Annotated in this window: 104 protein-coding genes (2 of these 104 only partly in view); 82 read left to right on the top strand and 22 right to left on the bottom strand. The window is 42.1% G+C overall.

The features are described from left to right. The 3 genes in view from gerBC to gerBA are tightly spaced (at most 5 nt apart) and all read right to left on the bottom strand, a layout consistent with a single transcriptional unit that may run on beyond the window. On the bottom strand, nt 1-728 hold the 5' portion of the coding sequence (gene gerBC / locus NSQ83_RS18885) for a spore germination protein GerBC (protein ID WP_163182242.1). Its footprint begins 397 nt before the window's first position; 728 of the gene's 1,125 nt are visible here — the first part of the coding sequence; its start codon is at nt 726-728; its stop codon lies off the left edge, out of view. Then, nucleotides 725-1,831 (bottom strand): spore germination protein GerBB, encoded by a 1,107-nt coding sequence (gerBB, locus tag NSQ83_RS18880; RefSeq protein WP_163182241.1) that lies wholly within the window; start codon nt 1,829-1,831, stop codon nt 725-727. The genes gerBC and gerBB overlap by 4 nt, the downstream gene beginning before the upstream one ends. Before the next feature lie 5 nt (nt 1,832-1,836). Further along, nucleotides 1,837-3,288 carry a spore germination protein GerBA gene (gene gerBA, locus NSQ83_RS18875; protein ID WP_003243291.1) on the bottom strand — a complete coding sequence of 484 codons (1,452 nt, stop codon included), beginning with the start codon at nt 3,286-3,288 and terminating at the stop codon, nt 1,837-1,839. Nucleotides 3,289-3,552: 264 nt separating this feature from the next. On the opposite strand from gerBA, the gene manA reads away from it, so the two are divergent. Both manA and lytD read left to right on the top strand, forming a co-directional pair. Then, complete coding sequence (gene manA / locus NSQ83_RS18870; RefSeq protein ID WP_032722626.1) at nt 3,553-4,503, top strand: mannose-6-phosphate isomerase, class I; 951 nt, start codon at nt 3,553-3,555, stop codon at nt 4,501-4,503. Between the two features lie 129 nt (nt 4,504-4,632). Further along, complete coding sequence (gene lytD, locus NSQ83_RS18865) at nt 4,633-7,275, top strand: beta-N-acetylglucosaminidase LytD (RefSeq protein ID WP_088327098.1); 2,643 nt, start codon at nt 4,633-4,635, stop codon at nt 7,273-7,275. Between the two features lie 38 nt (nt 7,276-7,313). Here lytD and NSQ83_RS18860 read toward each other — a convergent pair whose 3' ends face one another. The 6 genes from NSQ83_RS18860 to NSQ83_RS18835 all read right to left on the bottom strand — a co-directional run bounded on the left by NSQ83_RS18860 (nt 7,314) and on the right by NSQ83_RS18835 (nt 14,209). Next, complete coding sequence (locus NSQ83_RS18860; RefSeq protein ID WP_015384814.1) at nt 7,314-9,173, bottom strand: CDP-glycerol glycerophosphotransferase family protein; 1,860 nt, start codon at nt 9,171-9,173, stop codon at nt 7,314-7,316. A gap of 18 nt (nt 9,174-9,191) precedes the next feature. Further along, on the bottom strand, nt 9,192-10,361 hold the full coding sequence (locus NSQ83_RS18855; protein WP_088327097.1) for a CDP-glycerol glycerophosphotransferase family protein: 1,170 nt from the start codon (nt 10,359-10,361) through the stop codon (nt 9,192-9,194). Between the two features lie 3 nt (nt 10,362-10,364). Next, on the bottom strand, nt 10,365-11,390 hold the full coding sequence (locus NSQ83_RS18850; RefSeq protein ID WP_003235523.1) for a ribitol-5-phosphate dehydrogenase: 1,026 nt from the start codon (nt 11,388-11,390) through the stop codon (nt 10,365-10,367). Further along, complete coding sequence (locus NSQ83_RS18845) at nt 11,387-12,100, bottom strand: 2-C-methyl-D-erythritol 4-phosphate cytidylyltransferase (RefSeq protein WP_003235520.1); 714 nt, start codon at nt 12,098-12,100, stop codon at nt 11,387-11,389. The genes NSQ83_RS18850 and NSQ83_RS18845 overlap by 4 nt, the downstream gene beginning before the upstream one ends. Before the next feature lie 88 nt (nt 12,101-12,188). Beyond that, the gene (locus NSQ83_RS18840; protein ID WP_088327095.1) at nt 12,189-13,340 is read right to left on the bottom strand and encodes a CDP-glycerol glycerophosphotransferase family protein; all 1,152 of its coding nucleotides are present in this window, start codon (nt 13,338-13,340) and stop codon (nt 12,189-12,191) included. A gap of 95 nt (nt 13,341-13,435) precedes the next feature. After that, nucleotides 13,436-14,209, bottom strand: a complete 774-nt coding sequence (locus tag NSQ83_RS18835; RefSeq protein WP_015251089.1) for a WecB/TagA/CpsF family glycosyltransferase — start codon at nt 14,207-14,209, stop codon at nt 13,436-13,438. 508 nt (nt 14,210-14,717) lie between these two features. Here NSQ83_RS18835 and tagD point away from each other — a divergent pair. The 6 genes from tagD to tagH all read left to right on the top strand — a co-directional run bounded on the left by tagD (nt 14,718) and on the right by tagH (nt 23,179). After that, nucleotides 14,718-15,107 carry a glycerol-3-phosphate cytidylyltransferase gene (gene tagD, locus NSQ83_RS18830; protein ID WP_029318766.1) on the top strand — a complete coding sequence of 130 codons (390 nt, stop codon included), beginning with the start codon at nt 14,718-14,720 and terminating at the stop codon, nt 15,105-15,107. Between the two features lie 93 nt (nt 15,108-15,200). Then, a complete protein-coding gene (locus tag NSQ83_RS18825; RefSeq protein ID WP_015251091.1) occupies nt 15,201-16,385 on the top strand; it encodes a CDP-glycerol glycerophosphotransferase family protein in 1,185 nt (394 codons plus the stop codon). Nucleotides 16,386-16,408: 23 nt separating this feature from the next. Beyond that, nucleotides 16,409-17,749, top strand: coding sequence for a glycosyltransferase family 2 protein (locus tag NSQ83_RS18820; RefSeq protein WP_204551393.1), 1,341 nt, complete (start codon nt 16,409-16,411; stop codon nt 17,747-17,749). 125 nt (nt 17,750-17,874) lie between these two features. Continuing rightward, nucleotides 17,875-20,577 carry a poly(glucosyl N-acetylgalactosamine 1-phosphate) glucosyltransferase gene (ggaB, locus tag NSQ83_RS18815; RefSeq protein WP_198878458.1) on the top strand — a complete coding sequence of 901 codons (2,703 nt, stop codon included), beginning with the start codon at nt 17,875-17,877 and terminating at the stop codon, nt 20,575-20,577. A gap of 171 nt (nt 20,578-20,748) precedes the next feature. After that, the gene (gene tagG / locus NSQ83_RS18810; protein WP_014665585.1) at nt 20,749-21,576 is read left to right on the top strand and encodes a teichoic acids export ABC transporter permease subunit TagG; all 828 of its coding nucleotides are present in this window, start codon (nt 20,749-20,751) and stop codon (nt 21,574-21,576) included. Nucleotides 21,577-21,595: 19 nt separating this feature from the next. After that, nucleotides 21,596-23,179 (top strand): teichoic acids export ABC transporter ATP-binding subunit TagH, encoded by a 1,584-nt coding sequence (gene tagH, locus NSQ83_RS18805; RefSeq protein ID WP_088327089.1) that lies wholly within the window; start codon nt 21,596-21,598, stop codon nt 23,177-23,179. Nucleotides 23,180-23,217: 38 nt separating this feature from the next. On the opposite strand, the gene galU is transcribed toward tagH, so the two are convergent. After that, complete coding sequence (gene galU, locus NSQ83_RS18800; RefSeq protein ID WP_003227944.1) at nt 23,218-24,096, bottom strand: UTP--glucose-1-phosphate uridylyltransferase GalU; 879 nt, start codon at nt 24,094-24,096, stop codon at nt 23,218-23,220. Between the two features lie 340 nt (nt 24,097-24,436). Between galU and NSQ83_RS18795 the strand changes: the two genes are divergently transcribed. From NSQ83_RS18795 to wecB, 4 genes are all read left to right on the top strand, one after another. Further along, nucleotides 24,437-25,804, top strand: coding sequence for an alpha-glucosyltransferase N-terminal domain-containing protein (locus tag NSQ83_RS18795; RefSeq protein ID WP_101172236.1), 1,368 nt, complete (start codon nt 24,437-24,439; stop codon nt 25,802-25,804). Nucleotides 25,805-25,838: 34 nt separating this feature from the next. Next, the gene (locus NSQ83_RS18790; protein ID WP_029318774.1) at nt 25,839-27,359 is read left to right on the top strand and encodes a glycosyltransferase; all 1,521 of its coding nucleotides are present in this window, start codon (nt 25,839-25,841) and stop codon (nt 27,357-27,359) included. A 75-nt stretch (nt 27,360-27,434) separates the two neighbouring features. Continuing rightward, a complete protein-coding gene (locus tag NSQ83_RS18785; RefSeq protein ID WP_029318775.1) occupies nt 27,435-29,345 on the top strand; it encodes a glycosyltransferase in 1,911 nt (636 codons plus the stop codon). Nucleotides 29,346-29,367: 22 nt separating this feature from the next. Then, nucleotides 29,368-30,510, top strand: coding sequence for a UDP-N-acetylglucosamine 2-epimerase (non-hydrolyzing) (gene wecB, locus NSQ83_RS18780; RefSeq protein ID WP_144500505.1), 1,143 nt, complete (start codon nt 29,368-29,370; stop codon nt 30,508-30,510). A gap of 39 nt (nt 30,511-30,549) precedes the next feature. Here the strand turns inward: wecB and lytR are convergent, their stop codons facing one another. Beyond that, entirely contained in the window at nt 30,550-31,470 is a 921-nt protein-coding gene (gene lytR, locus NSQ83_RS18775; protein ID WP_144500506.1) for a transcription antiterminator LytR, read from the bottom strand. A 212-nt stretch (nt 31,471-31,682) separates the two neighbouring features. Here lytR and NSQ83_RS18770 point away from each other — a divergent pair, with 212 nt between their 5' ends. From NSQ83_RS18770 to NSQ83_RS18710, 13 genes are all read left to right on the top strand, one after another. After that, nucleotides 31,683-32,006: a hypothetical protein gene (locus NSQ83_RS18770; RefSeq protein WP_015384797.1), complete on the top strand. Its 324-nt coding sequence runs from the start codon at nt 31,683-31,685 to the stop codon at nt 32,004-32,006. A 27-nt stretch (nt 32,007-32,033) separates the two neighbouring features. After that, entirely contained in the window at nt 32,034-34,187 is a 2,154-nt protein-coding gene (locus tag NSQ83_RS18765) for a SpoIID/LytB domain-containing protein (RefSeq protein WP_160221847.1), read from the top strand. 87 nt (nt 34,188-34,274) lie between these two features. Beyond that, nucleotides 34,275-35,762 carry an N-acetylmuramoyl-L-alanine amidase gene (locus tag NSQ83_RS18760; protein ID WP_198878459.1) on the top strand — a complete coding sequence of 496 codons (1,488 nt, stop codon included), beginning with the start codon at nt 34,275-34,277 and terminating at the stop codon, nt 35,760-35,762. Between the two features lie 219 nt (nt 35,763-35,981). Continuing rightward, nucleotides 35,982-37,886 (top strand): (poly)ribitol-phosphate teichoic acid beta-D-glucosyltransferase TarQ, encoded by a 1,905-nt coding sequence (gene tarQ, locus NSQ83_RS18755; RefSeq protein WP_198878460.1) that lies wholly within the window; start codon nt 35,982-35,984, stop codon nt 37,884-37,886. A gap of 234 nt (nt 37,887-38,120) precedes the next feature. Continuing rightward, complete coding sequence (locus tag NSQ83_RS18750; RefSeq protein ID WP_003242561.1) at nt 38,121-38,780, top strand: sugar transferase; 660 nt, start codon at nt 38,121-38,123, stop codon at nt 38,778-38,780. 55 nt (nt 38,781-38,835) lie between these two features. Next, on the top strand, nt 38,836-40,287 hold the full coding sequence (locus NSQ83_RS18745) for an MOP flippase family protein (protein WP_080530093.1): 1,452 nt from the start codon (nt 38,836-38,838) through the stop codon (nt 40,285-40,287). Continuing rightward, nucleotides 40,284-41,453 carry a glycosyltransferase family 4 protein gene (locus NSQ83_RS18740; RefSeq protein ID WP_129137970.1) on the top strand — a complete coding sequence of 390 codons (1,170 nt, stop codon included), beginning with the start codon at nt 40,284-40,286 and terminating at the stop codon, nt 41,451-41,453. Before NSQ83_RS18745 ends, NSQ83_RS18740 begins: the two co-directional genes overlap by 4 nt. Before the next feature lie 61 nt (nt 41,454-41,514). Next, the gene (gene tuaD / locus NSQ83_RS18735; protein WP_033884207.1) at nt 41,515-42,900 is read left to right on the top strand and encodes a UDP-glucose 6-dehydrogenase TuaD; all 1,386 of its coding nucleotides are present in this window, start codon (nt 41,515-41,517) and stop codon (nt 42,898-42,900) included. Nucleotides 42,901-42,984: 84 nt separating this feature from the next. Beyond that, a complete protein-coding gene (gene tuaE / locus NSQ83_RS18730; RefSeq protein WP_198878461.1) occupies nt 42,985-44,451 on the top strand; it encodes a teichuronic acid biosynthesis protein TuaE in 1,467 nt (488 codons plus the stop codon). Nucleotides 44,452-44,479: 28 nt separating this feature from the next. Then, nucleotides 44,480-45,160 carry a Wzz/FepE/Etk N-terminal domain-containing protein gene (locus NSQ83_RS18725; protein ID WP_017695313.1) on the top strand — a complete coding sequence of 227 codons (681 nt, stop codon included), beginning with the start codon at nt 44,480-44,482 and terminating at the stop codon, nt 45,158-45,160. A 23-nt stretch (nt 45,161-45,183) separates the two neighbouring features. Continuing rightward, nucleotides 45,184-45,942, top strand: a complete 759-nt coding sequence (locus NSQ83_RS18720; protein WP_003242619.1) for a glycosyltransferase family 2 protein — start codon at nt 45,184-45,186, stop codon at nt 45,940-45,942. A gap of 28 nt (nt 45,943-45,970) precedes the next feature. Then, nucleotides 45,971-47,164: a glycosyltransferase family 1 protein gene (locus NSQ83_RS18715; protein ID WP_198878547.1), complete on the top strand. Its 1,194-nt coding sequence runs from the start codon at nt 45,971-45,973 to the stop codon at nt 47,162-47,164. A 144-nt stretch (nt 47,165-47,308) separates the two neighbouring features. Further along, nucleotides 47,309-48,385 (top strand): MraY family glycosyltransferase, encoded by a 1,077-nt coding sequence (locus tag NSQ83_RS18710; RefSeq protein ID WP_003227975.1) that lies wholly within the window; start codon nt 47,309-47,311, stop codon nt 48,383-48,385. A 72-nt stretch (nt 48,386-48,457) separates the two neighbouring features. On the opposite strand, the gene tagV is transcribed toward NSQ83_RS18710, so the two are convergent. After that, the gene (tagV, locus tag NSQ83_RS18705; protein ID WP_064671519.1) at nt 48,458-49,633 is read right to left on the bottom strand and encodes a polyisoprenyl-teichoic acid--peptidoglycan teichoic acid transferase TagV; all 1,176 of its coding nucleotides are present in this window, start codon (nt 49,631-49,633) and stop codon (nt 48,458-48,460) included. After that, nucleotides 49,633-50,286 (bottom strand): YigZ family protein, encoded by a 654-nt coding sequence (locus NSQ83_RS18700; RefSeq protein ID WP_003227979.1) that lies wholly within the window; start codon nt 50,284-50,286, stop codon nt 49,633-49,635. Before NSQ83_RS18700 ends, tagV begins: the two co-directional genes overlap by 1 nt. A gap of 216 nt (nt 50,287-50,502) precedes the next feature. Between NSQ83_RS18700 and degS the strand changes: the two genes are divergently transcribed. The 30 genes from degS (at nt 50,503) to minJ (ending at nt 76,617) form a co-directional block, all read left to right on the top strand. Continuing rightward, nucleotides 50,503-51,660 (top strand): two-component sensor histidine kinase DegS, encoded by a 1,158-nt coding sequence (degS, locus tag NSQ83_RS18695; protein WP_003227983.1) that lies wholly within the window; start codon nt 50,503-50,505, stop codon nt 51,658-51,660. 82 nt (nt 51,661-51,742) lie between these two features. Then, nucleotides 51,743-52,432: a two-component system response regulator DegU gene (gene degU / locus NSQ83_RS18690; protein ID WP_003219701.1), complete on the top strand. Its 690-nt coding sequence runs from the start codon at nt 51,743-51,745 to the stop codon at nt 52,430-52,432. 97 nt (nt 52,433-52,529) lie between these two features. Continuing rightward, the gene (locus tag NSQ83_RS18685) at nt 52,530-53,375 is read left to right on the top strand and encodes a DegV family protein (protein ID WP_003244125.1); all 846 of its coding nucleotides are present in this window, start codon (nt 52,530-52,532) and stop codon (nt 53,373-53,375) included. 105 nt (nt 53,376-53,480) lie between these two features. Next, on the top strand, nt 53,481-54,872 hold the full coding sequence (gene comFA / locus NSQ83_RS18680) for an ATP-dependent helicase ComFA (protein ID WP_198878462.1): 1,392 nt from the start codon (nt 53,481-53,483) through the stop codon (nt 54,870-54,872). 59 nt (nt 54,873-54,931) lie between these two features. After that, complete coding sequence (comFB, locus tag NSQ83_RS18675; protein ID WP_015483764.1) at nt 54,932-55,228, top strand: late competence protein ComFB; 297 nt, start codon at nt 54,932-54,934, stop codon at nt 55,226-55,228. After that, nucleotides 55,192-55,914, top strand: a complete 723-nt coding sequence (comFC, locus tag NSQ83_RS18670; protein WP_029725992.1) for a comF operon protein ComFC — start codon at nt 55,192-55,194, stop codon at nt 55,912-55,914. The genes comFB and comFC overlap by 37 nt, the downstream gene beginning before the upstream one ends. Before the next feature lie 72 nt (nt 55,915-55,986). Further along, nucleotides 55,987-56,406, top strand: a complete 420-nt coding sequence (locus NSQ83_RS18665; RefSeq protein ID WP_003227995.1) for a TIGR03826 family flagellar region protein — start codon at nt 55,987-55,989, stop codon at nt 56,404-56,406. Between the two features lie 80 nt (nt 56,407-56,486). Beyond that, on the top strand, nt 56,487-56,753 hold the full coding sequence (gene flgM / locus NSQ83_RS18660) for a flagellar biosynthesis anti-sigma factor FlgM (protein WP_014478128.1): 267 nt from the start codon (nt 56,487-56,489) through the stop codon (nt 56,751-56,753). A gap of 15 nt (nt 56,754-56,768) precedes the next feature. Next, nucleotides 56,769-57,251 (top strand): flagellar protein FlgN, encoded by a 483-nt coding sequence (gene flgN / locus NSQ83_RS18655; RefSeq protein WP_014481048.1) that lies wholly within the window; start codon nt 56,769-56,771, stop codon nt 57,249-57,251. An 18-nt stretch (nt 57,252-57,269) separates the two neighbouring features. Continuing rightward, nucleotides 57,270-58,793: a flagellar hook-associated protein FlgK gene (gene flgK / locus NSQ83_RS18650; protein WP_003228001.1), complete on the top strand. Its 1,524-nt coding sequence runs from the start codon at nt 57,270-57,272 to the stop codon at nt 58,791-58,793. Between the two features lie 10 nt (nt 58,794-58,803). Further along, nucleotides 58,804-59,700 (top strand): flagellar hook-associated protein FlgL, encoded by an 897-nt coding sequence (gene flgL, locus NSQ83_RS18645; protein WP_106073351.1) that lies wholly within the window; start codon nt 58,804-58,806, stop codon nt 59,698-59,700. Nucleotides 59,701-59,746: 46 nt separating this feature from the next. Beyond that, on the top strand, nt 59,747-60,322 hold the full coding sequence (locus tag NSQ83_RS18640; RefSeq protein ID WP_198878463.1) for a DUF6470 family protein: 576 nt from the start codon (nt 59,747-59,749) through the stop codon (nt 60,320-60,322). 20 nt (nt 60,323-60,342) lie between these two features. Then, nucleotides 60,343-60,774 carry a flagellar assembly protein FliW gene (gene fliW / locus NSQ83_RS18635; RefSeq protein ID WP_003228007.1) on the top strand — a complete coding sequence of 144 codons (432 nt, stop codon included), beginning with the start codon at nt 60,343-60,345 and terminating at the stop codon, nt 60,772-60,774. Then, nucleotides 60,768-60,992: a carbon storage regulator CsrA gene (gene csrA / locus NSQ83_RS18630; RefSeq protein WP_015714796.1), complete on the top strand. Its 225-nt coding sequence runs from the start codon at nt 60,768-60,770 to the stop codon at nt 60,990-60,992. The genes fliW and csrA overlap by 7 nt, the downstream gene beginning before the upstream one ends. A 144-nt stretch (nt 60,993-61,136) precedes the next feature. Further along, nucleotides 61,137-61,976, top strand: coding sequence for a flagellin Hag (gene hag, locus NSQ83_RS18625; RefSeq protein ID WP_070547858.1), 840 nt, complete (start codon nt 61,137-61,139; stop codon nt 61,974-61,976). 232 nt (nt 61,977-62,208) lie between these two features. Continuing rightward, nucleotides 62,209-62,538 (top strand): flagellar protein FlaG, encoded by a 330-nt coding sequence (flaG, locus tag NSQ83_RS18620; RefSeq protein WP_015714794.1) that lies wholly within the window; start codon nt 62,209-62,211, stop codon nt 62,536-62,538. 17 nt (nt 62,539-62,555) lie between these two features. Beyond that, nucleotides 62,556-64,052, top strand: a complete 1,497-nt coding sequence (locus tag NSQ83_RS18615; RefSeq protein WP_014481042.1) for a flagellar hook-associated protein 2 — start codon at nt 62,556-62,558, stop codon at nt 64,050-64,052. Between the two features lie 21 nt (nt 64,053-64,073). Continuing rightward, complete coding sequence (gene fliS / locus NSQ83_RS18610) at nt 64,074-64,475, top strand: flagellar export chaperone FliS (RefSeq protein WP_003243747.1); 402 nt, start codon at nt 64,074-64,076, stop codon at nt 64,473-64,475. Further along, complete coding sequence (fliT, locus tag NSQ83_RS18605; protein ID WP_003242603.1) at nt 64,472-64,813, top strand: flagella biosynthesis regulatory protein FliT; 342 nt, start codon at nt 64,472-64,474, stop codon at nt 64,811-64,813. The genes fliS and fliT overlap by 4 nt, the downstream gene beginning before the upstream one ends. Before the next feature lie 9 nt (nt 64,814-64,822). Beyond that, nucleotides 64,823-65,200, top strand: coding sequence for a hypothetical protein (locus NSQ83_RS18600; RefSeq protein ID WP_003244377.1), 378 nt, complete (start codon nt 64,823-64,825; stop codon nt 65,198-65,200). Nucleotides 65,201-65,390: 190 nt separating this feature from the next. Continuing rightward, the gene (gene hpf, locus NSQ83_RS18595) at nt 65,391-65,960 is read left to right on the top strand and encodes a ribosome hibernation promotion factor (protein ID WP_003228031.1); all 570 of its coding nucleotides are present in this window, start codon (nt 65,391-65,393) and stop codon (nt 65,958-65,960) included. Nucleotides 65,961-66,127: 167 nt separating this feature from the next. After that, nucleotides 66,128-68,653, top strand: coding sequence for a preprotein translocase subunit SecA (secA, locus tag NSQ83_RS18590; RefSeq protein ID WP_339238753.1), 2,526 nt, complete (start codon nt 66,128-66,130; stop codon nt 68,651-68,653). A 69-nt stretch (nt 68,654-68,722) separates the two neighbouring features. Beyond that, nucleotides 68,723-69,824 (top strand): peptide chain release factor 2 gene (prfB, locus tag NSQ83_RS18585; RefSeq protein WP_010886623.1). Its coding sequence is split into 2 segments (ribosomal slippage): nt 68,723-68,794 and nt 68,796-69,824, totalling 1,101 coding nucleotides; the frame shifts between segments, so codons are not numbered across the junction. 166 nt (nt 69,825-69,990) lie between these two features. Next, nucleotides 69,991-70,836: a YitT family protein gene (locus NSQ83_RS18580; protein WP_015483762.1), complete on the top strand. Its 846-nt coding sequence runs from the start codon at nt 69,991-69,993 to the stop codon at nt 70,834-70,836. Nucleotides 70,837-70,884: 48 nt separating this feature from the next. Beyond that, nucleotides 70,885-71,223, top strand: a complete 339-nt coding sequence (gene cccB / locus NSQ83_RS18575; protein WP_014481036.1) for a cytochrome c551 — start codon at nt 70,885-70,887, stop codon at nt 71,221-71,223. Nucleotides 71,224-71,456: 233 nt separating this feature from the next. Continuing rightward, nucleotides 71,457-72,143, top strand: coding sequence for a cell division ATP-binding protein FtsE (gene ftsE, locus NSQ83_RS18570; protein WP_003228039.1), 687 nt, complete (start codon nt 71,457-71,459; stop codon nt 72,141-72,143). Further along, nucleotides 72,136-73,026, top strand: coding sequence for a permease-like cell division protein FtsX (gene ftsX / locus NSQ83_RS18565; RefSeq protein ID WP_015251119.1), 891 nt, complete (start codon nt 72,136-72,138; stop codon nt 73,024-73,026). The genes ftsE and ftsX overlap by 8 nt, the downstream gene beginning before the upstream one ends. 139 nt (nt 73,027-73,165) lie before the next feature. After that, the gene (ctpB, locus tag NSQ83_RS18560) at nt 73,166-74,608 is read left to right on the top strand and encodes a carboxy-terminal processing protease CtpB (RefSeq protein ID WP_198878464.1); all 1,443 of its coding nucleotides are present in this window, start codon (nt 73,166-73,168) and stop codon (nt 74,606-74,608) included. A 383-nt stretch (nt 74,609-74,991) separates the two neighbouring features. Further along, a complete protein-coding gene (gene swrA, locus NSQ83_RS18555) occupies nt 74,992-75,345 on the top strand; it encodes a swarming motility protein SwrAA (protein ID WP_015251121.1) in 354 nt (117 codons plus the stop codon). Nucleotides 75,346-75,423: 78 nt separating this feature from the next. Next, nucleotides 75,424-76,617, top strand: a complete 1,194-nt coding sequence (gene minJ, locus NSQ83_RS18550) for a cell division topological determinant MinJ (RefSeq protein ID WP_003228042.1) — start codon at nt 75,424-75,426, stop codon at nt 76,615-76,617. Nucleotides 76,618-76,664: 47 nt separating this feature from the next. Here the strand turns inward: minJ and NSQ83_RS18545 are convergent, their stop codons facing one another. The 3 genes from NSQ83_RS18545 to NSQ83_RS18535 all read right to left on the bottom strand — a co-directional run bounded on the left by NSQ83_RS18545 (nt 76,665) and on the right by NSQ83_RS18535 (nt 81,170). Next, complete coding sequence (locus NSQ83_RS18545) at nt 76,665-77,999, bottom strand: MFS transporter (RefSeq protein WP_029725985.1); 1,335 nt, start codon at nt 77,997-77,999, stop codon at nt 76,665-76,667. Nucleotides 78,000-78,029: 30 nt separating this feature from the next. Beyond that, nucleotides 78,030-78,599, bottom strand: a complete 570-nt coding sequence (locus tag NSQ83_RS18540; protein ID WP_029725984.1) for a TetR/AcrR family transcriptional regulator — start codon at nt 78,597-78,599, stop codon at nt 78,030-78,032. A 75-nt stretch (nt 78,600-78,674) separates the two neighbouring features. After that, entirely contained in the window at nt 78,675-81,170 is a 2,496-nt protein-coding gene (locus tag NSQ83_RS18535; RefSeq protein WP_116315799.1) for a PEP/pyruvate-binding domain-containing protein, read from the bottom strand. A 446-nt stretch (nt 81,171-81,616) separates the two neighbouring features. Here NSQ83_RS18535 and NSQ83_RS18530 point away from each other — a divergent pair, with 446 nt between their 5' ends. The 4 genes from NSQ83_RS18530 to hag (NSQ83_RS18515) all read left to right on the top strand — a co-directional run bounded on the left by NSQ83_RS18530 (nt 81,617) and on the right by hag (NSQ83_RS18515) (nt 88,078). Next, a complete protein-coding gene (locus tag NSQ83_RS18530) occupies nt 81,617-81,847 on the top strand; it encodes a CsbA family protein (RefSeq protein ID WP_003228053.1) in 231 nt (76 codons plus the stop codon). Between the two features lie 185 nt (nt 81,848-82,032). After that, nucleotides 82,033-84,018, top strand: coding sequence for an excinuclease ABC subunit UvrB (gene uvrB, locus NSQ83_RS18525; protein WP_003228054.1), 1,986 nt, complete (start codon nt 82,033-82,035; stop codon nt 84,016-84,018). Nucleotides 84,019-84,025: 7 nt separating this feature from the next. After that, nucleotides 84,026-86,899: an excinuclease ABC subunit UvrA gene (uvrA, locus tag NSQ83_RS18520; RefSeq protein WP_003228057.1), complete on the top strand. Its 2,874-nt coding sequence runs from the start codon at nt 84,026-84,028 to the stop codon at nt 86,897-86,899. Between the two features lie 339 nt (nt 86,900-87,238). Beyond that, nucleotides 87,239-88,078, top strand: coding sequence for a flagellin Hag (hag, locus tag NSQ83_RS18515; RefSeq protein WP_198878465.1), 840 nt, complete (start codon nt 87,239-87,241; stop codon nt 88,076-88,078). A 198-nt stretch (nt 88,079-88,276) separates the two neighbouring features. On the opposite strand, the gene NSQ83_RS18510 is transcribed toward hag (NSQ83_RS18515), so the two are convergent. After that, nucleotides 88,277-88,507, bottom strand: coding sequence for a hypothetical protein (locus NSQ83_RS18510; protein ID WP_003235419.1), 231 nt, complete (start codon nt 88,505-88,507; stop codon nt 88,277-88,279). Between the two features lie 217 nt (nt 88,508-88,724). Between NSQ83_RS18510 and yvlA the strand changes: the two genes are divergently transcribed. The 5 genes from yvlA to NSQ83_RS18485 all read left to right on the top strand — a co-directional run bounded on the left by yvlA (nt 88,725) and on the right by NSQ83_RS18485 (nt 94,805). Beyond that, nucleotides 88,725-89,051 (top strand): protein YvlA, encoded by a 327-nt coding sequence (yvlA, locus tag NSQ83_RS18505; protein ID WP_032726939.1) that lies wholly within the window; start codon nt 88,725-88,727, stop codon nt 89,049-89,051. Nucleotides 89,052-89,075: 24 nt separating this feature from the next. Then, on the top strand, nt 89,076-90,173 hold the full coding sequence (locus tag NSQ83_RS18500; RefSeq protein ID WP_003228061.1) for a DUF4097 family beta strand repeat-containing protein: 1,098 nt from the start codon (nt 89,076-89,078) through the stop codon (nt 90,171-90,173). Between the two features lie 4 nt (nt 90,174-90,177). Continuing rightward, nucleotides 90,178-90,375 carry a PspC domain-containing protein gene (locus NSQ83_RS18495; protein WP_003228065.1) on the top strand — a complete coding sequence of 66 codons (198 nt, stop codon included), beginning with the start codon at nt 90,178-90,180 and terminating at the stop codon, nt 90,373-90,375. Nucleotide 90,376: 1 nt separating this feature from the next. Further along, nucleotides 90,377-90,736 (top strand): phage holin family protein, encoded by a 360-nt coding sequence (locus NSQ83_RS18490; protein WP_003228066.1) that lies wholly within the window; start codon nt 90,377-90,379, stop codon nt 90,734-90,736. A 199-nt stretch (nt 90,737-90,935) separates the two neighbouring features. After that, nucleotides 90,936-94,805 carry a metallophosphoesterase gene (locus NSQ83_RS18485; RefSeq protein ID WP_198878466.1) on the top strand — a complete coding sequence of 1,290 codons (3,870 nt, stop codon included), beginning with the start codon at nt 90,936-90,938 and terminating at the stop codon, nt 94,803-94,805. A gap of 20 nt (nt 94,806-94,825) precedes the next feature. Here NSQ83_RS18485 and nagR read toward each other — a convergent pair whose 3' ends face one another. Genes nagR through nagA form a run of 3 tightly spaced genes read right to left on the bottom strand, consistent with a single transcriptional unit; the run spans nt 94,826 to nt 97,490 of the window. Beyond that, nucleotides 94,826-95,557: an N-acetylglucosamine utilization transcriptional regulator NagR gene (gene nagR / locus NSQ83_RS18480; RefSeq protein ID WP_003228089.1), complete on the bottom strand. Its 732-nt coding sequence runs from the start codon at nt 95,555-95,557 to the stop codon at nt 94,826-94,828. A gap of 17 nt (nt 95,558-95,574) precedes the next feature. After that, complete coding sequence (gene nagB / locus NSQ83_RS18475; protein ID WP_198878467.1) at nt 95,575-96,303, bottom strand: glucosamine-6-phosphate deaminase; 729 nt, start codon at nt 96,301-96,303, stop codon at nt 95,575-95,577. Beyond that, on the bottom strand, nt 96,300-97,490 hold the full coding sequence (nagA, locus tag NSQ83_RS18470) for an N-acetylglucosamine-6-phosphate deacetylase (RefSeq protein WP_017695288.1): 1,191 nt from the start codon (nt 97,488-97,490) through the stop codon (nt 96,300-96,302). The genes nagB and nagA overlap by 4 nt, the downstream gene beginning before the upstream one ends. Nucleotides 97,491-97,671: 181 nt before the next feature. On the opposite strand from nagA, the gene hprK reads away from it, so the two are divergent. From hprK to hprF, 5 genes are read left to right on the top strand one after another with little or no spacing between them, the layout of a single operon-like run. Next, the gene (gene hprK, locus NSQ83_RS18465; protein WP_017695287.1) at nt 97,672-98,604 is read left to right on the top strand and encodes an HPr(Ser) kinase/phosphatase; all 933 of its coding nucleotides are present in this window, start codon (nt 97,672-97,674) and stop codon (nt 98,602-98,604) included. A 13-nt stretch (nt 98,605-98,617) separates the two neighbouring features. Beyond that, on the top strand, nt 98,618-99,427 hold the full coding sequence (gene lgt, locus NSQ83_RS18460; protein ID WP_003242661.1) for a prolipoprotein diacylglyceryl transferase: 810 nt from the start codon (nt 98,618-98,620) through the stop codon (nt 99,425-99,427). 23 nt (nt 99,428-99,450) lie between these two features. Further along, complete coding sequence (locus tag NSQ83_RS18455) at nt 99,451-100,389, top strand: nucleoside recognition domain-containing protein (protein WP_017695286.1); 939 nt, start codon at nt 99,451-99,453, stop codon at nt 100,387-100,389. Then, nucleotides 100,386-101,036 (top strand): pyrophosphatase PpaX, encoded by a 651-nt coding sequence (ppaX, locus tag NSQ83_RS18450; RefSeq protein ID WP_017695285.1) that lies wholly within the window; start codon nt 100,386-100,388, stop codon nt 101,034-101,036. Before NSQ83_RS18455 ends, ppaX begins: the two co-directional genes overlap by 4 nt. 3 nt (nt 101,037-101,039) lie before the next feature. Continuing rightward, entirely contained in the window at nt 101,040-101,558 is a 519-nt protein-coding gene (gene hprF, locus NSQ83_RS18445; RefSeq protein ID WP_003228107.1) for a heptaprenylglyceryl phosphate O-acetyltransferase, read from the top strand. Nucleotides 101,559-101,577: 19 nt separating this feature from the next. Here hprF and pelC read toward each other — a convergent pair whose 3' ends face one another. Next, nucleotides 101,578-102,243 carry a pectate/pectin lyase PelC gene (pelC, locus tag NSQ83_RS18440; RefSeq protein WP_015251135.1) on the bottom strand — a complete coding sequence of 222 codons (666 nt, stop codon included), beginning with the start codon at nt 102,241-102,243 and terminating at the stop codon, nt 101,578-101,580. 239 nt (nt 102,244-102,482) lie between these two features. Next, nucleotides 102,483-103,235 carry a C39 family peptidase gene (locus NSQ83_RS18435; protein WP_003243552.1) on the bottom strand — a complete coding sequence of 251 codons (753 nt, stop codon included), beginning with the start codon at nt 103,233-103,235 and terminating at the stop codon, nt 102,483-102,485. Between the two features lie 250 nt (nt 103,236-103,485). Between NSQ83_RS18435 and NSQ83_RS18430 the strand changes: the two genes are divergently transcribed. From NSQ83_RS18430 to NSQ83_RS18370, 13 genes are all read left to right on the top strand, one after another. Next, a complete protein-coding gene (locus NSQ83_RS18430) occupies nt 103,486-104,661 on the top strand; it encodes an ATP phosphoribosyltransferase regulatory subunit (RefSeq protein WP_046664048.1) in 1,176 nt (391 codons plus the stop codon). After that, nucleotides 104,654-105,295, top strand: a complete 642-nt coding sequence (gene hisG, locus NSQ83_RS18425) for an ATP phosphoribosyltransferase (RefSeq protein WP_015251138.1) — start codon at nt 104,654-104,656, stop codon at nt 105,293-105,295. The genes NSQ83_RS18430 and hisG overlap by 8 nt, the downstream gene beginning before the upstream one ends. Next, nucleotides 105,292-106,575: a histidinol dehydrogenase gene (gene hisD / locus NSQ83_RS18420; protein ID WP_088327051.1), complete on the top strand. Its 1,284-nt coding sequence runs from the start codon at nt 105,292-105,294 to the stop codon at nt 106,573-106,575. The genes hisG and hisD overlap by 4 nt, the downstream gene beginning before the upstream one ends. Continuing rightward, nucleotides 106,572-107,156, top strand: a complete 585-nt coding sequence (gene hisB, locus NSQ83_RS18415; protein ID WP_041338842.1) for an imidazoleglycerol-phosphate dehydratase HisB — start codon at nt 106,572-106,574, stop codon at nt 107,154-107,156. The genes hisD and hisB overlap by 4 nt, the downstream gene beginning before the upstream one ends. After that, the gene (gene hisH, locus NSQ83_RS18410) at nt 107,157-107,795 is read left to right on the top strand and encodes an imidazole glycerol phosphate synthase subunit HisH (RefSeq protein WP_015251140.1); all 639 of its coding nucleotides are present in this window, start codon (nt 107,157-107,159) and stop codon (nt 107,793-107,795) included. Then, on the top strand, nt 107,792-108,529 hold the full coding sequence (hisA, locus tag NSQ83_RS18405; RefSeq protein WP_041338845.1) for a 1-(5-phosphoribosyl)-5-[(5-phosphoribosylamino)methylideneamino]imidazole-4-carboxamide isomerase: 738 nt from the start codon (nt 107,792-107,794) through the stop codon (nt 108,527-108,529). Before hisH ends, hisA begins: the two co-directional genes overlap by 4 nt. Next, nucleotides 108,526-109,284 carry an imidazole glycerol phosphate synthase subunit HisF gene (gene hisF / locus NSQ83_RS18400; protein WP_041338848.1) on the top strand — a complete coding sequence of 253 codons (759 nt, stop codon included), beginning with the start codon at nt 108,526-108,528 and terminating at the stop codon, nt 109,282-109,284. The genes hisA and hisF overlap by 4 nt, the downstream gene beginning before the upstream one ends. Further along, complete coding sequence (gene hisIE / locus NSQ83_RS18395; RefSeq protein WP_160221841.1) at nt 109,281-109,910, top strand: bifunctional phosphoribosyl-AMP cyclohydrolase/phosphoribosyl-ATP diphosphatase HisIE; 630 nt, start codon at nt 109,281-109,283, stop codon at nt 109,908-109,910. Before hisF ends, hisIE begins: the two co-directional genes overlap by 4 nt. 244 nt (nt 109,911-110,154) lie before the next feature. After that, a complete protein-coding gene (locus NSQ83_RS18390; protein ID WP_041338853.1) occupies nt 110,155-110,880 on the top strand; it encodes a hypothetical protein in 726 nt (241 codons plus the stop codon). Nucleotide 110,881: 1 nt separating this feature from the next. Next, nucleotides 110,882-112,792, top strand: coding sequence for a DUF6792 domain-containing protein (locus NSQ83_RS18385; protein WP_198878468.1), 1,911 nt, complete (start codon nt 110,882-110,884; stop codon nt 112,790-112,792). A 14-nt stretch (nt 112,793-112,806) separates the two neighbouring features. Then, a complete protein-coding gene (locus NSQ83_RS18380; RefSeq protein WP_014481007.1) occupies nt 112,807-113,160 on the top strand; it encodes a hypothetical protein in 354 nt (117 codons plus the stop codon). A 166-nt stretch (nt 113,161-113,326) separates the two neighbouring features. Next, nucleotides 113,327-115,096, top strand: a complete 1,770-nt coding sequence (bmrA, locus tag NSQ83_RS18375; protein ID WP_046663982.1) for a multidrug resistance ABC transporter ATP-binding protein/permease BmrA — start codon at nt 113,327-113,329, stop codon at nt 115,094-115,096. A 125-nt stretch (nt 115,097-115,221) separates the two neighbouring features. Then, nucleotides 115,222-115,343, top strand: partial view of a tetratricopeptide repeat protein gene (locus NSQ83_RS18370; RefSeq protein WP_015251148.1) — the start only. Its footprint extends 1,333 nt past the window's final position; only the first 122 of its 1,455 coding nucleotides appear in the window; its start codon is at nt 115,222-115,224; the stop codon falls past the right edge of the window.

The following is a 115,343-nucleotide window of genomic DNA, read 5'->3' as shown; positions in this document are numbered from 1 at the left end:
GTCGTCGGCATGACACCGCCTTGGATCGTCCCCATGACCCATGACAGTGTTTGGGTTTCATCAGCTGAAAGAAACCCAACGAGTTTATTGCTGCCCCTTTTGATAATGCCTGCTCCGTCATACTTGGCTTTTCCCTTTTCGTTTTTCACGGCTTGAATAAGATAACTGTACCCGTTCTGAGAGTAGACAGAAGCTCTTCCGATGCGCAGCGGTATCATAATCTTACCGTTATACCCGCTGTGAGTTGTCAAATCAATCAGTTTTTCGGAGGGCATCGGCTGCTGCTGATTGGGGTTTCCTTTTGTGAAAACATCAGCTGCATTCCCTCTGGCTGCCATCAAATAGCTGCTTCGCCGCAGCTCATCATCCCGGATAAAGTGGTTGAGGACTTGGTCTACATTTTGATTCCTCATCAGTTTTTCTCCCAGAAGGATCACTTTTAAATGATCGCTATAAACAGGAGGGTCCTTGATGGATACATCACTGACTGCTTCCAGAATCGTTTTCCCGTGGGACGTTACATTAACAAATTCGGGTTTTCCGGATGCTTGGCTGTCTTCGCTTTGGGGAAGAAGGTTTTGATACGTCAGTTTGTACTGGTGATCATTTGTCTCATCGATCGCCAGCCCTCTGGCGAAGGATAGTTGCTCGATATCTTTGACATCCCAGCACCCGCAGAGGGCCAGCAGCATAAAAAACATGACGGAGAATTTTGATGCTGTTTTCATTGCAGCTGCCCCCTCCCTAATTTTTTCTGTATCCAGCTTAAAAACCAGACGAAGAATGGAATTGTAATCACAATTAAGAAAGCATATCCAAGAAGCGTCCCGTAATAAAACACGTCATTCAAGTCCTTGGGGTACATCGTTATGAAAAACGTCGCAGCCAGCATTGCAGTCAGCAGCCATGCATTGTTTTTATTTTTCAGATGAAAGATTTCCGTTAACCCGATATGGGCGCCTTTAAAGGATCCGAGCATACAGGCAAATTGCTGGGCTGTCCAGGTCAGCTGTAAGAACAAATCAAATCGTTCAATAAAAATACCCGGAACCTCTAATGCGTGAATAAGGGAAATGGTCGGCCATGTCACCGTTTTTGCCTCAGCCACAGTCATACAGCCAATCACAATGAGCAAAGTAATGCTGTAGAACAATGTGGAAGTCGCGATGCCCAGAGCAACAGCCTTTTTCACTTGCTTTGGATCTCTCATAAAGGGGACCAGGTAAAAAATGATTTCAAATCCGGAGAGATATAATAATGTTTTTGGGAATAAAGAGAAAAAGCTTTGATAGCCTCCTTCAAATACCGGCCGGATAAAATCAAGCTGGAACAAGCGAAAGCTGAACATCAGAAGCATCATAAAAATAATAAGGGTTATAGGAAAAATATAAGCGTATACTTTTGCAATTGAATAAACGCCTCCGCCTACATGATAGATGGCAACGACAAGAAATATAAACACCACAACTGCCATTGGCGTATTTTTCAACAAAAAGAATCCGACAACCTCTCCCAAAATCCGAGCTTGAAAGCAAACAATCCCAATGAAATATAGACAGATATATAAATTCAATAGAAAGCCGATGAATGTTCCAGCTACAATGCTGTTGAGCTTAAAAAGAGTTTTTCCGCTGTTTTTTTGAAGAAAAGGCAAAAAAAGCAGAGCGATGATAATAAAAATAACGCCCTGGAGCAGTATCATTAGCCATCCGCTCGGACTGCCGGTTTCGGCGGCTGAGCGGGGAAGGGTCAGCACCCCGGCACCAATCAATGTGCTGCTGATCATAATGAGCGTCTGCATAAATGTCAGTTTATGCTCTGATTTCCTCATAGCCATCACCTTTGTCTGATGTTATCTTCGGGATCGTTTCGTGTCGGTCTTCTTTTTAAAAACATCGTGGGAATACGGATGACTGTGTCTTTCAAATCCTGTCCAGGCTGCGCCATGATCGGGATAATGTAATCCTGTCCAAAGCTTTTCAGGCGCATGAGATGGCCGATCACAAACAGATAAACCATTATAACGCCATACATGCCAAGCGCTGTTGCACTTATCATAACCCCGATCCGAATGATCCGCAGCGGAAAGTTATAGGCGTATGAAGGAACGGTAAAGGATGCCAGTGCTGTGACAGAAACGACAATGACCATAAGCGCACTGACAATTTGCGCCTGAACAGCTGCCTGTCCGATGACGACCCCGCCGATAAGGCCAATTGTCTGTCCAATCGGCTTAGGCAGCCTTAATCCGGCTTCTCGAATCAATTCGATCGTAAAGATCATGATAAAGGCCTCTACAAAAGGCGGGAATGGTACGTTAAGCCTGCTGCCTGCAATGGAAATGGCCATTCTAGTCGGCAATAGCCCGGTGTGAAAAGAAACGAGAGAAATATACAGACCGGGCAAATAAATGGTGATCAGGATGCTGGAATAACGAAGAAGGCGTACAAGTGACATTGGGATCCAGCGCTGGCTGTAATCATCGGGCGAATGAATAAATTCGTCAACCGTAGCCGGTACAATCAAAGCAAACGGCGTACCATCCACTAATATGGACACTCGCCCTTCTAATAGAGAACTTTCGACCCGGTCCGGTCGTTCTGTGCTTAATATTGTGGGGAAAATTGAAAATGGTTCGTCTTCAATCAGCTGTTCAAGCGTCCCCGATTCCGGCAAATTATCTATATTGACTGATTTCAGCCTTTTAAACACTTCTTTGACGACATAATCTGGGGCGATATCCTGAATATAAGCGACAGCGATTTTCTTTTTGGTCCTTTTTCCGAGTGTCATTTCTTTGATGACGAGATTAGGATCACTCGTCCGTTCACGCAAAAGCGCCGTGTTTGTCCGCAGTTTTTCAATAAATCCTATTTTAGGGCCGCGTTCCACGACTTCGGAGGAGGGTTCATCAAGACTGCGTGTTGCGACTGACTTTGTGTCGAAAGCTAATCCTCCGCGATAGCCATCAGCGAGCAAAATGGCTTGCCCTGAAAAAACGAGCTGCTCTATTTCTTTCATTGTAGAAACAACGCTGTGGTGAAAGCCGAAAAAAAAGGCGGATAAGTCTTCAATCGAGCATTCCTTATGGGCTAACGCCTCTTTTTGTAAAGGAGAAATGACGTATTGTGCCAGCATTTTATTCTCTGTCAGACCGTCAATATACAGTAAACACGCCTTTTGTCTGCTATCTCCGAAAGCAAATGTATAAAACATCATATCGTCGTTTTGTCCCAATGTTTTTTTCAGTGTGTCTAAATTGTTCTGGAGATCAGAGTCGATTTGCATAGTTTCTCTCCTTCGTAAACAGTTTGACGGTTTTTATTAATTTGTATCAAAAAAGGAGAATTATTCTTATCGAGGAAAAGGCTGAAACAAAGCTTCTTTTCGACGTGATATAATAGATAGGAAGCGTTTTCTTTGAAGGGGTAATGAAAAGATGATGCTTTGTACATATGTTGTCATCGGAAAAAGGCAGCTTATACGGGCGTTTGTAAGAGGGGCGCACCGGGAAAATGATGATCAGTTATTTACAGGGGAGGGGTACGGATCATGACGCAATCACCGATTTTTCTAACGCCTGTGTTTAAAGAAAAAATCTGGGGCGGAACCGCTTTACGAGATAGATTTGGATACAGTATTCCTTCAGAATCAACGGGGGAATGCTGGGCCATTTCCGCTCATCCAAAAGGACCGAGCACTGTTGCAAATGGCCCGTATAAAGGAAAGACATTGATCGAGCTTTGGGAAGAGCACCGTGAAGTATTCGGCGGCGTAGAGGGGGATCGGTTCCCGCTTCTGACAAAGCTGCTGGATGTGAAGGAAGATACGTCAATTAAAGTTCACCCTGATGATTACTATGCCGGAGAAAACGAAGAGGGAGAACTCGGCAAGACGGAATGCTGGTACATTATCGACTGTAAGGAAAACGCAGAAATCATTTACGGGCATACGGCCCGCTCAAAAACCGAACTTGTCACAATGATCAACAGCGGTGACTGGGAGGGCCTGCTGCGAAGAATCAAAATTAAACCGGGTGATTTCTATTATGTGCCGAGCGGAACGCTGCACGCATTGTGCAAGGGGGCCCTTGTTTTAGAGACTCAGCAAAATTCAGATGCCACATACCGGGTGTACGATTATGACCGTCTTGATAGCAACGGAAGTCCGAGAGAGCTTCATTTTGCCAAAGCGGTCAATGCCGCCACGGTTCCCCATGTGGACGGGTATATAGATGAATCGACCGAATCAAGAAAAGGCATAACCATTAAAACGTTTGTTCAAGGGGAATATTTTTCGGTGTATAAATGGGACATCAATGGCGAAGCTGAAATGACTCAGGATGAATCCTTTCTGATTTGCAGCGTGATAGAAGGAAGCGGTTTGCTCAAGTATGAGGACAAAACATGTCCGCTCAAAAAAGGTGATCACTTTATTTTGCCGGCTCAAATGCCCGATTTTACGATAAAAGGAACTTGTACCCTTATCGTGTCTCATATTTAAACTTAATCTCACTTCGAGGTTAAGTTTTTTTTATTAGAAAATGGAAGTGATTCACCTATAAATGAAGCATGCGCGTGCCGATAAATAAACTAGTTTTATATACTCATAGAATAAGAAAGAGGAGAAGGAATGAAAAAGAGACTAATCGCACCTATGCTTCTATCCGCCGCGTCCCTTGCCTTTTTTGCCATGTCTGGTTCTGCCCAGGCAGCCGCGTATACCGACTACTCACTATATAAAGTAGAGCCGTCGAATACGTTCAGTACAGAAAGCCAAGCCTCACAAGCTGTCGCCAAACTGGAAAAAGATACTGGCTGGGATGCATCCTATCAGGCTTCAGGCACAACAACGACCTACCAAATTTCCGCTTCAGGCATTCATAGCGAATCAGAAGCGAAAGCAATACTGAGCGGACTCGCCAAACAGACATCGATTACAGGAACGTCAAGTCCTGTTGGAAGCAAACAGCCATATGTCACCATCTCGTCAGGTGCCATCTCCGGAGAAAAACAGGCCAACACTATCCTAGCAAAGCTGAAACAGGAGACGGGAGTGGCTGGCGCTGTAAAAGCTTACGGAGCAGCTCAGCCCTATATGAACGTCATGACATCAGACATTGCTGATGAGACAAAAGTCAAGGCGCTTATCCAGAGCCTGGCCAAGCAAACGGGGATTAAAAGCTCGTATCAGCCCATCACACACACGGTGTCTGTCACAACCATTCAGTCTGGCACAATCGTGGGAGACAGCAGAGCAGCGCAGATCAAAAACGCCTTCCAAAAGGAATCTGGGCTGCAGGCATCATTAAAGGAAACAGTGAAAGGGCAAGCCTATTATACGTTTACAACTGCCGCCATTTCAGGTGAAGCCAATGCCAAAACTCTATTGCAGCAGCTGAAACAGAGCACTGGCATCACAGGCAGCTACAAGTCCATCAATCAAAAAACAACCGTTGAGTCATACAATGTCCAATCAGCTTATTTCAAAGGGCTGAGTACAGTAAAGGACGCCATCAGCCAAATCAAGAAAAACACTGGCGTATCCGGCAGTTATCAACAGGTTGGAAAAAGCACATCATATACCGTGAATATGAAGGGTATAACAAAACAGCAGCTCCAAAAAATAGACACTTTCTTTAAAAAGAAAAAATGGCATTACACGTCATCCAGCGTCAAAAAAACGACAACGTCTGCTGCTTATCAAATCACGACGGCAAAGATTTTAGGCGAGCAGCAAGCAAACAAAGCAGCAGCCTTCTTTGCTCAGAAAAAAGTAAAAGCTGCAAAAACAGCAGCTGGATCAACAGCAGAAAATCAATATCAGCTCATCTCAGAAGAAACATCAGATCAAGCAAAAGTCACAAAGGGCTTGAACATATTAAAGCAAAATCAGCTGAGTGCTTCTGCGAAATCCGTCAAAAAACAAATAGCTGACACGTTTAAAATCACAACCGAATCTCTGCTTGATCAAACGAAAGTCAATCAGGCACTCACGTTTTTCAAATCGAATCATATATCAGCAGCAAGCCAGAAAACCGGTCAGACAGCTGCGAGCAGCTATCAAATCACAACTGAAGCTATCATCAGCCAAGAAGAGATTGACCGCGTTTTAACATTTTTCAAACAAAATCATATCGCAGTCACAACATCAAAAACAGGCCAGACAGCATATACACAATACAAAATCGTGACAACACAGCTCAGCAGCAAAACAGCATTGAATAATGGGTTAACCTATCTTAAATCGAAAAGTGTAACCCCGAGCTATACAACGAAAAGCAATACTCTTTATAAAATCAGCGTAAATGAGCAGTTCACAGGCAATGATACAGCTGCTGCGGCATCAACGAAGCTAAAACAATTATACGGATGGACATCATCTATCGTGAAGATCAAAAACGGTCCGCAAATCATGAAAACAAATTACAATCTCTCGCTTCGTGATATGGTCCAAAAACAAATGACAGTAAGTCCGCAAACAGACGGAGCGGCTTACGTATCGCTCACGTACATTAATACAGCAACATCAACCGTTACGGCTGATGTACTAAATATCCGGTCAACGCCGGAAGTCAGCCCGACAAACGTGATCGGCCAATTTAAAAAAGGCGATAAAGTGAAAATCATCGGACAGATAAACGGCTGGGCTAAGATCAATTTGGGCTGGCGAAACGCAAGCAGTGATGAAGTAGTTCAATACGTGGATCCGAATAACTTTTCCAGAGACAGCAAATACTACTTCCAATTTCTCAAGCTGTCACAGACAGCGGGTCTCAGCGTTACTGAGGTCAATCAGAAAGTGCTTGCGGGTAAAGGCATCCTGACAGGGAGAGCAAAGGCATTTATCGATGCCGCCAATCAATATAGCATCAACGAACTGTATTTAATCTCACACGCTCTTCTTGAAACAGGAAACGGGACATCCGCCTTAGCCAATGGATTAACCTATAACGGAAAAACCGTATACAACATGTATGGAATTGGAGCATACGACAGCAATCCGAATTACTACGGAGCCAAATATGCGTACGAGCAGGGCTGGTTCACACCTGAAGCGGCCATTATCGGCGGAGCTAAATTCATAGGCTCATCGTATATCCACAACACAGCTTACAATCAGGACACGCTGTACAAAATGAGATGGTCAGCTACAGCGACACATCAATACGCAACAGACATCGGCTGGGCGTACAAACAAGTAAACCGCATGTACAGCCTGTATTCATTGCTGGACGGCTATACACTTTACTTTGATGTTCCGGAATATCGATAAAAAAAACACCTTTTGCGGCTGCAAAAGGTGTTTTTGATTTATCTTTTAAGAACTTTATCCTCTGATGGCTCTTCTTCCTGAGGGAAAACAATTTGATCGACGACTCGCTCACTTGCTTTTCCATCAAGATCATCGAAGAAATAATGAACAAATGAATCAATTTGCTCAAAGTTATACTTCTCTTCTTTAATGATCGAAATCATTTGCTCAGACGTTTTCGCAAGAGGGCCAGGAATAAAGTCAAAGTAATCGTAATAGAAATCACGTTTGCGAATATAATCATCTACATCATAGCTGAAGAAGATCATTGGTTTATTTAATAAAGCATACTCAAAGCAAACAGAAGAGTAATCCGTTATCAGAATATCTGTTACGAGCAATAGCTCGTTAATTTCCCTGAACGAAGAGAAATCATAAAAGAAATCGCTGTACTGATAAGGTATATTGGCATCGTTTCGTACGAATGGATGAATTTTGAATAAGAAGATATATTCATCCTTTAACTCTCGATACAGACGGTCAAAATCAAGCACTTCAAAAGGATAATGAGCTGATTGCTGACCGTTTCCGCGGAAGGTTGGAGCAAAAAGAATGACCTTTTTGTCCTTTAGAAACGGATATTCCGTGTAAAGGCGTTCTTTTACAAATGCCTTCTTCGCTTCATCAAAGAAAAAGTCTGTTCGCGGTACGCCCGTAGCAATGACGTTCTCAATGTCTACCCCAAAGCCCTCTGCGTAGTGCTTCCGTATATTTTCAGAGCTGACAATAACCTTCGTGTAGTTTCTATGGTTTTTCGAATGCGGTGACGGTCCTCCCGGCAGACCGATTCGGCTGTAGCCGAATGTCTTAAAGGCGCCGACAGCATGCCATAGCTGGACAAGGTCCGCATTTTTACGGATTTTTAACGGATAAATAATCGGATAAAAATCATCTATAAAAATGATTTTGCTTGTCGCGAAATGATAAGCCATCGACATCAGTTCAGACAGGCTTTTTCTATCTCGAATGCTGCTCTTTAAGAAAAATTTGAAATCAAAATTTTCTTCACGTTTCAGCAGCTCTTCATAAACAAATTCGAAGTTTCCTGTCATATCAAGTCGGCTGTCAGAAGCAAAGACAATTTTATTAGACTTAATTGGAAGCAGGCGGAATACATCATAAGCAAAATGGAATAAGCTTGTATTCAGCTTGCGCAAAAAGCGGTTTGCCTCTTTTCCAGTATCCAGCTCCAAAAGGCTCGGATCAATTTCCTGCAGTTTGTTGCAAGACAAATTAATCGTCTTTTCGCCCTCATCATAATTAACGATCAAATTGAACTTCATCAGCTTTTTAGCAGAATGAAATTCCATTTTTGTGGCATACACATCATTAGAGAGGAAATTACTTACATTTCCGACTGTATGCACTTCCTGATGTTTTACATTTTGGTCATCTACAGCTTCAATCTCGAGAAACAGCTTATACTCGCCCTGCGGAAGAGGCTTGTCATTCATCAGCTTAGAAAAGTTAATCTGCTGTGAAAATCCTGCCCACTTATAGGCTCCAGGCACATTTGAAGTATCAATTGACAGCTTATCTACCGGAACATCCCGCAGTGAAACAGCTGTAAATAAAACACCGTTGTTCACCAATAATAAACGTTTTCGAACCTGATCCTCTTTTTGAAGCGGCAGGCCCTTGATATACATATAACCCGCAATTTTTAGAATTGACCCATTCCAAGAAAACTCAGAAATCTTTCTGACAGGGACTTGCTGGTTTTCTTCAATTCGCTTCGTTTTATCAAATAGAGAAAAAACCCTGTTATCAGCTGGATGGACAATGACAGCTGCATTTTCTTTTTGCGTTTTCTTTTTTGATCTGAAAAGTCTGTTCTTAATCTTTCTTGCCAGCTTCACTTTGTACCTCACTTTCTCCTAATCGGCACCAGATGTTAAAAATGATGAAATAAAATCGGCTACCCGCTCTGAAGATTTGCCGTCCTGATGGGTGATAAATGCCTGTGAAAAATCTTCAATACGTTTCGTATCAGCCTCGTGATCACTCTCGATATCGTGTACAAGCGATGGAACGTCTTTCGAAATCGGCCCGGGTACAAACGATTCAAACGGGTAGTAGAAATCACGTTCTTCCAAGTAGTCTTCTAAATCCGGGCAGTAAAAATACATCGGACGTTTCAGCAGGCTGTACTCGAAAATAACTGAAGAATAATCGGTTATCAGCCCATCAGAGATTGCCATCAAATCGTACAAAGAGTACGAATCAGTTAAATCCAGCACAAAATCATCCTCTTCCGTGTGCGCATGTTTGCGCATATACGGATGAAGATGGAGGATCACGACATAATCTTTATGGCTTAGCGCCGATTTTAATTGTAGCAGATCAAGCGGTATAGCGTCACCCTCTTGATGATGTCCGCTGCCTCGAAAAGTAGGAGCATACAAAAGCTTTTTTTTATGCTTCAGTTCAGGATAAACCCGATGAAACTCATCCAGTACAGTGCGAATATGTTCCTTATGATAAAAGTAATCCGTTCTTGGAATGCCGAGCGGCAAAATCTGCTTTTGCTCCATTTGAAAGGCTTCGGCGAAATGCGGAACGGCAGCGGGTGCACTGACAATGGCATAATCATAGTTTGAATGCACGGGAACAATCTTCAAATAATCAGAAGAAGGGCCGAACGGCTTGTTCACAATGCTGTAGCCAAATTTTTTAAACGCGCCGCAAGCATGCCAAAGCTGGATGGCAACAGTTTCCTTTCGTTTTGGCACAACATACAAAGGAAAATAATAATCATCCAACAAAAGCACGCGGCATGTTGCAAGGTGATATAACGAGCTGAAAAGATGAAGCAAATATGCAGCTCGTCCGATCAGCCCCTTATCCATCTTGCGGAACAGCAGGGTGATGCGAAGAGACGGGTCTTGCTTCAGCTTTTCATAGACACCTTTAAAATTATCACTTAAATGATCCTCACGATAGGAAGCTATGACAATTTTGTTGTGCTGTACTGGTAATAAAGCGCTCAATAGTTTATAAGCAGTGCCGAATACTCCTTTTACAATTCGTGTAAGGAATGTTTTCACTGTTTAAATTTCCCATTCAATAACAGTTTTTCCCCAAGATGAAGTCAAATCTGCTTCAAACGCGTTTGTAATTTCCTCAATACTGCGTACCGGGAAGCGTCCGCCAACTAATGTTTCTAAATAATCAACGACTTCAGGGTATTGAGCTAAAAAGTCTACAGTACGGGCAAAATCCTCGCGTCCGCTCCGGCTGCTGCCGATCAGCGTAATCCCTTTTTCAAGCACCATTCTTGTTTCAATTTCAACAGGGTATTCAGACACGCCTAGGAGCGCTACACACGCTTCAGGATGGACATGGGCAATGATCTGTTCAATTGCGCTTTCACTGCCGCGTCCGCCCACGCATTCAAAGGCATGATCGATTCTGACATCTTCAGGAATGTCGTTAATTTGATAAGCTGCATCAACAAAAGAAAAATGATCAAGCTTGTAAGGTGTTTTTCCGAAAATAAACACCTTGCTGTCTGGATATTTTTTCTTCAGTAGAAGCGTCATGATAAATCCGAGATTTCCGTCCCCCCAGACACCGAATGTGTCACGCTTCTTATGCGCCATGCGCTCAAAGCGGGAAAGCGCGTGAACTGCAATTGTAATAAGCTCAGTGAAGGCTGCGACATGCGGATTAATGCTGTCTGGAAGCTCAACAAGCCGATCAGGCGCCATGAACATATAATCCTGCATAAATCCATCATAACCGCTTGAACGGAATCTGCTGGACCGCAGGTAATTCTCCGCGATGACTTCATGCTCTTCAACCGGTGTATTTGGCACCATAACAACCCGGGTTCCAACTTTAAATGTGCCTGTCGGATCAAACATGACTTTTCCGATCCCTTCATGGATCAGAGCCATCGGCAGTTTTTTGTCCATCGCTTCTTTGCCGCGTGAGCCAGTATAATAACGCTGGTCTGCAGCACAGATGGATAAATGGGTAGGACGGACGACGACCTTATCTGAATGGACAACTTTATCTTTATATGTCACTTCAAATTGTCGGGCAGAAACTAAACGATATGTTTGATTAATCATTGTGAAATTCGCTCCTGTAAAATGGCATTAGCCACTTTTAAGTCATATGGTGTCGTTACTTTAATGTTAAAGACTTCACCGCGGACCAGCTTCACTTTTTCACCTGCTAACGAGCAGATCTTGCAAGCGTCAGTAAGGACAGCTTTTTGCTCATCGGACAGTTTATTATAAAGCTCGACCAATTTGCTGATCCGGAAGCTTTGCGGTGTTTGCCCCTGATACATGTTATCGCGGACAGGGATATCAGAAATAAATTCCTGGTCTTCTGAAGCAATAATTGTATCAATGGCTGAGATAACAGTATCAACCGCGCCGTATTGAAGAACAGCATCAATGTTTTCATCGATAATGCGATGAGTGAGAAACGGACGCACAGAATCGTGAGTGATGATCACGTCATCATCCTGAATACCGAATTCTTTTTCAATATAGCGGATGCCGCTCATAATAGATTCATTACGGTCGCTGCCGCCTTCAACGACAATCAGGCGATCATCCTGCCCGATAAATTTCTTTAAAATGTCTTTTGTATGGTTAATCCACTCTTTAGGGGAGACGATTAAAATCTTATCGAAACGGTCATTTAATAAAAACTTTTCAACCGTATGAATGATAATTGGGCGTTTATTTAATGGCAAAAACTGTTTTGGCATATTGACGTTCCCCATGCGGGAACCTTTTCCACCGGCTAGAATCTCAGCATAAATCATAAAATGACTCCTTCCTTACTACAACTCATAATGTTTTATAAAAGGTTTTCATATTATTTGCAATACCGATCTCTATTATATATAAAGATCAGCTTGATTTCTCATTTACATAGCTTAAAAGCAGCTTGCTGGCATTCCCTCTCGAGTACAGATTCCATTCACGTGAAAAGCGCTCCACTTCAGCTTGAAGCCTGTTCATATCTTTCAGCTGGTCCAAGAGCATTCCTGAATCACGGCAAGGAACCCCGGGGATTACCTCTGTATAATGGCGGATTAAACCGCGGGTTCTGTTGTAAGCCTCCATATCATACGTATAAAACAAAATGGGTTTGTCCAGCAAAGCAAATTCAAAAGGGACAGAAGAATAATCTGATATTAACAGATCACTCATTTTTAAAAGGTCTGCAAGAGGGAGATCTGATACGTCTTTTATCCACGCACTATCCCCATGCAATTGAGCAGATTGCTTCATAACAGGATGAAGTTTTACTGCAAGTAAATATTCTCCTTTTAAATCATGCTGCAGCTGTTTTTCTGAAAACGGCAGCGAAAAGCTTTCAAACTGATGATCCCTAAAGGTTGGCGCATACAGGATGATTTTTTTCTCTGCCGGCAGGTGATATTTGCTTTTAAGGTCATTGCTGTTTTCCTTCACCTCATAGTAAGCATCGGTTAAAGGCACGCCAAACCGAAGAAATTTATCACCTTTTATATCGAAGAATTCTTTGAATATGTCAGCCATATGTTCAGAACCGACGACAATCCGGTCAAATGAAGCATACACTTTGCGAAAGCGTCTCACGTCAGCCCGCGAACGATTCTGTGTGTTGATATCCTTTAACCCAAATCGTTTAAACGCTCCATTCGCATGCCAAACTTGGATACACTCGATATCAGGTCTGCAGGTCAAAACGGTTGTCAAAACAAAATAGTTATCAACAATCACAGCTTTACTGCTCAGCATAGAAAAGACCGCTTTATATATATGAAGCGGGTGTTTTTCGTTAATAACTGAAACAGTAAGCTCAGGAAATTCTGTTTCCAGCGATTTGGCATGCTGGGTCAGAAGTACATGAATGGGAAATGAGTAGTGTCCCATCTGATATTCCTTTAATATTGCCCGGGCATTATCAGGAAAGGAAACAAGAAGGGTCACTTGACTTCCCGGTTTGACCCAAAACAGCAATGCGCCGATGACTTTGATGAACAAATAGTAAAAAAACGCAAACCAGGATTTCAATCTGTCATCAGCTCAAAACGGCTGCCGCGGATTGTCGGCAGGCACAGCGAAAGATTCATGCATTTCATTACATACCATAGCTCCTTTAAGGCCCATTACAGATGGCGTGATTGATCTTTGACCTGTCCCGTATATTGCGGCTTTGCTGAAGTTCGTTCATGTTTCAGCACGGCTGTAACATACTTAGGAATGCTAAGCATTCTTCTCCAGCGCGCAGGGTTTGTGATCAGCCTGTACATCCATTCAAGGTGAAAACGGATAAAAAATGAGGGCGCTCTTTTGACATTGCCGCTGAACACATCAAAGCTTCCGCCCAGCCCTACAGAAACAGCCTGAGGGAATAGATGTCGGTATTTATGGATAAAGAACTCCTGATTAGGATAACCTAAAGCAACAAATACCATGTCAGGATTTGAGGCTGCGATCTTGTCTGCTACCTCACGTTGATTCTTCACATAACCGTCAGAATATCCGGCAATTTCAATCCCAGGATAATCACGTTCGACTCGCTCGATTGTCTGAGCAATCACATGCTTAGCTGCACCGTAAAAGAAAACCCGTTTTTTCTTTTGATCAGCCTTCTCAAGCAAAGACGTAAACAAATCATAACCGGCGATTCTGGATTGAAGCGGCTTACCAATTAGCTTGGAAACCAACACAACACCAATGCCATCCGGCAAAATAAAATCAGCAGATGAAAGAACCGCTTCATAACGCGGATTTTGCATCGCTTCAAATCCGATTTCAGGATTCGCTGTTACGATGAACGCACCTTTATTCTGGTCCAAAAATGACGTTTCTAAATGTGATACAAATGAAGTCAGTTCACCGTCTACAAAATCTAATTGATTAATGGGTTTCGTTTGCATCGTATCAACCCTCCTTTTCATCTATATGTCTATAAAAAACACGTGTCATTCGTATAGTTTGATTAAAGACTCTTTGTCTGAAAACATTTTACTCTATCTTACCACAAAAATCTTTAGGAACTTTTAACATTCACATTACAATTCCTTCACGTTTTGACGATGAATTAATATGAGGAGGGGCGTACAAAATAAATGACGCAGCAGAAAGAAAATCGTTTCACTTAAAAACGCGACAAAGGATTCGATTTTTTCGAAAAAGAAAACTTGTTATAATGGGTATGGATAAGGCATTAGACCTGTAAAAATTATACATCAATACAACGATGATACCAAAAAATGCTGGTGATTGACATTTTTAAAGAGCCTTAACTTTTATAGGAACTTATGCTATTATTGTTCAATATTAATGGTACGTAAAAAATGTGTCGAAATTATAAACAATCTGTTAAGGTTTTTGGTTTTTTTCTGGTACTCTCAGTTGAAAACGGTTGGAAGGTGATGTTATCTGATGAAGAAAGTGATAACGTACGGAACATTTGATTTATTTCATTATGGACACATGAAGCTGCTGCAAAGAGCAAAAAATCTGGGTGATTACTTAATCGTGGGATTATCTACAGATGAATTTAATCTTCAAAAACAAAAAAAATCGCATCATTCCTATGAACATCGAAAATTCATTTTAGAAACAATTGATTTTGTGGATGAAGTGATTCCCGAAAAAAACTGGGAACAAAAAATCTCAGATATTCAAAAGTACGATATAGATACATTTGTGATCGGCGATGATTGGAAAGGGAAATTTGACTTCTTAAAGGAATATTGTGAGGTCATTTACCTCCCGAGAACAGAAGGCATTTCAACTACCCAAATCAAAAAAGACATGGCTAGTTTATAGAAGCACTAACTTAAAGAGGCTTGAAGTAATTCAGTTGCTTCTTTTTTTCTTGTTTGCGCAAATATAAATTTTTCACTCTTTAAGGAGTTCATTATGAAATCTTTTATTTTACAAAAATGCAGAAGTTTATTAGTCAGGGCCTATTCAGTTCTTTTTAAGATTTTTGCTCTTCTGCCAAGAAACAATAAATTAATTTTATTTGAAAGCTACTCAGGAAAACAGTTTAGCTGCAATCCCCGAGCAATCTATGAATATTTACAGGAAAATAAAGATCAATATGATTATAAAATGATATGGAGCATTGATAAACGATATTTGTCGGCATTAGACGGCGTAGATGCAGCATATATAAAAAGGTTTTCTTTTAAGTGGATTTGGTACATGGCTACAGCGAAATATTGGATTACAAACAGCCGGCTCCCTTTATGGATTCCAAAACCAAAAAACACATTGTATGTACAGACGTGGCACGGCACTCCGCTAAAAAAACTTGCTAATGATATGGATGAAGTGCATATGCCTGGAACCACAACTGAAAAATATAAACAGAATTTTCTGCAGGAAGCAAGCAAATGGGATTATTTGATTTCTCCTAATGCTTATTCGACTGAAATTTTTAAACGGGCATTTCAATTTAAAAAACAAATTTTAGAAACAGGTTATCCGCGAAATGACATTCTATATTCACCAAATAAAGAATCATTAATAAATAGGGTAAAACAAGAGTTAGAAATTAGCGAAGATAAAAAAATAATTTTATATGCACCAACTTGGAGAGACAATGAGTTTAAGAAAGTTGGTCAGTATAAATTTAAACTTCAATTTGATTTAGAGGAAATGAAGAGGAAGCTTGGGGACTCTGTGGTTATTCTTTTAAGAATGCATTATCTAGTTTCAGAACAATTTAATTTAGGGAAATATAAAGATTTTGTGAAGGATGTTTCCTTATATAAAGATATTCGAGATTTATATTTAATTAGTGATTTATTGATTACGGATTATTCTTCTGTCTTTTTTGATTATATGAATTTAAAAAAACCCATCGTATTTTTTGTGTATGATCTCCCGGCTTATCGAGACTCTATCAGAGGTTTTTACTTTAATTTTCAGCAAAAAACGCCAGGAAACTTGGTTCAAACAAGTGAAGAACTTATAGATACGGTAATAGAGTTGTTACATAATCCTTATATAGATCATAACTATGAGGATTTTTATAATGAATTTTGTAATTTAGAAGATGGCAAGGCTTCTAAAAGAGTAATTGAAACGATCCTTTAACTTCTAAATAAAGAGGTACAAACATGTTTTCTATAATTATGCCAATATATAATTCTGAGAATTATTTAAGGTACTCAATAGAGAGTGTCATTAACCAGTCAATAGGATTTAAGGAAAATATAGAACTGATATTAATAGATGATGGCAGTGTTGACAGCAGTCCTCAAATTTGTGAGTCCTTTAAAAATCTATATCCTAATAATATTAAAATCATGAAAATTGAAAACTCTGGACCCTCTGCTGCAAGAAATTGTGGATTATCAAATGTAAGCGAACAATCTAAATTTATTGGTTTTCTTGATTCTGACGATGCATTGTCTCATAATGCACTGCAAAGTGTTTATGATTTTTTTTGTGATTCCGAAGATGTAAATATCGCGGTATTACCTGTTTATTACACAGGTGAAAAAGAAGGCGAACATAAATTAAATAATAGATTTGAAAAAGGAACAAGAGTTATAAATATTCTCAACGATTATAAAGCTATTCACTTTTATATTGGCGGCACTTTTTACAGAAGACATACACTAAATCGTACCGTCCAGTTTGATGAATCTATAAAGTTTTGGGAAGACGCTATCTTTTTTAATCAGTTATTACTGAAAGAAAAAAGATACGGAGCAGTTGCAGAAGGAAAGTATTTTTATAGAAAACGGAAAGAACAGAACTCGTTAGTTGATCGTTCGTGGTTTAACAAAAAAAGGTACACATATTTGTTGAATGAATGTTACATGACTTTGTTGATGGATTCAATAAAAAAATATGATATAGTTTTGCCTTATCTGCAATTTTTAATTGTATATCATATGAAATTGTTTTTATATCCGAACTATAGAGATGTTTATAAGTCTGTTTTAGATCAACAAGAACAAAAAGTTTTTGTTGATAATTTTATAAAAGTTTTAAAATTTATTGATCCGCAATTTATAAAAGAACAAGATATGCCGATGTACTATAAAGAATTTATGTTTCACTTATTAAAAGAAAATACAGAAGCTCTTGAAAATATAAAAAAAGAAAGAGTACTGCTTAGTTCATGTACTGTTACTTCGACAAAAATAAAAGGGTTTAGACTTGAATTAACAGGGCACTTTATTAACCAGTATTATGAGATGAAAGAAAATGACAGATTATATATAAAATATTTTAATAGATTAAAAGTATGTAAACGAAAAGAACTGAAAAAAACAATTGAAGTATGGGGATATAAATTAAGAGATTTTAGACATGCTGGTTTTGTTGTAGAAATACCGATTTGGGCCCTTGCATTTGACTTTGTCCTAAAAACACCAAATGATGCTTTAGAACTTAACCATGTAAACGTATTTAAAAGTTTTCTTACAAAGACTTTAAAAAACAGGTAAGGAATCCTTTTCATACATTTTACTAAATTAATTATGTGTTTTCAAAAATTTAGCACTCTAATTGTTTTTACTTTTATTTACCCGGATTCTTATTCATATAAACATTTTGTTAGGAGTAATCTTTTATGAACGAAAAGAGTTTTAACTATGATTTCAGTGTTATAATGCCGATTTATAATGTCGAGTTATATCTAACTGATGCAATAGAAAGCGTTATTAACCAGACTTTAGGATTCGAGAATATTCAGTTAATACTTGTGAATGATGAAAGCCCTGATAAAAGTGAAATGATTTGTAAAGAATATGCTCAAAAATATCCAAAAAATATTGTATATGTAAAGAAACAGAATGGCGGAGTGAGCAGTGCCCGAAATTATGGTTTAAAGTATGCCGAAGGCAGATATATTCAATTTTTGGATCCGGATGATTTAGTTTCAGAAGAAACATTCGAAAATGTTTTAAACTTCTTTAACCAACATAAAAATGAAATTGATATTGTAGCAATCCCAATATTTTTTGAGGAAGGAAGAACTGGAGAACATAATCTAAATAATAAGTTTTCTTCCACGAGAATATTGGATGTGGAAAAAGAACCACATCATATATTAACTCATTGCTGTTCTACATTTATAAAAAATGATGCCTTGAAAAAAATCAGGTTTGATGAAAATTGTAAAATAGGTGAAGATGCTAAGCTAGTTAATTTAATTATATCGCAAAAGAAAAAGTATGGTCTTGTTAAGGAGGCAAAATATCATTATAGAGTTAGAGAAGATGGATCGTCTGCCATGCAGACTGCTAAAGCAAATAAGAATTGGTTTAACCATTCACTTATCACTTTCTCCAAGAATTTAATCGATATTACCAAAAATAATGAACAGAAAATACCTTTGTTTCTTCAATACATGGTTATGCATGATTTGAAGTGGAAATTATTGATTAAGGATATTAGTGAAACACCTTTAGACGAAAATGAATACCGCGAATTTTTAACATTGATACGAGAAGTATTATCGTATATTGACGACGATGTCATTATTAATACAAAAAGTGTCAGCCATTTCTATCTATATCATGCTTTAAAAATAAAACACGGTGAAAATTATAGTAAGTATGTATATGAAAAAGAAACTGAACAAGATTATTATTTATTCAGAGAAGATAAAATTGTTTCGAAGTTATCGAATCAAACTCTAACTATTGAGATTTTAGAAGAAAATGATGATTCTATTCATATTGAAGGATTTTGGAGCTCTCTTTTTAATTCTAAAGGCTTTAATTTTTATGCTAAAATTGGAGAAACAAAAATAAAAGCAAAGAAAATAAAAAGAAGGCATAACGATTATATAAGTTTGGGAGAAGTAATAAAAAAATATCCTGGTTTTTCTATAGATATTCCGAAAAGCTATCTTGATGGCAATCACCATATTGAATTTTTTATAGCTAAAGGTAAAAAAAGAAAAATGGCAAAACTTCGATTCTTTAAGTATTCAGGTTTGTCAAATGATCTATTTAACGCTTATGCAGCTAAAAAGGATTATATCTTTTATTATAATTATAAAAAATTAATGTTCAAACAAAACAATGTTAAAAATAGATTTATAAAAGAATTTCGTTTCTTAAAATCCCTTAATAAATTAGGAGATAAATCAAAGAAACGAAAATCAGCTATTAAAAAGGCAATGTTGGCAAGAGTGGCACACCATGTTTTTACTATTTTTAACAGGAAGCCAGTTTGGTTATTCATAGACAGACAAGATAAAGCTGATGATAATGCAGAGCACCTCTTTAAATATGCAATCAGCAAGAATGATGGGGTAAAAAAATACTTTATAATAAAAAAAGATAGCAAGGATTACAACAGGATTAAAAAATATGGAAAGGTTATACCATACAGATCTTTTAGACATAAAATTTTAACCTTATCCTCTTCCAAAGTAATATCGACACATGCAGATATATGGGTTGTAAATCCATTTTTTAATATGGAGATTTATTTTAGAGATTTATTTAATTTTGAGTTTGTCTTTTTGCAGCATGGAATAACAATGGCAGATCATTCTGAATGGTTAAATAAATACAGTAAGAATATCAAATTATTAGTCACTTCTGCCAAACCTGAATATCGGTCTATTGTGAAAGGGAATTACAACTATAAAAAAGAGAATATTTTGTTGGGTGGATTTCCGAGATACGATAATCTTAAGAAGAGTGAAGGAGAAAAGCAGCTTCTAATAATGCCGACTTGGAGAAAAGATATTGTATTACCGAAAGATCAGGCAAAAGGAGTAAGACCGTACAACCCGAAATTTAAAGATAGTGAATACTTTTCTAGGTATAATGCTTTGATTAATGATGAACGGCTAATCGAATTTGCTAAGAAAAATAATTATAAAATAACTTTTTTTCCGCACCCAGATATTCAGCAACAGATTGTAGACTTTGAAAAGCATGAGTATGTGGAGTTTGCCGACTATAACAGCAGCTATCAAATGCTATTTAATTCTTCTAATATAATGATTACTGATTTTTCATCTGTAGCGTTTGATTTTGCATATGAGAAAAAACCTGTTATCTATTATCAATACGAAAAATCATACCATTTTAAACTTGATTATTATGATTATAAAAAAATGGGGTTTGGTGATGTAATAGAAGATCATAATAGCTTAGTTGATAAAGTTATCTATTATATGAAAAACAATAGTCGTATGGAAGATAAGTATAGAAAAAGAGTAGATAACTTTTTTGCATATACTGATAAAAATAATAGGAATCGTATTTATAAAGCTATTTTGGAATTAGATAATAATAAAGTTGCTAAGTGAGTTTAATTTACCCTATACTGACACTTTAAAGTAAAGAGAAGTTCTGCGGGACTTCTCTTTACTTTTCAAAAGTGAAAAAAACCTCAATATCTGTTACAATATTCACCGGTGCTTTCAAATTTCTTTAACCGAAAGATCCAAAAAATCATTTAAGTCTAAGGAAGATAAACAATGAATGCATTAGTAAGAATCGTAAAAGAGCAAGTGACATCGTTTCCTTTAATTTTGCGCTTAGCTTCGTATGAGACAAAGTCTCAGTATCAGATGAATTATCTTGGCGTATTATGGCAGTTTCTCAATCCTCTCATTCAAATGCTGGCGTATTGGTTTGTATTTGGTATGGGGATTCGTAACAGCAAGCCAGTCATAACAGGTATTGGAGAAGTTCCTTTTATTGTTTGGATGTTGGCTGGTTTGATCCCGTGGTTTTTTATTAGCCCGACGATTTTGGATGGATCAAACAGTGTATTTAAACGGATCAATATGGTTGCGAAAATGAATTTTCCGATCAGTTCACTGCCTTCTGTAGTGATTGCTTCAAATTTATTTAGTTATTTTGTAATGATGGGTGTTTATGTCATTGTCCTTTTAGCAAGCGGTGTTTACCCTAGCTTGCATTGGATACAATATATTTACTATTTAATCTGCATGATTGTGTTTATGTTTTCATTTAGCTTGTTTAACTCTACAATCAGTGTGCTTGTCAGAGATTATCAATTTCTGCTGCAGGCCGTAACCAGATTATTGTTCTTTTTACTTCCGATTTTTTGGAATATCTCAGAGCAGCTCGGGAAAAATCACCCGAATCTTCTGCCTGTGCTTAAGCTGAATCCGATTTTTTATCTGATAGAAGGATTTAGGAACAGCTTCTTAGACGGAAAATGGTTTTTCCAAGACATGAAGTACACGCTGTATTTCTGGCTGTTCACATTCCTTTTATTGTTAGTGGGTTCTATTCTGCATATGAAATTCAGAGACAAGTTTGTTGACTTTCTTTAATACGTAAGGAGATTGTACGATGAAACTAAAAGTTTCGTTTCGAAATGTTTCAAAGCAATATCATTTGTATAAAAAACAATCGGACAAGATAAAAGGATTGTTTTTTCCGGCTAAGGATAATGGTTTTTTTGCTGTGCGGAATGTCTCCTTTGACGTGTATGAGGGAGAGACAATCGGCTTTGTAGGGATAAATGGATCAGGGAAATCAACCATGTCTAACCTGCTGGCTAAAATTATTCCACCGACCAGCGGTGAAATTGAAATGAACGGCCAGCCGTCGCTGATTGCGATTGCTGCCGGTTTAAATAACCAATTAACGGGCCGGGACAATGTCCGGCTCAAGTGTTTGATGATGGGGTTAACCAATAAAGAAATTGATGATATGTATGACAGCATCGTTGAATTTGCTGAGATTGGCGATTTTATTAATCAGCCGGTTAAAAACTATTCCAGCGGGATGAAATCGCGTCTCGGTTTTGCGATTTCCGTGCATATTGACCCTGACATTTTAATTATTGACGAAGCGCTTTCTGTAGGGGACCAAACGTTTTATCAGAAGTGTGTAGACAGAATAAATGATTTTAAAAAGCAAGGGAAAACGATTTTCTTTGTCAGCCACTCGATCGGCCAGATTGAAAAGATGTGTGACCGCGTCGCTTGGATGCACTATGGTGAGCTTCGTATGTTTGATGAAACAAAAACGGTTGTCAAAGAGTATAAAGCGTTTATTGACTGGTTTAATAAGCTGTCTAAAAAAGAAAAAGAGACATATAAAAAAGAGCAGACGGAAGAGAGGAAGAAAGAAGATCCTGAAGCGTTTGCCCGTTTCCGCCAAAAGAAGAAAAAGCCGAAATCATTGGCTAATGCGGTTCAAATTGCTATTTTGTCTATTCTGACTGTATTCATGGCAGGAACGATGTTCTTTAATGCCCCGCTTCGTACAATTGCTTCGTTTGGCGCTATCCCGCAAAATGAAGTGGAGAATCATCATGGCAATGCAAAGGGCAAGTCAGAGGAACGCTTAACCGCAGTCAATAAGCAAGGGTTTATAGCAAATGAAAAAGCGGCTGCTTATAAGGATCAGGGTTTGAAACAGAAGGCTGACGTTACACTGCCATTCGGTACAAAAGTGACGGTAGCTGCAAAAGGCAAACAAGCAGCGAAAATAAAGTTTGACGGGCACTCTTATTATGTGAAACAGAGCGCTGTTGCAACTAACATGAAACATGCTGAATTGCATGCCGCTGCATTTACGTCTTATGTCTCGCAAAACGCAGCATCTTCCTATGAATACTTTCTGAAATTCCTGGGAGACAGCAGAACCAGCATTCAATCCAAATTGAATGGATATACTGAAGGGGATACGGCTGACGGCAGAAAAACGTTAGATTTTGATTATGAAAAAATCAGCTATGTGCTGGAGAATGATAAAGCAACAGAGCTTATTTTTCATAACATTTCTCCTATCAACCCGGCGTCACTATCCTTAAGTGATAGCGATGTATTGTATGACAGCAGCAAGGATCGTTTTCTTGTGAATACAGCTGATCTTGTCTTCACAGTTGATAATGAAGAGCATACACTGACTTTGATGTTGAAATAAAAAAAGGCTATTGGATGAATGTCCAATAGCCTTTTTGTTTAGATTTCTTCTTTGTTTAGTAAACCTTCCATAAATGGAACGAGCTGATCGCGAAGCTCTTTATCCTGCATCGCAAATTCTAGAGTTGTTGTGATAAAGCCGAGCTTTTCACCAACATCATAACGCTTGCCTTCAAAATCGTAAGCAAACACTCTTTGAATTTCATTCAGCTTTTGAATGGCGTCTGTGAGCTGAATTTCTCCGCCGGCGCCAACCTGCTGCTCTTCTAAATACATGAAGATCTCAGGAGTGAATACGTAACGGCCTAAGATGGCAAGATTAGAAGGTGCTGTGCCTTTAGGCGGTTTTTCAACGAAGTTTTTCACCTGATAACGGCGGCCTTCACTTGTCAGCGGGTCAATAATGCCGTAGCGGTGTGTTTCTTCTTCAGGCACCTGCTGAACACCGATAATAGAAGAAAGTGTTTTTTCATATTCATCCATTAATTGGCGCAACCCTGGTGTTTCAGCCTGAACAATATCGTCTCCAAGCAGTACCGCAAACGGCTCATCGCCGATAAAGTTGCGCGCGCACCAGACAGCATGTCCGAGACCTTTAGGTTCTTTTTGGCGGATATAGTGAATGTCAGCCAGGTTAGAAGCCTTTTTCACTTTTTCAAGCAGCTCAGTTTTTCCTTTTTCTTCTAGGTTTCTTTCAAGCTCAGGAGAGTAATCAAAATGATCCTCAATCGCACGCTTGCTTTTTCCTGTTACGATAATAATATCTTCAATACCGGCTTCAACAGCTTCTTCAATTATGTATTGAATGGTAGGTTTATCAACGATAGGAAGCATTTCTTTCGGCATTGCTTTCGTAGCCGGCAAGAATCTCGTTCCGAGACCTGCGGCAGGGATTATGGCTTTACGTACTTTTTTCAATTTCAAAGCACCTTCCTTAAGAACAGATTTAGGGTCACTCTTTTGAATGCAGAGTATTTAAAATGTTTGAGTTTCTTTTCTCATCAATACCCTATTTTCATTCTGTTAAACACATTTAATCATATAAGAAAAACCAATATTAAACAAGAGTCAATTCAGTGACTTTGGGGTTGAAGAAATACAAAAAAATATCATTAATTGATAGATAAAACAGTTTCACCTGATCCGGTATTTCAAGAAATATAACAGCTTCTTCATCTCTAGAGCCTGCTCAGCAAAAGTGATATAATGTAGTTCTGAAAATGTGACTGTACGAATTTATTCGAAAGGTAATAAATAGATGATGACGATTAAGGTTTCTACTCCAAAATTAGCATTTGTTTGTCAAGAGCTGAATGCTGCAAAAAAGTTTAGTATCAATACGATCGATTGGAATTATCCAATGGAAATTGTCACTTTACATCATGAGCCCAATGGGCCTTCTTCTTTTAAAGATACTGCTGTTATTAATATGTACAGCTACTTTAAAGGTTCTGAACCTCAGAAAGATAAAATCAAGCATCCGATTGAACAAGAAGGTTTAACATATATTCAAGAACCAAATAAGCCAATTTATCGTTATTACAATAATGGACGTTATATCAAATATCAAAGGTTTACAGCATCAGGAGAACTTGCTGTTATTGATTACTTTAATGAAAGCAGGCAAAGATTTAAAAGGGAAGAATATGATTTGTCTGGATATGTACACAGCTTAATGTACATGGATCTGGACACTAACAAACCGAAGCAGCATCTTTATTTAAGGGCAGATGGCACTTGTTATATGACAAAATGGTATAAGAATGATGGAACAACTGAAAAAATTGTCATTTTTGACGAAAAAGAGAATATAGTCAGTGTATTGTATTCAGAAAATGAACTTGCCCGTTATTTTCTGAGCCGCTTGATAAAGGAAGCGGATTATTTATTTATGACTTCTGAAGTTGAGTTATATACTACATTAAAATCTCTTTCAGTTGAATATTCTTCCATGTATCTAGGTTTTATAGAGACGAATGAGATGTTGGAAAACCCTGAAAAGGAAATAGGCCACCTTGATGCTTTTGTGGTTCCTTCCTTGAAGAGATATCATGACATAATTAAAAATACGGGGCCTCGCACAAATATTTATTACGTTTCTGAAGAGCCGTTTACCCGCAAGCGTTTTGTGGACAAACTAATAGATCAGGTGCCATTTAATAATCAATTGAAGGATATGAATGTTGAGCTGTTAATGGCAGAATGGCAATCAAAATCCGATTTATATCTGTCAGCCAAGGTTGAATTTAAAGGCTGCATTCCTCCCCATTCTGTTGGCCGCCATAAAATGTATTGGAAATTAAAAAATAAAAAGAGCGGCACTGAAAGCACGTTTAACGCAAAAGTAAACAGCGAGGAAGAACTAATATTTACCGTAAGCGGTACACTTCGTGTTCACTCTGTATTAGATCAGTTGTCCACCATTGAATTGTATCTCTGTTCCGAGTGGGATAATAGCTTCTTTGCATCAGGTGTGCGAATAACCGATTCAAAGGAAATTCCATTATCAAAACAAAGTATTTCAGGCTGGCAAGTTACTTTAGAAAAAGAAAATAATTATTTGCGTGTTCAGACTGCCGAGGGATTTCGGAGAAAATTAATGAAACGGCTGTTTGTGAAAAAATAGCAGACAAGGTTTTACCAGAAGAAGGAGCTTGAAGATGAGAAGGATCTTTTCACTAATATATGAAATAGACATTGAAAAAGGCGGCATTACAAGCTCTATGATGTCAAGATCTTTTACATTTGCGGAGCGCGGCCATAAAATCGATTTGGTTACACTTGATTATAAAGACAATTATGATCAGATTGAGCAAGTGCTGAAGAGCGCTGGAAGGCTGCATGCTGATGTAAATATCCTCAATATTTATGATGACTATAAAAATCAGCATAAGCATATAAAAATTGGGGAAGTGCAACAAAGTTACTATGATCAAAATCGTAATCGCTTTGAAGAACCGTATGCTGCGTATCATAATGAGGAAAAATTAGAAACGGAATACTTCAAGAATGGCTTATATATTAAAAAGAAAAAATGGGATGAGTCGGATAATCTTTTATATGTAGATCATTTCAATGAAAATATGCAAATGACAAAGCGAGAATTCTTTCATGGCGGTTATGTAAATAAAACTGTGATATTCGATACAAGAAGCGGAAAAATCAATCAAATTCACTACACAGCACCCGACGGTTTCTGTTATTTAACAGAATGGTACCATTTTAAAACAGGAGCCAGTCAAGGAGTTATGCTGTTTGGCCGTGATGAAAAGGAAGCTGTATTTTTCAAAAACAAGCACCAGTTTCATACACATTGGCTTGAAACGTTATGTGAGAAAGAAAAGGACCCTATTATCATCTGTGATGGAGTCGGAAGTGCTTCAAAAGTAAATGAAATGCGTGCAGGATTGGCAAAACGATTTTACTGTGTTCACTCAAATCATTTAGATTATCCTTATACGTTAGGCAGCAAAGTTCGAACCAATCATCAATATGCGATGGAGCATATTAAGGATTATGACGGGCTGATCGTATTAACGAATGAACAAAAAGAAGATATCATGAAGGATTTTGAGTCGAACAATAATATTTTTGTTATTCCTCATGCACCAAGAAGGCTTGAAAAATTACAAACGTATGAAAAGAAGAAAAACGAATTTGTCATGGTGGCCAGATATCATGAGGAAAAAGGGATCGATAAGGTCATAAAAGCAATGGGAATCGTAAAAAAATCCCGGCCGGATATTGTCCTGAATATATATGGCAGCGGTCCCGGCCATGAGGAATACCAGCAATTGATCGATGATCTTAAGTTAGATAATGTACATTTAAAAGGATATGTCGCAAATCCCGCTCCATTTTATCAGCAGGCGCTTGCCACATTATTAACATCAAAATTTGAGGGGTTTAGTCTCGCGATTTGTGAATCGTTTTCGTGCGCAACCCCTGTTATCAGTTTTGATGTGAAATACAGCCCGAGGGAGCTCATAAAAGAACACGAAACGGGAATGCTTGTAGAACCTGATAATATTGACATGCTTGCTGAAAGTATCATTTATTTGTACGACAACCCTGAGAGAGCCATTCAATATGGAAAAAACGCAAAGAACTTAATGGATACTGAATATAGTGAAGCCCGATTATTTGAAAGATGGGAAGAAGTATTTGAAATAACGAAATAGTACGTTTTTGCATCATTTTTGTTCATTATATGAGCTTTTGCGAATGAAATAGAAGCGGATAAGGATAGAGGTGTCATGGTGAAAATCACTGCAGCAGTACCCACATACAACTCAGAACATTTTATCTCCCGCTGCCTGGATAGTCTGGTTCAACAAACCATGCCGAATAATGAGTACGAAATTATTTGTGTAGATGATTGTTCACAGGATGGCACGGTTTCAATATTAAAAAAGTACAGTGAACAGTATTCTAATATAACGGTTATAGAACGAGAAAAAAATTCGGGAGGGCCGGGGGAGCCGCGAAACCAAGCGATACGTGCTGCGAACGGTGAATACATTTTTTTTATTGATTCCGATGATTATGTAGGAATCGAAGCGTTCGAGAGAATGTATCAATTTGCAAAACAGCATGATTCAGATATTGTGCTTGGGAAAATGGTCGGTGTAAACGGCAGATCGGTCCCGCAAGCTATTTTTAAGGAAACGAAACCTGAGGCGGATCTTGTAAAATCTCCGCTTGTTTACTCAATAGGACCGACAAAACTTTTTAAAGTCTCACTGCTTAGAATGCATGACATATATTTCCCCTCTAATATACAGGCTACAGAGGATCAGGTATTTGTCATGCAGGCTTATTTAGAAGCGGACAAAATTTCTGTCTTGGCCGATTATGATTATTACTATGCTGTACAGCATGATGGCGAGCATATGACGTTTGCATACGTTGCGCCTCAAAGCTACTATGGCGCAATGAAGGTAATCATAGATATGATTCGTAATAGCCGTCTTTCACATAATCGCAAAATGAAGTTTATGGCGAAATTTTTGAATCGTCATTTTGATTTTTCCAGAACAACGGACTTTACCGTAACAATCGAGGACGAACGGGAGCAGCAAACATGGATGACAGAGCTGCATCATTTTGTTGAACAAAATATACCACGGGAAATTGATAAACTTGTTCATTCTCATACGCGGTTAAAATTACACTTTGTACGCCATAATGACCTAAAGGGCTTAAAGCAGTTTGAAGCTGATAAAGAAAATATGGCCCAATATACGTCAGTTAAAAATGGTCATATCATAGCAAACTATCCCAGCCTTATCTCATATCATTTGGCAGAGAATGAACGGATTGTTGATGACAGAAACAAAATCAGTCATTACGTGAGCGAATTTCAAATGAAGGACAACACTTTCACATTAAGAGGGTCGGTTACCCACACGGCTTTACAACCAGAGCATCAAGCTATGCAAACTTTATACGGCATTTGGGTGCACCGTGATAGAAAAACTGAAAAAATCATTTCTCCAGTGTATTCCAAGGACGGAGAATTTGAATTTCTCACGAAGTTTACTGATTTGGCTATTCATGAAGAAGATATTGGTGTGTGGGATTTCTTTATTGAATCGGGGATAGACGGCTATAAAAAACGCGTCCGAATTGGCAGCAGCAGAGAACCGTATCCTTATTCAAAACATGCTAAATATATTGGGAATAACGGGGAATATGCTTTCAGCGCACGGCCGTACTTTACTAAAACCTATGATAATTTGTCGGTGGATATCAGAAAGCAGGAAGTTCTGAAAGTCGAATTCAGAGATAATGATTCGGACCAGCATTTAACGTTCGTATTTCCTGGAAGCCAATTGTTTTTTCCGAAGCAATCTTTATTATTGCTCGAATGCAATAACCAAGAGTTTTTAATACCAATAAAAAATCAAATCAGTTCAGCTGATGGGACAGTGATACAGGTTGATCGGAATCTCGTTCAGCAAAAGTTTGCTCCGGCTTATTTACAAAACACCAATATTGTTTTATCCATTAATTCTTATAAAACCACATTGGTTCCGAAAAAGGATGTCAGTGTGTACTTTTGCAGTAAAAATATTGAAAAAAAGCTATGGTGCTTTAAAATAAAGAAGAAAGTAGATCTATTTATACAATCGGACCAATCGAAATTCTATCTAACAGCCCGTTAAACAAAGAAACCAGGTGACAAATATGAAAAAACTAAAAGTTATGACTGTTTTCGGGACCAGGCCTGAAGCGATCAAGATGGCACCGCTTGTGCTTGAATTGAAAAAATATCCTGAAATAGATTCCTATGTAACGGTAACTGCACAGCACAGACAGATGCTCGATCAGGTGTTAGATGCGTTTCACATCAAGCCTGACTTCGATTTGAACATTATGAAGGAGCGGCAGACACTGGCAGAGATTACGTCTAACGCACTTGTAAGATTGGATGAGTTGTTTAAAGATATCAAACCCGATATTGTGCTTGTCCATGGTGATACGACGACGACGTTTGCCGGAAGCCTAGCCGCTTTTTACCATCAAATTGCTGTCGGTCATGTGGAGGCGGGGCTCCGTACAGGGAATAAGTATTCCCCGTTTCCGGAAGAGCTCAATCGACAGATGACAGGGGCGATTGCTGATTTGCATTTTGCTCCGACAGGCCAGGCGAAAGACAATTTATTAAAAGAAAACAAAAAGGCCGACTCTATTTTTGTAACGGGCAATACAGCGATTGACGCACTCAACACAACGGTTAGGGATGGTTACTCACATCCTGTTCTCGATCAGGTGGGTGAGGATAAAATGATTCTCTTGACCGCTCACCGCCGGGAAAATTTGGGTGAGCCAATGGAAAACATGTTCAAGGCCATCCGCAGAATTGTAGGGGAATTTGAAGATGTACAAGTCGTTTACCCTGTGCACCTGAATCCTGTTGTCCGGGAAGCGGCTCAGAAGCATTTTGGTGATTCTGACAGAGTGCATCTGATTGAACCTTTAGAGGTGATTGATTTCCATAACTTTGCAGCGAAATCGCATTTTATATTGACAGATTCGGGCGGCGTGCAGGAGGAAGCCCCATCTCTCGGGAAACCGGTTCTTGTTCTGCGTGATACGACGGAACGGCCTGAAGGAGTGGAAGCGGGAACGCTGAAACTTGCAGGGACGGATGAGGAAAACATTTATCAGCTGGCAAAACAGCTGTTAACTGATCCTGATGAGTACAAGAAAATGTCCCAGGCTTCTAATCCGTATGGAGATGGAGAGGCTTCCCGCCGGATTGTGGAAGAATTGCTGTTTCATTACGGGTACCGGAAAGAACAACCGGATTCATTTACAGGCAAATAAAAAAGAAGCTTTGCACATTGTGCGAAGCTTCTTTTTGTTTTACTTTTCGAGGCTGTCCTTCAGCTCTTTTGTAATATCGGAAAGGGCGCTTTCATCAGCTTGGTAGTAGTAAATTCCATTGATTTTCGTGCCTGTACCTTTTAGTTCGTGCTGTTTAATATGTTTTCGCGCACCTTTGTAATCGGACTGGATATCCCACATGTTATCGAAGGTCAAGTTCGTTTTCACATTATCTTCAACAACTTTAAACATATCTCCGAATTTCGTGATGGAAGAAATATTAGCGCCTTTATTAATAATACCTTGGATGACTTGGCGCTGGCGGTCCTGGCGTCCGAAGTCGCCTCTCGGATCTTCTTTTCTCATCCGGGTATAAGCGAGCGCTTCTTTTCCGTTCAGCGTGATTTCTCCTTTGCCGAACGAATAACCGTCATAACTGAACGCGAATGTGCTGTTAACTGTAATGCCGCCAAGTGTATCAACAACGTCTCTAAAGCTTTCCATGTTCACTTTCACAAAATAATCAACCGGGACATCGAGGAAGTTCTCAACAGTGTCTACCGTCATCTGCGTGCCGCCGAAAGCGTATGAATGGTTGATTTTATCCATTGTGCCTTTTCCGATAATTTTTGTATACGTGTCACGCGGAATGCTGACCATGTCGGTTGTATTCGTTTTTGGGTTAACGGTCATATAAATGAGCGTATCGGCACGGCCCTTATCGCCGTCGCGTTCATCCACACCCATGATTAAGACGGAAAAAGGATCTTTTTTATTGATACTGACCTCTTTATCCCTCTTTTTCGATTTATCAATGCTTTCATGAATACTTGCCACGGTTGAAGCTGCTTTATGCCATAAGTAGTATGCATAGCCGCCAGTTCCGAGTACAAATACGGCCACAATGGCTAAAATGACAAGTAATGCCTTTCTTTTTTTCTTTCTTTTTTCAGCTCTCATAATAAAGTCCTCGCTTTTTTGTAATCTAGTACGATTATAAGTTTCTTAATATTTGAAAACAACTAAAATTTGTCTGATTCTTTACAATAGACGGCTCCTTGTAATAAATGTTTCGGTATTTTAAGAAAATCCGCAAAAATTTTTCGTTGTTTTGAAAGAAATCTTAAAATAAGCTTAAAATTGTCGATAAAAAGTGGAGAGGTGATATAGGAATGAAAAAAATTGCTATTTTAATGTTCTCAATGCTGCTTCTTTTGTCTGCGTGCGGCACAGCTCAGAACTCATCAGGAGCAGAAACAAATTCAGACAGCCAGGATGCGGCTGCAGAAGAGACAGTAACGAAGGAAGGCACTTTTGCCGGTTTGGCGGACAGCCATACAATTGCAGTCACTATTGATGATAAAGAGACGTCGATTCAGGTTGGTTCAGACCTTCAGGACAAAATGAACAGCATTTCAGAAGGGCAAAAAGTTGTTGTCAAATATACAAAAGATTCAAATGGCGCTTTAATGCTTAAGGATCTTGAGACAAAGTAATAAAAAACTCTTAGGGGGTTCCATGTTTTGAAAAAAATGAAGCTCTTGCTTCTATCGTCAGTCACTGCGGCGGCTGTAGCATGTCCGGCGTTTATGCAGACTGCGAAAGCCGCTGATAAAACCATTTCGGTTAAGCTGAGTAATTATGTAGGCAGCAAATCAAGTTTGGATGTCGATATCACAGGCGGATATGAAATTCCCGGCTCAAGAATTGCGGATACGGAGCGATATGGAGGAGCAACCCGTTTTGATGTTGCCAATAATGTCGCCTCTGCCGGATGGACAAATCCAACGACTGTGGTCATTGTGAATCGGGATGCTTTTGCCGATGCGCTCTCAGCAACCCCGCTTGCCAAAAAGTACGATGCACCGATTTTATTAACAGACGCAGATTCGCTAACACCAAAAACAGAAAGCGAAATTGCAAAATTAAATCCTGACAATATTCTCATCATTGGCGGGACAATCAGTGTTTCTAAAAATGTAGAAAATACATTAAAAAAATATGGTTCTATCGATCGGATTGGCGGAGCAACCCGTTACGAGGTTTCTAAAAACATAGCCGATCGGATGGGGAATTACAGCCAGGCAGTAGTGGCCACAGGCATGGTCTTTACGGATGCCCTGTCAATCGCGCCATATGCTGCAATGAACGGTTATCCGATTTTACTTGCGGGAGACAATAACATCCGCAGTGATTACAAAATTCCAAGCAAGGTTACAATTGTCGGCGGTCCGTTGAGTGTCAGCACTGGTGTGGAAGCTGCATTAAAAAAGAAGGCAACTGTGAAACGGATTGGCGGCGTTTCACGATATGAGGTATCTGCCAATATCGTTAAAGAATTAAATATGAAAGCAACAAAGGTATTTATGTCAAACGGCCAAACATTCGCGGATGCATTAACGGGATCTGTGCTTGCAGCAAAGCAGGGAAGCCCTTTACTGCTGGTTGAATCAGGCAGCCTGCCGTCACCAGTCGCTGATGTAGTAGCGTCAAAAGGAACTCAGTCATTTGCGCTGCTTGGAGGAAGCATTTCCATCAGTGATACGCTAAAGAACAAACTGGCAGATACTTTTGCAGGAACTGGATATACAGTCAAGTTAACCGGCGGAAACCTAGTGCTTTATAAAAACAGTACTGCAATCAAGACGCTTGGAACGTCTTTTACAGCACAGCCTAAAAAATATGCAACTACAAATTCTATCAGTCTGAACGGAACGCCATATCTCGGAAACATGAAATTTACAATAGAGTCAGGCAAATATGTTCGGCCAATCAATGTGAATATCCCCTTTGAAGATTATTTAAAGGGTGTTGTTCCTCATGAAATGCCGGCCAGCTGGCAGAAAGAAGCGCTTAAAGCCCAAGCTGTCGCAGCGAGAACTTATTCCATCAGTTCGGCCGGAAAAGAAGTACAAGACACCACCGCTTTTCAGGTATATGGCGGATATGACTGGAATTCAAAAACTTCAGAAGTGGTCGAAGCTACAAAAGGAAAAGTTTTGAAATACAATGGGAATTTGATTTCTGCTACGTATTCCTCAAGCAACGGCGGCTACACAGAAGCGAGCGGTGAGGTCTGGAGCAGCCAGCTTCCTTATTTAATCGCCAAAAAAGATACGTACGACCCGCAAATCAGCTGGTCTCTGTCTTTAAATAAAACCCAGCTTGATAAGAGCAGTCTGAATCTGAAAAGCCCGGGTTCATGGTGGAGCTCTAAAAATGAAACAAACTTATCATATTTGAGCGGTTTGAAAAGCTGGTTTATTAAAAATAAATACAGCAATGCCGAGTCTATCAAAATCACGAAAATATCCAGTGTGAAATTCAGCACGGAGAAAACTGCCGGTCAGCGGCCGAAAACAGCAAGCGTCACATTCTCATATTTCGTGAAAGAAAAATCAAATGGCTATATCCTGTCAAATGGAAGCCTCAGTGAAAAAACAGCAACAATTACTGTACCTGCAACAGAGCTGAGAACGATGCTTGGCGCTTCCAATATGAAGAGTACATATGCTTCTGTCTCAAGCAATACAAACGCCTTTCTCATTAGCGGTAAAGGATACGGACACGGCATAGGCATGAGTCAGTACGGAGCCAATGCCAGAGCAGCTGCCGGACAATCTTATACAACAATTTTAAGTTTTTACTATCCGGGAACAACTCTATCAAGCTATTAAAAGATTGTTAGAGTCAAAGGAGGCGAGATGCCTCCTTTGTTCGTTATTTGATTTATGAATCATTATGAATCTTTGGAGGGACTATCTTTGCGGATCTTTCTTAAAAGCATACCTATGCTGATACTAGGAGTCGTGTTATTTGTACCAAATGCGTTTGCGGCAAACTCTGTTACAAGGCTGGATGGAGCAAGCAGATATGAGGTTGCTGTGAATGTTTCAAAACAAGGGTGGAGCAGTGCGAGCACGGTTGTTGTGGCAAACGGAACAGCGTATGCAGATGTATTAACTGCTGCTCCTTTGGCTTATAAATACAATGCCCCGATTTTATTGACGGAATCATCTAAACTGACTGCACCGACTAAAGACAGAATCAGCCAGCTTAAACCGAGCAAGGTCATCGTCATTGGCGGAACGATCAGTGTTTCTAACAACGTTGTAAGCGACATTAAAAAATTGGGTATTTCCAATGTGGAACGGATCGGCGGAAGAAGCCGCTATGAAGTTGCTCAAAATATTTCTAAAAAATTGTCTTCAAATTCAAAAGCAGTAATCGCAAATGGAACGGCATATGCTGACAGTCTGGCAATCGGTTCTTATGCTGCCCGTAACGGTATTCCAATTCTTCTGACGACTGCAAGCTCTATTCCCGAACCAACGAAAAATGCGATGAACAGCAAAGGAACAACATCGACTATTGTGGTCGGGGGAGAAATCAGTGTCTCAAAAAGCGTTTACAGCCAGTTGCCATCACCAACAAGAATCGGCGGGAACAGCCGTTTTGAAGTGGCTGCCAACATAGCGAAAAAGTATTATTCTTCATCAAAAGCTGCATTTGTCAGCAATGGCTATCAATATGCAGATGCTTTAGCGGGTTCTGTGCTGGCGGCGAAGCAAAATCGCCCAATGCTATTTACTGACGCCGGTTCATTGCCGACTGCGACAAGAACAGTCATCGGATCAAATAGCAAGAATACCTTCACAGTTCTTGGGGGAACTATTTCAGTGAAAACAAATGTCGTGAACCAACTTAAAAATGTAATTGTAGGCAAAAAGATATTTGTGGATGCAGGACACGGTGGTTATGACAGCGGCGCGGTCGGTAATGGTTTAAAAGAGAAAGATGTTAACCTTGCCGTTGCTAAGCTTGTAAACAGCAAACTTTCCAATGGTGGAGCCATTCCGATTATGGCCAGATCTACAGATGTTTTCTTAGAGCTTTCAGAGCGGGTTGCAAAAGCAAAAAGCAATAATGCAAACCTGTTTGTGAGTATTCACGCCAATTCAGCGAGCCCAGCAGCAACCGGTACTGAAACCTACTATTATACAAAATATGAGTCAGAAAACAGCAAACGGCTTGCGACAGAAATACAAAACAGACTCTATAAAGCACTCAATACTCAAAACCGCGGCGTGAAAATCGGGAATTTCCATGTCATCAGAGAATCAACGATGCCGAGCAGCTTAGCGGAGCTGGCGTTCATTTCAAATGCGAACGACGCAAGTAAGTTAAAGAGTGCTTTGTATCAAGAAAAAGCAGCTCAAGCAATATATGAAGGAATCATTGGATATTATTAGGGGATTAAATTAGTAGACATCAATAGCGGCTTGCCGGCAGAACCCATCAGGAATTGCCGGCAAGCTTTTTTATACGATAAAATGAGAAAAATTTTAAACCACATATGCTATGTAAAAGTTTAACAAAATTTAAGGTTAGGCCTATTCTTATTGACAGATGTTTTTGATATAATTATCAGGCAAAAATATAACCGATCCATTAGGGTAGTGAGGTAATCGATGAAAATAAGCATTGTTATCCCTGTATATAATTCAGAAGATCTTATTTCCGAATGTCTTGATAGCTTAGTTAACCAAACGATGCCAAAAGAGGATTATGAGATTATATGTGTCGATGATAAATCTACGGATTCATCTTTAGACATTTTGAATCGATATAAAAAGAAATATGACAATATTGTTGTTGTTGAAAGAACCGTAAATTCAGGCGGTCCAGGTGCGCCGCGGAATGATGCAATAAAAATTGCCAAAGGTGAATACATCCTGTTTGTTGATTCCGATGACTATCTAGGCAATGAAGCATTGTTAAGATGGTACAATTTCTCAAAAGAGAATGATTCAGATATTACTTTAGGTAAGTTAAAAGGGATAAACGGCCGAGGTGTTCCCAAATCAATGTTTAAGGAAACAAACCCAGATGTTGATTTGGTTGATTCCAAAATTGTTTTCACATTGGGACCCCAAAAACTGTTTAAAGCCTCACTTTTAAAAGAAAATCAAATCATCTTCCCTACTCACATAAAAGCAGCGGAAGATCAAGTCTTCACAATGAACGCTTATTTAAAAGCAAAGAAGATTTCTGTTTCAGCTGACTATGATTATTACTATCTGGTCAAAAGAGACGGTGAGCATATGAGTGTCGCTTATGTTCCCCCAGAGAACTTTTATGGAGCAATGGAAGATATTATCTCTGCTATCAAGGCTAGTGATCTGGAAGAAGCAAGAAAAACGAAACTGATGGCAGTATTTTTAAACAGGCATTTCGATTTTTCGCGGACAAAAAATGTCACAATAAAAATGAAGACAGATGAAGAAAGAGCTGAATGGTTTAAATATTTGTCCTCATTTATTCATGCAGTACCTGAAGAGGCTGACCAATTTGTCCTTCCGCATATCAAATTGCGGCTGCTGTTTATTCGGAATAATGATTTGCAGGGGTTAACCCAGTATGAGCGTGAAGAACAACACATTAAAAAGTTCTGTGTTGTAAATAACGGGGATTTAATTGCACGTTATCCGAGCTTAGAACGCTATCCAATTTCTGAAGAGTTATTAAAAGTAAATTATAAAAATAAGCTTGAACATTATCTGCAGAATATTGAATTTAGCGATCACAGCCTCAGCATTCAAGGAACCATTAAACACAAATTGTTGGATGATGAAACGAATCAAAATCAATCTCTGACAGGAGTATTTGTTCATCGCGATACAAAGGCGGAAAAATACATTGCGCCGGCTAAGTATGAAAATTCAACATTTACATTTGAGTGCAAGTTTGATGAACTGGCATCTGCAGAAGAAGATTTAGGCGTTTGGGATTTCTTTATTGAATCGTCAATAGATGGCTATAAATTAAGGGCGAGAATCGGAAACAAGCGTGCTGCGTATAAGTATTCAACAAACACGATGTATTTAGGGCATAATGCGTTGTTTGTCTTCAGTGCAAGACCATATTTCACAATGAACTACGATAATCTTTCGATTGATATAAAGAAACATGCCTATACAGAAGCAGAACTTTCATATGAAACTGAATCAAAAGATTTATCATTTATTTTTAAAGATAAGCAAATCTGTTTGCCAAATCATTCAAAAATGATTGTGAATACCGGACAGTCTGAAATCTCATTACCGGTAAAACGTATAGAGTTAGAGCCTAATTGCACAAAATTGACGGTAAACGTGCAGAGTTTGCTTGAACAGCTAGCTCATGTAAAGAAAGAGCGATTAATTGAATTTGCGATAAACACTTCTCAAAATAAAATCAGTGCAAAAGTGGATAACCAAGCAATTGTCCTGGACACAAGGAATGTGGAACGAAAATCCATGTTATTCTTTAGTAAAATGGTTGAGGTTCAATACAAGCTGTTAACCTCTAAATCAAAGTTTTATTTTCAATATTAAATGCTTCACAACGAAAAGAGACAAATCAGTAAAATGATTTGTCTCTTTTTTTAAACAATATGCTTAATTTTAAAAAAAAGTGTCTAAAACAATAAAAAGTTTACGGATAAATGTCAGAAAAAATAACAAATTCACACTTCTTAACATACCATTTACATCCAATTAACATCCGTCTGCTAAACTGACTGGCATAGGTCATCATAACATCCCAAACAAATCGTGAGGTGTGTGTCAGTGAGTGCAGAGAAAAGCATGAATGTGAGTCGTGAATTCTCAGTTCAGCAAATACATTCTTTTACATTATCTGAAAAGACGGCTCGTTATTTGGCAATAAAGCGCGTAATGGATATTTGGTTTGCGCTCATTGGGTTGGCGATTGCGCTGCCAATGATTGCGGTATTTTCAATTTTGATTTGTTTGGAGACGCCGGGACCTGCCATTTATACGCAGGAACGCGTAGGGAAAGGCGGGAAACCATTTAAGCTTTATAAGCTTCGTTCCATGAAAATAGATGCCGAGAAGTCTGGGGCGGTTTGGGCACAGAAGCAAGATCCGCGGGTGACAAGGATCGGAGCTTTTATCAGAAGAACGAGAATTGACGAGCTTCCTCAGCTGTTTAATGTGCTGAAAGGCGATATGAGTATGATTGGCCCTCGTCCGGAACGGCCCGTATTTACGGAAAAATTCCAGAATGAGATTCCAGGCTTTACACAGCGTCTGGCTGTTAAACCGGGATTGAGCGGCTGGGCTCAAGTGAACGGCGGTTACGATATGACGCCGAAGGAAAAGCTGATATTTGATTTATATTACATTCGCAATCTGACTTTCACTTTAGAATTAAAAATTATGTTAAAAACTTGTAAAGTAGTTTGGACGGGTGATGGTGCAAGATAAAACGGAATGCCATTATTCACCATCAATCTGAGCTTAAAAAGAAGTAGGGAATATGATGCCAAGTATTACAAAACAAATCATGAGCGGTGCAAAGTGGACAAGTATTTCAACCATGTGTATTACAATCATACAAATTGTTCAGTTTGCCCTGCTTGGAAATATGATGACCTTAACAGAATTTGGGCTTGTCGGCATGATCACAACGGTTACAGTTTTCGCCCAGATTGTGCTCGATATGGGTTTTGGAGCAGCATTAATTCAGAGAGACGACGCGACGGAGCGCCAGCTGTCAACATTGTATTGGCTTAACATTATGACGGGCGTTTTGCTGTTTGTTCTTTTATATGTGAGCAGTCCTGTCATTGCGGGATTTTATCAAAGAGAAGAGCTGGTGTTTCTGGTTCGGATTCTGGCGATTATGTTTTTGATCGCGCCAATTGGACAGCAATATCAGTATATGCTGCAAAAGCAGCTGCATTTTAATACGTTAAGCAAAATAGAGATTTTTTCAAATGTATTGTCATTCGGATATTTAGTGATAGCGGTTTTTATGATGGATGCGATTTTGGCGTACGTGATTTCTCAAGTCCTGCTGCAGTCCAGTAAAGGGATTTTATATTGGGCTGTATACCGAAAAAAGTGGCATCCTGCTTTTGTTTTTGATTTGAGAGGCATGAAGGATTTCTTTTCTTTTGGAGCCTTTCAGCTTTCATCCCGTCTTGTGAACAGGCTGGGAGCAAATATCGATATGATTTTGATCGGCCGGTTTATTGGTGCTGAAGCATTGGGGATTTATAACCTCGCTTATCAGATTGTCACCATTCCGGTTTTGAAGATCAATCCGATTGTCACACGGGTGGCATTCCCTGTTTTCGCAAAAAACAAATATGAAAACAGCGTGATCAGAGAAGGCTTTCTGAATATGACAAAAATGCTGGCGCTTGTTTCGTTTCCGCTGTTAATCGGGCTCGTGTCTGTGTCAGACGCCTTTATCACAGCGGTTTTCGGAGAAAAGTGGCTTGCTGCTGTTCCGATCCTAAATGTTCTGGCGATTGTCGGAATACTAAGAGTGCTTATGAATCCAAATGGATCTGTGTTGCTGGCTAAAGGAAGAGCTGACTTAGCGTTTTATTGGGATTCCGGCGTGCTGCTGCTGTACGGATTATCACTGTTTGCAGCTGTACAGACGGGAAGCCTGCTGACAGTCGCATGGGTATATGCCATTATCAGCGTTGTTAATTTCCTGATTGGGCGCTGGCTTTTGGCATATGTCATCAAGCTTAACCTTTCAGCTTATTTCCAGTCGATTATGAAGCCATTTCTGATTACTGCGGCGATGGGCATCATCGCGTTTGGTGTAAGCCTCAGTACCGAACACTTCAGTATGCAGGCAGAAATGCGGCTGGCCATTTCAGTTGCGGCCGGGGCGCTGTGCTATCTCTTTCTTTTGGTAAAAGCGTACCCTCAAACGAAAAGCAAACTACTAAGAAAAGGACGTTTGTCATGAAGATTTTGTGGATCACAAGCGTATATCCGAGCAGTATGAAACCCGGAGAGGGTGTGTTTCATGAGACACAGGTGCAAGAGCTGCAAAAACTCGGGCTTGATATCACTGTGATATGCCCACGGCCTTTTCATTCAGCGCCTGTCCGCATGCTGAAAAAGACATATCGAAAAAAGGATGCCAGACCGGAGTATGAGGTTAGAAAGGGGATACCGGTTTACCGGCCTTTCTATCGGGCAGTTCCCGGCCAGCTGAAGTGGGCGCAGCCTCATCGGAGAATCGCATCAGCCGTTTTAAAAACCATGAAACAGCGCGGCCTATATCCGGATCTGATCCATGCTCATTTTGCCATGCCATCGGGCGGGGCTGCGGCAGTCGTGTCAGAGTCAGCGCAAATTCCTTATGTCCTGACCTTGCATGGCAGTGATGTGAATGTCTATCCGCATTACAGCAAAGGAGCGTTTAAAGCCTTCAAGCGTGCCGTAGGTTCTGCGTCAGTTGTTTTAGCAGTCAGCCACAAGCTTCAGGAAGAAGCCAAAAAGCTTTCGGGCTTTGACAGCTCGGTTTTGCCAATTGGCATACAGCTCAGCCGTTTTCAGGAGAATGAGGAGACGAAAGAGGAAATCAGAGAAAGACTCGGACTCCCGCTTGATCAGCGTCTGGCTGTCTATGTCGGCCGGCTGGTCAGAGAGAAAGGCATTTTTGAACTGTCTGAAGCGATCGAATCGCTGCAGGACCCACCTCAGGCAGTCTTTGTCGGGGATGGTCCCGCAAAATCGACGCTGACGCAGAAGGGGCATATCGTCACAGGCCAAGTGCCGAATCATCATGTAAGAGACTATTTACTTGCGGCAGATCTATTCGTGCTTCCTTCTTACAGTGAGGGGATGCCGACTGTTGTGATTGAGGCGCTGGCGCTAAGGGTTCCTGTTATCTGTACGGATGTTGGCGGAGTGTCGTCTTTGTTCGGAAAGCACCAACATCTGCTGATTAAACCGAAATCCGCTCAAGCCTTGGCGGAAGCGATCACTCGGTACGAACATGAGCAAATATGGAAGCCGGAAGTAGCAGATGACTTATATGAAACCGTGCAGGCTCAATTTGACGCAGGAAAAAACGCCAAGGCCTTGCATCATCAGTATCAGACGGTCACGAAAACGTCCGTTTAATCGTAAGAAACTGCGACCAATATAAATAGGAAGATCATTTTACAGGAGAGGGATGAGCGCTGTGAAAAAAATAGCTGTAATTGGAACAGGTTATGTAGGACTCGTATCAGGCACTTGCTTTGCGGAGATCGGCAATAAAGTTGTTTGCTGTGATATCGATGAATCAAAAATCAGAAGTCTGAAAAATGGGGTAATCCCAATCTATGAACCAGGGCTTGCAGACTTAGTTGAAAAAAATGTGCTAGATCAGCGCCTGACCTTTACGAACGATATCCCGTCCGCCATTCGGGCCTCAGATATTATTTATATTGCAGTCGGAACGCCTATGTCCAAAACAGGTGAAGCTGATTTAACGTACGTCAAAGCGGCGGCGAAAACAATCGGTGAGCATCTTAACGGCTACAAAGTGATCGTAAATAAAAGCACAGTCCCGGTTGGAACAGGGAAACTGGTGCAATCTATCGTTCAAAAAGCCTCAAAGGGGAGATACTCATTTGATGTTGTATCTAACCCTGAATTCCTTCGGGAAGGGTCAGCGATTCATGACACGATGAATATGGAGCGTGCCGTGATTGGTTCAACAAGTCATAAAGCCGCTGCCATCATTGAGGAACTTCATCAGCCATTCCATGCTCCTGTCATTAAAACAAACCTAGAAAGTGCAGAAATGATTAAGTACGCCGCGAATGCATTTCTGGCGACAAAGATTTCCTTTATCAACGATATTGCAAACATTTGTGAGCGAGTCGGCGCAGACGTCTCAAAAGTTGCTGATGGTGTTGGTCTTGACAGCCGTATCGGCAGAAAGTTCCTTAAAGCGGGTATTGGATTCGGCGGTTCATGTTTTCCAAAGGATACAACCGCGTTGCTTCAAATCGCAAAATCGGCAGGCTATCCATTCAAGCTCATCGAAGCTGTCATTGAAACGAACGAAAAGCAGCGTGTTCATATTGTAGATAAACTTTTGACTGTTATGGGAAGCGTCAAAGGGAGAACCATTTCAGTCCTGGGATTAGCCTTCAAACCGAATACGAACGATGTGAGATCCGCTCCAGCGCTTGATATTATTCCAATGCTGCAGCAGCTGGGCGCCCATGTAAAAGCATACGATCCGATTGCTATTCCTGAAGCTTCAGCGATCCTTGGCGAACAGGTCGAGTATTACACAGATGTGTATGCTGCGATTGAAGACACTGATGCATGCCTGATTTTAACGGATTGGCCGGAAGTGAAAGAAATGGAGCTTGTAAAAGTGAAAAGTCTCTTAAAACAGCCAGTCATCATCGACGGCAGAAATTTATTTTCACTTGAAGAGATGCAGGCAGCCGGATACATTTATCACTCTATCGGCCGTCCCGCTGTTCGGGGAACGGAACCCTCTGACAAGTATTTTCCGGGTTTGCCGCTTGAAGAATTGGCTAAAGACTTGGGAAGCGTCAATTTATAAAAAGAAAAAGTGTTACTTGGTTGAAGCTGCCGGCTGCTAGGCTCGGCCGCCGGCTCCTGAAACATCAGGAAAGGGGTTAAACATGTGAGTATCAAACGATCAGCGGTCCATACGCTAGCGTTACTGGCCGCTGCTATATTTGGAGTCGTCCTATTGCTGGGAGCCATCCATAAAGATATAGGTTTCATGCAGATGGCTGCTGTGCTTGCGGTGTTGGCAATTGGCCTGTTTTTACTGACGCTTGCAACCGCATTTACAACAAAAGAACGGCTCTTTATGGCTGTAATCTATATTTTGATCGCCTGCACTTTTTTAAATAATGCATTTTTCGCTATTCATCTTGGATTTTTCAGTTTGTTCCTTTACCGGCTTCTGCTCATTGCAGCGGGTTGCCTTCATATTTTCGGCATGGTTCGGAATCGAACCCATATTGAAAGATGGCATGGGCTGCAAGTAAAAGGGATATTGCTCTTTTTCGCCTTTTGGTTTATATATGGCCTTGTTTCTCTGCTGTGGGCCAAGTCGGTAACAGTTGGCCTCAAGTATTTAGCCTTATTGGCAATGGGAATTTTCTTCATTTATCTTATTGTCATGTACGTGCAAAAAATGGAGCGGCTGATGATTATTTATGCCATTTGGCTGGTGATGACGGTATTTCTGATGATCATTGGTTTTTACAATCATATCACCCACCATCATCTTCCGAGTTCCACATTGTACAGCGGACCGGAGTATAAGCAGCATTATCCGACATCGGTCTTTTTTAATCAAAATGACTTTGCGACCTTTTTATCCATCAGCTTCTTTTTTTACATCACGATGATGAAAAACATTAAGAATGGATACATCAAGGCAATTGGCCTTGTGCTCTCGCTCTGTGCGTTGTATTTAATTTTTGCCACTGGTTCAAGAGCCAGCCTTCTGGGGATTTTTGCAGGTATTGCTGTCTACATCTTCATTGTATTGCCGCCTGTTTTAAAGAAAATGGCTATATGGCTGTCGGCGGCGGGAATTGCTCTTTTCGCAGTTCTTTTCGCCAGCAAAATCTATTCAAAGTTTTGGGAGCTGTTTCTGGCCCCGCAGACGCTGCATTCATTTCATGACAGGCTTCCATCAAATGTGGCTCGGGCAAATCTGCTGAAAAACGCTTGGCATTTTTTCCTTGATTCATACGGATTCGGAGTCGGAGCAGGAAATGTATCCTATTATCTTGAGCATTATGCTGTATATGATACTGACAATGTGGCAGAGGTGCATAACTGGCTTGTTGAAATTCTGGCTAATTTTGGCTTGTTCATCATGCTGGGATATCTGTCCATTTATGCCTACCTCATATGGGTGTTTTACAAGTTTTATGAAAGAAAATTAGAAAATCAGTCAAAACTGATCACAGAAGGACTTATTACCGCTATGGTCAGTTTCCTGGTATCAAGTATCAGCCCAAGCTCTGTTTCAAATTTATTTTTCCATTGGGTGTTTATGGCGCTCGTCATCGCAGCCGTGAATGTGTTAAGGCGATCCAGACAAATGCCTGAGCCGATGTACAGATAAACAGACTACAAAAAGCAGGGAGACTTATATGAACGATATATTGATAAGAATAGCCCGTCGCATAAAAAAAAATATCATTTGGATCATAGCGGTGCCAATTATATTAGGTGCGGCGGGGTATATCCTGCCGTCACAGATCGCTGATCAAAAGAGCTATACAGCTGAAGATACTTTGGCTGTGGGGAGCTATGATCATCCGGTTTATAACAGCACAGAAGAGATTCCGCTTCTGCTAAAGAGCGACTCTTTTTTGAAGGAGGCGCTTCCTGATGAAAAGGATGAAGATGTAGCAGAGATCAAAGAGAAGCTTACAATCAAAACGGAATCCAAATCGTTACTGACTTTAAGCTATAGTGACGAGGATAAGGATAGAACGGAATCTGTCTTAAACGCCATATCCTCCACCTTCCTCAAAAACGATCAAAAGCTGTATGCAGAAAGAGAAGCCGTCATCCGCAGCAGCATAGACGCGCTTGAAGGCGAGTCGGTGAGCGAGGATTCCAAAGTGGATAAAGAGAGATTTTTATATGAACTCAAAAACACACAGCTTAACCTGAAAGCGGCAAGTGTTACTGATTCCGAAACCGTAAGTGAGACAGCAGGCGGCGGTATGTCTCCGAAAAAGAAAGCAGTTCTCGGCGTTATGATTGGCCTTACGATTGCCTTTATGTTCGTTGTCATTCCTGAATTTTTCAGAGAATCCTTTTAAAATCATACGATGGAGATGTGATCATGACCAATTGGAAACCTCTCGTATCTGTCATTACACCTTCCTATAATGCGCGTGACTATATTGAAGACACGGTTCATTCGGTATTAGATCAGAGCCATCCTCATTGGGAAATGATTATCGTGGATGATTGCTCAACGGATGGGACCCGCGACATTTTACAGCAGTATGAAAAAATAGACGAAAGAATTCATGTGGTGTATCTGGAAGAGAACTCCGGAGCTGCGGTTGCTCGCAACAAAGCGTTGGAACGCGCTCAAGGGCGCTACGTAGCATTTTTGGACAGTGATGACAAATGGAAAAAAGACAAACTGGAAAAGCAGCTTGAGTTTATGATGGAGCGCTCCTGTGCGTTCTCTTTCACGGGCTACAGCTTAATGGCGCAGGACGGGACCCCACTCGATAAATTTATTCATGCGCCGGAAAGCCTGACGTACGATGACGCCCTGAAAAATACAATTATCGGCTGCTTGACGGTGATGATTGACAGGGAGCAAACGGGACAGATCCAAATGCCGAATATTAGAACGAGACAGGACTTAGCTACATGGCTGTCTCTTTTAAAAAAAGGATTTACTGCCTATGGAATGAATGAATGCCTGGCTGAATATCGGCTTGTCAATAACTCAATTTCCAGCAACAAATGGAAGGCTGCGAAAAAAACGTGGTTTGTCTACAGGGAGATCGAACGGCTTCATTTTATGAAAGCAACATGGTGTTTTGTTCAATATGCAAAAAACGCGGTGAAAAAAAGATTATAGCCGCAAACAGAGAGAAAAGGTGATGAAGGTGGAAACAAAAGAAGCAATCATTCATGTCATCGTTGCCACTGCTGAATGGGGAAAAGACCAATTGAGATACAGAAGGCACCGGCTGGCAGAATTTTTAGCTGCTCAGGAGGAAACGAAGGAAGTTATTTGGGTATGTCCGGCTCCGCGTGCCCAAGGGAAAGAGTTTCAAGAAGTCCATTCTGGCATCAGGCAATTCGCTGTCAAAGACCTGCTGCAGAAAAAAATGTTTCGTTTCGGACGATATACAGATGTCTTTTACAGACATAAGCTCTCCCCATTACTCGATGAGCTTACATCTGCTTCTGCAAACGGTGAACGCTGCTGTTTATGGTACACGTTTCCCGGATTCCCGCTGCTGTCTTCGCTGTATTCTTGGGATCAGGTCATTTATGACTGCAGTGACCTATGGGCTGCGCCGATCAGCGGCCGATCAAATCTGCTGTCTGAATTCCGGCGAAAAGTCATTAAATCGGCAGAGCTGAGAATTATACAACGAGCAGATTCAATAACCTGTTCATCAGATTATCTTCACAAGGAAGTAGACAAAAAACTGACTGCAGGACGAGAAAAGGTTCATACTGTGGAAAACGGTGTGGAGTATGAGCTGTTTTCTGCAACTAAACAAGCTCCCGATCGCAGTATACTGCAGGGGAGAGAAGGAACAGTGTTAGGTTTTATTGGCGGGATTAAACCGAAGCTCGATTTTAAAATGATTAAAGCCGCCGCCCTGCAAAAGCCTGATTGGACATTTTTATGGGTTGGCCCGGATGCCACCAATGGTGACGTTTCGTTTCAAGAGCTGCTGAGGCTTCCCAATGTCATATGGACCGGTCCGGCAGATCCAAAAGAAGTGCCTCATTATATGGAGCTTATCGACATTGGCATCATGCCATATAAACAATCACCGTATAATCAAGCTGTGTTTCCGCTGAAACTATTTGAATTTTTAGCGGCAGGAAAACCTGTCGTCGGCTCTAATCTCCCGTCAACCTCAAAAATGCAAAAGCCGTATGTATACGAATATGTAGAGGGCGATCATCCGATTGATTTTATAGCCGCTTGTGAAAAAGTTCTCGGTCAAAACGGAGACGAGACCTATAAAGAAATGCGCCGAAACATCGCTCGCACACAAGATTGGAATTGCTTATTTAGACAAATTATGAAGTATACAGGGATTCAAAAACATGCGTAGTCCTATAAATTGGGATGCGCGTTTTTTGATTATACGTGTTTCTTTTTGATGAAGCTTGTTATAATAACTAAGGAGAAGGTATAATGGAAGGAACGGTTCTCTATATAAATAAAGACTTCATTTAATTCCAAAGGAGACTTCTTTATGCTTGACGAACGCATGATTCGCATTGTTGTTGCGTTTATTGTCTCGCTGCTGACAGTTTTAATCATAACCCCAATCGTAAAAAGGATTGCGATTAAAATAGGTGCAGTTGACCAGCCCAGCAATCGAAAAGTACATGACAAAATCATGCCCCGCATGGGCGGGCTGGCCATATTTATCGGGGTGGTTGCAGGCGTGCTTGCATCCGGTATTTACACAGAAACAAGGATGACGGCAATTACAGTCGGAGCATTCATCATTATTGTGTTAGGTATTCTTGACGATAAATATCAATTAAGTGCAAAAGTTAAGTTTTTGATTCAATTAGGTGTAGCCATTATGATTGTAAGCACTGGCTTAAAAATGGACTTTTTCTCAGTACCTTTTTTAACAGAACGATTTGAGTTAGGATGGATGGCTTATCCGCTGACGGTATTATGGATTGTCGGCATCACGAACGCAATTAACCTGATTGATGGATTGGATGGCCTTGCTGCCGGTCTTTCTGTTATCGGCCTGTCAACGATTGCTGTCATGGCGCTATCCGGCGGAAAAGTGCTCATTCTGTCACTCTCATTAGTCGTTATTGCCAGCACGCTGGGGTTTTTGTTTTACAACTTCCATCCGGCAAAAATCTTTATGGGAGATACGGGATCACTTTTTTTAGGGTATAGTATTTCGATTCTTTCATTATTAGGCCTGTATAAAAGTGTCACATTGTTCAGTATCGTTATCCCGATTATCATATTAGGCGTCCCGATTTTTGATACAACTTTTGCTATCATCAGGAGAATATTAAACAAACAGCCGATTTCAGCGCCTGATAAGTCGCATATTCACCATAGACTGATGGCCTTTGGCCTTTCACATCGGATGTCGGTCTTAGTTATTTATTTAATTGGATTTATTTTCAGTATCAGTGCGATTGTACTTAAAAGTGCCACAATTTGGCTTTCTTTGTTTATTATCTTCATTTTAATTATTTTTATGCAAATCATAGCAGAAGTGACAGGACTCGTGAATGAAAAATTTAAGCCGTTTACAAAGTTTTATAAACGGCTGGTGAAAAGGAATTAAAAATTCCGGCTTATGTGCCGGAGTTTTTTTCTGCGCAAAAATGCCCGATCCTCTAAAAGGACCGGGCATTTTTTAATAGGATGAATCAGTTGTTGAATTCGTTGTACTGTTGTTTGAGCTTGTGCTGCTGTCATTCGAATAGCTGTTTCCGCTCGTCGTCCCGTCAGTTGTTGTGCCAGTGCTGCCAGAACTGCTTGAGCTGTCAGTCCCGTCTGTTGCACTTCCGGTACCGGAAGTGCCAGTGCTTGTATCAGGAGTATAATCTAAATGCTCTTGAAGCGTTTTTCTGACTTTCTCGAGATTTGTAGCATCAGGTTCAAAGTAATATGTGTTGTTAGGCCCTAAATACAAATCAGAACCTGTAATGCTCAATGTGTCGATTTTTTTGCTGGTAAAGCCGCTGTAAATCTGCTGAAGTGCTAAACCTTCAGTAATGCGAATATTGGTTTCAACGTTTTCGCTGGCTTTTTCTGCGATTTTATCAATTTTAGCAATGTTGCTTGCACTTGACATGCGGTCAATCAGCGCGTTTAAGATTTGTTTTTGTCTGTCATTACGGCCAAAGTCTCCGCGTTTATCCTGTTTTCTCATCCGGGCATATGCTAAGGCTTCTTCGCCGTTCAAATGCATCTCGCCTTTTTTGAAGTAAATCCGTTTGCTTTCGTCTACATCACTTTTTTCATCGAAATCGAAAGGCACGTCAACATCAATACCGCCGACTTCATTAATCACATCTTTAAATCCGTCAAAATCAACTGTGACATATTTATCAATCGGGATTTGCAAGAAGTTTTCAACAGTTTCAACTGTCTCATCTTTACCGCCTTTGCTGTAAGCGGCATTGATCTTCGTCTTGCTTCCCGTTGTGTCACCAGCTAATTGCACACGTGTGTCACGCGGAATGCTCAGCATTTTCATGGTTTTATTTTTGGGATCCAGGGTAACAACAATAAGAGAGTCTGATCTCCCTTTTTGTCCTTTAGTCGCGTAATCCTCTATTCCCATAAATAAAATAGAAAATGGTTTTTTCTTCATGTCTACAACTTCGTTGCGAAGATTTGATTTATTCCCGCGGGATAGGGCATCGTACGATTCATCCGCAGCGTTAATGGTTTTATAAAGTTTATACCCGCCAAGTCCTACAACTACCAATAGTGCAAGGGCGAACAATAACATAATTCTTTTTAAAATTTTCCTGCGTTTGCTCTTTTTCTTTTTTCGCACACGCACTCTAACGCGTTCAGCCATTATTCAGTCTCCTTTATGTGATTGACGGCTTTTTCAAGATACGTCAACTCTCCCTCTTTAATATCACTCTTTCCATTTGTCAGTTCTGTCATCCATTCAGAAAAAGCGTTTGTTTCTTTTTCTTCGACGTATGTTTCGAATTCAACATTTTCTGAATAATGGATTTCCTTTAACAGAAATTGTGACTCCCTTAATTCATTTTCAATCTTGCCAAGCCATGTGTAATCTGCAGAAGTATGCATGATTCGCATAAGCTTCCGTTCTACAACACCTATATGATTTAATCCTTCAGACACTGATTTCCCATAAGCGCGAATTAATCCGCCAGCACCAAGCTTAATGCCTCCGAAGTAGCGTGTAACGACGGCGCAAGTATCCTTCAGCCTGCGTTTTTTTAAAACCTCGAGCATCGGCACTCCCGCTGTACCGCTTGGTTCCCCGTCATCATTGGCTTTTTGGATATGATCATTCTCGCCAATAACATAAGCCGAGCAATTATGAGTCGCATTCCAGTGCTGTTTCTTTATTTTCTGTATAAATTCCTGTGCCTCTTGTTCGGTAGAAACACGGCTTAAATGACAGATAAAACGCGATTTTTCTATAACAATCTCGTGTTCTCCTGCTTCTTTCACAGTAAAATAGCTGTGCAGCATGCTAGCTGACCCTCCTGCTAAGCATAAAAGACTGCCTATACAAATTCGTACAGTCTTTAGAATTTTTGTGCGTATTTTGGTATCATAAAGAGTAGATAGTATATAAAAATGTTTTTTTCTAGAATATACGCATTCTTTCATTATAATTCGACATAATTTGCAGATCAATTACATTTATAATAAAAATATATGACAACGCCGTGACGGAGGGAAATTATGAATAAAACAAAGATGGATTCCAAAGTGCTGGATTCTATTTTGATGAAGATGCTGAAAACCGTTGACGGGAGCAAGGACGAGGTTTTTCAAATCGGGGAGCAGTCACGCCAGCAGTATGAACAGCTGGTCGAAGAACTGAAACAAATTAAACAGCAGGTGTATGAAGTGATTGAGCTTGGCGATAAACTTGAAGTGCAAACTCGCCATGCGAGAAACCGTTTATCCGAGGTCAGCCGTAATTTTCATAGATTCAGTGAAGAGGAAATCCGCAATGCTTATGAAAAAGCCCATAAGCTGCAGGTAGAATTGACGATGATCCAGCAGCGTGAGAAGCAATTGCGCGAACGGCGGGACGATTTGGAGCGCAGATTGCTAGGGCTTCAGGAAATCATTGAGCGGTCAGAATCATTAGTAAGCCAAATTACAGTTGTGCTCAACTACTTGAATCAGGATTTGCGCGAAGTTGGACTGCTTCTTGCTGATGCTCAGGCAAAACAGGATTTCGGCTTAAGAATCATTGAGGCGCAGGAAGAAGAGCGAAAAAGAGTCTCAAGAGAAATCCATGACGGACCCGCTCAAATGCTGGCGAATGTTATGATGAGATCGGAATTAATCGAGCGGATTTTCCGTGACCGGGGCGCAGAGGACGGATTCCAAGAAATTAAAAATCTACGCCAAAATGTTCGGAATGCCCTTTACGAAGTGAGAAGGATTATATATGATTTAAGACCGATGGCCCTTGATGACCTAGGCCTGATTCCAACTTTAAGAAAATATCTATATACAACCGAGGAATATAACGGGAAGGTCAAAATACATTTTCAGTGCATTGGAGAAACAGAGGATCAGAGGCTAGCGCCTCAGTTTGAGGTTGCGCTCTTCAGGCTCGCACAGGAAGCTGTGTCTAATGCGCTAAAGCATTCTGAATCTGAAGAAATTACAGTCAAAGTTGAGATCACAAAGGATTTTGTGATTTTAATGATAAAAGATAACGGTAAAGGGTTCGACCTGAAGGAAGCGAAAGAGAAGAAAAACAAATCATTCGGCTTGCTGGGCATGAAAGAAAGAGTAGATTTATTGGAAGGAACGATGACAATAGATTCGAAAATAGGTCTTGGGACATTTATTATGATTAAGGTTCCGTTATCTCTTTGACTATGATTTGTAAAATAGAGCCAAAAGGCATATTGACCGAATGCTAGAGTATATAGAACAATAATACAAGGAGGCGTGGCTTGTGACTAAAGTAAACATTGTTATTATCGACGACCATCAGTTATTTCGTGAAGGTGTTAAACGGATATTGGATTTTGAACCTACCTTTGAAGTGGTAGCCGAAGGTGATGACGGGGACGAAGCGGCTCGTATTGTTGAGCACTATCATCCTGATGTTGTGATCATGGATATCAATATGCCAAACGTAAATGGTGTGGAAGCTACAAAACAGCTTGTAGAGCTGTATCCTGAATCTAAAGTAATTATTCTATCAATTCACGATGACGAAAATTATGTAACACATGCCCTGAAAACAGGTGCAAGAGGTTATCTGCTGAAAGAGATGGATGCTGATACATTAATTGAAGCGGTTAAAGTAGTGGCTGAGGGCGGATCTTACCTCCATCCGAAGGTTACTCACAACCTCGTTAACGAATTCCGCCGCCTTGCAACAAGCGGAGTTTCTGCACACCCTCAACATGAGGTTTACCCTGAAATCCGCAGACCATTACATATTTTAACTAGGCGGGAATGTGAAGTGCTGCAGATGCTTGCAGACGGAAAAAGCAACCGCGGTATTGGTGAATCATTGTTTATCAGTGAGAAAACCGTTAAAAACCATGTCAGCAATATTTTACAAAAAATGAATGTAAACGACCGGACGCAAGCCGTTGTGGTCGCCATTAAAAATGGCTGGGTAGAAATGAGATAGTATAATAGGAGACTTGCCTTTTACTAGGCAGGTCTTTTTTTAGGCTGCCGTTTCCCTTACAATAGAGTTATAAAGCAATAAGGCAGGTATCGAAGCTATGAATATTGCAGTCGTAACAGACAGCACGGCATATATTCCGAAAGAAATGCGTGAACAACATCAGATACATATGATCCCTCTCCAGGTTGTTTTTAGGGAGGAGACTTACCGTGAAGAAATTGAGTTGGACTGGAAAAGCTTTTATGAAGAAGTGAAAAAACATAATGAGCTCCCGACGACTTCTCAGCCGCCAATCGGCGAGCTGGTTGCGTTGTATGAAGAGCTTGGCAAGTCTTATGATGCGGTTATCAGTATCCATCTTTCCAGCGGGATCAGCGGAACATTCAGCAGTGCAGCAGCGGCTGATTCGATGGTCGACAATATTGATGTGTATCCATTTGACTCAGAGATCAGCTGCTTGGCTCAAGGCTTTTATGCCCTTAAAGCTGCTGAATTAATCAAAAACGGAGCATCATCGCCGGAAGATATTATAAAAGAACTGGAAGAAATGAAAAAAACAGTTCGAGCTTATTTTATGGTAGATGACTTAGCCCATCTTCAGCGCGGCGGGCGATTAAGCAGCGCCCAAGCCTTCATTGGTAGTCTTCTAAAGGTAAAGCCTATCCTTCATTTTGACAATAAGGTAATTGTGCCTTTTGAGAAGATTCGCACACGTAAAAAAGCAATTTCGCGAATTTATGAGCTTTTAGACGAAGATGCGAGTAAAGGGTTGCCTATGCGAGCTGCTGTTATCCACGCTAATCGAGAGGAAGAAGCAGCGAAAATCATTGAAGAGCTTTCTGCAAAATATCCTCATGTTGAATTTTATAACAGCTATTTTGGCGCGGTAATCGGCACTCATTTGGGTGAAGGTGCGTTAGGAATTTGCTGGTGTTTTAAATAAGGCCAAATCTCCGTTTTTAGAGCGGAGATTTTTTTATATTCTTATTTTAATAGTTGGACAGAAAATATTCATTCAGGCATACTGTTTCGAAAGGAGGCGTGCTATGTGAATGTGCCAGTTGAAAAAAACGGTTCCTTTTCAAAAGAATTGCAGCAGACGCTTCGAAGCCGTCATTTGCTCAGGACTGAGCTCTCATTTTCCGATGAGATGATTGAATGGCATATCAAGAATGGATATATCACTGCTGAAAATTCTATATCCATAAATAAACGGAGATATAGATGTAATAGGTGCGGACAAACTGATCAGCGGTATTTTTCTTTTTATCACTCATCTGGAAAGAATAAGCTGTATTGCCGTTCCTGTGTCATGATGGGCAGAGTGAGTGAGGAGGTTCCTTTATATTCATGGAAAGAGGAAAATGAATCAAACTGGAAGTCTATTAAGCTGACATGGGATGGCAAGCTTTCAAGCGGACAGCAAAAAGCCGCCAATGTTTTAATTGAAGCAATATCAAAAAAAGAAGAGCTCCTCATCTGGGCGGTTTGCGGCGCTGGCAAAACAGAAATGCTGTTTCCTGGTATAGAATCAGCGTTAAATCAAGGACTGCGTGTATGTATTGCAACACCTCGCACCGATGTTGTATTAGAGCTTGCTCCAAGACTCAAGGCTGCCTTTCAGGGTGCTGACATTTCAGCGCTTTACGGAGGAAGCGATGACAAAGGGCGGCTATCTCCGCTTATGATTTCCACTACGCATCAGCTTTTGCGATATAAAGATGCAATCGATGTTATGATCATTGATGAAGTTGACGCTTTTCCATATTCTGCTGATCAAACCCTTCAATTCGCTGTTCAAAAAGCAAGAAAGAAAAACAGCACCCTCGTTTATTTAAGTGCAACACCTCCTAAAGAATTAAAAAGAAAATCATTGAACGGACAGTTACATTCAGTTCGCATCCCCGCAAGACACCACCGGAAACCTTTACCCGAACCGCGCTTTGTATGGTGTGGAAACTGGAAGAAGAAATTAAACCGAAATAAAATTCCGCCAGCGGTGAAAAGATGGATAGAGTTTCATATAAAAGAAGGGAGGCCTGTTTTTTTATTCGTTCCTTCCGTTTCTATTCTGGAAAAGGCTGCTGCGTGCTTTAGAGGTGTTCATTGCCGAACCGCATCTGTGCACGCGGAAGACAAGCATAGAAAGGAGAAAGTGCAGCAATTCAGAGATGGTCAGCTCGATTTATTAATCACAACAACAATACTGGAAAGAGGCGTCACAGTCCCCAAGGTGCAAACGGGTGTACTAGGAGCGGAATCATCTATCTTTACGGAAAGCGCACTTGTTCAAATTGCAGGAAGAACCGGCCGGCATAAAGAATATGCGGACGGCGATGTCATTTACTTTCACTTCGGCAAAACAAAGAGTATGCTCGATGCAAGAAAGCATATAAAAGAAATGAATGAATTGGCAGCAAAAGTTGAATGTACAGACTAGCCATTATTTGAAAACGTGGTACAGTATACTCATATAACCGATGATGAGGAGCTGTAAAAATGCTTGTCAATTCAAAAGAAATCGTAATGAAAGAACTGCTCGACCGATATATGGACCAGCTTCATATGGCCTGTACTTGCCAAGTATGCCAAAACGATGTATTGGCACTTTCTTTAAACAAAGTGAGTCCATCCTACGTTACTGATCTTAAAAAGATCGCATATACGAAAGCTGAGCTGGTAGATAAACAAAAAAACACAGCAATGCTTGTCATTTTGGCTGAATCTGCTGCAGTAGTTTCAGAGAGTCCAAGCGATTTATGTCAAACGAAGCAGGAGGAGGCATTCATAAACTGATCTGTTTATTATGTGATTCGCAATTTTCTCAAGATGTTACATGGAGAGCCCTTTTTTTATTAAAGCCTGATGAAAAGGTTTGTTATTCTTGCAGAAGCAAATTAAAGAAAATCACAGGACATATCTGCCCCCTGTGCGGCAGACCTCAATCTGTTCATGCCGTATGCAGGGATTGCGAGGTGTGGAGAACAAGGATCAGAGACAGTTTGCTATTGCGTCAAAACCGTTCAGTTTACACATATAATGATATGATGAAAGAAGCGCTCTCCCGTTTTAAATTTAGAGGAGATGCAGAAATCATAAATGCATTTAAAAGTGATTTTTCTTCAACCTTTTCTAAGGTTTACCCCGATAAGCATTTTGTTCTTGTACCTATTCCGCTGAGCAAGGAACGGGAAGAAGAGCGCGGTTTTAACCAGGCACAGCTCTTGGCAGAATGTTTAGACCGGCCTTCCCACCATCCCCTCATTCGCCTGAATAATGAGAAACAGTCAAAGAAAAAGAAAACAGAACGCCTGCTGTCAGAGCGCATTTTTGATACAAAAAATAATTCAGCAGCAGGTATGAATATCATTTTAATAGACGATCTTTATACAACAGGCGCCACCTTGCACTTCGCAGCCCGCTGCTTATTAGAAAAAGGAAAAGCCGCTTCAGTGTCATCTTTTACCTTGATCAGAAGCTAAATGATTCTGTTTTTATGCCGATATAATCACTAGAAATTGACACAGGCATATTATCTAATAAGGAGAAAAAAGATGGGAGAACTGGCTAATTGTCCGAAATGCAATGCTTTATTTTTAAAAACAAAGCTGCAAACCGTATGTCAGGCGTGTATTAAGGAAGAAGAAAAATCATTTGAGACTGTCTATAAATTTTTAAGAAAACAGGAAAACCGGCAATCAACTTTGAGCCGGATAACTGAGGAAACAGGTGTGGAAGAAGAGCTGATATTGAAATTCATCAGGCAGAAGCGAATTCAGATCACTCATCTCCCTAATTTGGCATACCCTTGTGAAAGGTGCGGGACATCGATTAGAGAAGGAAAATTCTGCAAGGCTTGCCAGTCCGATATTAAGGATCAAATGGATCATTTGAACCACGAGGATGCTTTGAAAATCGAGAAAGAAAATAGTAAAAAAGACACATACTATGCCTATAATACCAAAAACAGCTGATTCCCTAAACTAACTGAAAACGCAGTCGATAAAAGGGTTAAGATTGTTTAAAGACTGCAACGGAAAGCGAGAGGAATCCTATGAAAATCAATCAATTTGGAACACAATCCGTTAATCCATATCAAAAAAATTATGATAAGCAAGCGGTGCAAAAAACTGCTGCACAGCCTCAAGATAAAATTGAAATTTCATCACAGGCTAAAGAAATGCAACATGCATCCGACGCAGTCACTGGTTCACGACAGGAAAAAATTGCGCAGCTTAAAGCGCAAATTGAAAACGGGTCATACAAAGTAGACGCAAATCATATTGCGAAAAATATGATTAATTTTTATAAAAAGCAATAAAAAAGGAGAAAGCCCATGTCAGCGAAGGCAATTATTGAACAATTGAAGCGACTTTGCGTTCTGCATGAGCACCTGCTCACGCTGTCTGAAGAAAAGACGGAAGCGCTCAAAGCCGGCAAAACAAAAGAGCTTTCTAACATTTTGACAAAAGAGCAAAAATATATTCAAGCAATCACGCAGACAGAAGATGACCGGATCAAAACAACTTCGGCCTTTCTCGGATATAGCGAAAATAATACCATTTCCGCATGTATCGCCAAAACCTCAGGCAGTGAAAAGGAAGAGCTGGAACAACTATACGAATCTCTTTCTCAAGTTCTCGGACGTCTGAAAAAAGTAAATGAGATGAATAGGCAGCTGACAAGAGACGCGCTGCAATTCATCTCTATTTCGTACGATATGCTGGTTCCTAAGGAAAATAACTTCAATTACAGCAAATCAATTAAAGCTGAGCTGCCGAAAAGCAGCCAAATGAAACTGTTTGATTCAAAAGCTTAGCAGAAAGGAATTCAGAAAATGACATCTACCTTTATGGGGCTTGAAACTGCAAGGCGGGCGTTAAGCGCTCAGCAGGCAGCTTTAAGCACTACTGCCAATAACGTGGCAAATGCCAATACTGATGGTTATACAAGACAGCGGGTCTCATTGGAGGCAACCGACTATTTCCCTGCTGTATCTAAAAACGCAGAAAAAACAGCGGGACAAATGGGTACGGGCGTTCAAGGAAAATCAGTTGAGAGAATAAGAGATATCTTTCTTGACTACCAATACCGTCTTCAAAACAACAGTGCCGGATACTATGACACGAAGGCCAAAGCGCTGTCCCAAATGGAAGGCGTTTTAAATGAAACGGATGACAGCGGCTTGAACAGTGTGCTCAATTCGTTTTGGAATTCTCTGCAGGAATTATCGAATAATACAAATGAAGAAAGTGCACGTTCTGTTGTTGCTCGAAAAGGACAAGCTGTAGCTGAAACGTTTAATTATATTTCTGAATCACTTACAAATGTCCAATCGAATTTAAAAGCAGAGCTAAATACAACTGTGTTGGATGTCAATTCTCTGCTTTCTCAATTAAACAGTTTAAATAAGCAAATTGCACAAGTAGAGCCGGTCGGGCTTCTTCCGAATGGTTTATATGACCAGCGAGATTTGCTGATCGATAAATTATCCTCAATGGTTGATATCAAAGTCAGCTACAACAAATCAGGCGGGAATGCACTTGCATCTGCTGAAGGAACTGTATCAATTGAAATCCTTGATAAAAATAAACAGTCGCTAGGAACTGTTTTGGACGGTAAAAATTACGAGGTTTCAGAACTTGCAGCCAACTATGATAATGAAACTGGGTTAGTATCAAGTATTTCAATCGGGGATACAGCTGTGCAGGCGGAGTCCTTTAGCAGCAAGGGATCCCTTTTAGGATTTATAGAGTCTTACGGGTATATAACAGCAGACGGCCAAGAAAAGGGCGTATACCCGGAAATGCTTTCTGATCTTGACAATATGGCGCTTGAATTCGCGAAAGCTTTCAATGAAGTGCACAGAAATGGTGTGACCAAGAGCGGTGAACAAGGCGGAGACTTTTTTGATTTTACTGGCGGTGAAACTGAACCTGCCAAGGGCGCGGCGGGCAAGATCAAAGTGGCTGACAGCATAATAGATTCAAAAGGCGCAAACATTGCTTTCTCACTGACTGGTGCAGCCAACGATAACGCAAATGCTACAAAATTAGCAAATGTTTTAACCGGTAAAATAACCATTAACGGTAAAGAAACTAGTGTTTTAGATTATTATGCGGGTCTGATTGGCGAGCTAGGGATCGAAGCTCAAGAGGCTAATCGACTGGCGTCTAATACAGAAACACAGCTAAATGATGCTGACATAAACCGTCAGCAAATGAGCGCAGTTTCTTTAGACGAAGAAATGACGAATATGATTCAATTCCAACATGCATACAATGCAGCTGCAAGAATGGTGACTTTACAAGACGAATTACTTGATAAAGTGATCAACGGCATGGGTGTTGGAGGAAGGTAGGTAGAGTCACATGAGAGTAACACAAGGCATGATACAGCAAAACTCACTGAGATATATCGGTTCGAGCTACTCGAAGCTGGATAAACTCCAGTCGCAGATTTCTTCAGGGAAAAAAATCTCAAAAGCTTCCGACGATCCTGTAGTAGCAATGAAAAGCTTAAAGTATAATACGCAACTGTCTCAAGTGCAGCAGTACAAAAGCAATGCTTCTCAAGCCTTTACCTGGCTCGAAAACACAGAAACAAACATTACAGAAGGAATTGACATCTTGTCAAAGGTCAGAGAATTAGCGGTTGAAGCTCAAAATGATACAAACGGCGAGTCGGAGCGGCAAGCGATTGGCGTAGAGGTAAAGCAGTTAAAGGAACAGCTTTTAAATATTGCGAATACACAAGTGAACGGCAGATATATCTTTAATGGCACAAATTCAGATAAGCCTCCGGTTACAGATAACGGAGACGGAACTTATACAATTTCTGATACAGCTGATGTCGTAGTCAATATATCAAATAATATGTCATTGAAAGTGAATTCAGATCCAAAGTCAGCTTTTGGAGGCACTTCTGAAAGCGGGCAGAATGTATTTGAAATGCTTGATTCTTTTGAGAAAGCACTAAATTCTGGTTCGCTAGATGGCATGGACAGTGTTTTAAATGATATTGATCATTTTTCTGACGGCATGAGTGCTGAACGATCTGATCTTGGAGCGAGATATAATCGTCTTGAACTGGTTAATACAAGACTGTCAGCGCAAGAAGAAACAGCTACCAAAGTGTTATCAGACAATGAAGATGTAGAACTGGAAGAAGTAATAACTGAATTTATTGCGCAGCAAAGTGTGCACAGGGCTACTCTGGCCGTTAATGCGCAAATTGTTCAGCCTACATTGATTGACTTTTTAAAGTAAGCGGCTCTCAGGAGTTCGCTTTTTTTATAGTTCAGGAGGTAGAGTGATGCAGATTCCCAGATTGATTATGCATAGTGTTCAAGGAAAAATTGGTTTAACAACGACGCCTGCCAGCTTAAAAATGGAGCAGCCTCAAGCTGATCTAGAGATCGAACAGCCGAGTGCGGAAATGGAAATATCGGTGACACCTGGAAAACTCACGATTGACCAGACACAAGCATGGGAAGAATTAGACAGAAAGCATGTTTTCAAGAGAATTGAAGAAGCCGCCCAACAAGGGCATGAGGATGTAATGAAGGGAATAGCGCGCACGGCAGAAGAAGGCGACGAGCTTATGAGAATTGAAAATAAAGGGAACCCAATCGCTTCGCAAGCAAGGAGGAACTCTGAGATGCACCAAATTCAATTAGGCGAAAATTATGCTCCTTCTCTATCTAGGGTGAAAATACAATATACTCCGTCACAGCTTGATGTTCAGATTACGCCGCGAAAGCCTGTTATTCAAGCTGAGCCGCATAAGCCAATTGTTGAATATACGCCAGGAAATGTTAAGGTTGACATGCTCCAATACTCTGATTTAAATATAGATGTAGAATACCCGAAAGAATCACCCGAAAAGTAAAAAGAAAAGGATCGTGAACAATGATCATTCATACGAAGTACCATGGCCAAATGAACATAAAAGAAGAACAAATCATTCTTTTTGAAAGCGGGATTCCAGGCTTTTTAGAAGAAAAACAATTTGTCATACTTCCGCTTTCAGAAGACTCTCCATTCGTGGCACTGCAGTCCGTCACTTCAGAAAATCTTGCGTTCATCGTTGTAAGTCCGTTTATCTTTTTTAAGAATTATGAATTTGACCTTGATGAATCAACTGCTGAACTTTTGGATATCGATAATATTCAAGACGTAGAAGTCATGACAATATTGACCATGGCAGAGCCATTCGAAAAATCTACTGCTAATTTATTGGCTCCCATTATTGTGAATCGCAAGAACATGATGGCTAAGCAAGTCGTTTTACACGACTCCTCATATACGACAAAGCATCCGATTGGAGGAGAATCATGCTAGTTTTATCGCGGAAAATAAGCGAAGCGATTCAAATAGGTGCTGATATTGAAGTAAAAGTGATTGCGGTTGAAGGGGATCAAGTGAAGCTTGGAATTGACGCCCCAAAGCATATTGATATTCACAGGAAAGAAATTTACTTGACCATTCAGGAAGAAAATAATCGTGCAGCAGCGTTATCCAGCGATGTGATCTCCACATTATCCTCACAAAAAAAGTGAGGATTTTTTTATTTTTGTATTAACAAAATCAGAGACAATCCGATATTAATGATGTAGCCGGGAGGAGGCGCAAAAGACTCCGCCAGTTACAAAATAAGGGCACAAGGACGTGCCTTAACAACATATTCAGGGAGGAACAAAACAATGAGAATTAACCACAATATCGCAGCACTTAACACACTGAACCGTTTGTCTTCAAACAACGGTGCATCACAAAAAAACATGGAGAAACTTTCTTCAGGTCTTCGCATCAACCGTGCGGGAGATGACGCAGCAGGTCTTGCGATCTCTGAAAAAATGAGAGGACAAATCAGAGGTCTTGAAATGGCTTCTAAAAACTCTCAAGACGGAATCTCTCTTATCCAAACAGCTGAGGGTGCATTGACTGAAACTCATGCGATTCTTCAACGTATGCGTGAACTTACTGTTCAAGCAGGAAACACAGGTACACAACAAGCAGAAGATCTTGGTGCAATTAAAGATGAAATGGATGCGCTTATTGAGGAAGTTGATGGCATTTCCGATCGCACTGAATTTAACGGTAAAAAGTTATTAGACGGATCTTCCGCTACTACTGGATTTACATTCCAAATTGGCGCAAATGCAGGCCAACAGCTTAACGTTAAAATCGCTGACATGGGAGCAGCTGCTCTAGGTACTACTGTTACAGTTGATAAACTTGACGTAACAGATTTTGCTACTACTTCTTTTGACAATCAACTAAAAGGTATTGATGAGGCTATTAACGCAGTGTCAACTCAACGTGCTAAACTTGGTGCGGTACAAAACCGTCTAGAGCACACAATCAACAACTTGAGCGCTTCTGGTGAAAACCTGACTGCTGCTGAGTCTCGTATCCGTGACGTTGACATGGCTAAAGAGATGAGCGAGTTCACAAAGAACAACATTCTTTCTCAGGCTTCTCAAGCGATGCTTGCTCAAGCAAACCAACAGCCACAAAACGTACTTCAATTGTTACGTTAATTTTAAAAAAGACCTTGGCGTTGCCAGGGTCTTTTAATTTATATTTCTATCTCCGAATCATTCCTCATCCTGTCACTAACTCATGATATAATAACCGGATTCTCCACTAACTTTTTATAAATGTATTTCCAAACAAGAAATCTAAAACAGAAGATTTTTTTCCAAAAATATGTGTAATCTTATCTCCATTTAGTCGATATAAACGATAGATTGGGGCATAGGGGATGATCAATTGAACATTGAAAGGCTCACTACGTTACAACCTGTTTGGGATCGTTATGATACTCAAATACATAATCAGAAAGATAATGATAACGAGGTTCCTGTTCATCAAGTTTCAGATACCAATCTTGCTGAAATGGTGGGGGAAATGAACAAGCTTTTGGAACCTTCGCAAGTTCATCTGAAGTTCGAGCTTCATGACAAGTTAAATGAATACTATGTAAAGGTAATAGAGGACTCTACAAATGAAGTGATCCGCGAAATTCCACCAAAACGGTGGCTTGATTTTTATGCGGCTATGACTGAATTTCTTGGGTTATTTGTAGATGAAAAAAAGTAGAATAGGAGTGGTTTGAGATGGTCACAAGAATAACAGGTTTGGCGTCAGGAATGGATATAGATGATATTGTATCAAAGCTGATGCAGACAGAAAGAGCCCCGCTTGATAAGCTGAAGCAAAAAAAGCAGACTCTTGAATGGCAGCGTGACAGCTATCGTGAAGTCAATACAAAAATAAAAGAATTGCAAGATTATATGTCTAAAAATACGTTGACATATCCTAGCACGTATCAGAGCAAAACTGTGACAAGCTCTAATGAGTCTGTGTTAACTGCTACAGGAAGCGCAAGTGCACCAAACTCTTCTTCTACTGTTGAAGTGGCGAGCTTGGCAACCGCAGCAACGTATAAGGCAAACAATTATACGGGATACACTCAAGGCGATTACAATTTGGCATTTAACGTTGTTGCGCCTGGCGAAACAACGGCAAAAACAGTGAACATTAGTGTGACGAGCGCCGATACGATTGATAATGTGATTTCTAAACTTAACAGCTCAGATCTAGGAGTATCAGCTTTTAAAGATAAAATTTGGAATGGTACAGAGTACGTAGAAACAATTGCGTTTTCTTCTAAAGCAACAGGTGCAGGGGGCAGTATACAGGCAGCAGACTCTGCTACAGCTGACTTTATGTCCGGTCAGCTTGGTTTTTCTTTGGATGCTGATAATAAGCTCACTGCTTACAAAGAAGGCACAAATGCCAAAGTCACAATCAACGGCTTTGAAATGGAGAAGCTGACAAACAATTTCACGGTGAATGGTGTTACTTACTCGATTAAAAATACAACTGCAGCCACAGGCCCTGTTACCACATCTGTTTCTACTGATGTTGACGGGATTTATAACCAAATCAAAGAGTTTGTAGATAAATACAATGAAATGGTTGACAGCCTGAATGAAAAGCTGAAAGAAGAAAAATACCGAGACTATACTCCGTTGACAAGTGAACAAAAAGAAGCCATGTCCGATAAAGAGGTAGAGCTCTGGGAGGAGAAGGCGAAAAGCGGATTGCTTAGAAATGATTCCAGCATCAGCACCGGCACGAACCAAATGCGGACTGACTTTTATACTCAAGTTAATGCGGATGGGAAAACCTATCAATTGACAGAATTCGGCATAACAACCTCAAGTGCTTACCAAATGCGGGGGCATTTAGAGATTAATGAAGACAAACTGAAAGCCAAAATACAAGAAGATCCGCAAAGCGTTGCCGCTTTATTTACAAGTGGGTCGAACAGCAGCGCCTATAGTGATAAAGGGATTATGAAACGCATCGGTGACACCCTGAAAAGTACGGTGAAGAGCATTGAAGCAAAAGCCGGCAACTCGACAATGGGAACCAATGATTATTCAATCGGTAAAAATTTAAACACGATCAGCACTGATATTACCAAAATGCAGGACCGGTTGACCACAATAGAAAACCGCTATTATTCAAAATTCAGTGCAATGGATTCTGCGATTCAAAAAATGAACGAACAAGCGTCCTATTTATCACAGCTTCTTGTACAATAAATGTAATTTGGAGGATGACACATGGCGATCCAAAATCCATATACAGCCTATCAGCAAAATTCAGTGAATACGGCTACACCCGGGGAGCTGACGCTTATGCTGTATAATGGCTGTTTGAAATTTATAAGACTTGCCGCTCAGGCCATTGAGAATGATGATATGGAACGTAAAAATGAAAATCTGATTAAAGCGCAAAATATTATTCAGGAATTAAATTTTACACTTAACCGTAACATAGAGCTTTCCGCTTCTATGGGTGCGATGTACGATTATATGTATCGCAGATTGGTACAGGCAAATATCAAAAATGATACGGGCATGCTGGCTGAGGTTGAAGGTTATGTAACAGATTTTCGCGATGCTTGGAAACAAGCCATTCAAAGTGAGCGGAAGGACCGGCACGGATCAGGCGGGATCGCATGAATAATATAGATCAACTATACACTGAGACGAAGAGTATGCTGTCACACATACAAAATACGCCGGAAAGCGATGAACTTTTAAAGCAAATTGAAGACTTTGTGGCTACACGGTCTGAACTGATTCAGGAGATATCTCTGCCGCTTTCAGAAGAAGAGCGAAAGCAGATGAAACTTATTTTGACATGGGATCAGCTGATTGTGAAGGAAATGGAAAGACTGAAGCAGTCAATCGCAACAGAACTTCAGCAGATGAAAAGAAAACGTGTGATGCATACGACGTATTTAAACCCTTATAACAACATTACGATTGACGGCACATATTATGACAAGCGTAAATAGGTGAGTGCCTTGAAGAGCATTGAAGATTATACGCTTTTATCAGCTTATTATCATCTTCTTTTTACCATCGAAGAGGGGTTGTGTTATTTGATAGAGGCTGAAGAGAATTTATCAAAAACAGAAGGGGATCGGATCTACCAAGATCTGATCCAAGCCTTTTTTTATTTGGATTCAACACATTCAACACTTCTCTTCATTATGGATTCGCGGTGTGCTGAAATTTGTGTGAAAGCATTTGACCAAATTTTTGCGGAGTTTGATCAATTGGTCTCTTTCTCTTTTCCCTCTCATGAGTTCTGTGAGTATTTAAAGGAACATTTTCTGATTCATTATAGAAAATGGATGCTGTCTATTCATCAATGTATGGAACCCTTTTTAATCAATTAGGCGTGTGTGAGGTATTTGTTTCGTTCAATCAGCATATACATATACCTCCGAACCGCCAATAACAGAGCAAATACAAACAAAATTCGACAAAGTTCACTGAATTTTCACAAAAGATTTATGTTTCAGCAGGAATTGTAAAGGGTAAAAGAGAAATAGATACATATCCTTAATAAAAGGGAGGCGTTCTTTGATGAACTATAACATCAGAGGAGAAAATATTGAAGTGACACCCGCGTTAAAGGATCATGTCGAGAGGAAGATCGGCAAGCTGGAGCGCTATTTTGACCATAGCGTGGATGCTGATGTGAACGTCAACTTGAAGTTTTACAATGACAAGGAGTCTAAGGTTGAGGTTACGATTCCGATGACAGATCTGGCGCTTCGGTCCGAGGTGCATAACGAGGATATGTACAACGCAATTGATCTCGCAACAAACAAACTGGAACGTCAAATCCGTAAGCATAAAACGAAAGTAAACCGTAAATTCCGTGAGCAGGGCTCTCCAAAATATTTATTGGCAAACGGTCTTGGCTCTGATACAGATATTGCGGTTCAGGATGACATAGAAGAGGAGGAGAGCTTGGACATCGTCCGTCAGAAACGCTTTAATTTAAAGCCGATGGATAGTGAAGAAGCTATCTTGCAAATGAATATGCTCGGCCATAATTTCTTTGTTTTCACAAATGCGGAAACAAACCTTACAAATGTCGTGTACCGCAGAAATGACGGGAAATATGGCTTAATTGAACCGACTGAATAATGAAGAGAAGCCTTCCGTGATGTCCGCGGAAGGTTTTTGTTTTTCTTATTTGCAAATTCTTTGGAAATAACAAAAGGTATGATATGATAATGAGAGGTATACATGGACTAGTAAATTATTTATACATGCCTCTAAAATAGGCATGTGATGATAGAGGAGCGTTATAAATGCTTGGAATTTTAAATAAAATGTTTGATCCAACAAAACGTACGCTGAATAGATACGAAAAAATTGCTAACGATATTGATGCGATTCGCGGAGACTATGAAAATCTCTCTGACGACGCATTGAAACATAAAACAATTGAATTTAAAGAGCGTCTTGAAAAAGGGGCGACAACGGATGATCTTCTTGTTGAAGCTTTCGCTGTTGTTCGAGAAGCTTCACGCCGCGTAACAGGCATGTTTCCGTTTAAAGTCCAGCTCATGGGGGGCGTGGCGCTTCATGACGGAAATATAGCGGAAATGAAAACGGGGGAAGGGAAAACATTAACGTCTACCTTGCCTGTTTATTTAAATGCGTTAACCGGTAAAGGCGTACACGTCGTGACTGTCAACGAATACTTGGCAAGCCGTGACGCTGAGCAGATGGGGAAAATTTTCGAGTTTCTCGGTCTGACTGTCGGTTTGAATTTAAACTCAATGTCAAAAGACGAAAAACGGGAAGCTTATGCCGCTGACATTACTTACTCCACAAACAACGAGCTTGGCTTCGACTATTTGCGTGACAATATGGTTCTTTATAAAGAGCAGATGGTTCAGCGCCCGCTTCATTTTGCGGTAATAGATGAAGTTGACTCTATTTTAATTGATGAAGCAAGAACACCGCTTATCATTTCTGGACAAGCTGCCAAATCCACTAAGCTGTACGTACAGGCAAATGCTTTTGTCCGCACGTTAAAAGCGGAGAAGGATTACACGTACGATATCAAAACAAAAGCTGTACAGCTTACTGAAGAAGGAATGACGAAGGCGGAAAAAGCATTCGGCATCGATAACCTCTTTGATGTGAAGCATGTCGCGCTCAACCACCATATCAACCAGGCCTTAAAAGCTCACGTTGCGATGCAAAAGGACGTTGACTATGTAGTGGAAGACGGACAGGTTGTTATTGTTGATTCCTTCACGGGACGTCTGATGAAAGGCCGCCGCTACAGTGAGGGGCTTCACCAAGCGATTGAAGCGAAGGAAGGGCTTGAGATTCAAAACGAAAGCATGACCTTGGCGACGATTACGTTCCAAAACTACTTCCGGATGTACGAAAAACTTGCCGGTATGACGGGTACAGCTAAGACAGAGGAAGAAGAATTCCGCAACATCTACAACATGCAGGTTGTTACGATCCCTACCAACAGGCCTGTTGTCCGTGATGACCGACCGGATTTAATTTACCGCACGATGGAAGGAAAGTTTAAGGCAGTTGCGGAGGAGGTCGCACAGCGTTACATGACGGGACAGCCTGTTCTCGTCGGTACGGTTGCCGTTGAAACATCTGAATTGATTTCTAAGCTGCTTAAAAACAAAGGAATTCCGCATCAAGTGTTAAATGCCAAAAACCATGAACGTGAAGCGCAGATCATTGAAGAGGCCGGCCAAAAAGGCGCAGTTACGATTGCGACTAACATGGCGGGGCGCGGAACGGACATTAAGCTTGGCGAAGGTGTAAAAGAGCTTGGCGGGCTCGCTGTTGTCGGAACAGAACGACATGAATCACGCCGGATTGACAATCAGCTTCGAGGTCGTTCCGGACGTCAGGGAGACCCGGGGATTACTCAATTTTATCTTTCTATGGAAGATGAATTGATGCGCAGATTCGGAGCTGAGCGGACAATGGCGATGCTGGACCGCTTCGGCATGGACGACTCTACTCCAATCCAAAGCAAAATGGTATCTCGCGCGGTAGAATCGTCTCAAAAACGCGTCGAAGGCAATAACTTCGATTCGCGTAAACAGCTTCTGCAATATGATGATGTTCTCCGCCAGCAGCGTGAGGTCATCTATAAGCAGCGCTTTGAAGTCATTGACTCTGAAAACCTGCGTGAAATCGTTGAAAATATGATCAAGTCTTCTCTCGAACGCGCAATTGCAGCCTATACGCCAAGAGAAGAGCTTCCTGAGGAGTGGAAGCTTGACGGTCTAGTTGAGCTTGTCAACACGACTTATCTTGATGAAGGCGCACTTGAGAAGAGCGACATCTTCGGCAAAGAGCCGGATGAAATGCATGAGCTCATCATGGACCGCATCATGACCAAATATGATGAAAAAGAAGAAAAATTCGGCGAAGAACAAATGCGTGAATTCGAGAAAGTTATCGTGCTTCGGGCCGTTGATTCCAAATGGATGGATCATATCGATGCGATGGATCAGCTTCGCCAAGGGATTCACCTTCGTGCTTATGCGCAGACGAACCCGCTTCGTGAGTATCAAATGGAAGGCTTTGCGATGTTTGAGCATATGATTGAATCAATTGAGGACGAAGTCGCAAAATTTGTGATGAAAGCTGAGATTGAAAACAATCTGGAGCGAGAAGAGGTTGTACAAGGCCAAACCACAGCCCATCAGCCGCAAGAAGGCGATGATAACAAAAAAGCAAAGAAAGCACCGGTTCGCAAAGTGGTTGATATCGGCCGAAATGCCCCATGCCACTGCGGAAGCGGGAAAAAATACAAAAATTGCTGCGGCCGTACTGAATAGTTCGCCCCGGCAAGTTTACCGACCGCGGCGCCTGCAGGCGCCTGCGGATCTTTTAATGAGGTGAATGAAATGGAATTATCAGAAATTAGAGCAGAGCTCGAAAATATGGCTTCTCGTTTAGCGGACTTTAGGGGGTCTCTTTGACCTCGAATCAAAGGAGGCCCGCATTGCTGAGCTAGATGAACAAATGGCTGATCCGGAATTCTGGAATGATCAGCAAAAAGCTCAAACGGTTATAAATGAAGCAAACGGTTTAAAGGATTATGTCAATTCGTATAAAAAATTGAATGAATCCCACGAAGAATTACAAATGACTCATGATCTTTTGAAAGAAGAGCCGGACACTGATCTCCAGCTTGAGCTTGAAAAAGAACTAAAATCATTAACAAAAGAGTTCAATGAGTTTGAGCTTCAGCTTCTTCTCAGCGAGCCGTATGATAAAAATAACGCGATTTTAGAACTGCACCCTGGTGCTGGCGGTACAGAGTCACAGGACTGGGGCTCTATGCTTCTTAGAATGTATACAAGATGGGGAGAGCGCCGCGGCTTTAAAGTAGAAACACTCGATTACCTTCCAGGTGACGAGGCGGGAATCAAGTCAGTGACATTGCTCATCAAAGGACACAACGCTTACGGGTATCTCAAAGCAGAAAAAGGTGTCCATCGTCTTGTGCGGATCTCACCATTTGACTCATCAGGCCGCCGCCACACATCTTTCGTTTCATGTGAAGTCATGCCTGAATTTAACGATGAAATTGATATTGATATTCGTACGGAGGATATTAAAGTTGACACGTACCGTGCAAGCGGCGCGGGCGGACAGCACGTCAATACGACGGATTCAGCTGTTCGGATTACTCACTTGCCGACGAACGTAGTTGTGACATGCCAAACGGAGCGCTCACAAATTAAAAACCGTGAAAGAGCCATGAAAATGCTGAAGGCCAAGCTGTATCAGCGCAGAATTGAAGAGCAGCAGGCAGAGCTGGATGAAATTCGCGGTGAACAAAAAGAAATCGGCTGGGGCAGCCAAATCCGTTCTTATGTATTCCATCCGTATTCCATGGTAAAAGACCATCGGACCAATACAGAAATGGGGAACGTTCAAGCTGTAATGGATGGTGACATTGATACGTTTATTGATGCCTACCTGCGTTCTAAGCTTTCATAAGCTGAAAAACACACCTGATGCATACGGGTGTGTTTTTTTTATTCCTTATATCCTTGATTTCACTGCTGCTTTAGCATATTACCACTTTATTTGGGTGTTATTTACATCTAATCAGGGAAGGATTAAAATGCTATCGGAGAGCATTGGAAGAAACGGAGGATATATGATGGACGTACGGAATAAAACATTGTGGATTTTGCGGGATTATGTATACATATTGTTAGGAGCAGCGATTACGGCCGTGTCCTTTAATGTATTTTTGCTTCCGAACAAGATTGCCGCCGGCGGTGTCAGCGGGATCAGTACGATTTTACAATCATATGGTTTTGAAGCAGCGTATGTACAGTGGATTATTAATATCCCTTTATTTATTGCTGGCGTCATTTTGCTCGGCGGGAAATTTGGACTAAAGACGCTTGCAGGTTCTGTGTTTTTGCCGCTAGTAGTGTTTCTGACAAGGGATATTCAGCCCGCCACTCATCATGAACTCTTGGCGGCGATTTTTGGCGGTGTCGGGATAGGTATCGGAATTGGTATTGTGTACTTAGGGAAAGGATCGACGGGAGGAACAGCCTTGGCTGCACAGATCATTCATAAGTACTCCGGTCTGTCATTGGGGAAGTGTCTCGCCATCATTGACGGAATGATCGTTGTTACGGCTATGATTGTATTTAATATTGAGCAAGGCTTATATGCCATGCTTGGCGTCTATGTGTCCAGCAAAACCATTGATGTTGTGCAAGTCGGCTTTAATCGTTCAAAAATGGCGCTCATCATTACAAAGCAGGAGCAGGCTGTCAAGGAGGCTGTCTTACAGAAGATTGACAGAGGCGTGACAAAAATTTCTGCAGTCGGCGGATATACTGACGATGACCGTCCGATTTTAATGTGCGTGGTTGGGCAAACTGAATTCACCAAATTGAAACAAATCGTCAAACAGATTGATGAGTCAGCTTTTGTGATTGTAGCAGACGCGAGCGAGGTGCTGGGCGAGGGTTTCAAACGCGCTTAAACGAGGTTATAATATGGAAGAGATCGTAAAGGAGTTGTGCTTCTCAACATGAAATCAAAGTTATCGATACTAATGATTGGATTTGCGCTTTCTGTTCTGTTGGCTGCCTGCGGATCAAACGATGCAAAAGAAGAGAAGACAGACACTGGCAGCAAGACGGAAGCCACTGCATCTGAAGGGGAAGAATTATATCAGCAAAGCTGCGTAGGCTGCCACGGCAAGGATTTAGAAGGTGTGTCAGGGCCTAATCTCCAAGAGGTCGGAGGCAAATACGATGAACACAAAATTGAAAGCATTATTAAAAACGGCCGCGGCAATATGCCAAAGGGGCTTGTAGAGGATAACGAAGCCGCTGTTATTGCCAAATGGCTGTCAGAAAAAAAGTAAGATAAAAACATCCTTGCCGAGTGCTGGCAAGGATGTTTTTATGCCTTGACAATATGAATGAAAAGAAACTGTAATAGTATTATGTCTAAATTTGACGTATAATGAAGTGTATTGAAAAAGGGAACTTTCAGATTTTTCATCTTTTTACAAATGAATGGGTCATAAATTGTCGAATGCATTCGAAGAGTATGACCGTGTGATAGATAAAATGATATAAAAGATTAGGTGATTTCATGATAGAGATGAAGGAAGTATATAAAGCCTATCCGAACGGCGTAAAAGCGCTCAATGGGATTTCTGTTACCATTCATCCCGGCGAGTTTGTGTATGTTGTTGGTCCGAGCGGAGCAGGTAAATCTACTTTTATTAAAATGATTTACAGAGAAGAAAAACCGACAAAAGGACAAATTTTAATCAATCATAAAGATCTCGCGACAATTAAAGAAAAAGAGATTCCTTTCGTGCGCCGAAAAATAGGCGTTGTCTTTCAAGATTTCAAGCTTCTTCCGAAACTTACTGTTTTTGAAAATGTGGCATTTGCCCTTGAAGTGATTGGAGAACAGCCGTCTGTCATTAAGAAACGGGTGCTTGAAGTGCTTGATCTCGTGCAGCTGAAGCATAAAGCGCGACAATTTCCTGACCAGCTTTCAGGCGGGGAGCAGCAGCGTGTATCTATTGCAAGATCAATTGTGAACAACCCTGATGTTGTCATTGCTGATGAACCGACAGGAAACCTTGATCCGGATACGTCTTGGGAAGTCATGAAGACGCTGGAGGAAATTAACAACCGCGGGACAACAGTCGTGATGGCGACACATAATAAAGAAATCGTAAACACCATGAAGAAACGTGTCATTGCAATCGAAGATGGTATCATTGTGCGTGATGAGTCAAGAGGGGAGTATGGTTCATATGATTAAAATTCTCGGGCGCCACTTGCGTGAGAGTTTTAAATCTCTCGGGAGAAACACATGGATGACATTTGCATCCATTAGTGCTGTAACCGTTACGCTGATTTTAGTCGGCGTGTTTTTAGTGATTATGCTGAATTTGAATAACATGGCCACGAATGCAGAAAAACAAGTCGAAATCAAAGTGCTGGTTGATCTGACTGCAGATCAGAAGGCACAGGACAAGCTTCAGAACGATATTAAGGAACTGAAGGGCATTCAGAGTGTCACTTTTTCATCTAAAGAAAAAGAGCTTGACCAGCTGGTTGACAGTTTTGGTGACAGCGGAAAATCCCTGACAATGAAGGATCAGGAAAACCCGCTTAATGATGCGTTTGTCGTCAAAACGACAGATCCGCATGATACGCCGAACGTGGCGAAAAAGATCGAAAAAATGGATCATGTTTATAAAGTCACTTATGGAAAAGAAGAGGTCAGCCGTTTGTTTAAAGTGGTCGGCGTTTCCCGCAACATCGGAATCGCGTTAATTATCGGCCTGGTATTTACGGCGATGTTCTTAATTTCCAACACCATTAAAATTACAATTTTCGCAAGAAGAAAAGAAATTGAAATCATGAAGCTTGTCGGCGCGACAAACTGGTTTATCCGCTGGCCGTTTTTCCTTGAAGGATTGCTGCTAGGCGTATTCGGTTCTGTGATTCCGATTGCACTGGTGCTGAGCACTTACCAATACGTCATCGGATGGGTCGTTCCAAAGGTTCAAGGATCATTTGTCTCTCTTCTTCCTTATAATCCATTTGTATTCCAAGTTTCGCTAGTGCTGATTGCAATCGGCGCAGTAATTGGAGTATGGGGAAGTCTGACTTCCATCCGCAAGTTTTTGCGAGTATAAAGTGAAAAAGCCGTTCCGTTTTCGGGACGGCTTTTCATTTGCCTTCTTTTTCTTCTATGATTACATGAAATCTCCATCCTTTACATATACTATCTCTAGGTTTTGGTAAAGACAGTCTGGCATACAGGAGGAGTAAAGGATGAATCAAAAAATAATGGCTGTGATAGCAGCAGGGAGCATGCTGTTCGGAGGCGCCGGTGTATATGCGGGAATCAACCTGCTTGAGATGGATAAGCCCCAGACTGCAGCAGTTCCCGCGACGGCACAAGCTGACTCTGAACGGGATAAAGCTATGGACAAAATCGAAAAAGCGTATGAGTTAATTTCGAATGAGTACGTAGAAAAAGTAGATAGAGAAAAGCTGCTCGAGGGAGCCATCCAGGGAATGCTGTCTACGCTAAATGATCCTTATTCTGTTTACATGGACAAGCAGACAGCTAAGCAATTTTCTGATTCTCTTGATTCCTCATTTGAAGGCATCGGGGCTGAGGTTGGCATGGAAGACGGCAAAATTATTATTGTTTCCCCATTCAAGAAATCGCCAGCGGAAAAAGCCGGGTTGAAGCCTAATGATGAAATTATCAGCATCAATGGAGAATCGATGGCTGGCAAGGATTTAAACCACGCTGTGTTAAAAATAAGAGGAAAAAAAGGGTCCAGCGTTTCAATGAAGATTCAGCGGCCTGGAACGAAGAAGCAGCTGTCATTCCGGATCAAGAGAGCTGAGATTCCGCTCGAAACGGTTTTTGCATCAGAGAAAAAAGTACAGGAGCATTCTGTCGGATATATCGCCATCTCTACTTTTTCTGAGCACACCGCAGAGGATTTTGCAAAAGCGCTGAGGGAGCTTGAGAAAAAAGAAATAGAAGGACTTGTCATTGATGTACGCGGCAACCCGGGCGGATATCTTCAAAGTGTGGAAGAAATTCTTAAGCATTTCGTTACAAAGGACCAGCCGTATATTCAGATTGCTGAACGCAATGGAGATAAAAAACGTTATTTTTCAACATTGACCCATAAAAAAGCGTACCCTGTCAATGTGATTACGGATAAAGGAAGTGCCTCTGCATCAGAAATTCTTGCCGGCGCATTAAAGGAAGCTGGCCATTATGATGTTGTAGGCGATACGTCTTTTGGAAAGGGAACGGTTCAACAGGCTGTGCCAATGGGGGACGGCAGCAACATCAAATTAACGCTTTACAAGTGGCTGACGCCAAATGGAAATTGGATTCATAAGAAAGGAATTGAACCGACCATTGCGATTAAGCAGCCCGATTATTTTTCTGCCGGGCCCTTACAGCTGAAAGAGCCGCTTAAAGTGGACATGAACAATGAAGACGTCAAGCATGCGCAGGTATTGTTAAAAGGTCTCAGCTTTGATCCGGGACGTGAGGATGGCTATTTCAGCAAAGACATGAAAAAAGCGGTTATGGCTTTTCAGGATCAAAACAAGCTGAATAAAACCGGTGTGATCGACACTCGCACTGCAGAGACATTAAATCAGCAGATAGAAAAGAAAAAATCAGATGAAAAAAATGATTTGCAGCTTCAAACAGCATTGAAATCATTATTTGTCAATTAAAGGAGATGGTATTCCATCTCCTGTTTCTTTGTGCTTAAAGAGATTATGGATCATAAGTCACATAAAAAATGAGTTTTTGACAAGAAATTAAAAAAATTTTCACAAATAAACATTTATAAAGGACTGTTATTACCCGATATCAATATATGAGAGAGACTTTCTAACGAGTTAATATGCATTTAAAATGAAACTTTTGCAAGTTGCCTAGTCTTTGTTTACTTCATACAATATAAGAAGGTTCTAAAAAGAACAGTAATCAGGTTAATGGCAGCTGAACGACAGGTATTTAAAGAGTAACGTTAGCGAGAATGCTTGTTAGCACTCCAGTACTGCTGCTTATACTGGCCCGTGCTTATCTGTATAAAGAAAATGGGGGTTCACAATTGAAGAGGGCAAGTATTGTGCGTGAAAAAAAATATTATGAATTAGTGGAACAATTAAAAGACAGAACACAAGACGTAACATTTTCAGCTACAAAAGCACTAAGTCTTCTTATGCTGTTCAGCAGATATTTGGTCAATTACACCAATGTCGAATCAGTAAATGACATTAATGAGGAATGCGCCAAACATTATTTTAACTACTTAATGAAAAACCATAAGCGATTAGGAATTAATCTGACAGATATAAAAAGGTCGATGCATCTAATCAGCGGGTTATTGGATGTGGATGTAAACCACTATTTAAAGGATTTTTCACTATCGAATGTCACGCTGTGGATGACGCAAGAGAGATAAACTCTCCTGAGGATATCCAAGCCATTTAATATTTGATAGAATATGAGTAACATGTTTGGCTTGAGGCGGTGAGAGATAGTGTCTGTTCAATGGGGAATTGAACTGTTAAAAAGCGCGGGCTTGTTCTTCTTACACCCGCTTTTCTGGTTTTTTATCATCATAACCCTGGCTTTCGGCTATGTAAGAATCAAACGGGAACGAAAAACCTTTCATACAAGAATAGCAGATATTTATGATGATCTGAAATTTACATATACAAAGGGACTGATTCCAGGTCTTCTTTTGTCAGTTATTTTAGGTGGACTCGGAATATCGATTCCTCTCGGTTTACTTGCGATTATTGCCGTTATCACTGCAGCGGCAGCGTTCACTCTTCGCGCAAACTGGATGTCTGCTGCATATATCGTCAGTGTGAGTATGCTGATAGGTTTTGGACTGCAAATATATCAGGCGGAGCCCTTTCTAGAGAGATTTCCGCAAGGATTTGCAGTTGTTTGGCCGGCTGTGGCTGTGTTTCTAGGTTTGCTGATTATCACTGAAGGAGCGGTTGCTTATCGTTCTGCGCATGTGAGAACATCACCGGCACTTGTCGTAAGCAGCCGCGGTTTGCCGATCGGACAGCAGCTGGCAAACCGGGTTTGGCTTTTGCCGCTGTTCCTTCTCGTGCCCGGTAATGGTTTAGAATCGCACCTTAGCTGGTGGCCCGTGTTTACTGTTCCCGGCGGCTCATTCCATTTTCTATGGATTCCTTACTTTGTCGGATTTGGACAAAGGGTACAGGGATCGCTGCCTGAAACGAGTATAAGGATCACAGCGAAACGCGTTTGTATTCTCGGTCTTGCTGTCGCAGTTCTCGGTGCAGCGAGCTTACTGTGGACGCCGCTTGCGGGTGCAGCGGTCTGTACTGCTTTGTTAGGGCGTATTTTTCTGTCCATAAAGCAAAGAGTGAATGATAACGCGGCTCCGTTTTATTTCTCGAAAAGGGATCAGGGCTTAATGGTGCTTGGGATTATCCCCAATACGCCGGCTGAGGATCTGGAATTGAAAATCGGGGAAATCATAACGAAAGTCAATGGCATACCGGTTAAGAACGTTTCTGATTTCTATGAAGCGCTTCAGCATAACCGTGCATATGTAAAGCTTGAAATTATCGGTTTGAATGGAGAAATTCGTTTTGACCAGCGAGCTTCTTATGAAGGAGAACATCATGAATTGGGCATCCTCTTCGTAAAGGATGACCGTGAAGACGAAGCAGCCGCTTCTGGATCATAAAAGGCAGCCCGGCACCGCAGGAAGATGCGATGCCGGGCTGTTTTGCGTTACGCTGAGTTTTTTTCTATCCGTGCCGTTTCATCAGATTTGATGCCCAATGAAACAAAAACGCCGATGATGGATACAGCAAAGAGAATCATAAATAGGATGTGATATCCCGAAATCAGGCCAATTAAGGCTGATGAAATGATGCTTCCGAAATAACGGAAGGTCGAGAAAATCCCGGATGCCACTCCTGACATACCGGGGTCTACTGTGGCAAGGGATGACACCTGCATGCTGGTCAGGCCGACTCCGGAAGCGAGCCCGCCAAGGATAAGAGAGAGCATGAGAAACAAGACAGAATGCGAGCTGCTTAACAGCAAAAATAATAGATTCGCACCAGCCATCATGGCAAATGAAAGAAAAATGATTTTTTTGGCTCCCCATTTGTGATGGAGCTGCGCGCCCACCCAGTTGCTGGCTGACATGAAGATCGAAAATACAGAAAGCGCCATCCCGCTGTTAGATGTATTAAGCCCAAATTGGTTCGTCATAAATAACGGCATAATCAATAAGACGGCATACATCATCAAATTGCTTAACAAGACTGATAGATTCGCATTTGTAAAGGTTGAGCTTTTAAACAGTGCAAAGTCAATGATGGGGTGCTGGGTACGTTTTTCTCTTCTGAAAAACAGCGGAACAAAAAGAAGTATCAATACACTGTATACCGCATATCCCCACGGAGCCTCATTTTTCGTCAGCAGGATAATTGAAACGATGCTGCCTGCAAGCAAGAGAGAGCCGATGATATCCAGCGGCGCGTCAGATTTATTTTCTTTATATTGAGGAAACATCGTTAATGCCGTAAATAAAGCAATGGCGAGGAACGGGATGTTGACCCAAAAAATCGAATGCCAGCTGAAGCTGTCAATCAGTATAGAGCCGATAAAAGGCCCGAGTGCTGCACCAAGTCCCGCGCCCAGTCCGAAAAATCCAAACACTTTCGGTAGGCGTTTTTCAGAAACAACATGCCGGATAATGGCAATGCTGTTTGGCGTAAGCAATGCCCCGCCGACAGCCTGCAATGCCCGAAAAACAATTAACAGGAGCAGACTCGGTGAAAGGGCGCAGCCTAGAGATGCGATTAGAAAAAGGCCGACTCCCCATAAGTACATTGTTTTATTGCCGTACATGTCACCGAGCTTTCCTGCAATCGGCTGTGTGACTGCCATCACGATTAAATAAACGGTAACCACCCAAGTGATGCTTGCGATGGACTCGTTATACGTATGGGAAATAGATGAGAGCGCGACCGCGATCATCGTTGAGTTAATGGGAACCAGAATGGCCCCCAATAATAGCGAGACGATCAGCGCCCATTCTTTTCTTGAGCTCATTGGGATCCTCCTTTTTATTATGCCAAGGAGTTAATCAGCAGAAATTCCTTTGACAAATAGAGCTGTGCTATGCTCCAGCATTTTTTCCTGGGGCATTGATATGACCCGGTCTCCTAAGTGGAGACGGTGAATGAAATAACCGAAGATAATCGACATGAACACGTCGGCATGCTCCGCTTCATTTCTTGTCTGAATAACCCCTTTCTCACCCATCGTTTTGAGATAATCAACCAATAGCTGTTTCATAGATTGGGGATATTCAGTGACGTGGTTAATGACATCCTGAAACATGGCCGGTTCACGAAAGCTGATTTTAATGATATCTTTTCTATGTTCGAGCTCCTCCAAGAGACAGGTTCCGATATGAAGCAGGTCTTTGTACAAATCCCCTTCTGTTTGTTCCAAAATGCTGCCTCTGTTTGAAGAATGCTGAGAAAGCAAAGCCTCAACTAGTCCTTGTTTGTTTTTAAAGTTCCTGAAAATCGTCGCTTCACTTACATTTGCTTTTTCTGCAATTTCTTTTGTAGTCGTTGCGCGATATCCTTTTTTGACGAGCAGCTGCATGGCAGCATCAAGGATTCTCTTGTTTGTCGGTCTCAATACGTTTCACCTCACGAATATACTGGCAGGACAAGTATACACCCGCCCCGCTTGTATAAGAAAGAGGGGGACGCATCAGGACCGGCTGACAACTGTGATTTTGCCGCTGCTTCCGTCAACAGTGATGATGTCACCGTCTCGCAGTCTTTCGGTTGCCGTGCGTGTGCCGAGAACGGCTGGAATGCCGTATTCACGGGCAATAATCGCAGCGTGAGACAAAATGCCGCCTGTGTCTGTAATAATCGCTTTGGCGTCTTGAAACAGGCTGGTCCATAGCGGTGTGGTCATCTTGCAAACGAGTACGTCTCCAGGCGCGAATTGAGAAAATTCATTGGCGTCCCGAATGATTTTCACCGGACCTGTCGCAATGCCGCTTGATGCCGCAATGCCAAAAATATGATTCTCTGTGTTTTTTTCATCCTCTATCACAGCGCCGACAATTTCTTCAGCTGCTTTGAGCTGTTCTTTTGTCGGGGTGCCGAGGTAGGCCGGGGCTTGGGCCAGCTCATACTCATGAAAAATCTGTCTGCGTTTTTCAGCCTTTTCTTGCAGGGATACAGGGTGAAGAAGCGCTTGTTCCACTTCGTCATCATATAAGAACCAAAGGTCCTCACGATCTTGAATGACACCGTTTTCCGCCAGCAATTCACCTATCTTCAGCAGAAAGATTCTCGCCTTGGCATCCAGCATGGCGTCAATATAAAAGTGGTGATCATCTTTTATATTTGCAGAGTTCAGTGTCCATTGATAATAGCGGTCAAATTCGGTGCGTAAACCGGGATCTTCTATGTTTTCCAAGAATTCATTGTATAATTTCTCTCGTTTTTCTTTCGTTTTCTGAAATTCATTGTCAAAATGATAGCCATTACGGACATAATTTTGAATATTGGCCAGAGCGAAATACGGATTTTCCACCCAGATTTGTTCAATCAGATCATGACTTTTAACAGATCTCCATCCGTATTCTTGCAAGAATTCATGGACGTTCTTCAGGAAGTGTCTTCCCTCATCTGTTTGTTCCAATTTCTCCTGGAGTTGTTCAGGCTTGTTGTTTTCAAAAATGGCCAGAAGGTTCGGGTTCTCCTGAACTTCCACAGAAAATAGCCATAAGCAACGGTCCGTTTCCAGTGATTTGTTCATTTTTCCTGTCAGCATCTCGTAAAAATGAGCGTTTTCGGACTCTCCTTGAATGTCCTGATACATCGCTTGCAGTTTGTTTGTTAAAAGGATTTGCGGGAAAACGATATTAAAGTGCTCTTCATAAGCCGTGAGATAAAAGGCCTTTAGTTTTTGAAAAGCTTCCAGTGCGCTTTCTGCGGTATGCTCAGTTTGTGCGAGCTGGTCCAGTGTCCGGTAAAAAGGGAGGTATGTGTGATTGATGATGTCATACATATGCTCCGATAAAATCGGGAAAAGCTCTTTGCCACAGTCTTCAGAAGGAGGCTGCTGTCCGCCTTGGTTTTTGGAATAAATATGTCCGCGATAAAGTTTTACTTCATCAACAACTACACCAATCGGAAACTTTTGCATGCTCTTCTTCAAGCCATATTCCAATGCCGGCACGATGAAGGATGAAAATAACGGACTCACCGGACCTTCAATATTAGACTCCATGTTAAGCCAGAAATCATTCATATCAGTGTCGGTAATCATGAAGCTGCGTTTTTCTTCTGCCGCTTTTTTGTCCTGATCAATGGTTGTAATCGGGCGAGCTTGCAGAAGGTATATTTGATGATCAGCAATTCCAAATTCTATATCAACAGGATATCCGTACAGGTCTTCGGTTTTTTTTGTGATTTCAGCCAATTCAATCACTTGTTCATCTGTAAGGCAAAAACGGCTGCGCATGTCTTCACTCGTTTCTTTTTCAGCAATTCCTTCTGCCGCAGACTCCATGTAGATTTCCTTTGCACCTATTTCTTTCTGAATCTCAAACGAAGATTTATTAACAATGAACGTGTCTGGGGTAACACTTCCTGAAACAACAGCTTCACCCAACCCGTAGCTGGCGCTGATTAAAAGCTCTCTATCATCATGGGTAACAGGGTTGCGGCTGAAGATAACACCTGACATTTCTGAATCGATCAGCCCCTGAACGACTATTCCCATTAACGGCTCTGCGATTTGATTGTTCATTTTTTTCTTATAGCTGCTGACCCGCCCAGAAAAAAATGAGGCCCAGCATTCTTTCACTTTAGCCAGAAACTCTTCCTCTGTTTTGATATTTAAGTAGGTTTCATATTGACCCGCGAATGAGGCGCCTTCTAAATCTTCCGAAGCAGACGAAGAACGCACGGCTACGGATCGATATGATTCTCTAAGCTTATAAAAGGAACTAGTCAGCTCATCTTTCAGCTCATCCGAAAATGTTCCGGAAATGATCCCGCCTTCGACGTTTTCACTAGTCTCTTGAAGCTGGTTGTCCTCCATAAAACGTGCGAGCGCATTCGTTTGAATAATAAACCCGTCCGGAACAGGAAGACCGTGTTTGGTCAATTTAATCAAATTCATTCCTTTTGCTCCAGCCAGCTGGCTGGACTCTTCTGCCTGGCGAAATAAAACAGAATACATATTTGAAACCCCTCTTTTCTTCATTCATTTTGTTTTTCTCTCTAGTCTTTTTATTGCGGAGCCTGTGTTTTAAAAAATGATAGTAAACACTATCATTCAATTGTAGGTTTTCAGGAAAATGCTGTCAAACGCAGAAAGTCCTAAATAAAATGAATAGTTAAGTTAGTTAGATTATCATGAAAAATGCGGCCGTACTGGTACTGTATGCCTATTTTCTTTTATTCTCGGAATCTGGCGGCGGACTTGATGATGTAATAAAAAAAGTGCCGCTGATTAGAACAGCGGCACCATGGAATAAGTTTTGACCGGCACCAAAATGCAAATATGGTGATTGATTTTGGCTGAAAAGGGGTATGGTGTAGTAGAGGGAGCGAATGCACGATTGTCCGATTCTTCATTTTTTACTATAATCAGATCAGATGAAGAATCCCTGAGGAGGGTTTTTGTTGATTACAAAAGCCGTTTTTGCATTGTTTTTCCCTTTTATGCTTGTTGTTCTATTTACTAGAGTCACCTTTAATCATTATGTGGCGATCGCTTTAACAGCTGCATTGCTGTTTGCCTCTTATTTAAAAGGCTATACAGAAACGTATTTTATTGTAGGATTGGATGTTGTGTCTCTTGTGGCTGGCGGACTGTATATGGCCAAAAAAGCTGCAGAGAAAAAAGAAGAATAAATCGGACATAATGAATATAAAGACCGAATACCTGCTTTTACGTTTTAAAAGCAGGTTTTTTATACACAAAAACAGCTGGAAATAAAAAACCACCGAACTTTAGTTCGTATTTTTAGTGATTTTGCTTTCCATTGTGTTACTATATCTATAGGAAGATTTCGTTAAAGAAACGGAGGCTTATTTTTGTGAAAGATCGCTTTGAGTTAGTCTCGAAATATCAGCCCCAGGGAGATCAGCCGAAAGCCATTGAAAAGCTTGTGAAAGGAATTCAGGAGGGCAAGAAGCATCAGACTCTGCTGGGTGCAACAGGAACTGGGAAAACATTTACGGTGTCTAATTTGATTAAAGAAGTTAATAAGCCGACTCTCGTGATTGCCCATAACAAAACCCTTGCTGGACAGCTTTACAGTGAGTTCAAGGAATTTTTTCCGAACAATGCTGTCGAGTATTTTGTCAGCTACTATGATTATTATCAGCCGGAGGCGTATGTGCCTCAAACGGATACATTTATAGAGAAAGACGCTAGTATTAATGATGAAATTGATAAACTGAGACACTCCGCCACATCAGCTTTGTTTGAGCGTAGAGATGTCATTATTATTGCGAGTGTGTCTTGTATATACGGCCTCGGTTCGCCTGAGGAATACCGGGAAATGGTCGTGTCACTGCGGACTGAAATGGAAATTGAGCGCAACGAGCTGCTCAGAAAACTTGTAGACATCCAATATGCCCGCAACGATATCGACTTTCAGCGCGGTACATTTCGTGTGCGCGGGGATGTAGTGGAAATCTTTCCGGCATCCCGTGATGAGCATTGTATCAGAGTTGAATTTTTCGGTGACGAAATCGAACGGATTCGGGAAGTGGATGCGCTGACAGGAGAAATTCTCGGCGACCGAGATCATGTTGCGATTTTCCCGGCATCCCACTTCGTAACGCGAGCCGAGAAAATGGAGAAGGCGATTCAAAATATCGAGAAGGAGCTTGAGGAGCAGCTGAAGGTCATGCATGAAAACGGAAAGCTCCTTGAAGCGCAGCGTTTAGAGCAGCGGACAAGATATGATCTTGAAATGATGCGTGAAATGGGTTTCTGCTCCGGCATCGAGAACTATTCAAGACATTTGACGCTGCGGCCTCCAGGTTCAACGCCGTATACGCTTCTTGATTATTTCCCAGACGATTTTATGATCGTGGTGGATGAGTCGCATGTGACAATTCCTCAGGTGCGCGGCATGTTTAACGGAGACCAGGCGCGGAAACAGGTGCTCGTGGATCACGGCTTCCGGCTTCCATCAGCGCTTGATAACCGTCCGCTTCGTTTTGAGGAATTTGAAAAGCATATGCACAATATCGTGTATGTATCAGCAACACCAGGGCCGTACGAGATTGAACATACAGATGAAATGGTCGAACAGATCATTCGTCCGACGGGGCTTCTTGACCCGCTTATTGACGTCCGTCCAATCGAAGGTCAGATTGACGACTTGATCGGCGAAATTCAAGCAAGAATCGAGCGGAATGAACGGGTGCTTGTGACAACTTTGACGAAGAAGATGTCAGAGGATCTGACCGATTATTTAAAGGAAATCGGCATTAAAGTAAACTATCTGCATTCTGAGATCAAGACGCTTGAACGGATTGAAATTATCCGCGACCTGCGCCTTGGCAAGTACGATGTGCTTGTCGGCATCAACCTGCTGAGGGAAGGTTTGGACATTCCCGAAGTATCCCTTGTTGCGATTTTGGATGCGGATAAGGAAGGTTTCCTTCGTTCGGAGCGGTCGCTGATCCAGACCATCGGACGGGCAGCGAGAAATGCGGAAGGCCGCGTCATTATGTACGCCGATAAAATAACGAAGTCTATGGAAATTGCGATTAATGAAACAAAACGCCGCCGCGAGCAGCAGGAGCGGTTTAACGAAGAGCACGGCATTACGCCGAAAACGATAAATAAAGAAATTCGCGATGTCATTCGTGCCACAGTAGCAGCTGAGGATAAAGCGGAATACAAAACAAAAGCCGCGCCGAAGCTGTCGAAAATGACGAAGAAAGAACGCCAGAAAGTCGTTGAACAGATGGAGCATGAAATGAAGGAAGCCGCCAAGGCGCTTGACTTTGAGAGAGCCGCGGAGCTTCGCGATTTACTTTTAGAGCTAAAAGCGGAAGGATGATGAACAAATGGCTATGGATCGGATAGAGGTGAAGGGAGCCAGGGCGCATAACCTGAAAAATATAGATGTAACGATTCCGAGAGATCAGCTTGTCGTTGTCACGGGTTTGTCCGGATCAGGTAAATCCTCCCTTGCCTTTGACACGATATATGCTGAAGGACAGAGACGGTATGTCGAGTCGCTGTCTGCTTATGCCCGCCAGTTTTTAGGGCAAATGGATAAGCCTGATGTGGATGCAATTGAGGGGCTCTCTCCCGCCATCAGCATTGATCAGAAAACAACAAGCCGCAATCCGAGGTCTACTGTCGGTACGGTAACTGAGATTTATGATTATCTGCGTCTTTTATATGCGAGAGTAGGGAAGCCTCATTGTCCGGAGCACGGAATTGAGATTACATCCCAGACTATCGAGCAAATGGTGGACAGAATTCTGGAATACCCGGAACGGACGAAGCTTCAGGTGCTGGCGCCGATTGTCTCGGGCCGAAAAGGCGCTCATGTCAAAGTGCTTGAACAGATTAGAAAACAAGGCTATGTCAGAGTCAGAATTGACGGCGAGATGGCTGAGCTTTCCGACGATATCGAATTAGAAAAGAACAAGAAGCATTCCATTGAGGTAGTCATTGACCGGATTGTCGTGAAAGAAGGCGTGGCAGCCCGGCTGTCAGATTCATTGGAAACGGCGCTCCGTTTAGGTGAAGGACGGGTTATGATCGATGTCATCGGTGAGGAAGAGCTGATGTTCAGCGAGCATCATGCCTGTCCGCACTGCGGATTTTCAATTGGTGAGCTTGAGCCGCGTCTGTTTTCGTTTAACAGTCCGTTCGGGGCGTGTCCGACGTGTGACGGTCTCGGAATGAAGCTTGAAGTGGATGCCGATCTTGTCATCCCCAATCAAGATTTGTCATTAAAGGAGAATGCGGTCGCCCCTTGGACACCGATCAGCTCACAATATTATCCTCAGCTGCTTGAGGCAGTCTGCACCCACTACGGGATTGATATGGATGTGCCGGTCAAAGATTTGCCGAAGCATCAACTGGATAAAGTGCTGTACGGCAGCGGAGATGACCTGATTTATTTCCGATATGAAAATGATTTTGGACAAATCCGCGAAGGTGAAATTCAATTTGAAGGCGTATTGCGCAACATTGAAAGACGCTATAAGGAGACAGGATCCGATTTCATACGTGAGCAAATGGAGCAGTATATGTCTCAGAAGTCTTGTCCGACGTGCAAAGGCTATCGGTTAAAGAAAGAGGCGCTTGCCGTACTGATTGACGGCCGCCACATCGGAAAAATTACCGAGCTGTCTGTCGCCGACGCACTTGCCTTCTTTAAAGATCTTACCCTTTCTGAGAAGGATATGCAGATCGCCAATTTGATTTTGCGCGAAATTGTGGAGCGCTTAAGCTTTCTGGACAAAGTCGGCCTCGATTACCTGACATTGAGCAGGGCAGCGGGTACATTGTCCGGGGGAGAGGCGCAGCGCATCAGGCTGGCGACTCAAATTGGCTCGCGTTTATCCGGTGTGCTTTATATTTTAGATGAGCCGTCTATCGGTCTGCATCAGCGTGATAACGACCGCTTGATCAGCGCTCTGAAAAATATGAGAGACCTCGGGAACACGCTGATTGTTGTCGAACATGATGAGGACACGATGATGGCAGCAGATTATTTAATAGATATTGGACCGGGAGCCGGCATTCACGGCGGACAGGTGATATCTGCGGGTACGCCGGAAGAAGTGATGGAAGATCCAAACTCATTAACGGGCAGCTATTTATCAGGGAAAAAGTTTATCCCATTGCCTCCTGAAAGAAGAAAGCCGGACGGACGTTACATTGAAATTAAAGGTGCATCAGAAAACAACCTGAAAAAAGTGAATGCCAAGTTCCCGCTTGGGACGTTTACAGCAGTTACAGGTGTTTCCGGTTCAGGAAAGAGTACACTCGTTAATGAAATTTTGCATAAGGCGCTGGCGCAAAAGCTTCATAAAGCGAAAGCGAAGCCCGGCAGCCATAAAGAGATTAAAGGTTTGGATCATTTAGATAAAGTCATTGACATTGACCAGGCGCCAATCGGAAGAACGCCGAGATCCAACCCTGCGACATACACCGGTGTATTTGATGACATTCGTGATGTATTCGCGCAGACAAATGAAGCGAAGGTCCGCGGTTATAAAAAAGGCCGTTTCAGCTTCAACGTGAAGGGCGGACGATGTGAAGCCTGCCGCGGAGACGGGATTATTAAAATTGAAATGCACTTCCTTCCTGACGTATACGTTCCATGCGAGGTGTGTCACGGCAAACGCTATAACCGTGAAACGCTTGAAGTGACGTACAAAGGAAAAAGCATCTCTGATGTGCTTGATATGACGGTTGAAGATGCTCTTTCTTTCTTTGAAAATATCCCGAAAATCAAACGCAAGCTCCAAACCCTTTATGATGTTGGTTTAGGTTATATTACGCTCGGCCAGCCGGCGACGACCTTGTCAGGCGGAGAAGCGCAGCGCGTGAAGCTCGCGTCAGAGCTGCACAAACGCTCAACCGGACGCACGCTCTACATTTTAGATGAGCCGACGACAGGTTTGCATGTCGACGATATCGCCAGGCTTCTTGTCGTGCTGCAACGGTTGGTAGACAACGGAGACACTGTACTGGTTATTGAGCACAACCTTGATATCATTAAGACGGCCGATTACATTGTGGATTTGGGCCCGGAAGGCGGAGCCGGAGGCGGAACCATTGTCGCGTCTGGAACGCCTGAGGAAATCACTGAAGTGGAAGAATCGTATACAGGCCGTTATTTGAAGCCTGTTATCGAACGTGACAAAACACGCATGAAATCGCTCTTGAAAGCGAAAGAAACAGCTACATCTTAAAAAAACCTCTGTTAAGAGGGGACAGCTTGTCAGCAAGTCCATCCTTGGGCTTAGCAGGCAAGCTTTTTCTTTACGGCATAATAGGTTTAGATTCGTCTTTGGTATAATTTCTTTGGGAAAACGCCTAAACATTTACAAATTGCTGTCGATATATGAATTGAAAGGCGGATGATGATTTCCAAATTAAGCAGACAAACCCTATTAAGGGGCTTAAAGGCATCCTTAAGCAATAACTGAATCTACATAGGTTAGAAGCTTTATTGGAATCTGATACGCCAGAAATCAAAGAAAAGGAAGTCTTTGATTTCAAAAACATATACACATGGAGGTATTTTTCACATGAGAATCAACCACAATATTGCAGCGCTTAACACACTAAACCGTTTGTCTTCAAACAACAGTGCGAGCTCAAAAAACATGGAGAAACTTTCTTCTGGTCTTCGCATCAACCGTGCGGGAGATGACGCAGCGGGTCTTGCGATTTCTGAAAAAATGAGAGGACAAATCAGAGGTCTTGAAATGGCTTCTAAAAACTCTCAAGACGGAATTTCTCTTATCCAAACAGCTGAGGGTGCATTGACTGAAACCCATGCAATCCTTCAACGTATGCGTGAACTTACTGTTCAAGCAGGAAACACAGGTACACAGCAAACTGAAGATTTAACTGCAATTAAAGATGAAATGGATGCGCTTATTGAGGAAGTTGACGGTATTTCAAATCGTACTCAATTCAACGGAAAGCAATTGTTAGATGGAACTGAAACTAATGGTTTCACATTCCAAATTGGTGCGAATGCTGGTCAACAGCTTAACGTTAAAATTGATAGCATGGCAGCAAAAGACTTAGGTAGTGATACTGTTAAATTGAATACTCTTGATGTAACAAAATTTGATACTACTTCTTTTGATGATCAGCTTAAAGGCATTGATGCAGCCATCAATCAAGTTTCTACTCAACGTGCTAAACTTGGTGCGGTACAAAACCGTCTAGAGCACACAATCAACAACTTAAGCGCTTCTGGTGAAAACCTGACAGCTGCTGAGTCCCGTATCCGTGATGTTGACATGGCGAAAGAAATGAGCGAGTTCACAAAGAACAACATTCTTTCTCAAGCTTCTCAAGCGATGCTTGCTCAAGCAAACCAACAGCCGCAAAACGTGCTTCAATTGTTACGTTAATTTTGAACGGCTATCTCTTTCTGATAGTTACAGCTTGCCGACAGAGTCCATTAACTGGATGTGCCGGCAGGCTTTTTTTGTTACAATCATTTTGTGACAGCCAGGGAATCACTTGTTTTTTCAAAACAAAAAAGGCAAGATATTGTCATCTAACCTTTAACTTTGTTTCAGTTATAATGAATGATATGTTTTCCGCAATTACAAAGTCTTCTTATACAGCTGCTTACTTACACTCATTAAATCTTGCACAATATGCGTGTTGCTGCTGTCGAGCAGCACTTTTATATATTGGATATCGTGAGAGATCGGGAAGGGTCCGTGAATCTGCTCAAGCTCGGCGATCATTTCACGATTCATTCTTTTTTGTTCATGAATCAGCTTTAACACTGATTCTTGTGTTACTGTATAGTCACTGGGATCTTTCTCCATTGCTTGTCCAGCCTCCTTGGTTGCCGTAAGCTTTTTACATATTGTAATCGGTATAGCCGGAAGATTCTACTTCTAAAACTTTTTAAAATCCAATTTCCGTAAATCGGAGCATGTCTAAAGAATGAATTTGAAACCTGAAGAGATTTTAAACGTATAAATAAGTAAAACGTCCCTGATCTTTTGTCATGGACAATTCACAATAGGAGTGTGGAATGAATTGAACCGTAATCAAGCTATTATTGCATCACTTTGTTATTTCAGTGTGTTTATTGCGCCAATCATTGTGCCGATTGTCGCTTATTTTGTTGTAAATGAGAAAGAAACAAAACGCCATGCGATACGCTCTCTTATTTCTCACATAGTTCCGTTTGTCGGCTGGCTGTTCCTTTTTATTGCTTTACTTGGCGGAGCCGTTGCGATTGATGGAGACAGCTTGCTTCCTGTATTTGTAATCATCGGGGGAGCGGTTATTTATTTCTTAGTTGTCATTGGCATTATCATTTGGAATGTGATTCAGGGCATTAAGGTCCTGCGTGAAGCATAAGTAGACAATGGGGAGGAGATCGTAATGAAGCAAGAAAAGGAACGAATCCTTAAGCTTGTTGAGGAAGGAAAGCTTACAGCACAAGAAGCTTTGACACTGATTGAAAAGCTTGACAGCGACTACAAGGAAAAAGAAGAGAAAATCACAGCGCTCTCAGTTCACGTTCATGACGAGGAAGAGCCATTTACAACGGCAAAAAAAGAAAGCGGCAAACCGTCTTTAGGAGCCAAGCTGTTTGACTGGATTGATTCTGCTGTGAAAAAGGTCAAGGAAGTTGACCTTGATTTAAACTTTGGCCATGCGTATGATGTTCAGCACATTTTTCAATTTAAAGATACTGACTTTTCCAGTGTTGAGCTGCAAATTGCCAACGGCAGCGTGAATATCGTCCCTTGGGAAGATGACGATATCAGAGCGGAATGCCAGGCGAAGGTATATCGCGCTGACAGCCAGGATGCGGCGAGACACGCATTTCTTCAGCATATTGAATGTGAAATAAAAGGAAATAAGTTTTTTATCCGTACTGAGAAAAAGACGATGAAAACGAATGTCACTTTGTATATTCCTCAGAAGGAGTATGATAAGATTCGAGTGAAGCTGTTTAACGGTCCGGTCAGAGGGGAACATTTACATGTAAAAGAGTTCTCAGCGAAAACGACAAACGGCGTGCTGTCGTTCTCGTATTTAACAGCCGAAAAAGCCATAGCTGAAACGGCCAACGGGCAAATTAAGCTCGCAAGCCACAGCTGCGGTACGATAGAAGCGGAAACCATTAACGGATTGATCGATCTCCGAGGGAAAAGCGAATCCATTGACGTTCAAAGCTTTAACGGAAATATTGCGATTAACGTAACAGAATCAGACTGCCGCTCCATTTATGCAAAAACAACGACTGGAAATGTAGAGCTTGCAATTCCGGACGATCTCGCAGTGAAGGCAGAGCTGAAAAGCAATCTTGGTACGCTGTCCCATGAATTAATGGATGTAGAGATGCTGAAGGAAAAAAATGATACGATTCAAAAAGAAATGATGTTCACTTCAAATCAGGCACATGATCAAAACATCACCGTCTTCTCAGAATCACTAACAGGCGCCATCAAACTAAAGTACTCACAGAGGTGATCGAATGAATAAGCTTTATCGCTCAGAAAAAAATAAGAAAATCGCCGGTGTTATCGGAGGTCTCGCGGAATATTTCAATTGGGACGCATCACTCCTCAGAGTCATAACTGTCATCTTAGCCATTATGACAAGTGTCTTGCCGGTTTTGCTCATTTATATCATTTGGATTTTTATCGTCCCGTCAGAAAGGGATATGAAATGACATGGTAAAATGGGCAGTCAGCATTTTAGTCAATGCATTGTTATTAATCGTCATTGATGGATATATTGACTCCATCCATATCAGCAGCATTGGGGCAGCGATTATCGCCAGCCTCATTTTATCGATCTTAAACGTGCTGATTAAACCGCTTTTAATTATATTTACACTGCCGGTCACCATGGTGACGCTTGGACTCTTCTTGTTTGTGATTAACGCCATCACGCTTATGATGACCGCGTCCATTATGGGTGACAGCTTTCAAATCGACGGCTTCGGCACAGCGATATGGGCATCCGTTATCCTGTCGGTCTTCCATTTGCTGATTCAAAAAGGCATTTTAGAGCCGCTTAGAAAAAAATAAAAAAAGCTGCCCGCAAAGGCAGCTTTTTTACATGTTCTGCAGCCTCCTTAAAAAATTGTGAAGTGAAGTGTTCGCTTTTTGTCAGCAGTCCCGCGTATATGTCGTATACCATCTGCTTTGTCAGATTGGATATTGTTTAAAAATGAACTCATAAGCTTCCCTGTTCAGACGCAAAATACATGAAAAGGGAGGTGCTTTGATGAGGAAATACACGGTTATTGCTTCTATATTACTGTCTTTTCTTTCCGTTTTGTCTGGCGGCCATCATGAATCGAAAGCTTTTCCTGTTGTACAGCAGGAACTATTTCAAACGCCTCATTACATACCCTTGCTTGAAAATCCTCCTCAAATTGATGTGAAAGCTGAAATGAGAAGCAATATAATGATTGAGGCTCAAGTACGCGATAATTCGTATCAAGCATTTTCCGCCTTTCTTTTTTATAAACAAAGTAATGAGCTGGGCTACAAAATGGTGCCGATGGACCCGACCCCCGGAGCGGTCCGCAAGTTTTTGGCACAAATTCCGAAACGTTTGATTTGGAACAGCGAGCTTGAGTATTACATTGTGATGTCGAATGGGAAGCAGCGGGTTGAGTCGGAGACGAAGAAACTGAAGCTTGAAGGATACCAGGCTGACCTTGCCCATATTCCGGAGCTTCTGATCACAGAACTGGCGGTTGATACGAAGAATATAGGACGCGCAGACGGTTATGAATTTATTGAGATTTTTAATACGACTGACAGAACGATTGATTTTAAAGACTACCATATCCGTTACCGCTACCCAAAAGAAGGGCCTGACTCCGATCTGATTTGGAGACCTGATGAAATGATCTTGATACCATCCGGCGAAACGTTTGTCGTCTGGCTGAAGCCTGCCGGGCATCCAGAATTGACGTCAGCGGATTTCAATCGTTATTATCAGACACAACTAAAAGAAGGAAAAAATCTCGCGGTGATAGACGAGACAGAGGGTATGGCCAATACGAGGCCGCGGGCCGTTGTGATATCAACGAATACAGGAAAGGACATTTCGGTTGCGCATTATCGGAAACATGCGCTGCGCCGGCTGTCATCAGTGCTTTATAAGTATCCGTTGAACGGAACCGCAGAACTTCTGAACATTTCAATCGGGGAAAAGAATCCGTCTCCCGGAACCGTATTACAGGCACAGGTGCCCGAGCAGAAACGGAAAATCAAGCTCGATAAAGAAAAACCGGTCATTGAGGATTTGACTGACCGCAAGCCTGTCCGCCCTGCTGAAAGCATTGAGCTGCGGGCTGACATACGGGACCGAAGCCTAGTGAAAACAGCGGCCTTTTACTACCGGACGGATGAGAGAAAACCGTTTAAGCGAATTCTTGCTGAAAAAGACCGTAACGATAATCTCTACCATTATATTGTGTATTCGCCTGAATTGATCGGGAAGGATCAACTAGAGTATTATGTGGCGGCCGGGGACGGGATCAATGAAGCGAGAACGCCGGTCAAAATGATTGATATTAAACAAACAAGCAAGGCGCACGGTCTGCGGTTGAATATTGAAAACAGAGACACGCTGTCGGGAACTCAATTTCTCAAAGCCACGACAGAAGGGCGAGCTGACAGCATTAAGCTGTGGATTGACGGGAAAAAACAAGTGACAGAGCCCGCGATGGAAAAAGAAGTATATTTTGCATTCGATACGAGGAAAACGAACCTTTATTTTAAAAACGCGGTAACGATGGAAGGCAAAGTGCTGAAGGTGTTCGATGATACAACAAATAAATACCGCACCTATTCTGTTCCGTTGCCAGAGACACTGCTTCGGAAAGGGAAGCAGCTGCAGCGTATTACAATACGATCGGGTTCGAAGGTGTCTCCGTTTGATACGGCTGAAAACCGTGATGACTTCTTAGTCAAAAACGCCCGATTGGTGTTATCGGATGGAACGGTGATCAGGGATCAGAGGGTGTCCCCTGAGAAGGAACTCTTTATTGGCGATAATCAGCGCTCGAATAAAAGCTGGCAATTTCAGTTCAATCTGCCTGACGGACTGTTTACATCACAGCTGCTGGAGTGGGATACATCAAAGCTTTCTGAAGGCGCTCACCATATTCAAGCAAGCGACGGGAAGGAAAATGTCAGCCTGGTTGTACGGGTAGATAATTCAGGACCTCACATTGAGCCGAATATCACCGAGGGGCAAACGTATAAAGGAAACCTTATCCTGCAGGCGGATATGTATGATAAATGGAGCAAAATTGAGGAAGCGGAAGCGTCTTTAGATGGAGAAAGCATTACACTCCCATATCATACGTCCTCTTCTGATCTTTTGCCGGGAAAACATTCTCTAAAAGTGACAGCAACGGATCTCGCGGGCAATAAAACAGTGATTGAGAGGATATTTAAAACCGAACGAGAGCATCCGGACCAGCCGGAGGTTATAGACAGCGAAGCTGACACGCATAAGGCCAAGCTTTCTGTACGGGTGAAAGATCCGACGAATGATGCCATGGATGTTGGTTTTTATAGGGGATTTCAATATACAGCGCGCAATCATGTGAAAATATTTAAGCACGCGTCACTGACTGAACCGCCGAAAAGCTTTGTGCCGGAAAGGGAGACCCCATTTACGAATAAAGAATTGGAGCGGGTATCAGCTGCTGATGGAAAAACAGTATCGACAGAAAACAAAGAGCTTTTCCCTTATCATCGCTTTGAAGTGACGGTTGATCCATCAATTGATGAGAATGATCTGGCAGAAGCGGTCTGGAAGGGCAGTTCTTTGCCGGGGAGAAAGGTGACGATGTATGCTTGGAATTATCGGACAAACGAATGGCAGCCTGTTGACAGCTTCGTCGCGAAGGATGACAAACCGTTTACGCTGAAAGCGTCTGTGATTGCCGCCGATTTTGTACGGGAGTCGAAAATGAATGTGATTGTACAGGATGAAATTCCTCCTGCGAAGGATATGTACACATTTGTCTGGATGTCTGATACACAGTATTACGCCGAAAGCTATCCGCATATTTTTGATAAACAGACCGAATGGATAAAAGATAACCAAAAGCAGCTCAATATCAAATATGTGTTCCACACGGGTGATATTGTAGATGATTCCGCCGATATCAGACAGTGGAAAAACGCTGATCGGTCAATGTCCGTTCTGGATAAGAGCGGAATACCTTACGGCGTGCTGGCCGGCAATCACGATGTCGGGCATAAGGACGGCTCCTACAGGGCGTTTGGCAAATATTTTGGCAGCGATCGTTTTGATAAAAAATTGCATTATGGCGGTTCCTATAAAAACAACCGCGGACATTATGACCTGATTTCTAGCAACGGCAATGATTATATCATGCTGTACATGGGATGGGGCATTACGGATGAAGACATCGCGTGGATGAATCAGGTGCTGAAGAAACACCCTGACCGGATGGCAATTTTAGCTTTTCATGAGTATTTGCTGGTCAGCGGAAACAGAAGCCCGATCGGAGAGAAAATATTCAAAGAAATCGTAAAGCCGAACCCGAATGTCGTGATGGTATTGAGCGGGCATTATCATAGTGCGATGAGAAAAACAGATGAGCTGGATGATGATGGTGATGGGAAGCCGGATCGTCTTGTGCATCAAATGCTGGCCGATTATCAGGGCGGGCCAGAAGGCGGTCAAGGGTATTTGCGTTTGCTTCAATTTGACCAGGCAAATGACATGGTGCACGTATCGACGTATTCTCCGTATGTAAAGGATAAGAATTACTATGATACGGATACCTATGGCAACAAGGATGAATTTTCCCTTTCGCTTGATTTGAAGCCAAGAATCAAAAAGGTGGAAACCGATTATTTTGAATGTAACGTATATACCAATGAAGAGCTCGGAAAACGGGAGCAAGTGAAGAGCGGGGATACAGCTGAATTCCGCTGGGATCATCTTGAACCGCAGTCTGTTTATTATTGGTACATTATAGTGGAAGACAGTTTTAACGGCAAAACGAAATCACCGATCTGGAAGTTCAAGACGAAAAAAGAAACATATCGTCCGGCACCAGACCAGTTTGATTTTCGCCATGTCTCCAATCCTTAAAAAGGGTTGGAGGCTTTTTTTTATGAAAGACGATCCATATAGTGGACAAATGTATAACGGTCGCCTCTGTATACGGATTTTGCATGCTCAAAAGCAGTTCCGTTCTGCAGATATGTTGTTCGTTTAATTAATAGGACTGGCGCTCCCTTTTGAATACCAAGAATGTTCGCTTCTTCCGTGGTGGCAGCGCTTGGCTCAAGCTCCTGTTTTGCACGGGAAATCGGTATGCTGTTATACCTTTCAATATGATCATAGATCGACGACTGAAAATGCGATTCGTTCAATTCACCCGCAAGCTCAAACGGAATATGTGAGGACTCAATCGCCATTGGAATATCATTTGCCAGCCGCACCCGAGTGATTTTATGGATAGAGGAGGGGTGCCCGCAGCCTAATATAGCCGCGAGCTCCTCAGTTGAATCAATAAGCTGATAATCAATGAGCCTGCTGCCCGGTGTCATCCCGCGGCTTTTCATATCCTCGGTAAAGCTTGTCAGCCCTTGAAGTGCTTGTTCCATTTTTGGCTTGCTGACAAAGGTGCCCCGTCCTTTCAGGCGATAGAGCAAGCCTTCATTAACTAAATTAGAAAGCGCCTGGCGAACTGTCATCCGGCTGATCCCGAATTGTTCGGCATATTCGCGCTCGGAAGGAAGAGGCATATCCGGCTGCAGCTCTCCGTTCTTAATTTGGGTTTTTAATTGCTCCATAATCTGATAGTAAATCGGAATAGGCGATTGTTTATTGATATTCATAAGTCAGCATGTTCCTTTCAAGGTCTTAATGACGCGGCTTCACGATCAATCAAAACCGTAACATCGGAATGCAGGTGCAAAGCAGATGCGGGAAAATCTTCGCTGATGTTTCCTTCTAACAGCTTACGAACAGCTTTCGCTTTGCTTTTTCCAGAAATAAGCAGCAGAATGCGCTTGCTTGAGAGTATCGTTTGAATTCCCATTGTCAGTGCTTTTTTCGGCACGCTGTCTATGGAGGGAAAATATCTGGCATTCGCTTGGCGGGTTTGCTCATTTAATGTCACAACATGAGTTCGCGACTTGAAAGACGTTCCCGGTTCGTTAAAGCCGATGTGTCCGTTTCGGCCGATGCCGAGAAGCTGAATGTCAGTGCCGCCGAGGGACTCGACTAGCTGTTCATACCGTCTGCATTCGTCCTCCAAATCGTCTGCATTTCCATTCGGAATAAAATGCCGGCTAGGCTTGCTGTCGATATGCTGAAATAAACGGTCATTCATATAGAAGTGATAGCTGTTCGGGTCATTGCTTGAAAGTCTGGCGTACTCATCCAAATTAACTGTAGTGACGTTTTGAAATGAGAGATTCTCAGTTTGGTGCAGGCGGATCAGCTCGCGATACGTGCCTTCCGGTGTGCCGCCCGTCGCTAACCCGAGAACGGCATCAGGTTTTTCTTTGATTGTATCTGCCGTTATTCTGGCTGCTTTTTGGCTTAGCTCTTCATACGTTTGACATTCCATTACTTTCATATCTGGTCAGCCTCCTTGGATATAAATGCAATGTTTCCGCGGCAAATGGTGAGAATCACCTCGCAATCACTGCTGACAATCACCAAATCTGCATCTTTTCCCACAGTCACACTGCCTTTTCGGTCAAAGATGCCCAGCTGTTTGGCCGCGTTTGCAGAAGTTATATTAGCTATATCCGTCCAAGAGCAATTTGTAAACTCACGCATATGCCGTGCGCCCTCGTTCATTTTGAGGATCGAACCGGCAAGGGTTCCGTCTGAAAGAAGAGCTGTTCGTCCTCTTACCGTCACACTTTGGCCGCCGAACTCATAAACGCCGTCTTTCAGGCCTTTTGCCCTCATGGAATCGGTAATTAAAATGAGCTTGCTGCTGCCTTTCGCCAAAAAAGCAAGCTTTGCAGCTAAAGGGTGGGAGTGAATGCCATCGGCGATAAGCTCTGTCACAAACCCATCATGGGCCAGCGCCGTTCCGATCACTCCGGGCTCTCGGTGATGAAACGGGCTCATCGCGTTGTACAGATGGGTCATATGGCTCGCCCCTGCTTTTGCGGCATCCGACAGCAATGCGGAATCGGCATCCGTGTGCCCCATGGATGCGATAATCGATTCGTCTTTCAAATGGCGGATCAGTTCAAAATGCTGATCCTCCTCTGGCGCAAGTGTAACAATTTTGATCAGTCCGCCCGCCTCCTGCTGCCACTTTTTGAAAAGCGCAACATCCGAAGGCCTAATCCACTCTTTTGGCTGCGCTCCGGCTCTTTTAGGAGAAACAAAGGGGCCCTCTAAATGAATACCGAGCAGTTCTGCACCTAATAAAGAGGACTCTTCAGCCGCTTTCCACTCTCTTGCGTTCACCAAAGCTTGAGAAATGTTCCCATGCTCTTGGGTAATCGTTGTGGCTAAAAAGCTCGTCGTGCCTTCTTCGGGAAGTCTTGACGACATGATGTCGAGCGCAGAAAAGCTTGCATCCATCGTATCTGCGCCATAGCCGCCGTGGATATGAATGTCAATCATGCCGGGAAGCAAAACGGAATTCGCAGGTGCTTGAATCTCTTTTGAATATGGCTCCTTGGGCCGTTCTGTTGAGACTGTGCTGATTTTTCCGTCATTGATTCCGACATAGCCGTTTTTGATTACTTCATTTTCTGTCACGATCGCAATGTCTTTGATAAGAAGACTCTCTGCCATAGATGATCCGCCTTTCTGGAATTTGAATACCTTTATTTTACTCTTTTTCAGACTAGTGATCTAGACCAGCTGAGGTGTTTTCCCGCCTTTTATAAAATCTGTTTTAGGTTCAAGCCTGAAAGTGATAAAATGAAAGTATTGTGAGCAAGCTCGGGGCAGCCCGGAACAGGAGGAACATATCGTGGCAAAGGTTCGCACAAAAGACGTAATGGAACAGTTCAATTTGGAATTAATCAGCGGAGAAGAAGGAATTAACCGCCCGATTACAATGAGTGACCTATCAAGACCAGGCATTGAAATTGCCGGATATTTTACATATTACCCGAGAGAGCGCGTGCAGCTTCTCGGAAAAACAGAGCTTTCTTTCTTTGAACAGCTTCCGGAAGAGGATAAAAAACAGCGAATGGATTCTCTGTGCACTGATGTAACACCAGCTATTATTCTTTCTAGAGATATGCCCATCCCGCAGGAGCTGATTGACGCCTCCGAGAAAAATGGGGTGCCTGTCCTCAGATCGCCGCTGAAAACGACAAGACTGTCAAGCCGTTTAACCAACTTCCTTGAGAGCAGGCTGGCGCCTACCACAGCAATTCATGGCGTTCTTGTCGATATATATGGTGTCGGCGTGCTGATCACAGGAAAAAGCGGCGTCGGGAAAAGTGAAACAGCGCTGGAGCTTGTGAAAAGAGGGCATCGCCTTGTTGCCGATGATTGCGTTGAAATTCGGCAGGAGGATCAGGATACCCTTGTCGGAAACGCTCCGGAATTAATTGAGCATCTCCTTGAAATCAGGGGGCTTGGCATTATCAACGTGATGACGCTGTTTGGCGCCGGCGCGGTCAGAAGCAATAAACGAATCACGATTGTCATGAACCTTGAACTTTGGGAGCAGGGCAAGCAATACGACCGTCTCGGGCTTGAGGAAGAAACCATGAAAATCATTGATACAGAAATTACAAAACTGACGATTCCCGTCCGTCCAGGCCGAAATCTGGCAGTTATCATCGAAGTGGCAGCAATGAACTTCAGATTGAAGCGGATGGGGCTGAATGCCGCTGAACAATTTACCAACAAGCTAGCGGATGTCATTGAAGACGGTGAACAAGAAGAATAGGAGTTGGCGTTAAATGAATGAAGCGATAGAACCACTCAATCCGATAGCATTTCAGCTGGGGCCGTTAGCCGTCCATTGGTACGGAATCATTATCGGTCTCGGTGCTTTGCTCGGGCTGTGGATTGCGATGAGGGAAAGTGAAAAACGGGGGCTGCAGAAAGATACGTTTATTGATCTTGTCCTGTTTGCCATTCCAATTGCGATTATTTGCGCACGAATTTATTACGTTGCCTTTGAATGGGACTATTATGCGGCACATCCGGGAGAAATCATTAAGATTTGGAAGGGCGGCATTGCCATTCATGGCGGATTAATCGGCGCCATTTTAACGGGTTATGTGTTTTCGAGAGTGAAAAACCTTTCGTTCTGGAAGCTTGCGGATATTGCCGCGCCCAGCATTTTGCTCGGCCAGGCGATCGGCCGCTGGGGGAACTTCATGAATCAGGAAGCGCACGGCGAGGCTGTCAGCAGAGCCTTTTTAGAAAACCTGCACCTGCCTGAATTTATCATCAATCAAATGTATATCAATGGGCAATATTATCATCCTACTTTTTTATATGAATCACTATGGAGCTTTGTCGGCGTCATTGTTTTACTGCTGCTGCGCAGAGCGAATTTGCGTAGAGGCGAGATGTTCTTGATCTATATCATTTGGTATTCAATCGGAAGATACTTTATTGAAGGAATGCGGACTGACAGCTTAATGCTGACTGATTCACTTCGCATCGCTCAGGTGATTTCAATCGTATTGATTGTTTTGGCTGTGGCAGCCATCATCTTCAGACGCGTCAAGGGATATTCGAAGGAGCGGTACGCGGAGTAGACGTTAACAAAGGGGGATGAGGGATGAAGAAGATCTTTCTGGCCGGTCTTGCAGCAGGTTTTCAAACAACATGGACGCTGGGTAAAGTGATTTTCCCGGTAACGCTATTGGTCACTTTGCTTCAGCATACCCCTGTCATGGATTGGCTTGTACGGCTGATTACACCGGTAATGGGTCTCTTCGGGCTTTCTGGTGAAGCGGCCATTCCGCTTGTACTGGGAAATATGCTGAATCTGTATGCGGGAATTGCCGGGATTTTAACATTGGATTTATCTGTGAAAGAAGTCTTTATTTTAGCTGTTATGCTTTCTTTCTGTCATAACTTGATTATCGAATCGACAGTTGCCGCAAAGGTTGGTATCAGAATTGGCGTCATATTGGCCGTGCGCATCGGTTTGGCCGCTGTGTCAGCCATCGTCATCAACCTCATTTGGCATGGCGGAAAGGAAACGGCGCAGTACGGTTTTATCGCTGCGAAGAGCGCGGCGCCAGACAGCTGGCTAGGAATGTTGGCAGAAGCATTAACGAAAGCCGGACTTGGTGTTTTGCAGCTGGCGGCAATTGTCATCCCGCTGATGATTATCATCCAGTTTTTAAGAGATTTAGGCTGGCTGCATCGGTTTTCCAGGTGGCTGTCTCCGTTTACGCAGCTGCTTGGCATGAATAAAAATACGTCTATGACGATGGTGGCGGGACTGACGATTGGTCTGGCCTACGGAGCGGGTGTCATGATCAAAGCTGTCGAGGATGACGGCGTGAGCAAGCGGGATATGACATTGGCATTTATATTTCTCGTTGCCTGCCACGCGGTCGTGGAAGATACACTTGTCTTTATTCCGCTTGGCATACCCGTCTGGCCGCTTCTTTTGATTCGTGTCACCACAGCAGTTCTGCTGACAATGGCTATTGCGCACACGTGGAAAAAATGGAAACCCTCAGCGGTTGGAAAGGAAGCAATATGAGTGACAAACAAGTAACGACGATTCTGTTTGATTTAGACGGAACGCTTATTAATACGAATGAATTAATTATCGCGTCCTTTTTGCATACACTGGAGCATTATTATCCGAGCAAGTATAAACGAGAAGATGTCCTTGCATTTATCGGGCCGTCTCTTTTTGATACGTTCTCTTCGATGGACCCTGATAAATGCGAGGATATGATCGCTATGTACAGAGCGTACAATCATGACATGCATGATTCACTCGTCACTGAATATGAAACGGTATATGAGACCCTGGATGCATTAAAAAAAGCCGGCTTTACATTAGGAATTGTGACAACAAAATTAAGAGATACTGTCAATATGGGCCTCAAGCTCACGGGAATCGGCGAATTCTTTGAAACAGTTGTCACCCTTGATGATGTGACGAATGCAAAGCCTGATCCCGAGCCTGTGCTGTTAGCGCTGAAACAGTTAGGAAGCAAGCCCGAGGAAGCCATTATGGTCGGAGATAATTACCACGATGTGCTGGCAGGCAAAAACGCCGGTACAAAAACGGCAGGAGTCGCATGGACGATTAAAGGGCCGGAAATGCTGGCGAAGCATGAGCCGGATTTTATGCTTGAGAAAATGAGTGATCTATTACAAATCGTTGGAGTGAAGTAATCTGTGAGAAAAACAGATCGTCATCCGGTCTCGGGGGCCAACTCACTGTGGCATGTCTATCAAACGGTACCTTTTTTAAAGGTCGTCAAAAATTTCATTGTCATTCAAATTGCGAGATATACGCCGTTTATAGGGATGAAAAACTGGCTGTACCGTACATTTCTGCGGATGAAGGTTGGAAATCAGACATCCTTTGCCCTCATGGTGATGCCAGATATCATGTTTCCGGAAAAGATCTCAGTCGGAACAAATACAATCATCGGGTACAATACGACCATTCTGGCCCATGAGTATTTGATTCACGAATACCGGATCGGCACAGTTCTGATCGGAGACGAAGTGATGATTGGTGCCAACACGACCATTCTGCCCGGGGTGAAAATAGGAGATGGCGCAGTTGTGTCCGCCGGAACACTTGTCCATAAAGACGTGCCTGCCGGCGCATTTGTCGGCGGAAATCCGATGAGGATCATCTATACGAAGGAAGAAATGCAAGAAAGATTGAAAAAGTCCGCTGAATAACATCAGCGGACTTTTTTGGTTAAAATTGAGTGTTGTTGTTTTCGTAAATATGCTGAACACCAATCCATTTTTGACCGACATTAGAGTAGCGTGTATTTGTCATTCTGACCGTGCTTGTTTTGCTGTCCGTCCGGAATATCGCTTCCTTCATGTTTGTGATGGTGCACTTATCGATGATCACATCAACGTGGAAGGTTGAACCGCCAAGCTGTCTTATGAACTTTCCGCCATTGTCTGCCGTGAAGTTTTTCACTGTGAATGTACTGGCTTTATTGATTTGGAATATCTTATCTGACGCTTTTTGTGCAGAACCGCCGTCGATCGTCACTTTTCCTTCCTTCTTCACCGTTAACGCATCCTCACCAACATCTTCCCATTTCACATTCTGAATGTTAACGTTTCCATAAGTGTGTACGCCATCAGCGGCAGGGGCGCCAAGCACCACATTTTTCAGGGTTGCACCATCCTCCACACGAAAAACAGGGTCTTGGTTTTCTGACTGGCTTCCGTCGCCTAATTCTTTCCCTGCCACAAACCGCTGTCCTTTCCCGTCATATGTTGTATTTTTTGGTACGATAATTGTTTCGTGCACCACTTTGTCTGCTGCAAAAGCGGTTGATGACTGAAACTGGCTGAACCCCATAACCAAACCGAACATAAATAGGATAGACACGAATTTTTTCAATGATAAATCCTCCCCGGATATCTTTCATTTTTTGCAAGAGAAGCGTCAGCGACTTGCACCGGCTTCTCTCGCATAGATCGGGGCAAGGCTGAATCTGCTTTAATCATAAAAACAGATAGCCTGAAAGTAAAGATAATTCTGGATGATAAATGGAAAATGAATCAATCTTACCGATTGAAACAAAAAGCATGAATATTGTCGTATTTGCTCAGGATAGAGCATAGTGAGGCTTCAGGTGTTTACTTTTGAATAACCACGGCCTGGCTGCCCATTTGTTTCCACGCTTTTTCAAAGCTTGTTCTATCGGTTTTTCTGTTTTTATAGCCATACGGATCATTGAGATACACATATTTATCATCATATCCCGTAACGGCGACGCTGTGTTCGCTGTACGTAATCTCTATCGTTCCGTTTGGCGTTTTCCATGTCTGCATGTTGTCAACTGGCGTAAAGTTGGCTGTCGTAATAACCCAAACTGGATTGCCTTTTTCAAGCTGCTGATAAACAGCGGAAATACTTTTTCCAGTCAGATCAGACACTTTGTCTCCCGCATAGGTTTTCGCCAGCTGATAGATCGGTCGATGGTAGACACCGAGACCAGGGCCATTCGCCATATCCCCGACAAATCCGTCATTCGGATCACCCTTTAATCCGCTGCTGTATGTCAAAGGCACTGTGGCAACCTGATTTGCCAGGGTATTTTTTGTCACGTCGTATCCCGCATAATTCAGCACCATCGCAAGGCTTGTTACTTCACAGCCGTTATAGAGCCGGGGTGCGTCCATTTGATTGTAAAGGATGACATCCAGCGGTTTTGCGCTTCCCTTCAGCTCCTTTTTGCTATTCGCAGCTGAGTCTGTATCGCTATCAGAAACCACTTTTTTAAGGCTGTTCAAAAAAGGAATATCTATATCTTTTGCATCTATTTTAAGTCCGAAAAAAATAACGCCTGAAAGAATCATCAGGACACATAGAGTTCGCAGTGTTTTCATCTTTATCTCCTTGTTCTCTATTTGATTTGTATTATAGCATGCCAAACATAAAGAATTTGAGATATTACGTACCTTTAATACATTATTCATGATTTTTTCATAATGAGGAGAAGGATATTTGAACTAAAAATATCCTTACTGAAGTTAAGCGTTGATTTTCATTCTTTCATCTGCTAACATATTATCATATTAGCGAACTAAAGGATTCGGAATTTTCCTTCATAAGATAACAGCGGAGGTGCTCGGGTTGATGTTTATGTTTGAAAAACCGCACGGCATGAGAGATACACTGCCCGGTTTATACGAAACGAAAAAAAAGGTGAGACGATCGTTAACCGATTTGATTGATAAATGGGGATATCAATTTATGGAAACGCCGACACTGGAGTTTTACGATACCGTTGGCGTCCAGTCAGCAATTGAAGAGCAGCAGCTGTTTAAGCTACTTGATCAGGACGGCAAGACATTGGTGCTTCGCCCGGATATGACGGGGCCGATTGCAAGGGTGGCGGCATCGAAGCTTCTGAAACACGGTCATCCGCTAAGAGTCGGCTATGCGGCAAATGTATTCAGGGCTCAGGAGCGTGAAGGCGGACGTCCGGCTGAGTTCGAGCAGGTCGGAGTGGAGTTAATCGGTGACGGCACGACGAGCGCGGATGCGGAGGTCATTGCTTTAGTCGTCGGGGCATTAAAAAACGCTGGGCTGGCATCCTTTAAAATTGCCATCGGCCATGCCGGCATTGCGGATGCTTTGTTTGTTGAGGTGCTCGGAAACGTTGAACGAGCTGATGTGCTGCGGAGGTTCTTATATGAAAAGAACTACGTCGGCTACAGAGAGCATGTCAAGTCTCTCCCGCTTTCCTCCATTGATAAAAGCAGACTGCTTGAGCTCCTCGAATTGCGGGGCGGCATAGAAGTATGCGGACGTGCTGAGGAAATCGTCGATTCTGCACAAGGAAAAAGCGTGGTTGATGAGCTGAAGGCGCTGTGGGACATTCTTGAGGATTACGGATGTACGGAAAATGTCCGCCTGGATCTGAATATGGTCAGCCACATGAGCTATTACACAGGGATTTTATTTGAAGTGTACGCCGAGAATGTCGGTTTTGTCATTGGAAGCGGCGGCCGTTACAACAAGCTGCTGGGCCATTTTGATTCACCTGCACCGGCAACAGGCTTCGGGCTTCGGATCGACCGGCTGATTGAAGCCCTTCATATGAAAGAAGAATCTTGTGATATAGACGCTGTTATTTTCAGCAAAGAGCAGCGGGCGCAAGCCATCGCTTATGCGAATGAAGAACGCATGAAAGGGAACAAAGTGGTTCTTCAAGATTTATCGGGAATAGAAAATATCGACCAGATGACAAAATCTTTTGCAAACGTCACTTATTTTATCGGTGCCAGAAAGGAAGAGCAAAATGGGTAAGTTACTCACAATGGCGATGCCAAAGGGCCGGATATTTGAAGAAGCGGCAGGGCTGCTGAGGCAGGCAGGCTACAGGCTCCCTGAGGAGTTTGAAGATTCGAGAAAATTGATCATCGATGTGCCGGAGGAAAATCTTCGTTTCATATTAGCGAAGCCGATGGACGTAACTACGTATGTGGAGCATGGCGTGGCAGACGTCGGAATTGCGGGCAAGGATGTCATGCTGGAGGAGGAACGCGACGTGTATGAGGTACTGGATTTAAAAATCAGCAAATGCCACTTAGCTGTCGCCGGACTTCCGAATACAGACTGGAGCGGAGTAGCGCCAAGAATCGCGACAAAGTATCCGAATGTGGCTTCCAGTTATTTCAGAGAGCAGGGAGAACAAGTCGAGATTATTAAGCTCAACGGTTCAATTGAACTGGCTCCGCTCATTGGGCTTGCAGATCGGATAGTGGACATTGTTTCCACAGGACAGACGCTGAAAGAAAATGGGCTTGTTGAAACGGAGCACATTTGTGACATTACCTCTCGCTTTATTGTCAACCCGGTAAGCTATCGCATGAAAGACGATGTGATTGACGAAATGGCATCCCGCCTATCTCTCGTTGTGGAAGGAGAGACGGCAAAATGAAGATCAAAACCATCAGCGGAGCGGAACGGCTTTCTCTCAAGCGTTCCATCGATGCCGGAACGGAAGAGCAAAGAAAGACGGTCCGGTCCATTATAGAAGATGTTAAAGCAAACGGTGATCAGGCGGTTCGCAGCTACACGGCGAAATTTGACGGCATCGAAATAGACAGTCCGCTGGTCACAAAAGAAGAATTTGAGGAGGCATACACCTCACTGGATTCACGTCTTCTTCAGGTGATTAGGCAGGCAATCGAAAATATTAGGGAATATCACGAAAGACAGCTGCAATCCTCCTGGTTTTATCACAGAAAGGACGGCACAATGCTGGGGCAGAAAGTGACGGCGCTGGATTCCGCCGGTGTATATGTGCCGGGGGGAACGGCCGCATATCCTTCATCTGTTTTGATGAATGTGATTCCGGCGCTCGTAGCGGGCGTTGAAAGAATCGTTCTCGTCACGCCTCCGGGAAAAGACGGTCTGCTGTCTCCTGGAGTTTTGGTTGCTGCAGCCGAGCTGGGCATAAAAGATGTTTACAAAATGGGCGGCGCTCAGGCGATTGCGGCGTTAGCATACGGAACAGAAACCATTGAGCCGGTGGATAAAATCACGGGTCCGGGCAACATTTATGTCGCGCTTGCCAAACGAGAAGTGTTCGGCGATGTCGATATCGATATGATTGCCGGACCTAGTGAAATCGTCGTGCTGGCTGATGAAACAGCGATTCCGAGCGATATTGCAGCCGATCTGCTGTCACAGGCGGAACACGATAAGCTCAGCTCATGTGTGTTTGTCACAGATTCCATGGCGCTGGCTGAGGCGGTTTCAGCCGAGGTGAGTAAGCAGCTGAAAACCTTGCCGCGAAGAGAAATAGCGGAAGCTTCAGTGAGAGATTACGGTTGTATATATGTGGCGGAAACAATGGTGGAAGCGATTAATACTGTCAATACACTCGCGCCAGAGCATTTAGAAATCATAACACAGTCTCCAGAAGCTTTGCTTGGCAGTATCAAACATGCGGGTGCAATTTTCTTAGGCAGATACAGCCCTGAGCCTGTCGGTGATTATTTTGCCGGACCGAACCATGTGCTTCCGACAAACGGAACAGCCAGATTTTCAAGTCCATTAAACGTAACTGATTTTCAAAAGAAATCGAGCATTATTTCTTACAGTCAATCAGCCTTTGAAGAACATGCCGAAAGCATCGCGGCTTTTGCCAGACTGGAAGGGTTAGAAGCCCATGCCAGATCAATTGAAGCGAGAGAACGGAGGATTTCTAAATGAGAAAAGCGGAACGCGTCAGGAAAACAAACGAAACAGATATTGAGCTGGCATTTACAATAGACGGCGGGGGACAAGCGGATATCAAAACATATGTGCCGTTTATGACACATATGTTGGATTTATTCACGAAACACGGCCAATTCGATCTTTCCATTAACGCAAAAGGCGATGTTGATATAGATGATCACCACACGACTGAAGATATCGGCATCTGCTTAGGGCAGGCGCTGCTCAAAGCGTTGGGCGATAAAAAAGGAATCAAACGCTACGGATCGGCGTTTGTGCCGATGGATGAGGCACTTGCTCAAGTTGTGATTGATTTAAGCAACCGGCCGCACTTAGAAATGCGCGCTGATTTCCCGGCTGCTAAAGTCGGAACTTTCGATACGGAGCTTGTACATGAATTTTTGTGGAAGCTGGCGCTCGAAGCTCGAATGAACCTGCACGTCATCGTTCATTATGGCACAAACACCCACCACATGATTGAAGCCGTTTTTAAAGCACTGGGACGTGCGCTTGATGAAGCGACAACGATCGATCCGCGAGTTAAAGGAATACCGTCAACGAAAGGGATGCTGTAAATGATCGGCGTGATAGATTACGGAATGGGGAATTTATACAGTGTCTCAAAGGCGCTTGAACGTGTCGGCGTGCCGTATTTTGTTTCTGAAAAGCCGGAGGAGCTGAAAGAAGCTGATGCCTTCATTTTGCCGGGAGTCGGTTCATTTGGAGACGCGATGGACAATTTGCGCTACACGAAGCTTGATCAATTGATTCACGATATGGTCTCAGAGGGAAGGCTGCTTCTCGGGATCTGCCTCGGCATGCAGCTTTTATTTGAAGAAAGCGAAGAAAACGGCACCGCTTCAGGACTCGGGCTGTTAAAAGGAAAAGCAGTCAGGCTGAAAGCAGAAGATGAAAAAGGAAACAAGCTGAAGGTTCCGCATATGGGCTGGAATCGTCTTTCCTTTCATAATGAATCTCCGCTGCTAACTAAAACAGAACAGGGCTACGCTTATTTCGTTCATTCCTATTACATTGACGGGATGGAGGAGAACGCGCTTCTGGCAAGCGCCGATTATGGTGTACGAGTGCCTGCTGTAGTCGGAAAAAGAAACGTCTTCGGCGCCCAATTTCATCCGGAAAAAAGCAGCACGGTCGGAATGTCTATTTTAACCCAATTTACGAAAATGGCAGCAGAACAGAAGGTGAAAAAATGAGTGCTTTTACATTATATCCGGCAATTGATATGAGAAACGGCAAATGTGTCCGACTTGTTCAAGGGGATTATAATAAGGAAACGATATATGGCGATTCACCGTACGACATGGCTGAGTTATTTGCGAAAGAGGGTGCCGAATGGATCCATCTCGTTGATCTCGACGGGGCCAAAGAAGGGAAAAGAGTGAATGACCGCCATGTGATTGAGATTGCGCAAAAGCTGAACCTGAAAGTCGAAATCGGTGGCGGGATCCGTTCCGAAAATGACGTCTATGAATATTTATCAGCAGGAGTCGATCGGGTGATCCTGGGAAGCTCAGCAGTTTCTAACCCTCCGTTTGTCAAAAAAATGCTGAAACAATATGGCGAGAAAATTGCAATCGGACTGGATGCGAGAAACGGTTTTGTTTCAACAGAAGGATGGCTGGAAACATCAACCCTTAAGGCAACTGAACTGGGCAAAGAGCTAGCCAATGAAGGTGCGGAAGTCTTTATTTTTACTGACATCGCGACAGACGGAATGCTGTCAGGCCCCAATGTTAAAAGCACAGTCGAGCTTGCTAAGGAAACGGGGAAATCGGTGATCGCTTCCGGCGGAGTCAGCTCTGTCGCGGATCTCGAAGCTCTCGCCCGCTATCAGGAGGATGGTGTCTCTGGAGCGATCATTGGAAAAGCGCTGTATACCAATCAGTTTACGCTGAGTGAGGCGCTTGAAAGGGTGAAGTGCAAATGATCACAAAACGGATTATTCCATGCCTTGATGTCAAAGAAGGACGCGTTGTCAAAGGAATTCAATTTCTCGAATTGAAGGATGCCGGTGACCCAGTTGAACTCGCCGAAGTGTACGACCGGGAAGGTGCGGATGAACTTGTTTTTCTTGATATCTCCGCCTCGCACGAAGGACGAAAGACGATGGTTGACGTTGTGGAACAGGTTGCCGCGAAGCTTGCCATTCCGTTTACAGTCGGCGGCGGCATCAATCAGCTCAGTGATATGAAAACGATACTGCGTGCCGGAGCGGACAAAGTGTCGGTGAACACGGCAGCTGTTCTTCGCCCTGAGCTGATTGCAGAAGGAGCCGAGTTTTTCGGTTCTCAATGCATCGTTCTTGCCATTGATGCCAAGTATGACAAAGAATCTGACACATATAAGGTCTATACGCACGGCGGCAGAAAGAAAACAGATTGGGAGGTCACCGCGTGGGCAAAAGAAGGCGTCAAACGCGGGGCAGGAGAAATATTGCTGACAAGCATGGACTCCGACGGTGAGAAAAAAGGCTTCGACCACACGCTGACAAAGCTTGTTTCCGAAGCTGTCCCCGTCCCTGTTATCGCTTCGGGAGGCGCGGGAAACGCACAGCATATGCGTGAGGCTTTTACAAAAGGAGAAGCCGATGCCGCGCTGGCCGCCTCAATTTTTCATTATAAAGAAACATCGATTAAAGAAGTGAAATCATACTTGAAAGAGTACGGGGTGAATGTGAGATGAAACAGGCAAATGAACTGCGTTTTAACGAGGACGGATTAATTCCTGCTATCGTGCAGGATGCGGCAAGCAAAGAAGTGCTGACACTTGCGTATATGAACAAGGAATCGTACGAAAAAACGCTGGAAACGAAGGAAACATGGTTTTACAGCCGCTCACGCCAAGCGCTATGGCATAAAGGAGAAACCTCAGGGAACACGCAAGCCGTCAAAGGTATCCGGTATGACTGCGATCAAGACGCGCTGCTCGTACTCGTAGAACCGTCAGGCCCGGCATGCCACACTGGCAGCTACAGCTGTTTTACAAAGGAACAAGCAGAAGAACAGGCCGCGGGCCGATTCGGCATCATGAACGAACTGGAGCGGGTGATCGCGGAACGCCAAGCGGAAATGCCTGAAGGAGCTTACACCACGTACCTCTTCCGTGAAGGAGTCGATAAGATTTTGAAAAAAGTCGGAGAAGAAGCATCCGAAGTCATCATCGCCGCGAAAAACCGGGATCATGAGGAACTCAAATGGGAAGCGGCAGACCTGCTGTATCACCTGCTTGTCCTGCTCAGAGAACAATCCCTGCCGCTGGATGATGTGCTTGACGTATTGAAAAAACGCCATTCTGAGAAAGAAGAGTAAAGAGCCGTATGATACGGCTCTTTTTGTTTTGTGAAAAAGGTAATAGGTATTTAGATTTAAATTAGGTGTTATATATGATTAGTTAATAAAAGGAGATCAAAACCGAGTCTCATTTCCTATTTATCCAAATTCCGCCATGTTGTAACATGAAAAAGGATGAAATATTCATCTCTTAACCAGGTCAATAGGATTATTTTTGATATAAAATAGAATACTATTCTCACAAAACCCGTGGAGGTTCGTAATGAAAAAGATCATCTTTATTTGCTTCAGCTTATTACTTGCCCTGACAGGAGGATGCAGTATGAATGACAATGATAAAAACACCACAAATGACAATAAAACAGAAGCGGTAAAACCAAAAGACATGGATCCCAAGGATCTGCCTCAAGTACCTGCGTTTCAGGACGAGAAAACGAGAGAGTACATGGTGTCAACAAAAGAAGAGGAACCAGGATATTATTTGCTGGAATCTAAGCTGAAAGGGTTTAGGATGTTGTTTCCGGAGGATGGGAAGTATCTATCAAGAAGATCATCGTTAACCGGGAAAAACAAAGAAAGTATTGGATTTAATAGTTATGATAAAGACACCAATGTAATGTTTGATGGCCATGTAACATATTACAAAGAAGAAAGTTTTGTGAATGAACCTAAGACAATGCTAGATATTGTTAGTGGAAAAAATGATTATAAAGGCGAATACAAAAAAAGCAGCAAAAATAAAACGGATATTTACACTGCCAAGAAAAAAGACATCTTTGACGATATTGATAGAAAATATAATTATTCATACAGTTATTTTGGATATGTTAAGTCTACAGAAGAAGATAACTTAGGAGTAGAATACGCCTTTACTCTTGGATGCAAAAATGAAAATCAACCATGCTCCTTAGATGAAGAAAAGGCTAAAAATAAAGTTGAGAAATTAATTAATTCTATCACCTTTTTAATAGATAAAAAGGAGAAATAAGATGGGAAATAAAAATGTATTTGAGAATGAGAACGTAAAGTTAAGGCTAATTGATTTAGAATATGACTATAAACAAAAGTTTGCCTCAACTATTGCAAGTGAAGTTAATAAAGCTAAGAAGGATTTCGAAGCAGATATACGCAGAATTTATAAAGAGGAAACCCACCACGATCTTCCTGAGAATATGAAAATTGAAATTTACACCTCCAATGAACTTGTAAATCAGAATACAAGTATACAAAGTTCGACCAGAGAATCAGGTTACGATGGAACGGCAATCCATATAATAGATGAGAAAAAACATATTGATCAGCTTCAGATTATTTCAGAAGGTAGTGCCGATAATAAGGATTGGTCATATAACTTTTTTGGTCTATTTTTAGGAATTGATCATAGTCAGTATGAGGCTACAAAGGAGTTTACTAACAAAGCAAAGAAAGCAGCAGGTAACTCTGAGGATTTAAAAACATTCGCCTTAGGACATTCACTTGCAAATAATAACCAAGTTATGGTGCAATTGATTGATGGAGAATATGATGGAGTTTATGGGGTAAATGGAGCTCAAGTCAATATTGATCAATTACTTGAAACTGATGAAAGTTTATATAGATATGTTATTAGGAAATTTAGTTATAAATATGAAGATATAGATTCCATCCCGCCAGAAAAGTTAAAAAAAGAAATCCAAAAATATTATGAAGACAAAGGCGTAACAGCAAACATCACCCAACGCATCTCAAAAGATGACCCGCTGTATGGAGTCAGCGGCAAGGCCGATTTCATTACATTCGGTGATGTGAAGATGGCAGATACAAATACAAGTGTAAAAGGCATTCGAAATATTATGGATGGGGTTCCTGACGAAGATGTGAGGTCAATTCAAAAATTCCTTCAAAAATATAAGGATGACTATGAAAAAGACGGCTTGAACGGTTTTATAAAGGCAGCCAGCGGGATAGACATAGACCTGATTGAAAAAGTGAAAAACACAGACGGCGCTTTAAAGAAAGTAAGTGTCCTATATGAGCATTTTGATGATGTTAAGCAAATGTATGGCCGAATAAAAGAGGAACTGCCGTCGTTTTTAGGTTTTCTTCATACCTTGTTGAGAAACAGCGGACCGGTCGTAGATCAGTTAGCTGAAAACGGTTATATTGATGAAACGCAAAAGAAAGTCATCAAAAAAGAATTAACGAATATTAATGCGAGTATGCGAGGCATAGAATTACGGTACGAACATTTCATTGACCATTTAAAGCATGGCCAATTTATGCAAGCTTTAAAAGACGTTGGTGAAATAGTGGACTATGTAAAATCAATTCTATCCTCATTGAAAACACTCGACACAGAAACAAAAGACGCACTAAAACTTATCGTCGACGGCCACAGTATCGTTCAAATGCTCAACGCCTTGTCAAAGGAAAAAGGCTTCAGCTATAAAGGCTCCGATATTTATTTTACAGGGAAGAGCGGCTCGGGAGAAACGATTCAAGTCAATCTCTCATCCGCTGTCAGAATCTATCAAAACGGTATGAAAATCGTTGAAGATATGGAAGATGCGATTTCTAAGTACCAGAAGGTTTACAGTCAGGAAATCGATGAAGACTTCATAGACAAAAAGCAGGCGATCATCACGGCTATTCATCATATGGAAGAAAACCCTTTGCATTATGCCTTCGATCTTCAATTCCGGCTTGCAGCTGGTTTCAGCCACACATTCGATAAATTGGAGAAAATCTCAGTTCATGAATCATTCCACACAGGTGCGCTTCCTGCTAATGATGGAATTGTTGCTGAATTAAAAAAACAGACAACAGAAAAAAGAGATTTTATCAAAAATATCCGCGAGAGTATTGAAAAGCTGTTTGAAAAAGAAGAAATGATTTCTCAGTTATTTGATTTTCAGCCTTAGGAGGAATATGAAGAGTGACTTCCTTATTTTCAGAAAGTGAAACAGAAATTGTATCAACGACCTATATGTTTCTTACCCAAGATGAAATGAAGGGGAAAGCGGGCACCCTCAATCAACCGATCAACGACTTTCTCAGCCTGACAAAGAAATTTGAGTCTTCATTAAAAGAGGAAATCAAAGGGCAAAAAGGGTTGATTGTAAAAAAAATAAAAAAAGAGCTTGAGTCTAATAGCGAAAAACGAAAAGCTGCCCTTGAGATGATAAAAGAAGAACATACCGCAAAAGTTGATCGGTACAAAATGATAATAGAAGACCTGCGGCAGCAGGATGTAACATTGACTTACAGAAAAAAGAAGCCAGTGCTCTAACATAAAAAATCTCCTATTCAAACAATGAGTGGGAGATCTTTTATTTTCATCACGGCAAAAATATACTGAAAAAGTCTCTCGCCATTGATATGATTGAGAAAGAGTAAAAATCATCCTTTTGCTATGACTTTTCACCTTTCTGAACGCTGAAACAGGAGGAAAATATATGCCAAACAAGAAACAAAAATCTAAAAGTAAATTGAAACCCTTTTTTGCCTTAGTAAGACGGACCAATCCTTCTTATGGAAAGCTCGCCTTTGCGCTTGCCCTCAGTGTAGTAACCACGCTGGTCAGCCTGCTCATTCCATTATTAACGAAGCAGCTTGTCGATGGTTTTTCTATGTCAAATCTGTCAGGCACGCAAATCGGTTTGATCGCGCTGGTGTTTTTCGTTCAGGCGGGTTTAAGCGCTTATGCCACCTATGCGCTTAACTATAATGGACAAAAAATCATTTCCGGGCTGCGGGATTTATTATGGAAGAAATTAATTAAGCTGCCTGTCTCTTATTTCGATACAAATGCTTCCGGAGAAACAGTCAGCCGTGTAACGAACGATACGATGGTTGTCAAAGAATTGATTACAACCCATATCAGCGGATTTATTACAGGCATCATTTCTGTCATTGGATCATTGACAATCTTGTTTATTATGAACTGGAAGCTGACACTGCTAGTGTTAGTGGTCGTTCCGCTGGCCGCTCTCATCTTAATGCCGATTGGCCGCAAGATGTTTTCTATCTCACGAGAAACGCAAGATGAAACAGCCCGTTTTACAGGCCTGCTGAATCAAATTCTTCCGGAAATCAGACTTGTCAAAGCTTCAAATGCGGAGGATGTCGAATATGGGCGCGGGAAGATGGGGATTTCCTCATTATTTAAGCTTGGCGTTCGTGAAGCCAAGGTTCAATCACTTGTCGGCCCGCTTATCTCACTCGTGCTAATGGCAGCGCTTGTCGCAGTGATCGGATATGGCGGCATGCAGGTCTCATCAGGCGAGCTCACAGCCGGAGCGCTCGTGGCTTTTATTTTATATTTGTTTCAAATTATTATGCCGATGGGCCAGATTACAACGTTTTTCACACAGCTGCAAAAATCAATCGGTGCAACAGAACGAATGATTGAGATTTTGGCAGAGGAAGAGGAAGATACAGTGACAGGAAAACAAATTGAAAATGCGCATCTCCCTATCCAGCTTGATCGCGTGTCTTTTGGATATAAGCCTGATCAGCTGATCTTAAAAGAGGTCAGCGCTGTCATTGAAGCAGGTAAAGTCACAGCGATTGTCGGTCCGAGCGGCGGGGGGAAAACGACGCTGTTTAAGCTGCTTGAACGTTTTTATTCTCCGACTGCAGGGTCCATTCGGCTGGGGGACGAGCCGATTGATACTTATTCGCTTGAATCGTGGCGGGAGCACATCGGGTATGTATCACAGGAAAGCCCGTTAATGTCCGGGACAATCAGAGAAAATATTTGCTACGGGTTAGAACGTGATGTGACGGATGCTGAGATCGAAAAAGCCGCGGAGATGGCATATGCGCTCAATTTTATAAAGGAGCTGCCGAATCAGTTTGATACAGAAGTAGGCGAACGCGGCATTATGCTGTCAGGCGGACAAAGGCAGAGAATCGCAATTGCGAGAGCGCTTCTCCGTAACCCAAGCATTCTTATGCTCGATGAAGCGACCTCAAGTCTCGACAGCCAATCTGAAAAATCAGTTCAGCAGGCGCTTGAGGTGCTGATGGAGGGCCGCACAACGATTGTGATCGCTCACCGCCTATCTACCGTTGTAGATGCGGACCAGCTTTTGTTTGTTGAAAAAGGGGAAATTACCGGTCGTGGAACACACCATGAGTTAATGGCTTCCCATGGTCTTTATAGGGATTTTGCTGAACAGCAGCTGAAAATGAATGCGGACTTAGAAAACAAAGCCGGGTAAATTTTGGTCGAATCAGCCAATAAAAAAGAGGAGGGATTTTCCTAATCCTTCCTTTTGAACTATTGAGGGGCTTACGATTTATGGTATACTACTGACGGTAATATTGTATAAAACGGAGGGTAGTTGTGGGAAAACACACTTCTGAACATAAAAATCACGCACAAATTGTCCAGCTGCTTCAAGATGGACAATATTTTTTTCATAAAGGCTTGAAAGCCTATAAAGAGCGCAATCTAAAACGGGCAAG

It is taken from the genome of Bacillus sp. PS217 (assembly GCF_037963535.1).
Lineage (GTDB): Bacteria > Bacillota > Bacilli > Bacillales > Bacillaceae > Bacillus > Bacillus subtilis.
The sequence above is the reverse complement of the archived record's forward strand: the minus strand, read 5'-3'. Positions and strand labels throughout refer to the sequence as shown.

Bases quoted from the DNA above. Each gene is read 5' to 3' on its own strand.
- NSQ83_RS18455 (WP_017695286.1), top strand. From the start codon at position 99,451: ATGAAGAAGATCTTTCTGGCCGGTCTTGCAGCAGGTTTTCAAACAACA.
- hisH (WP_015251140.1), top strand. From the start codon at position 107,157: ATGATCGGCGTGATAGATTACGGAATGGGGAATTTATACAGTGTCTCA.
- csrA (WP_015714796.1), top strand. From the start codon at position 60,768: ATGCTAGTTTTATCGCGGAAAATAAGCGAAGCGATTCAAATAGGTGCT.
- lgt (WP_003242661.1), top strand. From the start codon at position 98,618: ATGAATGAAGCGATAGAACCACTCAATCCGATAGCATTTCAGCTGGGG.
- uvrA (WP_003228057.1), top strand. From the start codon at position 84,026: ATGGCTATGGATCGGATAGAGGTGAAGGGAGCCAGGGCGCATAACCTG.
- ctpB (WP_198878464.1), top strand. From the start codon at position 73,166: ATGAATCAAAAAATAATGGCTGTGATAGCAGCAGGGAGCATGCTGTTC.
- bmrA (WP_046663982.1), top strand. From the start codon at position 113,327: ATGCCAAACAAGAAACAAAAATCTAAAAGTAAATTGAAACCCTTTTTT.
- NSQ83_RS18770 (WP_015384797.1), top strand. From the start codon at position 31,683: ATGAAAAAAATTGCTATTTTAATGTTCTCAATGCTGCTTCTTTTGTCT.
- NSQ83_RS18710 (WP_003227975.1), top strand. From the start codon at position 47,309: ATGCTTGACGAACGCATGATTCGCATTGTTGTTGCGTTTATTGTCTCG.
- ppaX (WP_017695285.1), top strand. From the start codon at position 100,386: ATGAGTGACAAACAAGTAACGACGATTCTGTTTGATTTAGACGGAACG.
- NSQ83_RS18725 (WP_017695313.1), top strand. From the start codon at position 44,480: ATGAACGATATATTGATAAGAATAGCCCGTCGCATAAAAAAAAATATC.
- NSQ83_RS18700 (WP_003227979.1), bottom strand. From the start codon at position 50,286: ATGCTGCACAGCTATTTTACTGTGAAAGAAGCAGGAGAACACGAGATT.
- tarQ (WP_198878460.1), top strand. From the start codon at position 35,982: ATGAAAATAAGCATTGTTATCCCTGTATATAATTCAGAAGATCTTATT.
- NSQ83_RS18825 (WP_015251091.1), top strand. From the start codon at position 15,201: ATGAAATCTTTTATTTTACAAAAATGCAGAAGTTTATTAGTCAGGGCC.
- NSQ83_RS18430 (WP_046664048.1), top strand. From the start codon at position 103,486: ATGTTTATGTTTGAAAAACCGCACGGCATGAGAGATACACTGCCCGGT.
- flgM (WP_014478128.1), top strand. From the start codon at position 56,487: ATGAAAATCAATCAATTTGGAACACAATCCGTTAATCCATATCAAAAA.
- tagH (WP_088327089.1), top strand. From the start codon at position 21,596: ATGAAACTAAAAGTTTCGTTTCGAAATGTTTCAAAGCAATATCATTTG.
- lytR (WP_144500506.1), bottom strand. From the start codon at position 31,470: ATGAGAGCTGAAAAAAGAAAGAAAAAAAGAAAGGCATTACTTGTCATT.
- wecB (WP_144500505.1), top strand. From the start codon at position 29,368: ATGAAAAAACTAAAAGTTATGACTGTTTTCGGGACCAGGCCTGAAGCG.
- hag (WP_070547858.1), top strand. From the start codon at position 61,137: ATGAGAATTAACCACAATATCGCAGCACTTAACACACTGAACCGTTTG.
- gerBB (WP_163182241.1), bottom strand. From the start codon at position 1,831: ATGAGGAAATCAGAGCATAAACTGACATTTATGCAGACGCTCATTATG.
- hag (WP_198878465.1), top strand. From the start codon at position 87,239: ATGAGAATCAACCACAATATTGCAGCGCTTAACACACTAAACCGTTTG.
- NSQ83_RS18835 (WP_015251089.1), bottom strand. From the start codon at position 14,209: ATGCAAACGAAACCCATTAATCAATTAGATTTTGTAGACGGTGAACTG.
- ftsX (WP_015251119.1), top strand. From the start codon at position 72,136: ATGATTAAAATTCTCGGGCGCCACTTGCGTGAGAGTTTTAAATCTCTC.
- NSQ83_RS18615 (WP_014481042.1), top strand. From the start codon at position 62,556: ATGGTCACAAGAATAACAGGTTTGGCGTCAGGAATGGATATAGATGAT.
- NSQ83_RS18580 (WP_015483762.1), top strand. From the start codon at position 69,991: ATGGACGTACGGAATAAAACATTGTGGATTTTGCGGGATTATGTATAC.
- comFB (WP_015483764.1), top strand. From the start codon at position 54,932: ATGCTTGTCAATTCAAAAGAAATCGTAATGAAAGAACTGCTCGACCGA.
- NSQ83_RS18500 (WP_003228061.1), top strand. From the start codon at position 89,076: ATGAAGCAAGAAAAGGAACGAATCCTTAAGCTTGTTGAGGAAGGAAAG.
- lytD (WP_088327098.1), top strand. From the start codon at position 4,633: ATGAAAAAGAGACTAATCGCACCTATGCTTCTATCCGCCGCGTCCCTT.
- tagG (WP_014665585.1), top strand. From the start codon at position 20,749: ATGAATGCATTAGTAAGAATCGTAAAAGAGCAAGTGACATCGTTTCCT.
- flgL (WP_106073351.1), top strand. From the start codon at position 58,804: ATGAGAGTAACACAAGGCATGATACAGCAAAACTCACTGAGATATATC.
- NSQ83_RS18640 (WP_198878463.1), top strand. From the start codon at position 59,747: ATGCAGATTCCCAGATTGATTATGCATAGTGTTCAAGGAAAAATTGGT.
- NSQ83_RS18510 (WP_003235419.1), bottom strand. From the start codon at position 88,507: ATGGAGAAAGATCCCAGTGACTATACAGTAACACAAGAATCAGTGTTA.
- nagB (WP_198878467.1), bottom strand. From the start codon at position 96,303: ATGAAAGTAATGGAATGTCAAACGTATGAAGAGCTAAGCCAAAAAGCA.
- hisF (WP_041338848.1), top strand. From the start codon at position 108,526: ATGATCACAAAACGGATTATTCCATGCCTTGATGTCAAAGAAGGACGC.
- flgK (WP_003228001.1), top strand. From the start codon at position 57,270: ATGACATCTACCTTTATGGGGCTTGAAACTGCAAGGCGGGCGTTAAGC.
- hisA (WP_041338845.1), top strand. From the start codon at position 107,792: ATGAGTGCTTTTACATTATATCCGGCAATTGATATGAGAAACGGCAAA.
- degS (WP_003227983.1), top strand. From the start codon at position 50,503: ATGAATAAAACAAAGATGGATTCCAAAGTGCTGGATTCTATTTTGATG.
- NSQ83_RS18495 (WP_003228065.1), top strand. From the start codon at position 90,178: ATGAATAAGCTTTATCGCTCAGAAAAAAATAAGAAAATCGCCGGTGTT.
- NSQ83_RS18685 (WP_003244125.1), top strand. From the start codon at position 52,530: ATGAATATTGCAGTCGTAACAGACAGCACGGCATATATTCCGAAAGAA.
- hisIE (WP_160221841.1), top strand. From the start codon at position 109,281: ATGAAACAGGCAAATGAACTGCGTTTTAACGAGGACGGATTAATTCCT.
- comFC (WP_029725992.1), top strand. From the start codon at position 55,192: ATGTCAAACGAAGCAGGAGGAGGCATTCATAAACTGATCTGTTTATTA.
- hisG (WP_015251138.1), top strand. From the start codon at position 104,654: ATGGGTAAGTTACTCACAATGGCGATGCCAAAGGGCCGGATATTTGAA.
- NSQ83_RS18385 (WP_198878468.1), top strand. From the start codon at position 110,882: ATGGGAAATAAAAATGTATTTGAGAATGAGAACGTAAAGTTAAGGCTA.
- hisD (WP_088327051.1), top strand. From the start codon at position 105,292: ATGAAGATCAAAACCATCAGCGGAGCGGAACGGCTTTCTCTCAAGCGT.
- NSQ83_RS18435 (WP_003243552.1), bottom strand. From the start codon at position 103,235: ATGAAAACACTGCGAACTCTATGTGTCCTGATGATTCTTTCAGGCGTT.
- fliT (WP_003242603.1), top strand. From the start codon at position 64,472: ATGAATAATATAGATCAACTATACACTGAGACGAAGAGTATGCTGTCA.
- NSQ83_RS18485 (WP_198878466.1), top strand. From the start codon at position 90,936: ATGAGGAAATACACGGTTATTGCTTCTATATTACTGTCTTTTCTTTCC.
- hpf (WP_003228031.1), top strand. From the start codon at position 65,391: ATGAACTATAACATCAGAGGAGAAAATATTGAAGTGACACCCGCGTTA.
- NSQ83_RS18490 (WP_003228066.1), top strand. From the start codon at position 90,377: ATGGTAAAATGGGCAGTCAGCATTTTAGTCAATGCATTGTTATTAATC.
- NSQ83_RS18740 (WP_129137970.1), top strand. From the start codon at position 40,284: ATGAAGATTTTGTGGATCACAAGCGTATATCCGAGCAGTATGAAACCC.
- NSQ83_RS18795 (WP_101172236.1), top strand. From the start codon at position 24,437: ATGATGACGATTAAGGTTTCTACTCCAAAATTAGCATTTGTTTGTCAA.
- nagA (WP_017695288.1), bottom strand. From the start codon at position 97,490: ATGGCAGAGAGTCTTCTTATCAAAGACATTGCGATCGTGACAGAAAAT.
- NSQ83_RS18745 (WP_080530093.1), top strand. From the start codon at position 38,836: ATGCCAAGTATTACAAAACAAATCATGAGCGGTGCAAAGTGGACAAGT.
- tagD (WP_029318766.1), top strand. From the start codon at position 14,718: ATGAAGAAAGTGATAACGTACGGAACATTTGATTTATTTCATTATGGA.
- NSQ83_RS18820 (WP_204551393.1), top strand. From the start codon at position 16,409: ATGTTTTCTATAATTATGCCAATATATAATTCTGAGAATTATTTAAGG.
- NSQ83_RS18390 (WP_041338853.1), top strand. From the start codon at position 110,155: ATGAAAAAGATCATCTTTATTTGCTTCAGCTTATTACTTGCCCTGACA.
- tagV (WP_064671519.1), bottom strand. From the start codon at position 49,633: ATGGCTGAACGCGTTAGAGTGCGTGTGCGAAAAAAGAAAAAGAGCAAA.
- secA (WP_339238753.1), top strand. From the start codon at position 66,128: ATGCTTGGAATTTTAAATAAAATGTTTGATCCAACAAAACGTACGCTG.
- NSQ83_RS18720 (WP_003242619.1), top strand. From the start codon at position 45,184: ATGACCAATTGGAAACCTCTCGTATCTGTCATTACACCTTCCTATAAT.
- ggaB (WP_198878458.1), top strand. From the start codon at position 17,875: ATGAACGAAAAGAGTTTTAACTATGATTTCAGTGTTATAATGCCGATT.
- NSQ83_RS18545 (WP_029725985.1), bottom strand. From the start codon at position 77,999: ATGAGCTCAAGAAAAGAATGGGCGCTGATCGTCTCGCTATTATTGGGG.
- NSQ83_RS18850 (WP_003235523.1), bottom strand. From the start codon at position 11,390: ATGATTAATCAAACATATCGTTTAGTTTCTGCCCGACAATTTGAAGTG.
- hisB (WP_041338842.1), top strand. From the start codon at position 106,572: ATGAGAAAAGCGGAACGCGTCAGGAAAACAAACGAAACAGATATTGAG.
- nagR (WP_003228089.1), bottom strand. From the start codon at position 95,557: ATGAATATCAATAAACAATCGCCTATTCCGATTTACTATCAGATTATG.
- fliW (WP_003228007.1), top strand. From the start codon at position 60,343: ATGATCATTCATACGAAGTACCATGGCCAAATGAACATAAAAGAAGAA.
- NSQ83_RS18790 (WP_029318774.1), top strand. From the start codon at position 25,839: ATGAGAAGGATCTTTTCACTAATATATGAAATAGACATTGAAAAAGGC.
- manA (WP_032722626.1), top strand. From the start codon at position 3,553: ATGACGCAATCACCGATTTTTCTAACGCCTGTGTTTAAAGAAAAAATC.
- gerBA (WP_003243291.1), bottom strand. From the start codon at position 3,288: ATGCAAATCGACTCTGATCTCCAGAACAATTTAGACACACTGAAAAAA.
- NSQ83_RS18535 (WP_116315799.1), bottom strand. From the start codon at position 81,170: ATGTATTCTGTTTTATTTCGCCAGGCAGAAGAGTCCAGCCAGCTGGCT.
- NSQ83_RS18785 (WP_029318775.1), top strand. From the start codon at position 27,435: ATGGTGAAAATCACTGCAGCAGTACCCACATACAACTCAGAACATTTT.
- ftsE (WP_003228039.1), top strand. From the start codon at position 71,457: ATGATAGAGATGAAGGAAGTATATAAAGCCTATCCGAACGGCGTAAAA.
- NSQ83_RS18665 (WP_003227995.1), top strand. From the start codon at position 55,987: ATGGGAGAACTGGCTAATTGTCCGAAATGCAATGCTTTATTTTTAAAA.
- cccB (WP_014481036.1), top strand. From the start codon at position 70,885: ATGAAATCAAAGTTATCGATACTAATGATTGGATTTGCGCTTTCTGTT.
- fliS (WP_003243747.1), top strand. From the start codon at position 64,074: ATGGCGATCCAAAATCCATATACAGCCTATCAGCAAAATTCAGTGAAT.
- flgN (WP_014481048.1), top strand. From the start codon at position 56,769: ATGTCAGCGAAGGCAATTATTGAACAATTGAAGCGACTTTGCGTTCTG.
- NSQ83_RS18845 (WP_003235520.1), bottom strand. From the start codon at position 12,100: ATGATTTATGCTGAGATTCTAGCCGGTGGAAAAGGTTCCCGCATGGGG.